Source organism: Psychrobacter sp. PP-21 (genome assembly GCF_033790785.1).
Lineage (GTDB): Bacteria > Pseudomonadota > Gammaproteobacteria > Pseudomonadales > Moraxellaceae > Psychrobacter.
The window spans coordinates 1-115,343 of sequence record NZ_JAMYEB010000006.1; the positions used below are offsets into that span (position 1 = coordinate 1).

A 115,343-nucleotide genomic window follows, 5' to 3' on the forward strand; every position below is an offset into this window, starting at 1 on the left:
AGGTCATGCCCTCATCTAAGCTTTTTAAGACTTGTTTGCGATAATCTAGGGAGTAAGTCATGGTTATTTATTGTGGTAATCGTTTAGTTGATTTATTTTATAACATTTTTGTGGTCAGGTGACTATAACCATAGACTCATACCTATATTTAGTAGCAACAAACAAGATTAGCTCCAAAACTAAAATCCAAACATAAAAAAAGCCACCAGATTTCTCTAGTGACTCTTTCTTTAAACTTTAACTAAGTCGGAGTTATTACACCAAACTATTTACCGCTTCAACCACAGCGTCAGTCGTAATACCAAACTCTTTGTACAAATCACTGGCAGGTGCAGATTCGCCATAAGTCGTCATACCGATGACTTTGCCATCTAAACCAACGAACTTATACCAGTAATCCACATGCGCGGCTTCTACTGCGACGCGAGCACGGATATTGGCAGGCAATACGGCTTCACGATAGCTCGCCTCTTGCTCTACGAAAATCTCGGCACACGGCATAGACACCACACGTACGCCAACGCCATTTGCGCTGAGTGTCTCGTACGCTTCCATCGCTAGACCAACTTCTGAGCCTGTCGCGATGATGATGGCTTTTAGCTCGCCTTGTTCTTTTGCCAGTACATAGCCACCTTTGGTGATGTTCGCTACTTGCTCACTATCGCGCGCTTGATGTGGCAAGCTCTGACGGCTAAAGATCAATGCGGATGGATTGTTTTCTGATTTGATCGCTTCTACCCAAGCGCTGGCAGACTCAGTTGCATCACACGGACGCCATGTACGTAGGTTTGGCGTGGTACGTAGGCTAGTCAATTGCTCAACTGGCTGATGCGTTGGGCCGTCTTCACCCAGACCGATAGAATCATGCGTATAGACATGGATGACGCGCTGCTTCATGAGTGCACCCATGCGTACCGCGTTACGTGCATATTCCATAAACATGAGGAAAGTCGCTACGTAAGGGATAAAGCCGCCATGCAGTGCAATACCATTGGCAATCGCGGTCATACCGAATTCGCGTACGCCGTAATAGATATAGTTGCCGTCGCTGTCTTTCTCGATGCCTTTCGCACCTTTAAATAGCGTGAGGTTCGATCCTGCGAGATCCGCTGAACCGCCTAATAGTTCTGGCAATAATGGCTGCAAGCTATTAATAGCGTTTTGGCTGGCTTTACGGCTAGCAACATCACCACCCGCTTCTTGAGTTTGCTGAATATAAGCTTGTGCTTGGCTAGCAAAATCAGCAGGCAATTCGCCATTTAGACGACGTGACAATTCTGCAGCAAGCTCTGGATAGGCTTTTTTATACGTTTCAAAATCTGCGTCCCAGTTCTTTTGCTGTACATCACCTTTGGCTTTAGCATCCCACGCTTCATAGATTTCATCAGCTAATTCAAATGGCGCATGTTTCCAAGATAGCGCATCACGTGTCAAGGCGATTTCATCATCACCTAACGGTGCACCATGACTGGCCGCTAAACCTTGTTTGTTTGGGCTACCAGCACCGATAGTCGTTTTACAAATGATGAGGCTTGGCTTAGCAGTCTCTGCAATTGCTTGCTCAGTTGCTTGCGTGATGGCATCAGTATCATGGCCATCAACTTTGATAACTTGCCAGCCGTAAGACTCAAAACGCGCTTCGGTATCATCAGTGAACCACCCTTCGACGTTACCATCGATTGAGATACCGTTGTCATCATAGAAGAAGACCAGCTTGCCAAGACCTAACGTGCCAGCGAGCGAGCACACTTCATGACTGATACCTTCCATCAAGCAACCATCGCCTAAGAATGCGTAGGTGTTATGGTCAACGACATTATGGCCTTCACGGTTAAACTGAGCCGCGAGCGTCTTCTCTGCAATCGCAAAACCAACGGCATTGGCAATACCTTGACCTAGCGGACCAGTCGTCGTCTCAACGCCAGGCGTGTAGCCAAGTTCAGGATGACCTGGGGTTTTTGAATGCAACTGGCGGAAACCTTTTAGGTCATCAACGCTCACGTCATAACCTGATAAATGTAGCAATGAATAAATGAGCATCGAGCCATGACCGTTTGACAGTACAAAGCGATCACGGTTGTGCCAATTAGGATCTGCTGGATTGTGCTTCAAAAATTTGCGCCATAAAACTTCGGCAATATCAGCCATACCCATTGGCGCACCCGGATGTCCAGAGTTGGCTTTTTGAACCGCGTCAAACGACAGTACACGGATGGCATTGGCTAGTTTACGTTCGCTAATTGGAGCTGGCATAGAGTGTCCTAATATTCGAATGAGTCGTATAAAGATAAGAGGAAGGTTTACTCAAAGGATAATCCACCAAAAACGCGGCGGGCGTCATCAGTGGATAGGCTATAAAATAAAAATGCAATTTTAACATATTTGCTATGAGCCTAGCCAAAAATGCGGTGACAAGACCGTTTATATTTAGCAATGACTCACATCAGTTTTGTTAACCGATAAGTCGTTATAGGTTTTAATTTACGTTATAAGTAACAAGCAGCTCATTACTGATAGTCAATTGGTTAAACTAAAATAGTCTCAGCACCGCCCATAAACGGACGCAGTACCTCTGGAATCGTAATGCTGCCGTCAGCATTTTGATGGTTTTCCATGACTGCTAGTAGCGTACGGCCAACCGCTAAACCTGAACCGTTTAGGGTATGCGCAAGGCTGGTTTGCTTGCCATCTTTGACACGCGTACCCATACGGCGCGCTTGGAAATCACCACAGTTAGAGCAGCTAGAGATTTCGCGATAAGTGTCTTGGCTTGGTAACCATACTTCAATGTCATAAGTCTTTTGTGCAGCAAAACCCATATCGCCGGTACAGAGTTGTACCGTGCGGTACGGCAACTCAAGCTGCTGCAAGATGTATTCGGCTTGTCCAGTCATCGCCTCTAGCAAGTCATCAGACTGCTCTGCGGTGCCAACATTGACCATTTCCACTTTTTCAAACTGATGCTGACGGATCAGACCGCGAGTATCACGACCGTGCGAACCTGCTTCGCTACGGAAACATGGTGTATGCGCCGTGAACTTTAATGGCAGCTCTTTGATATCCAAGCGTTCGCCGCGTACCAAGTTGGTCATTGGCACTTCAGCGGTTGGAATGAGATAAAAATCCATTTCATCGTTATTGGTGTGATTGCTGAGCTTAAATAAATCATCTTCAAACTTAGGCAACTGACCCGTCCCTTTTAGACTATCTCTATTGACGATATAAGGCACATAGGTCTCAAGATAGCCGTATTTCATGGTATGGGTGTTGAGCATAAATTGAATCAGTGCACGATGCAGCTGCGCCAATTGACCTTTTAGCACGTTAAAACGGCTGCCAGTCAACTTGGTCGCGGCCTCAAAGTCAAGCATACCAAGCGTCTCACCGATATGAGTATGATCTTGAATCTCAAAATCAAACGTACGCGGCGTGCCCCACTGACGCACTTCTACGTTATCGTCTTCTGACGTACCCACTGGCACATCTGCCGCCGGAATATTTGGAATTTGCAAAGCTGCTTGAGTGATACGCTCTTGTAGGGTACGTAGCTCGTCTTCCGCAGCTTTAATCTCACCGCTAACGCTTTGCATCTCAGTCAATAGCTCACTGGCATCTTCGCCTGATTTTTTTAGAGCACCTACTTGCTTAGCACCAGCGTTACGGCGCGATTGCAACTCTTCAGTTTTAACTTGTAGCGACTTACGCTCGTTTTCAATCGTCTGCCAGAACGCCATATCAAGCTCATAACCACGGGTGGCTAGCTGCTGCTGTAGGTCGCTCAAATCGCCGCGTAAGAGTTTCGGATCAATCATAGTAGTTGCCTGTAACACTAAAGGTGAATAAAAGGTTTATTAATATAATAGTTGCCCAACGTCTCGCTATCACTGTCTTTGTGACAACGGGCTATGGCGTTATGTCTTGTACCAACATATCTTGTAGCCGCTATAATACCAAGACCCAGCAGATTTGACCATGTTTTGGTCATTTTTGGCGGCTGTAGGTTTATTTTTGAGCGACCATTTCCGTTATGGTTAGCAGGTTGCATTTATCTCAGGATCATATTCAAAGATTTGACCGACCTAAACGCCCCTCGCTCACCCTTATAAAATCATTAATATCACCCCTATCAGCGAACAGCCTTGCTTATATGTTTCATTTAAGAGTACTTTTCGGTAAGATAAGCGCATACCTTTATTCGCCTCCAGCCAAGTGGCGCATCATAGCTCGGCTTTGGCGATACAAACCCAACACTTTTAACACAAGTATTTGAGAAACCTTTATGGCCCTGTACCCTTACACGCTCCAACCTGTCGCCTTAAATCTGACTGAGGCGGAATTTCACCAAGCACAGTATGAACTGTTTGCCAGTGCCAGCCCCTCTTTTGGTCTATCAAGCTTTAAGACCAAAGAATGGATCATTATGGCAGTGGTTGTGATACTTGCCATTGCAGGACTCATCTTTGTGACCGGCTACTCAACCATTATATTTTGGTTAATGCTCGTTGGTGTAGTGATTTATTTATTGGCTCGTACGTTGGGTTTTAAATGGTATGTAAAAAGAGAGTTTGAAAAACAAGTCGCCGATCAGGAAATGCCAGATGAGATGCGTCAGATGAAGCTGGGTGTACAAAAGCATGGTTTAGTTATGGCAATGCCAAGCAACCAACCTGATATGATGAAAAACTCACAAATGCGCGGTATGCAGATGCGTGCAGGCGCAACTCAACAAGCCGTTATTCCTTGGACTGCTATCAAAAGCTGGGATGAGACTGACGACTATATCTTTATGATGTTTGAGTTGAAAGGTCAACAAGGCAGCCAAATCGTACCGAAACGCTTGCAAGCGCAGAAATTTCCAATCGACACTGTTCGTCAACATCTACAAGAAGTGGTTCCTGTGAAAGGATTGAACCCTGAAAACTTGCAGCCACCAGCATAGCTGTAATTAGGGCTCTCTATCATTTAGGAAAACGATAGAGAAATTTGATTCTACTTTTATAAAACCAATCGTAAAATTGCATTTATTAAATTTAACTTATTAATGATAGTTTGCTATTATTATAAGCATCAAAAGAAGACAGACATAGAGAAATAGCTGGTATGAACAGTGATTAGTAGAATTGAATCACTTTTTTTACCAACCTGATCTCTATTGATTTAAGCTACCAAAACTCTTCTTTATTACGTATCACAACACTCACATTATAAGGATAATACTATGAGTAATTCTAACAATGCTACTAACCAGATCGGCTTAGAAAAAGCAGACATGAGCGAAGTTATTGCACAATTAAATAACCTACTATCAACATACCACGTATTTTACTTGAACGTACGTGGCTACCACTGGAATGTAAAAGGTGAGCACTTCTTTACGTTGCATCCTCAATTTGAAGAGCTATATACTGCTTTACAATTACAGATTGATGAGATTGCTGAGCGCATCCTAACATTAGGCGGCACACCACTTCACGCTTATAGCGATTTTTCTCAGCATACCAGCATCAGTGAAGACAAAAACGTTAAAGATGGCACAACTTGTGTAAAAGGCGTAGTAAATGGTCTGCAAGCCCTAATCACTGAACAGCGCCAAGTGTCTTCTCTAGCAGCAGAAAGCGATGACCAAGGTACAGCTGACCTTGTAGATGCCTACGTACAAGAGCAAGAAAAACTGGTATGGATGTATAATGCATTTTTAGGTTAGTAATGATTAACCCTGACTAAATGACTACCAAAATTCAAACAACAAAAAAGCACCTCGTAGGGTGCTTTTTTATTGTCAAGATTATAAAAGAAGAGAGCTATTTTTGCATCCATTGACGCATTTTTTCACGCTCAGCAGGCGTTGCTTGTAGCCAAATTTGCATGAATGAATCTAACGTATTGGTAGACGTACTTACATTTGCACTTTGCTGGACAGCAGTCGTCGTATTGACGTTGCCTTTAGGCATCGCTGCTGGACTTGCATTCGTAACTGCTGGCTGATCCAATGATGCAATCGCGCGCTGGTTCTGTAACTCAGCATCGCCTGCACCGCCGAACACACCACCTATTGCCTTACCAAGTCCTGAGAACAAGCCACCTTTGTTACCAACCATACCTTGTTGGCTGGCAATAACCGTATTATTTTGCTGTATAGCAAGCGTTGGCTGATCGGCATAATCTTTGGCTGCCTCATAGTCTTCTGGCTGATTAGGCATGGTCAAACGATACGTTTGGTTATCAGCCAGTTGTGCGGTCACACTAACATTACCTGAACGCAAGTAGTCATGCTCATCACGAGGTAAGTTATACAAGCGGTCGTATTTGGCCGTGATTGCGTGTTGACCTGGCTGGAGTGTAAATGTCTTCGTTAGTGGCTGAAACGCACTCTGTTTGATTTCCTGTCCATTAATGGCAGTGACTTTAATATTGTCATCAACCAATACTGTCACTGCTGCCTGTGACATCATAGAGACCGAAGTGGCACCTACCAATAACGACCCGATAGTTAATTTTTTTAGCAAAGAAATATTCGATTTCATAAGGCGTTCCATTAATAGTAAAAGCATGTTGGATAAACAATTCGTATTCTTACGGTTATTCGTGTTCTGACTGCTAAAATTCTGACTACCAAAATTATAAATACTAAAAATCAAGCGGCATCGTATGTTGATCTTGATCCGTTGTCTCGTTATCTACTTGTGTCTCTTGAGCGATATCAGCAAGCTCTGCTGCAAGCGTCTGCTCATCGATCGTTTTGAGCGCATCACTTATCACTGCTTTTGATATATTGCTACGCCCAAGATTAGAGAACATTGGCTGAATGTAGTTGAGCACGTCCATCATCGCACCAATCCGGTGTGGACCTTCTGTCAACAAATAATCAATAATTCGATCATCAAACTGCCAACCGCGTCGACGCAAGATAGACTGTAGCAACGCTTGCCTGTCTGCCAAATCATGCCCAGTAGGGACTTTGAAGGTAGGCGCTTGTGCCAGACGCGTCAACAAATCCCTCAATTGAAAGGGTAAATCATCAGCAGGTTTATTGGCAGCAAACAACAGCTGACGCTGCCCCTCGCGGCTACGATTGATCAGATGGAATAAGGCTTCTTGCCATTGACTGCTTTGCTCAAGCACTTCTAAATCATCGATAGCAATAAGATCAAAGTTTTCTAAAGAAGATAGTACATGGACATCGGTATGAATCAACTCATTAAGCGACAAGCAGATTGCTGACTTGTCCATCTCAATAAACGATTCACAAATAGCAGAAAGCAGATGAGACTTACCTGTGGCAGGGCTACCAAACAGATATAGCTGACCAATCAGGCCGACATGTAACTGTCGTACTGCATCAATAATAGACATCCAACCAGGACCGGCAAAGTCGCTGAGACTTGCATCATGCTTAATGTCCAGATTGAGACTTAGCTGTGCTTCTGCCATGAATCATCAACTCGTGTTGCGTAGCGCAATATAAAAGTACAATAGAAAAAGGATAAACGGCTTTAACACTACATTAAGTGCTATCAGCGCCATCCGGTATAAATGTATGTGATAAATATAGTTTTTTGATAGGTCAATTCAATGACTAAAAACCTAGTGATGAAAAGCCACTGATGAAATTCAATCTTTATGAAACGATTATCGTAGCGACTGATACTATCAACACTGCGCCTATATATAACATATTTGTAAAATGACTGACAAGTCTTTTACCTACTCAGCCTTTTCGTTTACTGCTCCATTATAACGTTGTGAGCATTTACACCCTATTTATCCAGAACATCCAACGTTATAGTATTTACTTCTTTTCAAACAACGCCAGCTGCTTGCGACCTCTATAAAAGTCAGTCGTACGATAATGGGCATACAAATGGCGGAACAATACATTCAAGACAGCAGATACAGGTAGCGCAATTAACATACCAACAAAACCCAATAAACTTGCCCCTGCTAATACCGCAAATATGACCCATAGTGGTGATAGTCCAATCTTATCACCTAATAGCAATGGTTGCAGAATATAGCCTTCTGCGGCTTGTCCAACCAAGAACGCCCCAACAACCAATGACAAATATGTCCAGTTGAGCCCAAACTGAAATAAGCAGGCAATGATAGCGGCGATAAACCCGATACCAAAACCTAAGTAAGGCACAAAACTAGCGATACCGGCTACCATACCGATAATAAGACCAAGCTCCAACCCAATGAGCTGTAACTGTATCGCATAAATAGCACCCAGTAGTACCATCACCAACAACTGACCTTTGATAAAAGCCATCAATGCTTGATCACATTCTTTTGCGATACCAATGACTTGTTTGCAATAAGGTCCTGGTATTGCCATCTTCCATGTATGCAAACGTTGATCCCAATTAAACAGGAAGTAAAAGGTTAAAATCGGCACCAATACAATAAGGCCTGCATTGTTAATGAAATTCATACTTGACGTTAAAATTTGGCTCATCATGGTACTAGCATCAGCAAACTTATAGTTCGTCTGCATATAATCGACCAATGTATCAGAGAACTCTTTAGACTGTAATTGAGGCAATTGGACACGAGTATTGCTATTAAACCACTCTCGCACAACTTGGTTGTACCAATTAAATATCTTAGGCAGATAATCCCAAGCCGCTTGCAGCTGACTCCATAATGTCGGTATCAACCACCATAATAATAGCGCCATGCCCAATGTGATCGTCGAGTAGACAATAATAATCGCAACCCACCGCTTAAGATATCTCGATAGCCGCTTTACTAAAGGATTAAATAAGTAAGCGAGCATAAAGGCAAAGATGAATGGCACAATCACAGGCAGCATTAGATATAAGAGGAATACAGCCACCACCAGAACCACGACAATGAATAAACGTCGAAAAAAAGGATCTATTGACTGATTCATCATGCTGGATGCTCCTATTATTAAGCGGGTTTGAGATAGTGACAAAGCGTGAGACAACAGCGATTTATTAAATGATTGAGTACTTTTTGGTCAAAGAACTCGGTATGTAATCGACGAGCATCTTTAACAAGATTTTTTTGATATGGCTGTGTATTCTTTGGTACTCATCGACTGACATACTAATGATACTTAAATCATCATTTAGACAATCATTAGCAATAAATTTAGCGTTCTATTATCGCAGAATCCAACGAAGAATCAGTCATTTTTTGTTTCTTAGCAACTTATTTGCCACTTAATGCAAAACTTAGCCAAATATCGGTAAGTTGCTTTGCGAGTGCGGTCTATTTTTGGGTATAATGCGCCCACTGTTTGTAAACTTTGCCATTAAACTTTATAGCGCTGATTGTAGCGTGATTGACTCCCTTACTTTTTAATCCCAATTATCTACCCCCAACTGTGAGATGACTATGAGTGACAAGCCTTCTTTAAGCTACAAAGACGCTGGCGTTGATATCGATGCAGGTGATGCTTTGGTTCAGCGTATCAAGTCCGTTGCAAAAGCCACTACTCGTCCTGAAGTCGTGGGTGGACTTGGCGGTTTTGGTGCGTTATGCCGTATCCCAACAGGTTATACCTCGCCACTATTAGTTTCTGGTACTGATGGCGTCGGCACCAAACTAAAACTAGCATTACAACTCAACCGTCATGACACTATTGGTATTGATTTGGTCGCGATGTGCGTCAATGATCTATTGGTTTGCGGTGCAGAGCCATTGTTCTTTCTAGATTATTATGCAACTGGCAAGCTGGATGTCGATGTTGCGGCGACGGTTGTGACTGGTATTGGTGATGGTTGCAAACTAGCTAACTGTGCGCTCATCGGTGGTGAAACTGCTGAAATGCCAGGCATGTATCAAGATGATGACTATGATCTCGCTGGATTTTGTGTGGGCGTGGTAGAAGAAGCAGAGGTCGTCACTGGTGAAAATGTCGCAGAAGGTGATGTACTGATTGCACTTGCCTCAAGTGGCGCACACTCAAACGGCTACTCACTAGTACGAAAAGTTATCGAAGTTAGCGGTGTTGACGTGACCAATAGCGATGAGCAATTAGATGGTCAGCCTATTCAAGACGCTCTCATGGCGCCTACTCGTATCTATGTAAAAGCCATCAAGGCGCTACAAGATACTCTTGGTAGCTCAGCGCTTCATGCGATGTCACATATCACAGGTGGCGGCTTAACAGATAACTTACCACGCGTATTGCCTGATGACCTAGCGGCCAGCATTAATACAAACAGCTGGCAGTTCTCAGAACTGTTCACTTGGCTACAGACCCAAGGTAATATCGCGCAAAGTGAAATGTACCGCACATTCAACTGCGGCGTTGGTTTTGTCATCGTGGTTCCTAAAAACAAAGCAGAAGCAGCTATCAAGACATTGACTGACGCTGGCGAAAACGCTTGGCAATTGGGTGAAATGATCAAACGTAGCACTGATGACCAAGCGGATGCGGTGGTATACCGTTAATGTCTATTGATCAGACAAGCCAGCCTATCAAGCCATTACGTATTGCTGTTTTGGTATCAGGGAGTGGTAGTAACCTACAAGTGCTGATAGATGCTATGCAAGCAGGTGCGCTACCGATAGAAATTGTCGGCGTCATTAGTAATCGCGAAGATGCTTATGCATTGACACGTGCTAAAGATGCCAATATTCCAGTTGCTGTTTTGTCGCACGTTGCGAGTGGCAAACGCATGGGCATCAAGACCTTTGAAGCCCATGCCAATGAGCAGCTTGTCGCATGGCAACCAGATCTGATTGTTTTGGCTGGATTTATGCGGGTATTGAGCGGTTCATTTATCGATAATGTACCAGCACCCATGATTAATTTACATCCATCTCTACTTCCCGTTTATAAAGGTTTAGAGACTCATAGACGAGTCATACAAGCGGGTGATCGTTATCATGGCTGTAGTATTCACAAAGTGACAGCCGAGCTGGATGCAGGTCAAGTGCTGACGCAAGCAGTACTAAGTGTCGGTAACAGTGATACAGCGGAGTGTTTACAGTCACGGGTACAGAAGCTTGAGCATCAGCTACTACCGTGGACGATATTACTACTGGCAAAGAATGTATTATCCCTTGAAGTAAATAATACTTCATCACAAGCTAAGCAATATTTACCAACCCTACCATTGCAATTACTCATTGACGAATAAGAATGTTGGTGCATTGATATATAATAATATCAATTACTTGAGCTATTACTTTTGAATTACATAAAGAAAAGCCCAGTCACTCATTATGAGTCACTGGGCTTTTTTTGATGACCATTTACAAACTAAATCATAAATGATCGCTTATCACGCTTACACGGCATTTTAAAATACGTGAACTGCTTTAATGTTTACAAACTCTTTGATACCAAATCCACCATGCTCACGACCATAGCCTGAGTCTTTCACACCACCAAATGGTAGTGCAGGATTTGCTAAGCCATAGCCATTGACGTAGACCATACCTGTATCGAATTGCTCACGGGCCAAGCGCACTGCTTTTTCTTCGTCTTTTGAGAATATTGCACCGCCTAGACCGTAGCGACTGTCGTTAGCAATTCGCATTGCATCATCTTCGTCTTTTGCACGGATAAGCGAGGCTACAGGACCAAACAATTCATCGTCATAGGCAGGTTGACCTTTCTCGACATTTTCTAAGATAGTTGCTGGATAAAAGCTACCTTTACCTTCTGGTACTTTACCACCAACAGCAATCGTGGCACCTTTGGCTACACTTTGTTCTACTTGCTCATGCAGCTGATCTCGCAAGTCTGCACGTGCTAATGGACCGATGTCTGAACTGTCATCCATTGGGTCACCAGATTTGGTACCTTCAAACTTCTCTACGATACGCTTGCGAAATTCATCATATACGCTGTCAACTACAATGAAACGCTTCGCTGCTACGCAAGTTTCACCATTATTGATCAAGCGAGCTTGAGTACAAGTTTCCACAGCGGTATCTATGTCTGCATCTTCTAAAACGATGAAAGCATCGTTAGAACCAAGCTCTAATACGGCTTTTTTGATTGCTTTGGCTGCTTGTTGTCCAACGATACGGCCGGCATCATCACTACCAGTCAGCGTCACACCGCGTACTTTATCGTTTCCGATTAGCTCTTCTGATTGATCATGATCAATCAAGATAGTGCGGAATAAATCATTTGGTAATTCTGATTCATGAAGAATCTTTTCAATCAATAGACCTGAGCCAGTGACGTTAGAAGCATGTTTTAGCAATACACTGTTACCAGCCATCAGGTTAGCAATCGTATAACGGAATACCTGATACGCTGGGAAGTTCCAAGGCTGCATACCATAGATGATACCAATCGGTTGATAGGTCACAAGACCTTTTTTCATACCTTCGATATCACGTACATCATCAGCTAAAGAAGCAACACCGTTTTCAGCTGTGTAGTCGCAAATCGCTTTGCATAGACCTAGCTCTTGTACGCTTTGGCTATATAGCTTACCACGCTCTTCAGTCATGAGCTTAGACAGCTCTTCTTTATACTCCATCAGTTTGTCACCGATAGTTTTGATAATACGTCCACGCTCTTCATGGCTCACAGTGCGCCACTCTAAAAATGCATTATGAGAAGCATCAACGATTTTGTTGACTTCTTCGTTGCTCATGTAATCGTAGTTTTTGATGTCTTCACCCGTAGCTGGGTTCACAGTAGTAATATCTGACATATTATTGTCCTTGTTATTTGATTTTATGTGTTTGTCTGGTTTTATGTGCTTGATTGTTCTGTATTTGGTAGCAGCGCTACTTTTGTTTTCTAACTATTTGTTGTTGCATCGATAGCAGCGTTCGTTAATCATTCGTTCTCTATCTGCAGATATATTACCAAGTGTGGGCGGCGAAGAGTTTTACAATATATTGTAAAGTGTGTTGAATATGTTAAGAGTGTGACCGTCTTATTAAGAACGGCTAAATATTAGAAAAGACTTTATAGCAGCTCTAAACAAAAAGACCAGCCTAGTGGCAGGTCTATATAGAACAATCGAGTCTTTAAAACAGATGGTTGATAACCGGTATTTCCTGTGGCGGGTTTTCTTCTTCAGCTACCACTTGGCGTGCTACATGCATGATGAGCTGACGTAACCATCGATGCGCTGGGTGATGCTGCAGCAGTGGTGACCAAGCCATCGTCAGCTCAAATTCAGGAATAAAAAACGGCGGCTCTTCCATCATAATGCTGTCGTTGTTAGCTTGCATTCTCGCCACACGGGTGGGCAATGTTGCTATCAAATCTTTATTTGCTGCAAGCATGGCTGGCATCTGATAATGACGAGTAAATACACTAATTTGGCGTTTTTGCCCAAGGCGCTGCAAGGCCTGATCGATTGAGCCAAGTCCACCTGATTTTTCTGGATTAACACCGAAGCCCACACCCATACCTGTCTTAGATACCCAGACATGCTGCGCTTTTAGATAGTTTTTTAGATTAAAACGGTTGGCATAAGGACTCTCAGAAGATAACAGACAACTAAACGTATCACGCCATACCAGCACCTGATGGAAGCTTTGCGGTATCTCATTAAAACGGTTGATTGCCAAATCAACACGCCCCTGCTCCATGTCACGATAAGAGACATCTGATGGGGTCAAAAAGTCCAAAATAACATTGGGGGCCTCAGAGCGTAGCGCTTTTACGAGCTTGGGTACCAAGGTCGCTTCGGCATAGTCTGAGGTCATGATACGAAACACACGTGACGTACTATAAGGACGGAACTCAGTACGCGGTTCTAGTACTTGAGTCAAGTCAGCGAGTATCTCCCGAATACGCGGCTGTAGTTCAAGGGCGCGCTCAGTCGGTGTCATACCTTCAGATGAGCGCACCAGTAGCGGATCATTAAATAACTTGCGTAAACGCCGCAAAATATTACTCATGGCAGGCTGGGTAATACCAAGCTGCTCTGCTGCGCGAGTGACGTTTTTTTCTCGTAGCAACACATCTAAATGGACTAATAAATTTAAATCAACCCGCTGCAAATTCATATCTATTTCTCTTGGCTTTTGAATAAGTACCACTGCAAGTTTGGTATTCTCAATGCTGTAATGGCTAGTACTGTAATAGTTAATGCTGTGATGACAGTTTGCGGTTTACAACAGCATCAGTCTTATAATTTTTTATTGATCTTGCTATACCAATCGCTAGTTATAACCCAATTTACCTATCGCAACATACTGTTATACATGCATTATAACCTATAAAAATACTAAAGATAACTATCATAAATTAGATAAATCTTGGTAAGACGGTTATAGTAAGTTCCATAAAGGATTTGCGAAAAAATAATCAAGTTGAGTCTTATGAGCTGATTGCAAACCAAAAAAACTCAATAGCAACTCAATAACTAAGTAGCATATTAATAGTTTTTATTGGCAGTGAAACATTACCAAGCGACTGTATTATTGTAACATCTCTTGTTACCCATTATGACATCGCTGCCCATTAAATACTGACATGCCTTAGCGATAAACGAATTATCATCTATAAGATAGTCATTATTTTCAACTGCTGAGTTTAGCAATTCCCTTGTATTAGTGCATCGGTTTGTTTAGGGTAAATAGAACTTAGACAGATTAGTAATGACCCAAATTCTACATATAGCTTTGTTAGTTTAATAAGAATCTTAGTAATACACGTTTTTATTACTTTAATAATTAACTTATTTTTTACACCCCACCAAGGAGACTATAGATGTCAACTGCATATAAATCAGCGATCGACTTAGTACGTGAATTGAAGCAAAAGCACGGCAACTGGCAGAACATTAGCGAAGTTGATGCTGCACGTATGATGTCACAAAACCGTTTTAAGACGGGCTTGGATATCGCAAAATATACTGCAAAAATCATGCGTCAAGACATGGAAGATTATGACAATGATACGTCTCAGTACACGCAGTCTTTAGGTGCATGGCATGGTTTTGTAGCACAGCAAACTATGTATGCTAAGAAAAAATATTTCGGTACGACTTCTAAAACTTACATCTACCTTTCAGGTTGGATGGTAGCTGCCCTACGTTCTGAGTTTGGTCCTCTACCTGACCAATCTATGCACGAAAAAACATCAGTACCTAAGCTAATCGAAGAGATCTACACTTTCTTACGTCAAGCTGATGCTAAAGTATTGAACGACTACTTCCGTGAGCTAAACGCTGCTGAAGAAGCGGGTCAAGATACTTCAGCTATCCTAGAAAAAATCGAAAACTTTGATTCGCATGTTGTGCCAATCATCGCTGATATCGATGCAGGTTTCGGTAACGAAGAAGCGACTTACCTATTGACCAAGCAAATGATCGAAGCTGGTGCTTGTGCCATTCAGGTTGAAAACCAAGTATCTGATGCTAAGCAATGTGGTCACCAGGCTGGTAAAGTCACCGTACCACATGAAGACTTTATCTCTAAGCTAAACGCTATTCGTTATGCATTCTTAGAGCTTGGTGTTGAAGATGGTGTTATCGTTGCTCGTACTGACTCCGAAGGTGCATCACTAACGCAAAAAATCCCAGTATCAAATGAGCCAGGTGATCTTGCTTCTAAGTACATCGACTTCATCGAAATGGAAGAAGTATCTCTTGAAGATGCAAAAGAAAACGACAGCTTGCTTAAGCACAACGGTAAACTAGTACGTCCAGTTCGTTTGCCTAACGGTCTATATCAGTTCCGTGAAGAAACTAACATCGACCGCGTTGTACTTGACTGTGTAACTGCTCTAGAAAACGGTGCTGATCTACTATGGATCGAAACACCTACGCCAGACGTTGCACACATCAAATCAATGGTTGACCGTATTAAAGAGCAACAGCCTAAAGCGAAGCTTGTATACAACAACAGCCCATCATTCAACTGGACGCTTAACTTCCGTAAGCAAGTTATCGCACAGTGGGAAGAAGAAGGTAAAGACATCTCTAGCTACAATAAAGATGACTTGATGAGTGCTGATTATGATGGTACAGAGCTTGATGCAGCAGCTGATGTTGCCGCTAAGAACTTCCAACGTGATGCATCACGTGAAGCTGGTGTATTCCATCACTTAATCACGCTACCGACTTACCACACAACTGCTCTTAGCGTTCATGAACTTGCTAAAGGTTACTTCGGTGAAGAAGGTATGCTTGCTTATGCAGCTGGCGTACAGCGTAAAGAAATCCGCGAAGGCATCTCTTGTGTTAAGCACCAAGCAATGGCTGGTTCTGACCTTGGCGATGATCACAAAGAAATCTTCTCTGGTGATAACGCACTAAAAGCTGGTGGTGGCAAAAACACGATGAACCAGTTCTAATAACTGACAGATTAGCAGTATTTATCAAAAAACCGCCCTACGTCATGTAGGGCGGTTTTTTATTGCGATTTAAATAATCAGAGAATGGTAGACTAATAGTAATAAAGCTATCAATCAGAGCCGTCAGTCAGAATTATTAGGAGCCAATATGCAAGAGATAGAGCTGAAGTTTTTGGTACCAGAGTCACGCCTAAAAGGTTTAATGCGTCAAGCAAAAGTTAAATCTTCCCAAGTGACGCAACTGGCTGCACACTACTACGATACGCCTGACCAGCAGCTTGCACAGGCAGGCATTGGTTTGCGCATTCGAAAAGAAAACGATACTTGGGTCCAAACCATCAAAGCAGCTGGTGACGGTATTGCCGCTCGCTTAGAGCACAATGCTGTACTCGATAATGAGCAAGTACAAACGATGCTTGACGATAATGAATTGATGCCTGATTTAACGATATATGAAGACACCTCGGTCGCCCCTACACTGGCGGACTTTAAGCTCAAAAAACTACAAAAAGCACTGACGCGGTTGTATGTTACTGATGTACAGCGCACTACGCGATTACTGACAGAAACTAATGATGACGACATAAATAGCTGTATCGAAGTGGCCTATGATCAGGGAGAGATCATTCATGGCACTGATAAGACTCAGCAAAAAACCATTCAAGAAATAGAGTTCGAATTGGTGTCAGGAGATATAGACTTTTTGTTTATGACAGCAAAAACATGGTGTAAGCGCTACAAGCTGTGCCTATCTACCATAACCAAAGCTGAGAATGGTGGCTTATTGATTAATGAACAAGACCATAGTCCAGCCGTTGATGCCGATCTTAGCCAGTTGCAAGTAGATAAAGACAGTAGCGCGCCCGCCTTCATAAGGTCTGTAGTACATAATTGTCTACTACAGATACTGCCCAATAGCAGTGCTATTATCGCTGGAAGCACTGATCACGAGCATATTTTACAGCTAAGAGTTGGAATAGATCGCCTGCATGCTGCCCTAAAAGCATTTGCTGATTTCTCTGATGAGATTAACCCTGAATGGCTGTCGATACTCGAACAGACGGCAAATTTGCTTGGCACTTATTATCAACTTGCTTATATTGGTTCACATATCGAGCCTGAGCTACAGGCACTCGGCGCACCTGCTGTTGACTGGACGACAGATATCGAAGATATAAAAATCACACCTATCAATACGCTGCAAGCCAATGATTTTCAGATCACTTTGTTAGAGTTGATTGCTTTTACTATGAGTGATCCAAGCATTGAGCCTCACACTGATCAGCTTGCCTGCGATAAGTTGGCAAAGATTCTAACTAAACAGTATAAAAAGTGCATTAAAACCAGTAAAAAAATTGAGGCATTCAGCAGGCTTGATGACAATGACGATATAGATGAAGACGTGATTGATGACAGTCAATCAGAAGACAAGTTGTGCAATCATCTAAAAGAGCTGCGCTACTTTAGTGAATTTTCTATTCCCTTGCTAAGTAAGAAAAAATCTAAGAAAAAGACCAGACGTTGGCTAAAGCGGCTGGCAAAAGCGCAATCAGCATTAGCACAGCGCAATAATGATAGCAAATATCATGCGTTTTATGCTTTAAAATCAGCCACAGATACAAACGCATTATATGGAGCAGGTTGGTTTGCCGCCATGCTTACTGATGACCCCACTTATATTGAAGCACGTTTGGCTAAATTCAGAGACAGCGCTACGTTTTGGTAAAGTTGTCATCTAGCACTGATGCTAATGACGATACTAACAACGATAAAAAAGACAGCTTACTTAATACGAGCTGTCTTTTTTATCGTCCATTTTTCCTGTTTAGCAGCCTCTCTCATCGTCGAATGCTCAGTATTAGTGGTTATAACTAGAATCATATGACTATAAGACTCTCTTATCTAAAGATAAGTTATCCACTGACAGTCAATTGGGCACGATGGTTACTGGCATGCCCTCTTCGACTTGTTCAAACAATTCAACAATATCTTCATTGCGCATACGCACACAACCATGTGACAACGGTATGCCCATCGGCTCGGTATCAGGTGTACCATGAATATAGATGTACCGATCATAAGTATCACAGCCGCCTTGGCTGTTGCTACCTTTGTTTGACCCTTCTTCCAATCCGCTTAGCCATAGGATACGGCTCAGTATCCAATCGCGGTTGGGGTGACGCGTACCCAGCTCCTCATCATATATTTCACCAGTTGGTACACGTCCTACAAACACGGCACTCATGGGCTCACTACCCCCTATTTTCATTTCGATAATATGCTTACCCAGTGGCGTACATCCACTATCCTGCTGACTTCCGATACCGTTTCTTGCAGTCGATATCGTGTATCGTGCAGTCTCAGCGTGCTGCTGATAAACCGTTAACGTTTGCTCAGCAATATTGATCACCAACTGCTGATCAGGTGTTTTGTTATGAGTCATAAATGTATCCAACGATCAGTCATTAATAAGATTACCATTAGCATAATCCGTAAGATGATTAAAAATTTCTATTATTAAGGGATTGTATCAAGGCATTGGGCACCGTAAGATAGGGGCACACTTTTTGATGCTAGCAGATTATGACGACTATTTCACCGACACGTGTGTCGATGTATGATTTTTTATATCATGATACCAAGCCAATGCTGTCGCTGTTGGCTGATGCCTCACAGCTCTCATTGCCACAAGCGCGCTTGGCAATGGATGCCAGCCTACAAGCAATTCTAAGTGCGCTACTTGCCTATCAGCAGCAGCATCAAGGACAGGTACTTAGCAAAAGACTCTTCGGACGTGCTGCTGTCAAAGAATTGCGACAGTATAACTCTATGAATTTTGCAACCATGAAGGCAACACTATATCACCGTCACGATGCTGCAGATGCTGTATTTAGTGACAATGCACGTGTCATAAAAGCGAGCGATCATATTGCTGAAAAAATTGGTGCCACGACGCAACAAGTTCAGATTTTACTTACCTCTTTGTGCGTGATTGTGCTGCGCGAATTGGCTATTCTGGCAGAATATAGCCAACTTGATAATGACGAGCGAAATAAATGGTTTGCTATGCAGCCACAGTTTTTGTCAGCAGCAAGATTTAGTACAGATGAGGTGCAAGCAGTACCCGCTGAGACAGAAAATATCGATAATGAGCCTGATACGCTGACAGAGCGCTCAGATAATAGTGTAGATAGCGCCGCAGAGCTCACACTATTAAACACTGAACAGCTATCAGGTACGCCGCCGCCATTTGATACTTACTGGTACGAGTTGACTGGATTTAAGCCTGAAAACTATGAGCCTGTACAGGACATGCAGTTAGCGACTGGCAATTACTTAAAAGCCATTGGTCGCTCACCTGATAATTTACAGCAAGGTCGCCATAACGACATGCTGGTATTTACAGAGATGCATGCAGTTGTATTACCGCATCAACGCTGGCTATTACAATTGGCGAAGATCTCTGACATCTATCTTAGTCGGAATCGACTGCGTGTTAACTCTGAACCTGCCAACCCGCCCAAGCCGCCTTTGGTAAGTTTAGGTTTGATCGGTGGTAATCAAGATAACACTCCGACGACGACAAGTGAGAAGCCCATAGAGTATGAGAAATCTAAACCGCTTTGGAAAAATCCTGTCATTCTCATCATCATACTGGTCATCGGTGTGCTTGGTGCGCTCGCTGCTCTCAAATATCAATCGCAAAAGTCTGATGGACTCATATTGGCTACCGAAGAAGTACTAGAGCAAGATGCCATTGAAGAGCGTCAGCAGCAGGATGTCGCTATTGTCATGGTAGATGATGACGATTCTGACACTGCAGTAGTGGCTGAGTAGGTATTTACTCTCGTCAAATTTGTGTTCGAAAAACTCAAGGCAGAATCATGAGTAATACAATAAAAAGTGACTAGCAATAAAAAAGAGACTCTATATTAATAGAGCCTCTTTTTTGTGTGTCATTCAAATTAGCCAATAGATAGGACAGGCAAATCTATTTTGATAAATCGCGACCACGGCTAGCTTCGATAGCTAAGCGTAGACCATTTAGACGAATAAAGCCTTCTGCATCTTTTTGATCATAAGCGCCAGCATCATCTTCGAAAGTAGCGATTTTTTCGTCAAATAATGAATCGTTTGACTTACGGCCAACGACACTCACGCTACCTTTATATAGTTTTACACGTACAGTACCGTTGACGTATTCTTGTGATTTGTCAATCAATGACTGTAGCATCATACGCTCAGGGCTAAACCAGTAGCCATTATAGATAATTTTTGCATAGCGTGGCATGAGCTCATCTTTTAGGTGTGCCGCCTCACGGTCAAGCGTTAACGACTCAATGCCGCGATGCGCTTTTAGCATAATCGTACCTGCTGGCGTCTCATAGCAGCCACGTGATTTCATACCAACATAACGGTTTTCAACGATATCTAAACGACCGATACCATGTTTTCCGCCCAGTTCATTCAGCTTGATCATTACTTCATACGGCTTGAGCGTCTCACCATCGATAGCAACGATATCACCTTTTTCGTATTCTATTTCTAAATACTGTGCTTCATCAGGTGCTGCTTCTGGGCTAACAGACCAACGCCACATGTCTTCTTCTGCTTCGGTATATGGCTCTTCCAAAATACCACCTTCAAAAGAGATGTGAAGTAGGTTGGCATCCATTGAATAAGGCGATTTTTTCTTGTTGCCAGCATAATCAATGGCAATATTATGCTCTTCAGCATATTTCATTAAGCTTTCACGGCTTGACAAGTCCCACTCACGCCAAGGGGCAATGGTGACCACGTCTGGAGACAGAGCAACTGCCCCTAGCTCAAAACGAACCTGGTCATTACCTTTACCAGTTGCACCATGACTGATAGCGTCGGCGTCGTGTTCTTTGGCAATCTCAACCAAACGCTTAGCAATCAATGGACGGGCGATAGACGTACCGAGTAAGTATTCACCTTCATAGATGGCATTGGCACGGAACATAGGGAATACATAGTCACGAGCGAACTCTTCGCGCAAGTCTTCAATATGAATATGCTTGATACCCATCGCTTGAGCTTTGGCTCGTGCTGGCTCAACTTCTTCGCCTTGTCCGATATCAGCGGTAAAAGTGATCACTTCCGCATCATAGGTTTCTTGCAGCCATTTAGCGATGATTGAGGTATCAAGACCACCTGAATATGCCAATACGATTTTATTAATATTTTTTGGATCAAGTTGAGCCATGAAAAACTCCTGTTATGAGAATGTAGTTTTGGGAAACGCGCTAAGATCAAATCGAAAGCAAATTGAAATACAATTACCCGCTCAGTGTACATCATATTTACTATAGGCAAAAGTCTAACTGCCACACAGCGTACGGTTTTAGCTCAATTTTCAAACCATACCATTTCCTAATCTCAGCACTTATATTTTATGTGATGAAAAAAACCAAATAACGTTCCCTAAATTATGTACAGATATTTAGCCTTATATTTAGTCAAGTGAGCAAATCTGTTATGATAGGCACACAGCATCACTCCCTTTTGTTTCCTTTATTTGACGATATAGAGCGCTTTGACACTATGACTGATTCGATTAGAGAATTGACCATCCTTCAACCAGATGACTGGCATATTCACTTGCGCGACGATCTAGCATTGAGCACGACCGTACCTCATGCAGCAAGTAGTTTCAACCGCGTGATCTGTATGCCAAATCTAGTACCACCTGTCAAAAATGCTCATGATGCGCGAGCCTACCGTACGCGTATTATGGATCAGTTAGCCGCCAGTGACTTGAGTCTGGAGCGAAAATCGGCTTTTGACCCCCGTATGACTTTATATTTGACTGATAATACCACTGCTCAAGATATTGAGTTGGCAGCGCAGTCAGGCATCGTACAAGCTGTCAAACTGTATCCAGCTGGGGCGACTACCAACTCTGCCGATGGCGTCACTAATATTAACGCTTGTGTCGATATATTTGAAGCATTAGAAAAGCACAACTTACCACTGCTGATACATGGCGAAGTCACCCAAGACCACGTAGATATCTTTGATCGCGAAAAACGTTTCTTAGATGAAGTGTTGGCTCAGATCATCGTCAAATTCCCCACACTAAAAATCGTGGTAGAGCATATCACTACCAGCGATGCTGCGGATTTTGTATTGTCTCAAGGCAACCATGTTGCAGCGACTATCACGCCGCAACATTTGATGTTCAATCGCAATCATCTGTTGGTTGGCGGTATCAAGCCACATTTTTATTGCTTGCCTATTTTGAAACGTGAAAGCCATCAAAAGGTGCTGCTGGATGTTGCAACCAGTGGTAATCCTAAATTCTTCCTAGGCACCGACTCTGCACCACATGCAACGGATAAAAAAGAAGCCGCTTGTGGCTGTGCTGGCTGCTATAGTGCAGCGACTGCTCTACCGTTATACGCAACTGCTTTTGATAGTGTGGGAAAAATAGACAAGCTAGAGGGGTTCGCCAGTCGTTTTGGTCCGCAATTCTATGGTCTACCTCTAAACGAGAGTACCATTACACTCGTTAACACCCCTATGCAAGTGCCAACTGACTATCCTTATTTTGATGGTGCTTCTCTGACGCCGCTTATGGCAGGTGAAACATTGCCTTGGTCTCTAAAGGCATAGTGCTCGCAGATTTTAGCACTTATAAAGAGATCTATTAACATCATGATATTAACGATGCCTTTGTACTATATTATTTAGTATTAAAGGCATTATTAATATCATAGGATGCTTATTTTTTATTCAATATACCAGTACGACTGATAAAAGTGATTTAACTTGATATGACCAACCAAAATACAGCAACTTTGCCAAGCGAAGAGTTATCAAACCCTACTGACACAAGCCTCAATGTGACTGTAAATACTACGGCGGATGACAAGGTAGATGACGAACACGCACCTATGCGTTTAAAAGATCGTTTTCGCAAATTTTTACCTGTTGTCGTCGATGTTGAAACAGCGGGTTTTAATGCCCAGACTGATGCGCTACTAGAAATCGCCTGTATTCCTGTGCTACTTGATGAGCAAGGTGTATTTTATCCGGGCGAGGCATTTAATGCTCACGTTGAGCCGTTTGAAGGAGCAAATTTAGAACCAAGCGCTCTTGCCTTTACTGGTATTGATCCTAATAATCCCCTGCGTAAAGCCATTGCTGAAGACGAAAAGTCTGCCTTGCGCCGTATTTTCAAGGGATTAAAAGATGTGCGCCGTGAGGAAGACTGTCGTCAGTGTGTCTTAATTGGTCACAATGCGCATTTTGACTTGGCATTTTTGAACGCTGCCGTATTACGTACCAATAGTAAAAACCACAATCCTTTTCACAACTTTTCGGTATTTGATACCGTGACCTTATCCGCACTGGCATTTGGTCAAACTGTGCTAGCACGTGCTTGCAAAGCAGCAGGGCTTGAATTCGATGGTAAAAACGCACACTCAGCACTATATGATACTCAAAAAACTGCTGAGCTGTTCTGCCACATACTCAACCATTACCCTATGTTGGCCAATGCCATGCATAATGAAGACGCCAAAGAAGAATCAGTCGACAATAATAGTGAATAAGTCACATATCATGTATTGCCAACCACACGTAATAGTGCTATTTGTAATACTTGATGACTTTGACATCTTGATTTGATAATCAATAGGGATATGATTGATATCACGATAAGCAGGCGGGATTACTTTTATGACAGTAAGTATCATATTCTAGGATGAACAATATGATTAACTTATAGTGAAATATCGCTTTTGAGCGATACAGTTATATCCTATAGATGATTTGAGTTGCTCACACTGTCTTGGTAGCCAATACTACTAAGACCTAATTGGAGGGACTTTATTATGGATCCACAACTGAAACTATGGGGGACCATCATTGGTTATATGCTACTTGCTTTGACCATCAGCGCTTGTACTTCTTTATGGATTCGACATCATTTAAAGCGTAAAGACCTACACCCTCGCCGTGCAATTAAAAAAAGATATTTAATTTTAAAAAGACGTAGAAAAAGGCTTGACAGGAAGCGCCGACGCTATTAAAATACGCACCACTTCAGCATAAACGGTGAAAGCAGTTGGAGTGTTGTTACTAGTCCCCATCGTCTAGAGGCCTAGGACACCGCCCTTTCACGGCGGTAACGGGGGTTCGAATCCCCCTGGGGACGCCACTATTTGGCGTCACTTATTAGCACTTTTGCCAAGGCTTAAGATTAGACTAATAAGTACACCACCAAAAAGCCCCTTCATAATTTGTTATGAAGGGGCTTTTTTTATGCCTATTGTTTAGTCCTCAAATTATTTATTCAAAAAAGCCAGCATCTAGTGCTGGCTTTTTTCAAATGTATCCTAGATTAAATTGTGCTTACTACGATATGTCTTTAGCGATTACAGCATTAACCATAATAAAGTAGCCGCTATCATCAAGCCCAATACAGTTTGAATCAAAAAGAAAGCTTGATGTTGACCCACAACCTTACTTAGCGCCACTCCTAGCGTACTATATTTGATAGGAGAGGTATCGACCTCGCCTGTTCTATTTTGTTTCTCGTAATAGTCTTGTAGGATATCCAAGAATTTTCTCCACTGATCAGACTTCCATGTATAAGGCTTGAATGGCATTAATGGTTTGAGCTCAGGGTCTTTAGTCATCCAGCGCTCAAGGGTAATGGAGCGTAATGACCAGCTACCAAATCGGCGCTCTGTAATCTCTGAAAAATCTAAGATTTCCAATTCTTTATGTCGGTCATCGATCAACAAGCGATTTTTTAGATTGGTGAGTGCTTGCTCTGAACCTTCCACGCACTGAAAAAAATAACCATTGCCATAGCAAAGAATGCCGGTGATGTCATCGGCATGGTTACGTTCTACGGCAGTCTCTGAAATGTCATTAAGCGTGCTAGGGCTTGAAAGACCAGTAGAGGTAATCCGGCTTATATATACAAGACGGCAGAGATCTGTCGTTACTGGATTTGTCGAATCGTTGATTGTTGACAATCAGCCTCTCCCTATGATTGGGTAAATATCGCTAAAACAATCATACTAACTTCAGAAAAATATAGAGACAACGCTTCTATGCGTGATGAATGAGTCTGATATATTATTGATTTTATAAGTTTTTATATTAATTGTATTAAGTTAGTTACATCATAGGTTAGTTTAGTCATCAAAGCAACCTCTTTCGATTGATAGTCTCATCTCTGTACAAAAAACATGTAACAACAATATATTATATTTCAAGTTAATATATGCGAGCTGATATATACCGTGATATAGGCTTTTTACTACTTACTATGATTTGATATTTGAGAAGGCATTAAGACACCAACTAATGATTAATGTTTATAGAATATGTGACTCGAGAATGGTAGCTGCCTTATATAAAAAGCAACTTGATCGTGTTGAGGAGAATGGAGTTAGGATTGAATAGTCAGAATTGCTGAGAGCAACACCGCATCATCGGGATACGTAAGCTTTATGTTTTGTCGACTACCAGACACTAGACGTATCGGTAACTCTAAATGCTCAAAAGCACTGGCTTCGTCAGTAATACTGAGCTGGTGTTCCGATACATAATTTAGGACCCGTCTGAGCTGCCCTAAACGAAATACTTGCGGCGTTTGTGCTTGCCATATATTGCTACGGTCAATAGTACGCTTGGCATAAGGGCTTTTACTGCTGCCCTCTTCTATCGATACCGGCTTTGTATGAGAGGTTTTTAACGTATCTGCTACTGGTGTTGCCAAGATAGCGCCATAAGGCTCCCTCATTGCCGCTTCAATAACTTGATCTATATCAGCAACAGGCACTGCAGGACGTGCCGCGTCATGAATTAGTACCAGATCTGAATCATTCGCGCCTGTCTGTCTGATTGACTCAACCCCTGCTTTTACCGACTGCCAGCGCTCTTCTCCGCCGACTGCGTAGTATATAGGGATAGCAAACTCTAGCTGCTGCGCTGTATTATCATCTGCCGCTATAACCAACAGACACTTATCGATATAGGTACTACGACCGAGCCGTGCCAAACTATGCTGCAATAATGTCTGATCTTGCAGTGTCGTATACTGTTTGGCGATAGACGCACCAAAGCGGCTGCCGCGACCAGCTGCGACAATCATAGCGTGAATGCTTGGGGGTTTATTCATAGTGGTGTACTCATGGTTGGGGCCATGACAGTATATTTAAAGGAGAATGCTGAAAGGTAATTACTGATTTTGTGATAGGTCATAACGTACGGTAGTACTTCATACAAACTAGTAAGCGCTATGGGTCGTAGGTGCAGTAGACACTTGAACGAAGGTCTCATTGGGCTTAATCAGTCCCAGGTCTAGACGCGCATGTTCCTCTACCGCTTCAAGTCCGGTTTTTAAGTCTTGGACATCGGTACGTAATAGATTGTTTGCTGCCACTTGATTGTCATTCATGCGCTGTTGATCTTCAATTTGAGTGGTCAACTTATTATGTTCAAACCGACCATTTTCACCCAGCCAATACTGATATTGCAATCCCAAAAGCACTGCAACGGCTAAAGCAAGTAGTATAAATTGGCTAAAGTATTTCATAAGATGATAACGCCAAACGACATAGAAAGAATGATAGTAGGGTTTTGAGCTGATCAGGCGATACATAAGTAATTATATACCGCCTGATTTTGACTGTCATCTCAGTTTACGATATCGGGATCTTTGACGTACAATACACATCAAAAATCCCAGTCAATCTCTTAACCACGTAAACCGATAAACTCTTCACGGCCACGATAGCTTGCACGTACTTGCTGCTCGATACGTAGCAACTGGTTGTACTTTGCAACGCGGTCTGAGCGGCATAGCGAGCCTGTTTTGATCTGACCTGCTGCCGTACCAACTGCTAAATCTGCGATAGTGCTGTCTTCAGTCTCACCTGAACGATGCGAGATAATAGTAGCGTAGCCATTTTTCTTCGCCATATAGATCGCATCTAGCGTCTCTGACAAGGTGCCAATTTGATTAAACTTAATCAAAATAGCATTGGCAATATGCTTATCAATACCTTCTTGCAAGATCGCAGGATTGGTCACAAACAGATCATCACCAACCAACTGGACTTTGTCACCGATCTGCTCGGTCAGATACTTCCAGCCATCCCAATCCGACTCATCAAGACCATCTTCGATAGAGATAATAGGATACTGGCGTGCCAGCCCAACTAGGTAGTCTGAAAATCCTTGGCTATCAAACGCTTTGTTGCCTTCGCCTGCCAAAACGTATTGACCATCTTTATAAAACTCACTGGCTGCACAATCTAGCGCCAAATGGATATCTTCACCGGCTTTGTAACCGACTTGCTCGATCGCCTGCATAATGACGGTAATGGCTTCTTCGTTACTACGTAAGTTTGGTGCAAACCCACCTTCATCGCCGACTGCTGTATTTAGACCTTGTGATTTCAACACAGATTTCAAGCTGTGGAAAATCTCTGTACCAGCACGCAGCGCTTCTGAAAAGCTAGTGAAGCCTACAGGCTCAATCATAAATTCTTGTATATCAACCGTATTGTCTGCGTGCTCACCACCGTTCAAGATGTTCATCATCGGTACAGGCATAGTCAATGACGTCTGATTGCTCAGGTTGGCAATGTACTGATGTAATGGTAGATTTTGTGACTTAGCTGCCGCTTTGGCAGTAGCAAGTGACACCGCTAGCATGGCATTGGCGCCTAGGCTTTCTTTGTTTTCTGTACCATCTAATGCAATCATGGCATCATCGATACCTTGCTGCTCAGTCACATCTTTGTCCATCAAAGCACTACGAATTTGACTATTGACATTAGAGACGGCTTTTTTGACACCTTTACCCATATAGCGAGCATTATCGCCATCACGTAGCTCAAGCGCTTCACGTGAGCCTGTTGATGCGCCACTCGGAGCAGCAGCACGTCCGACAGTGCCATCAGCTAAGATCACATCAGCTTCGATAGTTGGGTTACCGCGTGAATCTAAAATTTCACGAGCGCGGATGTCTTTAATTGCGGTGACGTTGTTGGTTTCTTCAGCGTACATAATGTCTGTTAATTCCTTTGGTCATGCCAAGTTTGTGAGATAAATAACGGCAACTAGAATACAAAAAAGATAAAGCAAAATATCATATAGCACATACACCAAGAACACTCTAACCCTATATGTCATATAACTATACTGACATAGTAATGACAGGTTTTTTGAGCGCGTTAATGGTTGGCTATAGTGCTTGGCATCATAGCATATATTTTACCAAACTTCCCTTATCTTACACTGACTTGCGGTCATAAATATAATCAGAGATAAGCATATCTACTATAATGTTTCGGTCTGTATTCATACAACCCTACAGCCAAGCCAACACTTTTACTTATGCTTTTATTAAAGGGTCTTTGTCCGTAGGGGAAACGGGTACTACCTGCTCAAGCTCAACGGCTGTCTGAAAACGTGTCAACCGTAGTGCATTCATTAAGACAGAGATGGAGCTCATCGCCATAGCAGCGGCGGCAATCATTGGATTCAAAAACCCAAGTGCAGCAAGCGGAATACCAAGACAGTTATAAACAAAAGCAAAAAATAGATTCTGTTTGATATTGCGTAGTGTTGCTTGAGCGATTTTTTGCGCCGCATCGATATGCATGAGCGACTCACCCATCAATCGTGCAGAGGCGCTGTGCTGCGCCACGTCCGTCCCCTCGAACATAGCAAAGCTGGCATCAGCGGTCGCCATCGCTGGCGCATCGTTAACCCCATCTCCTGCCATGGCTACTTTATGACCAGCAGTTTGCAACCGTGCAATTTGGCTAGCCTTGTCACGTGGACTCATCTTGCCATAAGCGTTGTCGATGCCAAGCTGTGCTGCCACATGATCGACGACAGATTGCTTATCACCACTCATCAAAATCACATTGATACCCGCATCTTGTAGCGCAGTGATTGCCTGCGGCGTATCTGCTTTTAAGTCGTCAGCGAGAGCGAATGCCCCTAACGGCTCATCGTTAATACTGATTGCAACCGTACTGGCAATTTGCCAGACCTTTGGCATCAGTTTAGGTAACGTTAAGTTAGCAAACTCTGGCGTACCAATTTTTATCAGCCCAAGCCCTTCGATATTTGCCTGTATGCCAGCACCTTTTACAACACTGATGTCGGTCACATCGAATAGTGACAGCTGACGGGCTTTGGCTGTATTGACTAACGCTGTCGCTAATGGATGACTGGCATGCGCCTCGACACTGGCAGCGATCTGCAACACATCATCAACAGCAAGCGATCGATCTACCATGACATGATCAACGATAGCCGGTTTTCCAAGGGTTAACGTCCCTGTCTTATCAAGTACGACCGTATCAATATGACCTGCCGCCTCAAGACTTTGCGCATCTTTGAACCAGACGCCATGCCTTGCTGCAACTCCCATGCCCGCCATAATCGCGGCAGGCGTTGCCAGCCCTAGCGCACAAGGGCAAGCAATTACTAATACCGACACCGCATGCATAAGCGCCGTATCGACCATCCCTGTCAGCCACCAAGTGATGGCAAAGGTAATAATAGCTATAGCTATCACCACCGGCACAAAGATAGCGGTCACTCTATCAGCAAGGCGAGCCAAATCTGCTTTGGAGCCCTGCGCATCGCTCAGCGCTTGTACCATGTCGCCAAGCTTGGTATCACGGCCTTTAGCACCAACTCGGTATAATAAACTGCCGTTCTCGACCAAGGCCCCTGCTAACAGCTCATCACCCACTTCTTTTTTTATTGGTACCGACTCGCCTGTTAGATGACTCTCCTCACACCAGCCGCTGCCCTCAATCACTGTGCCATCGGTAGCAACGCGGCTGCCTTGCTTAGCACGTAGGACGTCATCCATTTGCACATCAGATAACCCAATATTATGAAATTCACCATTTGGCTGCTGCTGCTCTACTTCATCAGGTGTCAATGACAATAATAAATCAATACTGTTTAGGCTGTGCTTCTTGGTACGTTCCTCAAGATATTTACCTGTACGCACAAAGGCAATGACCATCACCCCTGCTTCAAAATATACGGCTGGGCTATTACTCGCACCGTGTCCGCCCAGATGCCCACTTTGCAAAAGACTGTTTAAAGTACCATCGCCATGCGTGAGCCAAAGGTAAGTCGAATACGCCCATATTGTGACAGTACCAATAACTACCAGTACATCCATATTGGCAAGACCACCTTTGATCGATGCCCAAGCACTTTTGTAGAACGGTAGCGCAAAGCCAAACTGCACAATCGTTGCTAAGATAAACTGAACCCAGATAGGTGGCATCCACGCCATGCCAGAACCTGTCAGCATGCCTGCCATACCAACCAAAAATGGTATCAGACAAATCCACAATCCAATTAAACGCCATGGATACTCAATTGCCGTATCCTTATCTGTCTGTGCAAATAAGCTATCGCTGGCTTGTAGGTTGGCGACAAAGCCAGTCTTATTGACCCATTCTGCGATTTGCTCAGGCGTAGTTTGTTCAGGATTATAATCAACGTTCGCCGTCTCGCCGGCAAAGTTGACATTGACCTTATAAACCTCATCCTTTTTATTCAGCACCTTCTCGATCCTAGAAGCACAGGCCTGACATGACATGCCGTCAATCGCTAGCTGTAGATGAGCGCGCTCTGGCTGCAAGGCCGTATTGGCCTGAATATCAGTATCTACTTCGTAAGATTCGTCAGTAGCGGTGCGGGAATAATCAGTCATGGGAGCACTCATTTAGCGATAATTAAAGAATAAGTATATTATAGTAGTTATAAGATTAGGCTTTACAGACGGTTTTCAAGTGACATTGACCGGTTGAGTACTGTCAGTCGTTTAAACCAAGCGCTTACAGCGATTTGATTCGAGCTATAAAACAGTGAGCTACAAAAAAAACCAGTCATTTAAAATAACTGGTTCTGCTAGCAATTAAAGGGATACTTATGAATTAGCGACGCTGGCATCAAACCCTGCATCGTCGATGGCAGTGGCGATTTTTTCTGCACTAGTTTTTGCGTCATCAAAAGTAACCGTAGCCTGATTATCTGCTAAATCAACCGCGATACTGATAACGCCATCCATACCAACGGTAGCGCCATGCACACTATCTACACACTTCTCACAAGTCATACCGTCGACTTTTATAATTCTCGTTTGATTTGCCATATTCGGCTCCTTATTATTATCTATGAGTTATTGTTCATGAGTTAACTGCTCACTATTAGTGATTATAAATAATGAGTAGCTGCTATATACGGTAAGATATATTGGTGCTAACAACAAGGGTGTTTGGTTAACACTTTATTAGTGTCTGTTAAGTTGTCACTTACGATAAATAAAGTCCGCTCTATGTATTTATAAACCATTATTCCATGTTACGCGGGTTCTGCGGCGCATCAATAGGAAAAGGCTGGGTGACATAATCCACCATGCTGATAGCAGCAGTAAAGGCATGAATACTCGTATCGGTATCATCATAGCGAATTAGCGCGATGTTCGTAGCAGCGTCAAGCTCAACCGCAGTAACCCCATCGATATTTTTGAGCGCTGTCATCACCCCATCAATGCCCTCTTGGTCATCAATGTTTTCAATACTAACCTTTGCCGTTTGAATAGCCATCGCTTTATCCTTCTACAACCGTTAAAAATTGACAGATACCTTACTGAGTATCTAACACCGCAAATCCTTTGACTAGCTCATCAATCTGCTTTAGCTGACGCAAGAAGGGCTCAAGCTGACTGGTACGTAGCGCACAGGGGCCATCACATTTAGCTGCTTCAGGGTTGGGATGCGCTTCTAAAAACAGCCCTGCAAGCCCTGTCGCCATACCAGCCCGCGCCAGCGTGGTTATTTGCTCACGGCGACCACCAGCACTATCACTACGCGCGCCCGGCTGCTGCAAACTATGGGTCACATCAAAAAACACCGGCACATCCATTTGCTTCATGGTATCAAAGCCGAGCATATCAACGACTAAGTTGTTATAACCAAAGGCGCTGCCACGCTCGCATAGGATGAGCTTGTCATTGCCAGCTTCTAAGCATTTATTCATAATATGACGCATCTCATGCGGCGCTAGGAACTGGGCTTTTTTGATATTAATAATAGCGTCGGTCTTAGCCATCGCTTCGACCAGATCGGTCTGACGCGACAAAAAAGCCGGCAGCTGAATGATATCGGCCACCTCAGCGACAGGCTGCGCTTGATACGGCTCGTGCACGTCAGTGATGATGGGTACTTGGAGCTTCTCTTTGATTTGTCCGAGCCAATCTACGCCTTGCTCGAGACCTGGGCCACGAAACGAGTGCAGACTTGAGCGATTGGCCTTATCAAAGCTGGCTTTAAACACATAACCAATCCCTAGGCGCTCGCAAATCTCGATATACTGCTCAGCGATCTCAAACGCTAGCTCCTTAGACTCCAAGACATTCATGCCGCCAAATAATACAAACGGCTGATCGTTACCGATATTAATGATGTCGTTGTTGCCGCTTTTAAGCTCAATATGCGACCGCGCAGTTAATAGATTATCCATAAAGTCGTTACCTTCGTTATTATTATCTCTAGCTCATATTGTAACCGATAGCAAACTAAAGAAAAGTGCTTGATTGCAACAGATAAAATTTAACCACAAAATAAAAGCGATGTAGCAAAATAATCCCTAATACATAAGTTCTAATATAGGTCATAAAAAAAGACCAATCCGAAGATTGATCTTTTGGTCAAGCCTATAGTTATAGCTACACCATTATTTGCTAGCGCTGTATTTCTTCGAGGCATTGACAAAGCTATTAAATAGCGGATGACCGCCACGTGGTGAGCTGGTGAACTCTGGGTGGAACTGTACCGCGATAAACCAAGGATGCTCACTAATCTCGACTGACTCAACCAAATGCTGCTTGGCAGAGTAGCCTGAGATTTTCATACCATTTTGCTCAAGCGGCTCAATATAGCGGTTGTTCATTTCATAACGATGACGATGACGCTCGCTGATACGTGTTGCGCCATAAATTTGGCTCAGCTTGCTGCCCGCAACCAACTCTGCTTGCTGTGCGCCAAGGCGCATGGTGCCGCCAAGATCTGAATCATCGCTACGAATCTGTAGCTCGCCGCGCTCATCCAACCATTCGGTAATCAGACCAATAATCGGCTCAGCAGTTTTGCGGTCAAATTCAGATGAATTGGCATCGATTTTTAGCACGTTACGGGCATATTCAATGACTGCCAGCTGCATACCTAAGCAAATACCCAAGTACGGTACGTTGTTCTCACGTGCATAGGTGACGGCTTTTAGCTTACCGACTGTGCCACGCTCACCAAAACCACCTGGAACCAAGATAGCATCGGCTTGCTTTAAGCGCGCAAACAGGCTGTCATCTGTTTCTAGACGTTCAGCATCAATATAGTCGATGTCTACAGACACCTGATGGGTAAAGCCAGCGTGCAATAACGCTTCGTTGATAGACTTATAAGCATCAGGTAGCTCGACATATTTGCCAACCATAGCGACAGTGACTGTCGACTCTGGGTTGAGCTGTGCTTCGACCACTTTGTCCCAATCGCTAAGATCTGCTTCTGGCACATCAAGACCAAAACGCTCACAGATAAGATCATCAAGGTCTTGCTCATGTAGCGTACGCGGTATTTGATAGATACTTTGCGCGTCTTCGCACATGATGACCGCGCGCTCTTCGACATTAGTAAATAGCGCAATCTTACGGCGATTGTCAGGCGAGATATGATGATCCGAGCGGCAGATTAAGATATCAGGCTGTAGACCGATAGAACGCAGCTCTTTTACTGAATGCTGCGTTGGCTTGGTTTTAGTCTCACCAGCACTAGCAATATACGGTACCAAAGTAAGATGCATTAGCATGGCTCTATTACGACCAAGCTCTACTTGCATCTGACGTACGGCTTCCATAAATGGAAGTGATTCGATGTCACCAACGGTACCGCCAATCTCGATAATCGCGATGTCATAGCCTTCGCCACTGGCAAGAATTTTACTTTTGATTTCATCAGTGATATGCGGAATCACCTGTACCGTACCACCCAAATATTCACCGCGGCGCTCTTTATTCAAAACGTTTTGATAGATACGACCACTGGTGAAGTTGTTGCTCTTACTCATCTTAGAGTGGCGTAAGAAGCGCTCATAATAGCCCAAGTCCAAATCGGTCTCAGCGCCATCTTCGGTGACGAACACTTCGCCATGCTGGAACGGACTCATCGTACCTGGATCGACGTTGATATACGGATCCATTTTGGTCATCGTCACGCTCACGCCACGTGCTTCAAGGACTGCGGCAAGAGAGGCTGCGGTAATACCTTTTCCTAGTGAGGACACTACCCCACCGGTCACAAATATAAACTTGGTCATAGTACTCTGTCGGTAATTGGTAAAGAAGGATTTTACTAAAAATACGCCACAAAATATAGGGCAAAAGCGCAAACTCTTTAAAACACTCAGTTTTTAACGCTTAATTGTCATAAGTGCGTAATCATCGTAAATACGTAGCTATTATAACCCACTGCGGCTTTAAAAAGGTCACAACAAAAAAACTCACCCCGAAGGATGAGTTTTTTATAATACGTTTTCTAATGTTTAGATTAGAATTTGTATTCTAGACCAGCACCGACCACGAAGACGCTAGCATCACCACGCGCTCTGACAAGAATATCTTTATCACCGTCATCTTGACCAGCAATGAAAAGATCATTTTTTAAGTCTGCAGTGTTATTACCGACATAAGCATGTGCAATTATATTCTTTCTAAAGCTATATTTACCGCCTACGACGATTTGATCTGAATTATTTTCATTAATGCCTCTTAAGTTATCCGTTTTATTGTACTGTGCATATATTGAGGCTGGACGAGCGAGGTTACTTAGACCCATCTCAGCACTTAATATCAATCCTTTTTCAGTTTCATTAGTATCATCAAAATCAGCTTGTTGGTATAGAGCGCCCACTTTTACTGGATAAGCAACATAATTACTTAGATCGACAGTAGCCGTCCCACGGATCATATCGCCGCCCGTATTAGTACTACTGGGATTTTTAGTAGCCAGATCACTCTGATAAGCAACACCAGCCGTAAAGCCATTGCCTGGATTAAATAGTAATGAGGCACCATAGCCGCTGTCACGACTATTATCGTCAGATATAAAGTCTTCATCAGCACCATACTGCAACGCAAGCTCTAATGGTAACTCATTGTATTTAGGCGCTTTCCAGACGATAGAGTTATTAACTCGGTAACCATCAGCTAAGGTTAAAGCATTGGCTAGTGTATTTTTGCTTAAACTACTAGCACCCACATTGTCCCAGTAACCTTCATTGACCGTGACATTATCGATATAATCAACGACTGAGTAGTTACGACCAAAGCGGAATTCGCCAAGGTCTTTATTCTTTAGACCCAGATAAGTATCACGGCTTTTAAAACCGATGTTACTGCTGCCACTATCATCAACCTTGATTCCATACTCTAATTGGTAGATCACATCAGTATTGGCAGTCATGGCTTCAGAACCTTTGAAACCAATACGTGAAGATTTTGATGCGATTTCTACTGAACTGTTGTCTTCATTAATGCTTATACTACTATCGTCCATAGCTTCTCGTTCGAATGAAGCATTGACATAGTTGGCGGTAACAAATGCTTTGCCATAAACAGTCGGTGCCGCTTGAGCTGTAGATACTAATAGCATTGCGACTGATGAGGCTAAAAATAGTTTTTTCAAAAGACATCTCCACTTTACAATTTTTTTGATAAATTGGCTAAGATTGGCCGATATATATAATAGCAGGGTGACTACCCTATAGAACATTTATATATATGAGCTAGAAGCATTACTTAGACACAACTTTACCAACCAAATATTACAGTAAGGTGAAAAAACCAAAATTTACACAAATGTTATTATTAATTTTACGGATTCTGTTATTTAAGACACGCTGTTGTTCAAGACACAGTATTGATTACAAAACAAAAAAAACTCACCCCGAAGGATGAGTTTTTATATGCTATTTACTTGCGTGTGATATTAGAATAAGTATTCTAGACCAGCACCGATAGCGAATACATCAGCGTCGCCACGTGCATCAATCACTTCACCGGCTTGATCAGTTTCAGCATCTCTTACGATGAATAGACCGTTGTCTAGGTCAGCTGAGTTTTGACCGATATAAGCGTGAGCAATCATGTTGTCTTTGAAAGAGTACGTGCCACCCAATACAACTTGGTCTGAGTCATTGCCGTTAAGACCACTTAAGTTTTCAGTTTTGTTGTACTGAAGGTATACAGTTGCTGGACGAGCAAAGTTAGCCAGACCCATTTTAGCACTGATGATTAAACCATCTTCTTCATCTGCACCATCATAATCAGCTTGCTGATATAGTGCACCCAATTTTACTGGATAAGCACTGTACTTGCTCAAATCGATAGTCGCACTACCACGTAAGATCTCACCATCGATACTCATATCGTCATCTAATGCGATACCAGCAGTGAAGCCGTTACCTGGGTTGTACATCAATGATGCACCATAACCATTGTCACGATCATTGCTATCAGATACAAAAGCTTCATCAGCACTGTACTGTAATGCAAGCTCTAATGGTAGATCGTTGTATTTAGGAGCAAACCAGATGATAGAGTTGTTGATACGGCTACCATCAGTAAGGGTCAATGCTTCGCTCAATGTCCCTTCATCAAGAGAGCTTGAGCCGATGTTGTACCAATAGCCTTCAGTAACAGTTACGTTGTTGATGTAATCAGATACTGAGTAGTTACGACCAAAACGGAACTGACCGAAATCTTTGTTGACTAGACCAAGATAAGTGTCACGGCTTTTGAAAGCGATGTTGTCTTCGCCAGAATCATCGATATTGATGCCATACTCTAACTGATAGATAACATCAGTGTTAGCAGTCATAGCTTCAGAACCTTTGAAACCTAAACGCGAGAGGTTTGAGTTGATTTGTACTGAATCGCTGTCTGTACTGATGCTAGTATCGCCGTCCATAGTTTCGCGATCAAGTTCAGCATTTACGTAGTCAGTAGTAACGAATGCTTTACCATATAAGGTAGGTGCTGCTTGTGCGGCAGATACAGATAGGGCTGCGATTGCTGTAGCTAAAAGTAACTTTTTCATGGGGTATCTCCACTTTACAATTGTAGTAATGAGCAAGCTATTATTAGCTGGCGCCCATAATGGTATCGTCACAAATCCTCAAAGATATAATGTGTAACTGGCTACCGAGATTAGTCAGAAACAAGTGTGGCGAAGTTCTATTACAGTAAGATAAAAAACCATGACTCACATGACTGGGATTAAACAACGTAACTGCCATGTAAACTTAAGTCTTATGCGTCCTACTGCGTAACATCCGTTACCAAACTCATACTTCGAGTATAAGCATAACAACTTTGACATAATTTGCAACATATTTTTAAGTCTTTGATGACGAAAAATCCTTAAACCCATATTTAATCTAAGGTTTAACGATTATTTAGATAAAAACAAAAAAATACCCCTACTCGCCATTGGCAAATAGGGGTAACTTTTATAAATAAATAAAAGAAATACATTGCTTTAAATATGCTTGAGTAATACTAAGTATTGAAGGACTACTTAACCATGGATAAGTAGCCCTAAAATGGCTTTTATAAATAAGGAATTAGCAATGCGTATTGGCTTTTAAGTCTAAACGCGCTTGATGCAGTAGTGGCTCAGTGTAACCACTAGGCTGCTCGCGACCTTTAAATACTAGATCACAAGCCGCTTGGAACGCATAAGAGTTATCGAAATCAGGTGCCATATTTTGGTAACTAGGATCGCCCGCGTTTTGCTCATCGACGACTTTTGCCATGCGCTTCATGGTATCCATGACTTGCTCTTCGCTTACCACGCCGTGATGCAACCAGTTAGCGATATGCTGACTTGAGATACGCAAGGTTGCACGGTCTTCCATTAGACCTACATCATTGATATCTGGTACTTTAGAACAGCCAACGCCTTGGTTTACCCAGCGTACGACATAACCTAGGATACCTTGAGCGTTATTATCAAGCTCTTGCTGCTTTTCTTCTTCTGTCCAGTTGCTATCTTTGGCCAATGGAATGGTCAAGATATCATCTAAGCTGGCACGCTCACGGGATTTTAGCTTGTCTTGTACGTCGGCTACGCTGACTTGATGATAGTGGATGCTATGCAAGGTGGCACCTGTTGGTGATGGTACCCAAGCAGTGCTGGCGCCTGACTGCGGATGCGCCGCCTTAGTCTCCATCATCTCTTTCATCTCATCAGGCTTCGCCCACATACCTTTACCAATCTGAGCATGTCCCTGTAGACCTGTCTCTAGACCGATATCCACATTCCATTGCTCGTAAGCTGGTTGCCATGCTTGCGATTTCATTTCACCTTTTGGTACAAATGGACCTGCATTCATACTGGTGTGCATCTCATCACCAGTACGATCTAGGAATCCTGTATTGATGAAGATAACGCGCTCTTTTGCTTGGCGAATGGCTTCTTTTAGGTTGACCGTCATACGGCGCTCTTCGTCCATGATACCGATCTTTAAGGTATTACGCTCTAGACCTAATAAGTCCTCTGACGCATTAAACAAGTCGTTGGCCATTTTAACTTCTTCAGGACCATGCATTTTTGGTTTAACAATATACATAGAGCCTTGACGTGAGTTTGATAGCTCGTTTTTGCCTTTGATGTCGTTAAGCGTTAATAATGGCGTGATTAACCCATCCATCAAGCCCTCGAACACTTGCTCCTGACCGTCGCCCAAATCAACTAAAATTGCAGGGTTCTGCATTAGATGACCGACGTTACGAATTAGCAATAGCGAACGACCTGGCAGGATTAGCTTGCCGCCATCTGGTGTATTGTATTCACGGTCTGGGTTTTGTTTGCGAGTACGGGTTTTACCGCCTTTTTCGAAGGTTTCTTGTAGATCGCTATTCATTAAGCCAAGCCAGTTACGATAGACTTCAACTTTTTCTTCTGCATCTACAGCAGCCACTGAATCTTCACAATCTTGAATCGCGGTCATGGCTGACTCAAGTAGTACATCTTTGATATTTGCTGGATCATCTTTGCCGACTGGGTGGTTAGCATCAATCTGAATCTCAGCATGCAAGCCATTGTTCTTTAACAGAACTCCCGTAGGCGCTTCAGCGTCACCAACGAAACCAACAAACTTACTGGTGTCTTGTAGCGCGGTAGTGCTATCGCCTTGTACAACCTCAAGCTGACCATCGACCACCTTAAAGCCAGTCACATCATTGTATGACCCCGATGCTAGTGTAAAGTGCTCGTCCAAGAATGCCTTAGCATAGGCAACAACGGCTGCACCGCGAGTAGGGTTGTAGCTGCCTGTCGCTTCTTGACCATTTTCGTCACTGATCACATCAGTACCGTATAACGCATCATACAGACTGCCCCAACGTGCATTGGTCGCGTTAAGCGCGTAACGAGCGTTACGTACTGGTACAACTAGCTGTGGACCTGCAATATGAGCAATTTCATCATCGACGTTTTTTGTATCGACCGTAAAGTCATCACCTTCTGGCAATAGATAACCGATCTCTTTTAAGAATTCTTTGTAAGCTGGGTAATCGATCTCGCCCTCTTTGGCAGGGTTTTGCAAGTGCCACTCGTCAATCTGCGCTTGAATCTTGTCTCGGGTCGCAAGCAGCGCTTTGTTACGTGGTGTGAATTCTTTAATAACCTTTTCAAAGCCCGACCAGTAACTGTCTGAGTCGACACCGACTTTTGGTAGCACTTCATTCTCAACAAAGTCATACAACTGCTGGTCGATGGCAAGAATACCTTTTTGAATACGATTGGCGTTAGAAGACTGGCCCATGTTGTTATCCTTATTTGTTTGTGAGGTGTGGTAATACTAAGTTGTAATGATCACTATTGAAAAATACGTGTTGCCAATGGCTATGTATATAAGTTAGCAATCAGCATACATACCAACATATAATGTATGTTCAATATCGTAGCAGGGATTTTCGACCATTTATAAAGAAAGACTGTATAAATCTTATATTTTGATACAGGATTAGCAGTTGCTATAATGCTCGCTACCCGCTACTAAATGACAATCAGTAGTAAGACACTATGCCTAAAAAGCAGAATATCATCCTACTATCAAATAATAAAATAAACAAGCAATCCTCATTTAGTAGATAAATACTGAGGTTGTATAATAATGATACCGTACAGAGCGTAAGCTATAGAGGCTATGACTGCCCAACACAAACTTGTGAATGCTCAGTTTCATCTGAATAGTAAGTAGCCATTACTATGTAAAGTAGTGTTCAAATACCCTCTATCATTCAATACATAGACTGGTAGATAGAAGCTAATATCAATCGTGTTGCAAGCGCTTGCTAACCAGTTGTCCTAAACCCACACTTATAAAAAAGTTCTTTTATACTATGACCACAAACCAGCCAGAACTCTCAACATTAATGCCGTCAGATACGATTAAAAAATGCAAAGCTCATGATGATAGCTCTCAAGAAGCAGCTGAACACAGTATCTCTAAAGCAGATGTTTCCAAGACAGACGTTATCGCACAGGGCAATATCGAGATGGAGGAAGACAGTGTCGATATCGCGCATCTGCGCTCCCCTATCAAAGTAGATCTATCTCCTGTTTATAGTTTTTTGGGCGCGCGCACCACACAAGCTTGGGTAGATGCTGCCCTTAATAACTTGCCACTGATCATTCAAGATCATGCCAACTGCGAAAAGAAGGCTGCGGGTACCGCGATGAACTTAATATTCCGTTATGAGTTCTCCTATGACTTGCAGCGTAAATTGGCACAGCTGATACGTGAAGAGATGCTGCACTACGAGCAAGTGCTAGGTATCATGAATGAGCGTGGTCAGGACTGGAAATATTTGAGTGCTGGTCGCTATGCTAAGGGTATGCTAAAGCACAAGCGCACTTATGAGCCAGCAGCGATGGTAGATGTTTTGATTATTGGTGCATTTATCGAGGCGCGATCTTGCGAACGCTTTGCAGCATTGTCCGAGGTTATCGATGATGAACGCCTAGCAAAGTACTATCGCTACTTACTAAAGTCAGAGAGTCGTCACTTCGAGGACTATCTTGTGCTTGCTCAATCGTTATCAGAGGATAATATCGATGAGCGGGTTGCATTTTTTAAAGAGGTAGAGGCTGAACTGATAGACAGTCCTGATGCTGAACTGCGCTTTCATAGTGGCACGCCTGCCTAGAAATGCCTATATAACCGATATCTTGTCGCTGATATTTCGTTACTACCATATGCAACAGACATAGAAAAAGGCACTGCAATTGCTTGAGTGATAGACTCTTTTAATTGCAGTGCCTTTTTTATTTATGCTAATACTGAAGCTGATATCGAGACTAGTATTGGCTATTAGTACTATTTATTATTTTCCATAAGCGAGCTGTCATATTGCTTATTGCTTTTGGCAACATTGTGCGGGTCATGATCTCCAGTTGCTTCGTCTGCTGCTGCTGGATTTACTTTCTGTAGCGCGTCGTCTGGCACGATACCGTTGTTGTCATCTGCATCTTTTAAACTATATTCGTCAGTAGCATGCTCATCATGTGATTTGGTCATCGGTATCCCCTATTATTTTTATTTGTTGCCGAGTACATCTTCGGCTCAGTGCAGTTTTGCTTGATACGTTAAATACAACCGATGGCGTTATGGACGCCATTTGTCTTCACTTGGTTCTGCTCAGTGCATCTAGTTCTCAATGCAACTAGTCTTTGTCATCAGGGTTCAAAGTGCGCGTTTGGGCATTATCAATGTTTGCATAGCGATTCATATTATTGATTTTATCGCTATCAGGCCCTTCACTACGGACAGTTTCTTCATTGATATTATCATCAAAACCATTACCTGGCTGATCACGGCGATCAGGCTGACGTGCTGGATTGTCATTTTTGTTGACATGTTCAGACGCTACCACACCTTCTTCAAACGTATCAGTGCCTTTATTTTCGCTAACGTTTTCTTCTAATTCATCGTGATTTTCGACTGTTTGCGAATCATCTAGTGTTTCATGAGTATCAGTTTTTGCTATTTTAGTTTTACTTAAAGCGGGATCTCTGGTTTCCATTATCTTGTCCTTATTATAATTATCGTTTGTATTACTAAAATCTTAATGTACCATTTATGGCGATTTTAATATGCCATTTATAGCAATTATCAGTCGGCTTTTCTGCTTAAATCATGAGCATTCAACTCTCCAACGTTTTTGCCACCCGCCGGTAAGTTCTCTTCTTTACGTGGGTCAGCGTATATTTCGTCAGTCTCTTGAGAGTCTTGTTCAGGACCATCTATTTCTGGCTCGTGCTTGCGTCCTTCGTAACTGTCTTTAGGGTTATCTGATACTGTTGCTGCTGGATCGTCCACAACCACTTTTTCTTCATTATTTTTCTGTCCTTGAATCGTCATGGTCTCTCCCTCGCACGATTATTATTTATTAGTTGCTAATTTGGTATTTTAATTTGAGTGCCAATATGGACTGTTATTTATCGGTACGTAATGCATCATCAATAAAAGGTGTTTGCTCTTCTTCACTTAGCTGCTCAGGAGCGTCAGTTTTACTACTGTCTTTTAGGTTCTTTTCTATTTCTTGACTGTTCACTTGATCAACCGCTTTTTTGATATCTGAGGTGTCATTGTCTGTAGTGCTCATAATATATTCCCTGTTCTTTATCGTTGGATTTTCTTTGTCATTAGATGACTTTAGAAGCTTTACGACACTATATGATTGAATAATAAATAAGTACGCAGTAGCATACAAATCAACGGCACGCCAATCAGTGATATGCCAAATAGCGTCATAATCGAAATTAATTATAAGTAGGACAACGTATATTGCACCAGTGTACTGCCGTATCAATATGTGAATAAATGTGAGGTTACAAGACAGTTTGTAACTTTTCCAGTTGGTCAGCACAAAAAAAACCAAGCACCGGTATTCACCAGTGCTTGTTTGGATAGCTAATTAAATAGATAATTAAAGCGCTAGAAATCTGCTAAATGCATTTTGACAAATTAGTTAGACTCTTCAACACGGTTGATCAGTTTCAATAACTGCTCTTGTGCGACGTGTGGCACCTCCCCTGCCACTGGTTGTCGCTGCTGCCATACACCTGTGCCATTCAGTGTCCATGCTTGCAGATTGTCTTGTAAGTAATTGATCAACCCATCCTGATAAATCTGCTTAAACAGCTTTCTATTCTCAATCGGGAATGCGACTTCTACGCGATGGAACAAGTTACGATCCATCCAGTCGGCACTACCACAATACAGACGCTCATCACCGTTATTGTAGAAATAATAGATACGGGTATGCTCCAAAAACCGACCAATAACAGAGCGTACGGTGATGTTCTCAGACAGCCCTTTTACTTGCGGACGTAGACAGCACATAGACCGTAGTATCAGCTCGATTTTGACGCCTGCCTGCGACGCGTCATATAGTTTATCGATAAGACGACGCTCAGTCAGGGCGTTTGCCTTGATAATGATATGAGCGCGCTTGCCTGCTTTGGCATGAGCGATCTCATCATCGATAAAGCTCATCAGTTTGTCGTGCAAGGTAAACGGCGCATGTAGCAGTTTTTTGAGATTGGCAGGTTTACCCATCCCTGTCAGCTCTTGAAAAATCTTATGTACGTCTTCTGAGATATCAGGGTCGGCGCTAAACAAACCATAATCCGTATAGACTTTAGCGTTAGCCGCATGATAGTTACCGGTTCCTAAATGTATATAGCGGCGGATTCGATCTTCTTCACGGCGTACGATGAGCATGAGTTTGGCATGAGTCTTGTAGCCGACGATACCATAAACCACAACGGCCCCTGCCTCTTGCAAATAATTGGCAACAGCAATATTAGAAGCCTCATCGAAACGGGCACGCAACTCGATAACAGCCGTCACTTCTTTGCCGTTGCGGGCGGCCGCGGCTAGCGCTTTGACAATTTCTGAATTGGTACCTGAACGGTATAGTGTCTGCTTAATAGCCAACACTTTGGGGTCGCTCGCTGCTTGCCAAAGCAAGTTGATAATGGGCGAGAAGGCATGAAAAGGATGATGCACAAGCACATCACTCTTACGCAGCGCAGCAAACATACTGGTCGACTTGTCTGACTTGTCCATCTCTCGGCGGAATGCTTTTGGCACGACATGAGTGAACGGCTGATAGCGCAGTGCAGGAAGATTAAAATCAAAAAGCAAACGCGTCAGATTGACAGGACCATTGACACGGTACAGCTGATTGTCATGCAACTCAAACTCATTGAGTAAATAATCGCTAATATGGGCAGGACAGTTTGTGGTCACCTCAAGACGAACCTTGTCACCAAAGCGGCGGTTTTCAAGCTCACCCTCCAATGCTTTGGCAATATCTTCAACGTCATCTGCCAAATCTAAATCGGCGTTGCGCGTGAGTCTGAACTGATGGCAACCGGTCACGCTCATACCAGGGAATAACTCATCGATATGCTCATGAATGATGGCGGAGAGCATCACATGATGTTCTTTACCGCCAGTCAGCTCATCAGGCAGACGAATGACACGCGGCAGACTGCGAGGCGCAGGTACAATCGCCAAATTAATATCACGACCAAAGGCATCTTTGCCCTCTAGTGTCGCGATAAAGTTCAAGCTTTTATTAACCAAGCGCGGGAATGGGTGGGCAGGATCAATACTGATGGGGGTCAATACAGGCAATACTTGCTCAGTAAAATAACGCTTCATCCAAGCAGACTGCTCAGCATTCAGCTCATCACGCTTTAGATATCGAATATCTTCGAGCGCAAGGGCGGGCAAAATATCTTCATTAAGAATACGATACTGCTCACTGATCGCAGCATGAGTAATAATGGATATCTCGTTTAGCACCTCGCTTGGACGCATACCGTGGGCGCTGGTTGATACATCACCGATATTGAGCTTTTGCATGATACCAGCGACACGAATCTCAAAGAACTCATCGAGGTTGGATGAAAAAATAATCAAAAAGAACAAACGCTCAAGCAACGGGTGGCGACTACTGGATGCCTGTGCCAACACACGTAGATGGAACTGTAATAGAGACAAATCTCGATTGATATAACTGCTGGGTGAATAGCTGCCATCTTCTGCGCGCTGCCACTCTATTTCGGCTAGTTCCTCACGATGACTGCTTACACTCATGTCTTGATTGGTATTTTCGCTCGTATCTTCGCTGTGATGATTGACATCAATCATCTCGCTCGCATCACCACTACCCTGATTGTTGTTTGTCTCTACCACGTTGTTACTCCTTTTGCGTTATCGATACGCCATCATCTTATGTCTATCTAAAATCGTATCGCCCGTAATACGACTGAACCGATGGCTTTTTTGCAGATTATCGGCTGTTGTTATATTTTTAACCGATATCTCTTTTACTTTTTAATGACTCTTGTTACTTTAATATGTCTGGAGTGGATGCACACTGCTATATAAACGGCGGTAATGACTGTTCGGCTAATATGGTTGTTTATCCCTCATTTAATCCTAAGACGCTTGCGGCAATGCAGCGTTTTTCATTCGCTTCTTGATAATTGCCTGTTTATTGCGCAGGCGTCTGTCCCCTTGGTTGTCCTCGTAATACTTTGGGTTAGTGAGCATGGCAATCAGTAGCGCTGATTCATCTCGATTCAGATTGGCAGCTGACTTATCAAAATAATGATGCGCCGCCGCGTCGATACCATAAATGCCGTTGCCGAACTCTGCCACATTGAGATAAGCGGTCATAATACGCTGCTTATCCCATAGCGTTTCAATCATGATGGTGATGACAGCCTCTTCCGCTTTACGGACATAGGAGCGATGCGAGGTCAAAAATAGGTTTTTTGCCAGTTGCTGCGTAATGGTTGAGCCACCAGCAGACGTCGTGCCAGTCTTTTCGTTTTTCTTTTGTGCCGCCTTGATACCTTTTATATCAAAGCCATTGTGCTGACTGAAGGTCGAGTCTTCACTCACGATTGCCGCTTGCTTGGCAGACTTGGCAATAGCATCATACTCAGCCCATGTCTGCGTCACTGTGCCACCCGTGAGACGATGAGTCAGCATAAACATGCTGTTATTGATCGGCTGAGTTTTCCAGATTAATAACAGCCCAGCGACCAAGACATGGAAGGCGACGAGTAATAACATGATTGCCAATAACAGTCGTTTGATAAATGTGCCAAAACTTGTCATGTGCGATATCCGAGTGATTAAAAAAGTAATAAGATGAACGCTCTATTGATGACCAAGAAACAGCGACGAGCCCATCGTCATAAGTCTGTTTTTGCTCTTAGTCATGAACAGTCAGCTATTGGTCTTCAATAATGACCAATAGCAGGTCATCTTACCTAATCTCACAATCGCTGTCATTATTTACCCCACTTCTTTATGATGTAATGATCATTGGGGTATTTTAAATTTTAGCTCAGCGCGTACTACTAGCAGGTACTGTCAGCGCTTGCTATCAGCACGTACTAAGAGTAGGCGCCTTTTAACCAGTATTAAGATAAGAGAATAACCATGTCCGACAACAACAATTCTCATAATAGCTCACACAACAGCTCGCATAACGACTCACATAATAATATAGAAATATTACGAGCGCGTGTTATTGCACAACATCCTAGCCTTGGGACTGCTGAAAACAGTCATAAATGGTGGCTACTGGGTACCTCTGGGTGTCATTTATGTGATATCGCTGAGCAAACACTCGCACAGTTTCAGGCGGTACAGCCGATCACTTACCATAATGTCGATATTGCAGACTTTGATGAGGCACTTATGATGGATTTTGCCACAACTATTCCCGTCATTTTGACGCCATCTAGACGATTAAACTATCCGTTTTCGGTGATGGATTTACAGCAATTACTTGTTTGATAGCAGTAGTCCTATAGTAAAGACACCGTATTACGATGATAGAGTGGTGAGAGACGATGCAAGATTTAAAGAAGATAACCGAAATCGAAGATTTACGCCGTGTCGCCGAGCGTAAAGTACCTCGTATGTTCTATGATTATGTGGATTCCGGCTCATGGACTGAGACGACTTATCGTAGTAACGAGACTGACTTTGATCGTATCAAGCTGCGCCAACGGGTGCTGGTCGATATGGACAACCGCAGTCTGGCCACAACTATGATTGGCGAGCCTGCCAAGATGCCAGTAGCCATCGCCCCAACAGGATTTACGGGTATGATGTGGGCAGATGGTGAGATCCATGCAGCACGCGCAGCAGAAAAGTTCGGCGTGCCCTTCTCACTCTCTACCATGAGTATTTGCTCTATCGAAGATGTTGCCACGCATACCAGTGCGCCGTTTTGGTTTCAGCTCTATGTCATGCGCGATCAAGACTACGTCGCCAATCTGATCCAGCGGGCAAAAGAAGCCAATTGTTCGGCACTGATATTAACTGCCGACTTGCAGGTCATGGGACAACGTCATAAAGACATCAAAAATGGGCTATCTGCACCGCCCAAGCCGACCCTTACCAATATCATGAACCTAATGACCAAGCCGCAGTGGTGTATGAATATGCTGGGTACTAAGCGTCGCACGTTTGGTAACATCGTGGGTCATGCTAAGGGTGTCGCAGACTTGTCTTCTCTGAGTGCTTGGACGGAAGAGCAGTTTGATCCACGCTTGAGCTGGGACGATGTCGCACGTATCAAAGACATGTGGGGCGGCAAGCTCATCATCAAAGGCATTATGGAGCCTGAAGACGCCATTCTGGCAGCTCGCAGCGGCGCAGATGCGCTGGTCGTCTCAAACCACGGCGGTCGTCAACTAGATGGCGCACTCTCCTCTATATCGGCCCTGTCAGACATCGTGCAAGCCGTACAAGCCGAAAATAGTAATATCGAGGTCTGGCTAGACAGTGGTATCCGCTCTGGGCAAGATGTGCTAAAAGCCATTGCATTGGGCGCAACAGGCACGATGATTGGGCGCTCTTTTCTCTATGGATTGGGGGCGTATGGTGAAGATGGTGTACGCCGAGCGCTCGAAATCATTTATAAAGAATGTGATATCTCAATGGCATTCTGTGGTCATACGGATATCAATAAAATGACGGACGATATCTTGGTAAAAGGTACTTATGAGAATCTTAAGGTTGGTCACTTTTAGAGCTATTCATTTTTAAAAGCTATATAGTTTTAAGAGCTATCCGCCATCAAGACTATAAAGGCTATGTAAACTTGTGCCATGATGACCTGCGGATACATAACATTATCTGACGATACCCTTTATACTATATATACAACATTTTGATGATATCTCGCGTTTATGACCATTTTGCAATTATTAAAAACAGCCCCTATCACTACCTTGCTATTAGCCAGCTTTATTGGGCTGTTTGTCTTGCAGATAGTGACAGGGGTTGATGCCAACAACCCATCGACTGAAGCATTGCTCACATGGGGTGCTAATGCTTTGCCTTTTACGATGAGTGACGAGCCATGGCGATTGGTCAGCAGTGCGTTTTTGCATATCGGTCTCATGCATTTGCTATTTAATAGCTTTGCCATGTATTTCTTTGGGCAGATTGCCGAGCCTATGTTTGGCTCAGCCAAGTTTTTGGCGTTGTTTTTATTGGCGGCTATCGGTGGTAATTTGCTCAATAACTATGTCACATGGCAAGGTATTATAGACGGCACAGGACAGCCCGGCATATCAGCTGGTGCCTCTGGTGGTATCATGGGTATTGGTGCGGCATTATTAATCGCGGCACTGTTTAAGATATCGGTCAATGGCATGGTTCTCAATCTCAAGAGCCTAGTATTTATCATGGGTATCAACCTTGTTTACGGGTTTGCCGTACCAGGTATTGATAATGCCGGTCATATCGGTGGCGCGATCACAGGACTCGTCATTGCCTTAGCTTTTGCGATTGGCTACCGTCAGCGTCTCACGGTCACTATGCAAAACGTAGCGATTCAGCAGCAACGCAATGCTAACCCTTATCAAACCACCTATCATTATGGGAAGCAAGGTAGCGGTCAGTACAACCGTAAGTACAGTTCTCAGTACAATTCTCAAAACAGTGCTCAACTCGATAATCAGGATAGTTATGACAGCAGTGATGATGCCCACTTGCCTTCCCTAGATACTGATTTTAACAATCAAAATGCTGGGTTGGATAGCCGTCATTCCAAACCAGACCGCTATGATACCGAGATAGACAGCGATGATAGTAGTACGCGAGATGTACACAGCAATGACATGAATCACAGCATAGCCATGCATACTGCGTCACACGATCCAGATCATAATAATACTATTCAGCCCACAGCCCCACCCAAAGAACCTATAAAGCCTGCAATCATTTGGCAACTATTACCCTGGCTTATGATGCTACTGATCAGCATCGGATTTGTCTGGTGGTGGCAAGATATTCATGAGCAGTTACTACAAGTGCTAAAAGCCATTGAGTAAATGCTCATACTTAACTATCATTGCTATATAGCTCTCACGCACAGCCTACTTATTTAGATTATTGCTTTTTTACTGACACTTTCGAACACGTTTTATCTGATGCTATTACCCAGTTATCTATACTCACTCACGAGACTCAATTATGTCAAAACTTGCAGCGCTACCTCATATCTCGACACGCACTATGCTTAGCGCGTTGACTGCTACTGCGCTATTTAGCGTAGCAAGCCTCTCTAATGCCGCACTGTTCAAAAACCTACCTGCTGATCAAGACGCTGAGCTGAGCGTTGGGGTCAATGTGATGGCCGTCAACTCGTCCTATGATCTAGAAGACAGCACCGAAGTACGTGTGCTGCCCGGTATTTTTTATGACAATAATAAGTTCTATGCGCGCGGCGCCCAAGCCGGCGCGTATTTAGTCAATGATGGTACCAATGAGCTGTCTATCTATGCGCAGCCATCAGGCAATAGCTTCGACCCTGACGACGCCAACGGTGACTTACAAGGTCTCGATGAGCGCAAACTCTCAGCAGCTGCTGGTCTGAGCTATCTGCGCCGCACGCCTATCGGCGGTATACGTGCTCAGTTTGACACCGATGTGTTGGACCGTAGTGGCGGTAACTCTGGTCGTTTGACCTACCTTGCTAGAATCAGCAAAGGCAAGCTGACAGTCTATCCAAGCATTGGTTTTGAGTATCATGATGCTGACTATAACGAATACTATTATGGCGTCAGTGATGAAGAATCAGCAGAGACGGGCGTTGCCGCTTATAAATCTAACTCAAGCTTGAATCCGTATGTCAGCGTAAGTGCCAACTACGACTTCAGTGATAAATGGGCTGGATTTGCCAATCAAAGCGTGAGCTATGTGCCCAATGAGCAATATGATAGTCCAATGGTCGACTCACGTACTGAATCGGCGACGACGCTTGGTTTGCTTTATAAGTTTTAAGTGAGTTTAGATCTTTGATGTAAAAAAGACCTTGCCGCGTGATGTGGTAAGGTCTTTTCATCGATTATTAAAAAGGTCAATATGGCCGTCATATCTTTAGCGTTCTTACAATATTATGACTTCTACTATCTTGTATAATCAGCTGACTGTATAAAATGTTAATATAAATACTAAAGTCTATCTAAATTTTTTAATGTATCATATGTAGGTAATATTTAGCTAAGAGCTTCCATCAAGGGAGGAATATCTCATGAGCAACAAACATTATACTGAAAGTAACAGGAAGGAGGATCATAAGCCCTCAGATGTTATAACAGATGCTACTAGCAGCTATTTCGACATGCTTAATAATTCATTATCCAGATTTAACAAACATAAAAATTCGAATAAAAAGGAATTAGACCGTGGAGTCAGAACCACTACTCATAGAATCACTCTTTGACTTTTTTTACTTAGATAATAAGAAGATTAGCTCTTTTTACGCTCAGCTAAACGGCAATGGTTCAATTGAATCTTACAAAGAAACTCATGGTATTACAGACGGTAAAACTATGGAGGCAACCGTAGGTGTACCTACAGTGACGGGTGGAAGGTTAGGCTCTAGTGAACAAGCTCAAAGCGGTGGAGAACGTTTTTATAACGCTATTGACACCATGCCAAGAGAAATGATCAATAAGCTAGATGAGTTAGGTTTTGTCAGTAAAGTACTCTGTGAATCTAATCTTGGACGATTGGTTTTATTAAAGGGAAAACTTGGCATTGTAGATGTGAATATGTTGAGTGCTATTGTAGAACCCGCTTTAAATTTTCATTCAAGAGAACTTCGAACTTCGAATAAAAAAGAAGATAGAGAGCAAGCTAAAAATCTTGAAAAAATAAAAAAAGATCTAATTGATTTTATAAGGAACGTCCCTTTCGCTATTCAAAGCCGCTTTATAGTAGAGTCAGACGAAAGTGTTGAAGAAGTTTGGATGACTTTGAATAGAGATGAATTATCTACACCAACACATGATATAAACTTCAAACATGGCGAGTTTATGGCAGGCGAATGGTATCTGCTTGGAATATTAGATGCTTTGCCTAATGATGATATTGATTATGAAGGTAATCATGACTCTGAACTTCAAGGTATGATTAAAATTTTTGTTAACGAACTCAAGAATCTAGCTGGTCGACCTAAAAGTTCGTTTGGAATTACACCAATTGCCATTTTTAGAAATATTCAACCTACTCTATAAATTTTAAATCATTCGTGAAAGAACATTTAAACTAACATCTTTTTTATCTAAGAGGACTTTGTAGCCTCATGATTGTTGCAAACAAAAAAAAGACCTTGCCACATGACAAGGTCTTTTTACTATTCTAGGAAGTCTTTAATAACTTACTTAGGATGTACCATATCAGCAGGAATGACCCACTCATCGAACTGCGCTTCAGTTAATAGCTCTAGCTCAACCGCCACTTGCTTCAAAGTTTTGTTTTCTTTATACGCCGTCTTAGCAATTTTTGCTGCATTTTCATAACCGACATGACGGTTCAATGACGTTACTAGCATCAATGAGTTGTGCAAGAAGTCATCGATTTTGTCTTTTACTGGCTCGATACCAACGGCACAGTTTTCGTTGAAGCTGTTGCAAGCATCGCCAAGCAGTTTGATAGATTGTAACAAGTTAAACGCGATAACTGGCTTATAAACGTTTAGCTCGAAGTTACCTGATGCGCCAGCCATGCTAATAGTCGTGTCGTTACCCATAACCTGAGCGACAACCATGGTCATTGCTTCTGACTGAGTTGGGTTTACTTTGCCCGGCATAATAGATGAGCCTGGCTCATTTTCAGGAATCGTCAACTCACCAAGACCACAACGAGGGCCAGATGCTAACCAACGTACGTCATTCGCGATTTTGTTTAAGCTGCCCGCTAGTGTTTTTAGTGCGCCTGACGCAAATACTTCTGCATCACGAGCGGCTAGCGCTTCAAATTTATTTGGGGATGTGACAAATGGCAAGCCAGTCAAAGTCGCTAGTTGCTCAGCTGATTTTACCGCATAATCAGGATGGGCGTTTAGACCAGTACCAACCGCAGTACCGCCTAATGGCAATTCATATAGACCTTGTAGCGCGTTATCAATACGAGTTAACGCGTGGTCAAGTTGGCTCACATAGCCGCTAAACTCTTGGCCTAGCGTCAAAGGCGTCGCGTCTTGTAAATGCGTACGACCGATTTTTACGATGCTATCGAACTCTTTGGACTTTTTATCTAAGGTATCACGTAGCGCTTTGACCGCTGGGATAAGTAGGCTATTAATCTGACGCGCAGCAGCGACACGAATCGCCGTTGGGAAGCTGTCATTAGTAGACTGAGCGTGATTGACGTGATCGTTAGGATGAATCGGTGCGTAAGTGCCACGCTCAGAGCCTGCGATTTCATTGGCACGGTTAGCAAGCACTTCGTTCATGTTCATGTTCGACTGCGTACCCGAACCCGTCTGCCAAACGACTAATGGAAACTGGTCGACCAGACCGCCGTTGATGACTTCGTCAGCGGCTTGCACGATGAGGTCGCGCTTATCATCTTCGATACGCTCTAGGCTTGCGTTGGTAATCGCAGCGGCTTTTTTGACCAATGCCATCGCTTCAATCATCGGACGCGGCAATGTCTCGCCACCGATTTTGAAGTTTTCACGGCTACGCTGTGTTTGCGCGCCCCAATAAGCATCAGCTGGGACTTCTACGTTACCCATGGTGTCTTTTTCGGTACGAGTGGCCTGATTTTGTGACATAACGATCCTCTTTTATTAGTAGTTAATAAATGGTTTATCATAAAAAGTGCAACTAAAGCTGCACATAAGGAAAATAGGCTGTAAAGTGAGGTTATGATAGCATGGCTTATCATAAATTTCTCCAAGCCGATGCGAGTATTTATACTTACTAGACACTGAACAACTAGACACTGAACAAATAGATACTAAGTAAAAGTGATTGATCGCCACATATCTTTTTAACTAATACTGCAAATACTATTATGACAACCAATCCACCTAGACGTCAGTTTACTCGCCAGCGCCGCCAACTAACAGATGGTGAGCGCAGACAATACGCACGCATGGCAAGTTTGCACTTGGTTAAATTGCAACAACGCTTGCCTCCGCGTGCGCGTATTGGCTTATATTATGATGGCTTTGGTGAGCTTCCTACTCAGCCGCTACTGGACTGGTGTCAGCGCTCAGGCTACCGGGCATATCTGCCAGTGGTCGGCTCGCTCGGTCGTGACAATAAAGGAGACGACGATAAACGCTTGCGCTTTGTGCCTATTTATCACTCAAAACTAATCAATGTCCCCACTCGCATTCATCAGCTTGGTATGAAACAAAATCACAGCCGCGTTCTGCTATGGGCGACAGAACTAGATGTGATTATCTGTCCACTCGTAGCGGTAGATAAGCAGGGTAACCGTATGGGCATGGGTGGCGGCTTTTATGATACGACGCTTGGTAACAGCTATCGATCAGGGGCTTCAAGGCCGTTAAAGATAGGCTGGTGTTATGATTTTCAGGTCGTTGAGAAATTAGCGCGTCAACCGTGGGATGTGCCGTTAGATGGCTTGATTACCCCAAGCGGCATAAGGTGGTTTTGATGACAGATAATAAAAAGTCTGAAAAAGACTCGAACGCTGCTGATTCCAGTGCAGACAGTGTGAATGAATATTTGCAAACGTTAGGCGATGAGGACGCTAGAGAGCAACGTTACTACAGTCAAGAGCAACCATTTAGCGCTGATGAAATGACACGGCTAGTCAATGAAGATCGCTTAAATGAGCTACTCGCACAAAGTGATGCGTTTTTGAGTAGTTTAAGCGGTGAGTTGAAAGATTTTGATGAGGATGATAGTAATTAATGAACTGTAGTAGCTGTCAAAAAAACTTACCAAATCGCTTTAAGCTAATGATGAGTATTGACGATCGAAGCAGCGACGGTTATAGATGCCCTTACTGTTCCTATAACTTGGTAACGAGGATACAGCTTTACCGATTTAGATTGTTATCTATAGTGACTATTATTGTCGTCATGCTATCTACGAAATTTTTAATAGAAAAACACCTTCATCACTCCCCCTTATCATCTGATATACAGTTGTTTCAGATAGGTGTTTTTATCTGTTTGATTGCAATTGTAATGTTTCTAGTCATTCTATTCAGATTACCGATAAATAAGAGAACACCTTCCTTAACAAAAAATAGTTTATTTTTCCTCGGGATATTTCTGTTCTTATTAAGCTTTATCATTTTAATAATAAGTTCTCTCACTGACTCATCATTAATGTCTACTGCTGGCGGCGTTTTATTTATCGGTAGTTTACTTTGGGTGCATATTTTCTATTAAGTTTAACGAACTAAAGCACCATCGCCGCTATCCAACCAAAGACCAGTAGCGGAATGTTGTAGTGCAAGAATGTCGGTATCACACTGTCTTTGATATGGTCGTGCTGTCCATCGATATTTAGACCAGAGGTTGGCCCCAATGTCGAGTCTGACGCAGGAGAACCTGCATCACCCAGCGCGCCAGCCGTACCGATAATCGCAACGGTTGCGAGTGGTGAGAACCCTAAAGAGATACATAGTGGCACATAGATCGCAGCCAAAATAGGAATGGTCGAGAAGGACGAACCGATACCCATGGTCACAATCAGACCAATCAACAGCATGATAAACGCCGCCATCGCTTTATTACCACCGAACAATGACGCCGCCCCATCAACGAGTGGCTGAATCTGCTCAGTGGCTTTCATGACTTCCGCAAAACCCTGCGCGGTAATCATGATAAAGCCAATCATCGCCATCAGCTTGATACCGTCATTAAAGACGCCATCAGCCTCATGCCACTTGACCACGCCTGTCGCCATGAATACACCAAAGCCAAACATCGAGCCGAGCAGTAGCGAGTCGGTATAAAGCTGCACCACAAAAGCAGTAATAATAGCAGCCAGTGCGACTAGCGTTTTGACCTTACTTTGCGACTGTGCACCAGCGGCAGTTTTGCTTAGGGTATCCCCTTCGACAGCCGCATCATGTGCTTGTTTGTCTATCGCTATGTGCTGATACTCGCGCGGCTTACGGTAGCTAAAGAATACAGCGACGAGCAGACCAAGTAGCATGCCAAGCGCAGGAATCGCCATGGCCTTCACCACAGAGATATTACCAACATCAATACCCGCTTCACCCACGTTTTTTAGCATAATCTGATTGAGATAAATATCACCAAACCCATAAGGGATAAACATGTAGGTGGTGACCAGTCCAAACGTAATCAAACAGGCAATCAGGCGTCTATCAATGTGCATGCGGTTGAACGCCAGTAGCAATGGCGGTACGAGCAGCGGAATAAAGGCAATATGAATAGGGATTAAGTTTTGGCTAAAGCAGCTCATGGTGATAAGACCTGCAAACAGCATATACTTAATCATGCCACTCGTACCAGCAGCATCAATGCGTCTAATCACCGCCCCTGCCAACGACTGCGGCAAGCCTGAATGCGCAATCGCTACTGCAAAAGCTCCCAATAACGCATACGATAGCGCAATCTGTGCGCCATTGCGGATACCTTCTTGAAAGGCATCGAGCGTATCGGTGATACCCAGACCCGCTAATAGCCCACCTGCCAATGCCCCGATTAATAAACTGAGCACCACGTGCACTCGCGACAGTGACAGTCCTAGCATAATGATAACTGCCAGCAGTACCGCATTGATGGCCATGTATTGCCCCTTGTTCTTTATACTTTAGTCTTATTTAGACCTATGAATATTGCAACTGATGAATAGCGCTACGCCGTCCAAAATGCTTCCGTATTAGTGCTTTTTTAGACGTGTTTTTAGACGCGCGCCAGTTTACCTTATTTTGGGTACAAAGCCCACGTATAGAACCAAGTAGACATCAACACATGATCATTATTTAACAAAGATAAGCAGACGACTTTGCCACCAAGCCTTGCAATTTTATATGCGGACACCATTTATCTAAACATGAACCACGAACTTGACTTTACAAGTCTGGGGAACGAGGAAGAATATATGAGTGAACATAAAATAACCCAAGACAATATCGACATTGATGTTGACGTTTCAACAACTGACGTAGAAAACAACGAGGCAGATACCTCGTCAACTGATACGCGAGAAGCTGTAACGACTGATGCCAAAGATACTGATCTTGATGGCAGTACGCTTACTGATACTGACAACAAAAAAGCAAACGATGATCAAGACGAAAGCTACTTGCCACTACTGGCATTACGCGATGTCGTCGTCTATCCGCACATGCAGATTGCCTTGTTTGTAGGACGTGCGCCGTCTGTAAAAGCTGTTGAGCTGGCACAAGCTGAGTATGGCAATAAGGTACTGGTCGTCGCACAAAAAGACTCACTGACCGAAGACATTGATCAAGACAACTTGTATCAATACGGTACGGTGTGCCGCATCGTCAGCACTATGCCGCACGATAGCGATGAGAACTGCATTAAAGTACTGATCGAAGGTCAATATCGCGCCCGTGTCGACAACATAGAGGGCCATGACGAGTTATTGATGGCAAGATTTGAGCGTGCCGACCTTGATATCAGCATGGATGAGAGCCAGCAGAAAAATACCATCCAAGCACTCACCACCCTGTTTGAAAGCTATGCCGATGCGCGTTTGCGCAATGCTCGTGAGCTGACTCGTGTCGCCAAGCGTATTGATGACTTGCTTGAGCTGGTGTATTTCATCTCAACTCGCGTGTCGATGGACCTTGATATCAAACAGTCTTTCTTAGAAGACAACGATATCAAAACCCATATCAATACTTTGACTGAATATCTGGTCAAGCAAAGTGCTGAGCAAAACATCGAGCAGGATATTCAAGATGCTGTGCGCCAGCAGATGGAAGATAATCAGCGCGAATACTTCTTGAACGAGAAGATGAAAGCCATCAAAAATGAGCTGTCAGATATGAATGACGGTGCGTTCGATGGTGAAGATGACGTGGCTGAGCTAGAGCAACGTCTTGAAGATGCTGATTTACCAGACGATGTACGCAAAAAAGCCGAGCAAGAATTCAAAAAGCTCAAAATGATGCCACCTGCATCAAGCGAATCGTCAGTGGTACGCAACTACGTCGAGTGGATTTTAGACACGCCGTGGAATGCGACAACCAAAGTCTCTATCAATTTGGACAAAGCCAAAACCACACTTGACGAAGATCATTATGGTCTAAAAGATGTAAAAGACCGCATCTTGGAATACCTCGCCGTACAATCACGTGTGAAAAAACTGCGTGGCCCGATTCTTTGTCTTGTTGGCCCTCCAGGTGTGGGTAAAACCTCATTGGGTGAGTCAATCGCTCGTGCAACGGGTCGTAAGTTTGTGCGTATGGCGCTTGGTGGCGTACGTGATGAAGCAGAGATTCGTGGTCATCGCCGTACTTATATCGGTGCGATGCCGGGCAAAATCGTTCAATCGCTTGCCAAAGTCGAAGTCAAAAACCCGCTATTCTTATTGGATGAAATCGATAAGATGGCGCAAGACTTCCGCGGTGATCCAGCATCAGCATTGCTTGAAGTATTGGACCCATCACAGAACGACACCTTTAACGACCATTATTTAGACATGGACTTAGATTTGTCACAAGTGATGTTTATCTGTACTGCCAACAGCATGGATATTCCGCCTGCGCTGCTTGACCGTATGGAAGTGATTCGTCTGCCCGGCTATACCGAAGACGAAAAAGTCAATATTGCACAGAAATACCTTGTGCCAAAAGCAATTAAGAATAACGGTCTCAAAGAAGGCGAGATTGAGATTGTTGAAGCGGCATTGCACAGTATCGTTCAGCGCTATACGCGTGAAGCAGGTGTACGTAATCTTGAGCGTGAAGTGAATAAAATCTGCCGTAAAGTCGTTCGCGGTTCGGTTGAAACTCATGGCGCCCGCGCTCCGAAAAAAGCGGAACGTCAGCTAGTGACCGTCGATGACAAAAACATCGATGACTATCTCGGTGTACATCAGTATGACTACGGTCTGGCTGAAGAAGAGCCTGAGATTGGTCGTATCACTGGTCTTGCGTGGACACAAGTCGGTGGTGAGCTGTTGACCATCGAAGCGGTCGGCATGAAAGGTAAAGGTGAGCTGAGCTTTACTGGTTCACTCGGCGACGTGATGAAAGAGTCGATTCGTGCGGCCATGAGTGTGGTTCGTGCTCGCGGTGATAGTTTAGGTATTGACTACGAGACAATCAAAACCACGGACATCCATGTCCATATGCCAGAAGGCGCGACGCCAAAAGACGGCCCCTCTGCTGGTGGCGCACTGACGACAGCACTTGTCTCTGCCTTGACGGGTATTGCCATTCGTCCAGATATCGCGATGACAGGTGAAATTACTCTACGTGGTAAAATACTGCGTATCGGTGGTCTCAAAGAGAAGCTGCTTGCAGCGCATCGCGGCGGTATCAAGCATGTCTTGATCCCAGCGACCAATGAGCGTGATTTGGCTGATATTCCTGACAATGTCAAAGAAGGCCTGACCATCCAACCAGTCGCTACGATTGAAGAGATATTAAAGGTTGCCTTGGTCAGTATGCCAAAGCCACTGAAGCCTGCAAAAGTAACGGTTGATAAAACCTCAGGTAAAGCGCTACATAACTAATTGCGTATTGGTTAGTTAACTCGAAAAAGTAAAAAGCCGCTCATCACAATGATGGGCGGCTTTTTTATGCTTATTAGCCGTTCGTTTACTAATAGCTTATTCATTACCAACTCGTGTTTTTTGAGTAGTCCAATGCATTTTGTTGTTCAATTGATTTCATAAGTTTTTTGTGCCATCTGATTTTGTAAACCCATACGAAACTTACATTTATTAACCGATTGTTGCGCATTTAATGAATAACTATAGGGTTTGCTTGGCTATACTGACGATGATGTTAACGAATATCGATACGCGCTCTAACAGAACAATAAATACAGATATTTGTGACTTTAACTACGTTCTAAATAATGAATAAAATAACTGGAGATAATGATGAATAAGACAATGCTTGCAAGTGCCCTACTATGCGGATCAGCGTTAGCCATGACTGGTTGCCAAACGGTAGAAAGCCAAATGCAAACAGGCAATCCTTTATCACAGCCTGCTTTAAAATCAACCATCAACACAGTAAGCGGTGATAAGAACGAAGTCGGACAGATGTTCCTGCGTCCTGTCGATGGCGGTGTACAAGTCTACGGTAAGCTCATGAATCTACAGCCGGGCCAAACGGTTGCACTACATATTCATGAGACAGGTAGCTGTGCTAATATGGGTAAAGCGGCAGGCGGTCACTTCAATCCTGATAACAACCCACACTCTAATCCAGATGATATGAATGGTCATGCAGGCGACTTGCCTAACTTGACAGCCAATGAAGACGGCGTCGCTACTATTAACTATGTAAACAAAAAAATCACTGCTGATGAAGCAGGTAAATATAGTGTCAATCGCTTAGCCTTTATCGTTCATGCTGGTACTGATGACTACACCAGCCAGCCAGCAGGTGATGCAGGCGATCGCGTTGCTTGTGGTATTATCGAAAAGAACTAATAGCGTCTACGCTTAAGCTATTATTGATAGCACAAAAAAACCTCTTAGCATCTAAGAGGTCTTTTTTATGCTCGATAGAAAAACTTATTCTTCTACCCATTCACCTTTACGCCAGTACACACCCCAGCGTGTGGCTTTGCCATTCTTTTCAGAGCCGATATACTGCTCTTTTTTCTTACGTGACCAGCGCAAGATGGTTGGGTTACCCTCAGGATCTTCATCTGGTCCCTCAAACAGATATTGGAACTTGTCTTCCATTTTATCTTTTATTTCACGTAGCTCAGCGAGCTTTGGTGCGCGGGTCTCACGCACTTTGGGGAACTTAGAAGCCGCAAGGAACATGCCAGCCGCTCCTTCACGCAAGATGAAATAATCATCATGCTTGGTTGATTTTAGCTCTGGGAGATGGATTGGATCCATACGCGGCGGCGCAGCTTCGCCTGTCTTTAGTACCTTGCGTGTGTTATCGCAATTCTGACAAGCAAAGTAAGGACCAAAGCGACCTGTCTTTAGCTCCATTTGCCCATCACACTTGTTACAGTCGATGGTTGGCGCATCTGAGCCGGGTACTTCAAATTTACCTTCTTCTAAGATATAGCCATCGCAATCAGGATTATTACCACAAATGTGTAATTTGAGACCACCATCAACGATATAACCATTCATCGCTGTGCCGCATTTTGGACAGCGTTTTTTCTCCATCAAATCTTTAACTTCTGCCGCTTCATCATCACCTTCTGGATCATCCAAGTTGGCAAACGCTTCAACAGGCATCAAGTTTTTGGTGCCTTTACAGCGCTCTTTTGGCGGCAAGTTGTAGCCCGTACAGCCTAAGAATACACCAGTTGAACCTGTACGCAGCTGCATCGGACGATCACAAATATCACAATGAACATCTGGCACATCAGTCGGATCATTTGGACGCATACCGTCTTTTTCTTTGGCACGCTCAAGCGTTGTTTTGAACTCGCCATAGAAATTGTCGAGCACATCTTTCCAATCTTGATCACCTTCTGCCACATGATCGAGCTTGTCTTCTAACGCCGCAGTAAAGGTATAGTCCATTAAGTCTGGGAAGCTAGCCGTCAATCTATCCGTGACGATATCACCCATTTTTTCGGCAAACAGGCGCTTATTCTCAAGCTTCACATAACCGCGATCTTGAATGGTTGAGATGATTGAAGCATAAGTCGATGGACGACCGATACCTTTTTTCTCAAGCTCCTTGACCAGACTCGCTTCGGTATAGCGAGGCGCAGGCTTGGTAAAATGCTGACTTGGATCTAGTTTATCTAGGTTTAACTTATCGCCTTTTTTGACATCGGGCAGTAAGGTATCGTCAGTCTTGGCTGGTGGCATCACTCTTGTATAGCCATCAAACACCATGGTACGACCACGGGCTTTTAGCTCGACGTCATCGGCACCAACAAACAGGTTCACTGATAGATATTTGGCAGGTAGCATCTGACACGCCACAAACTGACGCCAGATCAGCTCATATAGACGAATAGCATCACGCTCCACGCCTTTAAGCTGCGTTGATTTCATGTTGACGTTAGAGGGACGAATCGCTTCATGCGCCTCTTGTGCGCCTTGCTTGTTGCCATAGAAGTTTGGCTTTTCTGGCACATACTTTGCGCCATAGCTGTCTTCGATATGACCGCGGACCGCAGCAAGTGCATCACCAGACAAGAATGTCGAGTCGGTACGCATATAAGTAATATGCCCCGCTTCATACAGACGCTGCGCCAAAATCATGGTCTTTTTGACAGAGAATCCCAAACGCGTACTGGCGGCTTGCTGCAAAGTTGAGGTGATAAAAGGCGCGCTTGGACGCGATTGCGTTGGCTTCTCTTCACGCTCTTTGACAATAAAGTCACTGGCTTTGAGTATCTCTAAGATTTTATCGGTCTGCTCTTTATTGCCAAGTTTTAGAGTTTTGCCGCCTTGTTTGGTTGCCTCTAAACGTATACCGATTTGCTCAGCGTCTGAGGTTTTCTTGGCTTTGTCATTAGCAATATGCGTATCCGCATGAATCTGCCAGTACTCTTCTGGAATGAACGCACGAATCTCATGCTCACGCTCAACGACCAAACGCATGGCGACTGACTGTACACGACCTGCTGATAGTCCGCGAGCAATCTTTTGCCATAACAGTGGCGATACCATAAAGCCAACCACACGGTCTAAGAACCTGCGCGCTTGCTGCGCATTGACACGATCGATATCGAGCTTTGATGGTTGTTTAAAGGCATTTTGGATGGCAGATTTGGTAATCTCGTTAAACACCACACGCTGGTATTTGCTATCAGCACCGCCGATGACTTCTTTTAGATGCCAAGCAATCGCTTCCCCTTCTCTATCCATATCCGTTGCCAGATAGATTTTGTCAGCGTCTTTGGCGAGTGCTTTGAGCTCTTTGATGACTTTGGTTTTATTGGGCAGCACTTCATAGACTGCCGCCCAATCATGCTCTGGATCTACGCCCATACGGCGTACCAGTGCTTGCTGTGCTTTTTCTTCTTTGGTCAGACTGTCATCTTTTTTAGCAGTCGTCGCTTTCTTTGCGCTCTTACTTGCACTGACCGGCAAATCACGGACGTGACCGATACTTGAACGTACAACAAAGTCATTACCAAGGTATTTATTGATCGTTTTTGCCTTGGCTGGTGATTCTACAATCACCAAAGACTTGCCCTTTGGGCTATCAGCAGTCGATGCTGTGGCTTTTTTGGTTGTGGTTTTTGCCATATTTGACGACACCATAATATAAGTAGATTAAAAGTAAATTTAGCAGCACGGTGATTTATGGAAGCAGATACTCATAGTTTTGCTATGGTTCAGCGATTTATAGTAATAAGTGCTGCTAATAAAAAAGGTTATAAAACAAATTATAACCATAAAATAAAGATATAGTTATAAAGACGTTACACTGCTAAGCGTCAAAATGTCAACTTTAAATAAATTGAATATGACGAATCGCATATATATTGCTCTTAATGGAGACAAACAAATACTTTCCTAGGTTTATGACTGCTGCTGCATTTGTAATGCCCATTTTTCAAGGTTTGCTTTGAGCACTAACAGATCTGCCTCAATCATTTTTTGCTGGTACGCAGGATTAGATGATGGACGCACATACGCAACGTCTTCCCAATAGATGACAATACTATTTGCTTTGGTCAATAGCCCTTTGACAAACGGCTCAATACTTACTGGCAAATCTAATGACGCTTTGTCCAGACTAAAATTGGTCTTACTGACCGTTACGTTCTTGTTTTGAGTAGAGCGAATGGCACTTGGAATCGTTAGTATCTTGTCATCAGTACTGGTATCGACAAAGCTGCTGTCTGGGCGCCACTGTCCGTCAATCACCTGATAACGGGTGTGCGGCAGCTTGGTCTCTTCTAATATCAGGCAATACTGCCCCAGCATACCGCGACCATACTCATTATCCTTCCCCTTGATCCAATCAGGACAAGTAACGAGCTTTGGGTTTAACTCTAACCGGCGCGCGGTCATACGCAGCTTATCCAAACGCTGATCGATACCGTTCGGTTTGAGCGCCATCATACTCCCTAATACGAATAGTACAATGACAATACCAATCAATGTTCCCATGATGCTCTGACCTTTTGACTAAATAAAAGTGAAGCTAAACACTATAAGTGTAACCACTGCGCGCTACTGTCTGTGCAAAGCGTAAAAACTATTGTCTTATAAATAGCTAGCGCATAAGCAATGTCGTACTGTTCTATCTGCTCAATACCGAATAACAGATAACGTTATAGCAAGGCTTATAATGAGCCCAAACCCTGAAAAATCAAGCATAGTAGCTCATCCATGGCGCAACAGACAGCGTCACACCTCACTACCTATTCATTAATTACACTGTTAAATCAACTATTTAGCATACGTAGATATACGTATCATAGTCCTATACAAAAACCAGATACGAAACGTGGTCGGCGCAAAAAAGTGCTATGATAAACCATAATTTTAAACGCGCGCAGGTTTATTATGAATTATCTTATCAAGTCGAACGCATCGAGCGCTTCTAATGCTAGTAACGCTCGCAAGCTGACCAGTAAACTTATGAGCAAAACGGGTATGAGCCTGTCATTGCTCGGTGCCGTTGTACTAACACTATCGGGCTGTGCCACCACCCAAAACCTGACGCTCCAACAATGTCAAAGCAGTAACTGGCAGGACGTTGGTTATGCTGATGGTCTACAAGGGCGCTCAGGTGCTCACTTCGGTCACTATACCAACAGCTGCACTAGCATAGGCGGCGCTAGTCCCAATCGCATACAGTGGGAGCAAGGGCGACAGCAAGGACTCAAAAACTACTGTACCGAGCTGAACGCCTATAAAATCGGCCGCGAAGGCTATGATTGGCAGCCTGTCTGTCCACTAGAGGGTATCGAGAAATTAGAAGAGGCTTACTCTCAAGGGCGCTACTACTATATTCGTCAGCGCGATCTAGACTACTTGCGCTCGCCTTACCCATTTGGCTATGGACATGGGGTCTTCGGCTACGGCTATCGCCCATTTGGTTATGGCTGGTAAATGGCTAGTAAAAAGAAAACCTCACTGATGACTTAATTTGAGGTTTAAGTCGTCAATGAGGTTGGAGAAAAACTTATTATTTTAATTGTTCTTTTTATTGCGGTTATGGTCGTTCTACTGATTGGCTTTTTGTTCTATCTAGCCCGCTTTTTGCTATAGCTATGTGATTTGTCACTAAACACTACGGCATCGATACGGCACTTTATTATCGACATTGTTTTATAGATATTGCGCCTTATAGACATCATGAGCCACAACTATGATGCACAAATAGCTATAGCTTTTGTGAGCATGATAGCCCTTATAAGTATAGTGTCTACTTCCTACCTGCCACTATTGAGCACCAAGACTATTCATTGACGAAAGCAATTTTGGTCAGTCCAGCGTTACTTGCCGCTGCCAAGACTTGAGCGACCGTATCGTATTTGCCTTCTTTATCTGCACGCAACTGTACTGGGGTATCTTCGTCGGTTGCGCCTTGCTGTTGTAGACGCGTCTCTAGCGCTTCCATACTGATTGGGTCGCTGTCCCAAAATAGTCCTGCATCCTTATCAATACTGATCTGAATGGCTTCTGGCGGGGTCTGACTGACCTCAGCGCTGGTTTTTGGCAGATCTAAAGGCACCGTCGGGTTCAGTACGGTTGCGGTCAATAAAAAGATAATCATCAATACCAGCATGATATCAATGAGCGGGATAAGGTTCATCTCATCCATGCTGCGTACATCATCATCACCCAATTGAAATGCCATAATTATTCTCAATACTTGTGTTTATTTTCATACTGCTAAAAGGCTGCGCCGTACTTATTCGCTGTTTAGCATTTGTGCTTTACACCCAAATACCACGCTGCTTTCACATTTATATCCCGTATCTCAATACTTCTTATAGCTGTTCTGGCACTGAGCTATTGTAGTGATTGGTTTGCTGAGCGTTGGTTGCTGTTTCGATCGTATTTGAGCGACTGGTTTTTGCGGCTTGCACTGATGTTACGCTAGCATTCGTATCGGCAGATACTGCCAGTAGGTCATGTGCTCTATCGTTGGCTTGATACATGATGCGGCGATTGATCCGTACCGCTACGTTATAAAATATGACAGCTGGAATGGCGACAGCAATACCTAGACCGGTCATGATCAGTGCCTCACCAACAGGTCCTGCAACTTGTCCTAGTCCTGCCTGCCCACTCATGCCAATATTGTGTAGCGCATGAAAGATACCCCATACGGTCCCGAACAGTCCAATAAATGGGGCGATGGCGGCCGTGGTACCGAGAATAGGTAAACCACGCTCGCTAGCAAAACGATAGCGACCTATGTGCTTGAGCAGTGTCTGCTCAGTAATCAAACGTCGAGCCGCCGAATCAGAGCCGACCAAGTCAGCTTGCCTAGCTTGCAACTGTTGGCTCAAGTCGTCTGCCACACTGCTTGCCAATTTGCGGCTTTGCAGCACACGTACGATACCCGTCACCCAAGAGAGAATAGATAACGCAAGCAACAAAAAGAACAATGTTTTTGTCACCATGTCGCTGATTTGCCAGTATTGCATAAAGTCCATGTCAGACTCCTTAATGTGTAATGCAAGCACATGCTACTGAGATAAGTATCATGTTTAGTCTTATTATGAAAGATTATCAATAAATACGTTGTTATAAAATATAAACCATCAAGGAACCGCGTAGCTGATCGGCAAAGTTACATTACCCACGACCGGTACACCATTCTTGGTAAAGGGTTTGAACTTGCCAGAACGTACCTGACGCTGGGCTTCTCGATCTAGCAGTGAGTTACCTGAAGACTGAGCAACGCTAACACTGTCTATCCCGCCTTGCTTATTGACTCGCAATACTAAAACCACGTTTAGTGTATCCCCTGATCGGGCGCGACGTGCCGCACGCTCAGGGAAACTGAAGTTTGGTGCAGACGCCCAATTGGCCGCGCTAGCAGTAAAGCTCACTGGCTCGTTACTCTGAGCTGCAGCGGCAGCCTCTGCCTCGGCTTTCGCTCTTGCAGCCGCCTCGGCTGCGTCTCTAGCAGCTTTTGCTTGTGCAGCGGCTTTGGCATTTGCAATGCTTCTGGCTTCTTGGGCGGCTTTTACGGCTTTGAGCTCAGCTTCTTTGAGTTTAGCCTTTTCGATTTCAGCCGCTTTTGCTTCAGCGTCTTGAGCGGCTTTTTTTGCTTGCGCGGCAGCTTCTTTGCGACGTTCATCAGCAGCTGACGTATCAACTATCGGTTCTGGGCTTATCTTTTTTGGCACTGCTTGTTCTGGCAGAGGTTTTTGACTGCTGTCAGGAGCATTCTGCTCTGTTGCGATAACAGGAACCGCTTCAGGTACTTTCTTTTTCACAACAGGTTCTATAGGTGTCTTTACACGCTGTTTAGGCAGCGTCTCAGCTTTAGGCGGTGTTGTAGGCTGCGGTTCTACTGTTGGTTGCGCTGGTTTTTGGACGCTGACTTCTTGTGGCAATACTTCAGCTTTGGGCGCTGCGCTTTTGGTAGGTAACGTCACAAACTGAATTTCAACAGGTGGTGTCTCTGTTTCTGGCTCAGGTTTTATTGTAGGCGTTTTTATGGTTACCAATGCAAATGCTGTCAGCAGATGTAACCCTACCACTGTGATGATGGCTAACAGTATCGATCTGATTGGCGGCGCGTCTAACTCTGTTGAACTCATAACAGCCTAATATTTATTGTCCAAGACGGAATGGCGTAGATAATAATGCAAACGATAATTATTATCAATAATAATTTACAATATTTTCTCCTCAGAGCCATATTCATTCAGCTCTCTACACACCGCCCTATAATTGACTAAAGCATTTACTTTGGCTATGTACTCCAGTTATATCCAACCTTGAGTAAGCAAATACCCCTATCGGAACGTGACATTAGCAGCTCACTTTTTGGGCAGCTGCCTGTTTTTTAGGCAATCATTTATTGGTAATAAAAACCATTATCATTTTTATTGATAATGAGTCTCAATTAATTTATCATAACGGCTGTTTTATTATCCATATATTTTCGTAAGACGATAACTGTAACCGTGCTCAATTTATAACAACAATATTAAGTAAAGAAATTGAGTAGAGATAGGAACAGGTACGCTATTGGGAAATTTTGAGTCTACGCCCAGTAGTGACTTGTTATTGTTCTATATTTTTATTAGCCAATAATCATTATTATCTTACTGAAAAATCACCCAAACATCTGATATCCCGAGTCCATTATGTCTATTCGTTCACTATCAACACGCCCTACCAGCCCTTTTTTTAAACGTCCATTATTAACAGCTACGATCACCGCTTTAATCGCTACTATCAGCGTGACAGGTTGTAGCTCAAACGAAGCCAATGATTCTGAGCCAGCCGATGCCAACACTGCCAACCAGACGGCTGATGAATCATCAAATGTCGCTAGTAACGATGCGGTCTCTGCCGAAAAGATTACGGTAAATACCGTAAAAGGCGATGTCGAGATGCCCATCAACCCATCACCACTTGTCGTGTACGACATGACGTTGATGCAGGATTTGGCGGCGCTGGACGTGGCTGTTGACGGGATGCCTGGCGGGATGCTTTTGGATAACTTACAGTCCGATACGCAGCCTGAGCCAAAGTCAGTTGGTACGGTGTTTGAACCAGATCTTGAAGCATTGAATGCGATGCGCCCGCAAGCTATTTTGGTCGGCTCACGTATGGCAGAAAAATACGATGAGTTATCCAGCATCGCGCCGACGTTGGATATGAGTATTGATACAGCCAATATCTATGAGTCCAGTAAGCAGCGCCTGCATGACTTGGGTGCTTTGTTTGGTAAAAGCGATCAGGCGGCCACACTACAACAAAACATAGATGACCTCATCGACGAAACCAATAGCCTCACCGAAGAAAACAAAGGTACTGGTCTGGTCGTTATGGTCAATGGCAACAAGATGTCTGCTTATGGCGACAAGTCTCGCTATGGCTTTATCCATACTGTGCTAGGCGTACCAATGGCAGACAACCAAATTGCTGATGCGCCTCATGGTCAGCCAATATCTTTTGAATACTTGCAAAAAGCCAATCCAGATTGGTTGTTTGTCATCGACCGTAGTGCAGCAATTGGCGAAGACGGTATTGGTGCCAAAGCCGTATTGGATAATCCATTGGTCGCCCAAACCAATGCGTGGAGTAAGCAGCAGGTAGTCTATCTCAGCCCAGACTCTTACCTTGCGTTTGGTGGCTACTATCAATGGATGCAAGATCTGACCACTATTAAAGGTGCTTTTGCTAGCGCCAAATAACGGTTAATTAGACGTTCATTTTCAATCAGTCGTCCATGTTTAGTCAGTCACTAATCATAATTACTAATCATAGTCACTGCAATGATCTTTTATTCTTTAGCCAGTAGAGATTATGTCGTTATTTTCACACCGTACTCACGCTAGGCTCAAACCTAACACTTCTTTGCCAACATCATCTTGGCAAAGAAGTGCCAGCCACAACCTAGGCACAGAAGCTCGACGTGCTGCCATACCACCATGGTTAATAAATACCGCAAGCCTCATTGTTATGGGGCTTTTGGTGCTGATGAGCTTATCCATTGGGGTAGCGGACTTTTCGTGGTCAGGTATTTTGCAAAGTATCATTAGCCATAGTGCCAACTCCGACAGCTCACTACTGATAGTCAGCCGTATACCACGCACCATTGCAATTATCTTGACTGGTGTTGCGATGGCCGTGGCTGGGATGATCATACAGGTGGTGCTAAAGAACCGTTTTGTAGAGCCATCTATGGTTGGTGCCACCCAAAGTGCGGCGCTTGGACTGCTAGTGGTCAGTCTGCTATTTCCTGCCAGTGCACTCATTATAAAAATGGGCGTGGCGACCATGACCGCAGTAGTCGGTATGATGCTTTTTATGCTACTGATTCATCGTATACCGCCGACTGATTTTTTGATGATTCCGCTGATTGGGATTGTCTTTGGCGGCATCATCGAGGCGGTGACGACATTCATTGCTTATCAAACTGAATCGCTACAGATGCTCAGCGTGTGGCAGTTTGGTGATTTCTCAGGCGTATTAGCAGGTCGCTATGAGCTGCTATGGCTCACAGGCGGTCTGTGTGTGCTCGCTTATATTATCGCAGACAAACTAACCATCATCGGACTGGGTGACAATATCGCGCTGAACCTAGGTATCAGCAAGCGGCAGGTTACATGGATCGGTGTGGGAATGGTCGCGATGATGAGCGCTGTTGTCGTCGTGACGGTGGGTATGATTCCTTTTATTGGCTTAATCGTACCTAATATCGTCAGTCGTCTGATGGGTGATAAATTACGTCGCAGCTTGCCAGCCGTTGCCCTACTCGGTGCTTCAGCGGTATTGCTCTGCGATATTATCGGTCGCTCTATTCGCTATCCGTTTGAAGTCCCTGTCGCCACGGTCTTTGGCGTGGTGGGTACGGTGCTGTTTTTGTGGCTGTTATTACGTGCGCCATCTGGGCGATAGCGGATTTAATACTAAGTGCTCAATGCCTTAAAAGCTGAATGACCATCGCTTATTTTTTATTACTAGATAGGCTTGGCACCATAGGATTTTGTATGTTCTCATCGACTAAGCTTACTTCCATCAAGACTGATGCTACCAAAACCAGCACCGCGATAGATAACTCATCTTTAGCAAATGGTCAGTATTCAGCCGCTGCACAAGGTCAGTTGGCAAAATTTTGGGCATTCATAGCGGCGCATCCAAAGTCTATAGCAGCTGTCACCCTACTGATCTCCATAACTTTATTTTTGACGTTAAATGTTAATGGCTACTGGGATTTTGCGCTACCACTACGGGGCAAGAAACTGTTGGCATTGATGGTGGTTGGCTATGCCATTGGCGTATCAACCCTGCTGTTTCAAACGTTGACCCACAATCCTATTTTAACGCCTTCCTTACTTGGGTTTGACTCACTTTACGTGCTGCTGCAAAGCTTGCTAGTGTTCTTTTTGGGTGCGATTAGTTTTACCAGTCTTGACCCTATCGCCAAATTTACGCTAGAGATTGTCCTAATGTTTGGGGCGTCTTTGTTATTATTTAAGCTGCTATTTTCTAAGAGCAGTCAGGATTTGACGCGCTTGATACTGGTGGGCGTTATCTTTGGCGTGTTGTTTCGCAGTTTATCAGCGCTCATTGCACGGCTAATAAACCCAGATGACTTTATAGTCGTACAATCCGCAAGCTATGCTCAGTTCAACACGGTCAATCCGCAACTGCTTGGCATTAGCCTGGTTATCTGTGCCATCACGGCAGTATTTGTCTGGCGCTGGCGCTATCAATGCGATGTCCTGATGCTCGGTCAGTCACAAGCCATCAATCTTGGGATTAATTATCAGCGTCTGGCATTTGGTTTATTGACGGTCATTGCCGTACTGGTCGCTACTGCCACCGCATTGGTCGGTCCAGTGACGTTCTTTGGGCTATTGGTCTGTGCGCTGACCAATCGTATGGCTCGTCATATGTATCATAGTGAGCGGCTGATATTGGTGAGCTTGGTTGCTATGATTTGCTTAGTACTGGGGCAGACTATTTTTGAGCAAGTGCTAGACATGGCAGGCGTATTGTCCGTCGTCATAGAACTGGCAGGTGGCCTCGTGTTCTTGGCATTGATATTTATGTCTCAGCGCCGTACGTCCTGATCGATTAGCCAATACTGTTAACAAAGAAGCTCCTAAGATCTTTTTGAGATAAGACGCATTATGATTCGACTAAATAACATCTCTCACCATATTGGTAAGCAGCAAATTCTACATGACATCACGCTGTCCTTGCCTACTGCGCAGGTCATTGCGTTGATTGGCCCTAACGGAGCGGGCAAATCGACATTGTTTTCGGTCATGGCGCGCCTGCAGCCACTACAGTCTGGACAAGTAAGCTTTGGCGAGCATGATATTGCCAGCTGTCAGGCACGTACGCTTGCCAAGACCGTTGCCATGCTCGGACAAGACAATCAAGTACAAGGACGCCTACGCGTACACGAGCTATTGATGTTTGGTCGTTACCCTTATCATCAAGGACAACCAACCGCAGACGATGTGCAAAAAGTCCAAGAGATCCTCGAGCGCTTTGAGCTTGAACCCCTTGCCGAGCGTTTTTTGTCAACGCTATCAGGTGGACAGCGTCAGCGCGTGCTGATTGCCATGATTGTCTGTCAAGACACACCCTATTTGCTGCTTGATGAACCACTCAACAACCTAGATATGTACCATGCTGGTCGCCTCATGCGTGAGCTGCGTCAGCTTAGCCATTCCCAGCAAAAAACCGTAGTAATCGTCCTGCATGATATCAACCAAGCAGCGCAGTTTGCCGATACGGTGGTTACGATGAAATCAGGTCAAGTGACCGCTATCGGTCGTCCTGCTGAGGTTATTACCCAAGAGACAATGAAAGATCTGTACAACGTCGATGTTACGGTCCTAAGCCATCAAGGTCGTCCCGTAATTGTCGATACAGTTTAGAGACTGGTAGTTGATTGTTTAGAAACTGGCACTTGAGTACTCAGTAATCAGACGGCTCGATATCCTGTCAGTACGCATACCGCTACATCTGTATCGGTATTATATGTGGCCTATCAAACGTACTGACCTTACATCTCAGTGATAACCACTATTTACTTTTTTGCAATGCCTTTAAACGCTGTTGTCGACCTTTCCACCACAGATAGACCCCTGTCCCTGACAGTACTGCTACGGCCAGCCCAATCATCGCCAAGAATACTTGGTACAGTCTATGTCCCCAGCCTTGACCGATATGCCCCATATGCAAGGTAGATAACCATTGGTCTGCCTTAGTGCCAAAAGTAGTTTGATACCCAAAATTGACACGCTCAACCTTGCCTGTCGCCGCATCAACCGTGATAGATGAAGCCCCACCTTTTTCACCAATATCCTTATTTGTTTTAAAGCGCATCTGCCATTGTTTGTCTTCTTCAACCCAGCGGATACCTAATAGCTGCTGTACCAATACACCATTCTGCTGAGCAGCAATTTCGGCTTGTGTGCTTAGATAGGCAATGCTATTGGACTTGCTGACAACTTGCGTGCTTATATTCGCGTTATTTGTACTATTGCTGACAGAAGTATTCGAATGTGTCGTCCTCTCTGTTCTACCCTGCTGCTCCGCTGATTTGTTCTGCTCAGGCTTAAAGGTTGGTCGGCCCTCTCTTGGTGTTAGCCCGACCACGGCTTGCATCACTGGTTGATAGACGGATTTTAGATTAAAGCCGACGCTCGACCATGCGATGACGAACAACATGACCCAAAGCCATAACCCAAACGCATGGTGCAAATCGTAATTGAGCTTAAAGGTATTGGTCTTGCGACGAATCTTCCAAGCAGGTAGCCAACGCTTAAGGAATGACGCCCGTTTTTTATTAGATGGCGGCCTGTTTTTGGATGGTTTGATGGCTCGTGGAAAAGTCAGATAAAAACCAATAAAGCAGTTAATCGTCCAGACCAATGAGACAATACCCAGCACCCATTTGCCAATATCACCAAGCAGTAAGTCGCGGTGTAACCAAAACACCTTCCACATGGTGTTGTTCCATGCCCACGCGTCTTTGTCACGCGTGCCAATGATATCGCTAGTATAGGGATTGATATACACTTCTTGGAATGCTGATTTTGGTTTATTGCCGCCCTTGCCTCGGCTCCTATCGACCGAAAACACAACCGCCTTATCGGGTTCTATAGATGTGGGCATACTGGAGAACTTTTGCGCAGGGTAGCTCGCTACAACATTGTCATGCAGCGCTGCGATAGACATAAGCGGTGACTTTTGGGTGTCAATATTGACCAGCTTGCGATTGAATACATCATCAAGCTCATGATGAAACGCCAGTAATGTTCCAGTGATGCTGGCAATGATCAAAAAGGCTGCCATAGCAAGCCCAGTATAACGGTGAATCCATAAACAGACTTGGCGCGGATTGAGTGAATTCATGGGTTTTTATTCTTTATTCATATATTATTTTAGTAGGTACTTATCAATAAGCACTTATCAGCGAGTGCTCATTAGCGAATACGTCATCGCTGTTGTGATAATTTAAAACCTATCCACAATAAAAAGTCAGCTCCCATATATAGACAGCTGACTCTATTGATACGATTAGATTTGTATTAAATTAAACCAGATAAGCGAGATTAGAACTGATACGTTAATGAGGTTTTGATGTTGCGTCCCATTTCAAAGTCAGTATAGTCATCATCTATAGAGTTACGTGATGCGTGGCTGGCATAGGTCTCATCAAAGATATTGTATACCCCAAGCGTGGCTTTTAAGCCTTCAACTTGAGTTGGTGTATAGCTCATAAAGATATCATGCACGTCATAGTTTGGTTTTTCGTTGTCATCGCCCGCGGTGTCCGGCGTCACTGAAGCGACGTAAGTGCTGCGCCAGCCAAGCTCAGTAGTATCAGTTGGTGCATAGCCCAAGTTGACCATATACTTGTCACCAGACTCAGAGCCACTACCACTCACTGAAGCGATGTTGTAACCAGTATCCTCGCCCTTGCTGCGTGCACGCGCATAGCTTAGACCCATATTGAAGTTATCTACTCTATAATCCGCTGATAGCTCCACGCCTTTGATTTTGAAATCTTCGTCGTTATTAATAACGCCTTGACACAGCTCAGGAGCAGCGCTCGTACCCAACTGTCCCGTCGTACAGTTCAGACCAGTTCTGCTACCGCCAGCACGTACAAACTCGATGTAGTTTTCGATATTGGTTTCAAAGTACTTACCGCTTAACTTCAACGAATCATTTGCTGTCGTTAGACCACGCAAAGTCGTTGCGATACCAATTTCGGCATTGTCGCCTTCTTCTGCTTTTAGATCATCATTGACATAGGTGCCAGCACCATCAGTATTGAAGATCGTTTGGCTCAGGTCTGGACCATTAAACAACTGGGTATAGCTTGCAAATAGCTGAGTGTGTGGTGCAATCTCATAGCTAGCAGCCAATGCGCCAACGACATTGTCATAAGTCTTGCCTGCCGATACAAACTCAGGAGACTCGTAGCGGTCGTAACGAACGCCTGGCGTTAAGCTAAGTTTGCCGATTTGCCATTGGTCTTCTAAGTATACTGATGTGTTGGTTGCTTCGTCGGTGCTAGCATCTGCAAAGTCTCGTGACATCTCAGATTCTTTTTTGTAATGCTCAACACCTGCGATTAGCTTATGAGTGCCTTTGATACCATCAATGATGCTGCTATCAACAATACTGGTGTTTTGTACTTTTCCGCCAGTGGTTTTGACCTCTGCATCAAACTCGAACCCAGGCTCGCCATCAGAGTTACGTAAGATCTGCGTGCTGGTCTGATAGACATTGGTGTCTATATCAACCAATTGATTGGCAGGATTATAAGTATGATCGAGCGCGTAAGTGTCGCGTTTGACTTCTTGCGGCAGGATTGGGTTCCAACCGCCAGCAGGGAAATCTGGACGTAATGGGAATAGCCCTTTGTTTTCGGTACGGCTAAAGCTAGCACCCACATGATGATCCTGACCAACATATGCGCCTGCTTTTAGAAGAATGTTTTCGCCTTCGCTGTCTTCGGTTTGAATTTTGCGGCCGCTACCATCTTCGCCAGCATTGGCATCACGCTTGCCATAATAAGCAAGTAAGTCGATGTTTTCTGTTGGGGCGCCATAGACGGTCGCCGAGGTCAACAGCTCATCGTTATTACTGCCATAGCCTGCGTGGATTTTGGCGCCTACTGTTTGACCAGGCTTGAGCAGGTCCGCTGCATCGACGGTTTCAAAAGCAACCGCGCCGCCGATGGCATCGTTGCCAAGCGTTACTGAGTTATTACCCACTGACACTTCTGCTTGCTTGAGCAAGTCTGGATCAATAGTGACATCGCCCATATGATAGAACAGCGCACCCTCTTGACGGGCACCATCGATAGTGACTTTTAGATTGGTATCATCAAGACCACGCACACGTATGCGCTGATTGACTGATGAAGTACCGCCTACATCTACTCCTGGTACCACATCTAAAAAATCACTCAAATGGCTTGCTTGAGCAGCTGGGGTATAGTCATCTATATAGACAGAGTCCTCTTGCACACTATCGCGTACCGAGCTATTGGCCGTAACAGTAATAGTCTGTAGTGTGGTATTTGGCATATCATCTGCCGTAGCAGCGCTGGCCGCTTGTGTCCACAATACCGCTGCCACGCCTACAGATAGCACAGTCAATGGGCTAGATAACTTCACTTCACGCATAACACACTCACTTTATTTACTATTAGAATTTTTAAGCCGTCGATAAACGGTCTCTTATGACACTACCCTTTAAACTACATCTTCTTTTATATATTCAAGCTGATATGCGAATAACATCATTAATGTTAATGATAATGATAATGATTTAATTATGTGGGGCATAATAACGAAGTATTAACAATTTGGCAATAATTAATATGCTGAATTTATATGAATATTTTTGGGTAATTATAAATTTACGGTGAGAGGTGTCTATAACAGATGGCATAGCGGTTCAATAGCTCGAGTTACTATTCAACGCTATGATCATTTATGCTTACTTAGCTTTAATTGATTGGTGCTGACACACATGACAACGAAGAATGGCTCGAAATTGTATCGATGGACGACAGTCAGTTGCCTAACCCTTGTTTTTCTTGTACTACTGTACTAGAATACTGAAACAAGGCAGTCCTTTACTGAGTAGCTGTTTGACGAGTGCGCTGTCTCCTTTTTTTGTTTAAGACTATCTATTATGACTACCGACCCTTATCAGAGCTTACTAACCCATTTGACAAACTGTACTGATAGCAAAGACATCGATAAGCTATTAAGTGCGCTACTGACAAATAAAGAGCAACACGATATTGCCAATCGTATTCGTATTTTTGACTTGCTTGAGCAAGGCGTTACACAACGTGATATCTCTGAGCAACTGGGCGTTGGTATTGCCACGGTCTCTCGCGGTGCTAGAGCCATGCAAAGCCATGATGTAAGCGCGTTACTTGCTACTCATAGAGCGCGCTCTTAAACCACTATATAGCGCATTTGCTACTCTTTTACTAATTACCTTCTTAATAACTACTTTACTAATTGCCTAATCGACACCTATTTGATGAATTTCGGACTTTGTTATGACTTCTAGTACACTTGCACAGACCCAACCTGCACCTATCGATATCCCTAGTAAACCAAAGCGTATTAAGCTCACACAGGATATTGATTTTTTTGCGTTATTCAAACGTATCGAGAGCGCGTTTGATACCTGTTATTTGCTCGAATCGTTGGGCGAAGACAGTCATATCTCACGTCATCATGCGATCGGATTCGACCCTGTGACCACCATCGCTGCGTTAGACCGCCATACACTTGCTATCACTGATAATAAAACGGCGACCACCACCAAGTATCAAACTGACAATCCTTATGAGATGCTTCGCGCCATCACACCGCAGCATGTCATTGCCCGTGATCAGAGCGGCGGACTTGTCGGTTATTTGGGTTATGACTGTGTGAACTTTTTTGAGCCAAGCCTGACGGCAAAAGCCAGTGACGACTTTGAGCCGTTTAAATTCGGTGTTTATTTGGATGGCTTGACGCTCGATAAAATGACAGGTGAGATTTTCTACTTTTATTATCAAACGGCTCAGCAAAACAACCGTATCGAGCAAATCAAAGCGCTACTCGATGACCCGATTCCAAATTATGAAGCGCCCACCGTTGAGTTCTTGGGCGATGGCATGAGCCAAGAAGAACATGCTAATGTGGTGATGCAGGTCAAAGAGGACATCATCTCTGGTCGCATCTTTCAGTGTGAGGTTGGGTTCAAATCCAAGTACCGTATCGCTGGTGACAAGATGCCCATCTACGAAAAACTGCGTGCGGTCAACCCATCACCGCACATGTATTTTATGAAATTTGCGCAGCAGTGCATCATTGGCGCGTCCCCTGAGCTGCTGTTCCGCTTGCGTCAAGGCGAGATGGAAACCTATCCGCTCGCAGGCACGGCTAAGCGCGGCGTCGATGTGATCGAAGACCGTAAGCTTGCCCGCGCTCTGCTCAACGATGACAAAGAAATTGCCGAGCACAACATGCTGGTCGATTTGCATCGCAATGATATCGGCCGTGTGGCGCGATTTGGCACGGTAAAAGTGCGTAGTTTGATGGATATCAAACGCTTCTCACACGTACAGCATATTTCCTCTGAGATCGTTGGTATCCTGCACCCTGACGAAGATATGTTCAGTGCCCTTGCCAGTAATTTCCCTGCTGGTACGTTATCAGGTGCTCCTAAGGTAGAGGCCATCAAAGTCATCAATGAGCTAGAGCCAGATGGGCGCGGTGCTTATGGTGGCGCGCTCGGCTCTTTCAATTTTAATGGTGACTGTATCTTTGCCATTCCGATTCGTAGCCTGTTTATCAGCGGCGAGTCTGCCTACGCACAAACCTGCGGTGGCAACGTCTATGACTCAAATCCAGCCGATGAGTACCTAGAGATTCAGCGCAAACTGTCTGCGATGAAAGTCGTATTAGACAGCTTTATGCAACCATAATTATCCCTATTTTTATCAAAGAGTTTATGACCCATGAATGTTTTAATTATTGATAACTACGACTCATTTACCTTTAATCTCTATCAGTATGTTGGCGAGATTTTACAAACTTTAGACGGCAGCAATGAAGCCAAAGTCATTGTCAAACGTAATAATGAGATTACCCTAGCTGACGTACAAGCCATGAATTTAGATAGAATTATTATCTCACCTGGTCCTGGCTCCCCTGATGATCCGGCGTATTTTGGCATCTGTAGTGAGGTTATTGAGACATTAGGCAAGACTATCCCCCTACTAGGTGTCTGCTTGGGTATGCAAGGCATTGCTCATGTATTCGGTGGTGATGTGATACGCGCCAGTGTGCCGATGCACGGCAAAGTATCTTCTATTCGTCATGATGGTACAGGTATCTATCAAGGCTTGCCGCAAGAGCTTGAGATCATGCGCTATCACTCACTGGTGGTAAAAGCAGACACCATTCCAGATTGTCTGACCATTACCTCAGTCGTCGCCAATGATGAACGTGCGGCATTGAGCTTTGATGAGTCTGCGTTGACGGGCGATGAGATTATGGGACTGGCGCACAAAGACTATCCAATACAAGGTGTGCAGTTTCACCCTGAGTCCTTTGCCACTGAAGGCGCTAAGCGGTTGCTAAGTAACTTTTTATTGCAGGTGTAGACCGATATATCTATTGCTAGGTCTGTCTCAAGCCTAAATAAATACTGCTTATTATTCAGACGTATTGTGTTGCTCTTGAGCCTAGCTTTAGTGACTGCTGTCAGCTCGGCAGCAACGCCAGTACAAGCAAACTTCATCTTGGGTATGGATATCCAAGGTCAACGTCTAAATCTATATAAAGGCTGCGAAGAAGGGAATGTGACCTGTAGTGATATGCTACTGGTCGCGCCAGATCTGGGATGATTACTACAGACAAAGCAACTAGGGGAAAAGCTCGATGGCACACCCTACTCGGTCAATCTGTCTCCTGCTAAAACCAAATATAGCTTATGTAACGATGGTATTACACCTTGCCAATTTCAGGATTATCGTTTTGAAGGAGAAGATCTCAACGGGTTTATAGATCCATCAAATCATGAGCTGTATTTATCCAGCAACTGGACGACAGATAACGATACTTTTACCTACACAGAAAATACCACTTATTTACCATTGGTTTCGCAAACGGCGTTAATTGACGATAGCTACAACATATCAGATCAAGCACTAAACAGCAGCTATGGCGTTGCACAGCGGGAGGCTTGACGTTTTTGTGATAAACAAACCTCAGCTGACCTCAAAAAAGAATAGATTCAATGGATAAAGCCGCGAACAAAAAATTGCGGTGCTGATGCTAATCATTTGCCAAGGACTCAAGCCGAAAAAGTGTGCTTTATTCAGCAAAACACCGTGCGAGATCAAGCGTGGTTTTTGTGGATCGATTAAGTGTAGCCTGCTCTAGTAGCGACCGATTGCTATTTAATGATAGACTAAAATAACCAACAAAAGACAGCCTTTAATCAGGTTGTCTTTTCTTATTGCAGTATGACTGGACGCGCTTGCGTCACGGCCACTCTGACAACGCCAAACATCATTTAGATCGTAAGAAGAAACCAGTATGGCAAATCTCGAGAGCACAGCGGCGATACCCTCGCATCAATCGTGGATAGGCACTATTCAAATCATTACCGCAGCAGTCTGCTGGGGCACGCTTGGTATATTTTCGACCTATCTTAATCAAATTGGATTCAGTGGGTGGCAGGTGACGATATTACGTATCGTGACGGCAGCATTTATTATCTTAGCTATGCTACCAAAACTATGGCCAGACCTGATCAAATTACAACCCAAGAAATGGCTTGGACTGGCAATGCAGTCTTTGATCGGTGTGCTTGGTATGTCAGTGTGCTATTTTTTTGCCGTAATCTATGTCGGAGCAGGTCCTGCGGTGGCGCTGCTGTATACCGCGCCTGTGTTTAGCCTGCTGTTTTCGAAATTCTTACTGAGTGAGTCCATCACGCGCAAATCTCTCGCGCTGGCATTCATGGCTGTATTTGGTGTTGGTTTGACGATGCTGGGCGAGCAGGCACAGGTCAATTGGGGTATTTTACTCGGCTTGGCAGCAGGGATGTGCTATTCCTTATACGGGGTATTAGGCAAGCGGGCGATGCATTACGCTCACCCTGCTCCCTTAGTGTTTTTTACCTCTATCGTCATTAGTGCAGGCGGATTACTGCTCTTACCTGAAACTTATCGTACTTATGAGCAGCTGCTAAGCCTACCTTTACTCACTTGGGGTTATGTCCTAGGACTGTCTCTGTTGGGCACTGTGGTCCCGTTTGGGCTATATATGAAAGCGTTAGAAAAACTGCCTGCCACGCGTGCCTCCGTCTTTACTATTTTTGAGCCATTGACGGCTATTGCACTTGCGGTACTGTTATTGCAGCAGTCTTTATCTTGGATTCAGTATCTAGGTGTCGGACTTATTTTGCTGGCAGCGTTATTGAATGCAGTGCTAAACGGTACTGCCACTCGCGTACCTCGCTGGCTAAAACAACGACAAAAGGTATAGCGCTATTATCCGATTTTCAAGATATAAGCTCGTTAAAATACATGCTAACTAAAATGAGTTTTGGTTATATCAATAAAAAAGCCCCAACCATGATCACATGATTGGGGCTTTTTAGTTTATCGTTTCTACTTCTTGCTTCTTGCTGTTTGGTTTATTAACTGACTCAATAACAAAGACTATCAGCGATAACAGTTCGAGAGATAGTTTGAGTGCTCTCGACTCTACTTCTGATCAATACGCTGTAAAAATGCCTGCGTACGCGGATGTTTGGAATCTTCAAATAACTGCTTGGCGCTGCCCTCTTCGACGACAACACCGTCTTCGATTAACACCACATGATCAGCAACGTCACGAGCAAAATTAATCTCGTGCGTGACCACCACCATCGTCCAGCCCTCAGACGCGAGCTGCTTCATGGTTTCAAGGACATCTTGTACCAGCTCTGGATCGAGCGCTGATGTTGGCTCATCAAACAACAGTAACGACGGCTCAATCGCAAGCGCACGGGCGATGCCAATACGCTGCTGCTGACCACCCGATAGCTGAAATGGATAGAGATCAGCTTTATCCGATAGCCCCACCTTATCAAGCAGTACCAATGCTTGCTCACGTGCTTGCGCTTTGCTTTGTCCTTGTACCACCGTAGGACCAAGCATCAGATTCTCAATAGCTGTCTTATGCGGAAACAAATTATAAGACTGAAAGACCATGCCAGATTTGCGCTGTAACGCTAGCAGCTTTTTTTTGTTTGGTTTGGTCGCAAAATCAACGCTTAAGCTGTCATCATCAAACGCAATCACGCCTTTGTCAGGAATCTCTAGCGCATTAAGACAACGCAAAAACGTGGTTTTGCCCGATCCTGAAGGCCCTAATATAACAACCACTTTGCCTTTATTGATAGTCAAATCGATGTCTTTGAGCACCTGATTGCTACCAAAGGTTTTATGGATATTAGTGACTTTGATCATAAAAATTCCTGTTGGGCTGGTCTATATTTGCGAGTATCTATTGAGCCACGATTTGTGTTGCCGCATGACTTATTTTGCCACGTAGCGATCAAGGCGAGTTTCAAGCTTACCTTGAATAAAGGTCAAGAATAGACAGATACCCCAATAAATAACCGCCGCTTCTGTGTACACCAGCATAAACTCGTAGTTACGAGCGGTAATGATTTGCGCTTGTTTAAACAGCTCAGTGACCAACACCAGTGACGCAAGCGAGGTATCTTTTACCAAACTGATAAAGGTATTAGACAATGGTGGCACCGACACGCGTAGTGCCTGCGGTAAGATCACATGACGAAACGTTTGCAAGTACGTCAAGCCAACGGTAGAACCTGCTTCCCACTGCCCCTTTGGAATCGATAAAATCGAAGCTCGTACTGTCTCTGAGGCGTATGCGCCAATATTTAGAGAGAACGCAATAATTGCTGAGGGAAACGGATCGAGCTTGACGCCGACACTAGGCAGACCATAAAAGATAATGAATAGCTGCACCAGCATCGGTGTACCGCGAATCGCAGACACATAGATACGCGCCAAGCGATAGACGATCTCATGAAACCAACCAGCACGCGGTACAATCCGAATCAGAGCAACCGTCAGAGCAATCGCCATACCAATCGCAAACGAGATTAACGCCAGTGGTATCGAATAATAAATACCACCTTTGAGCATTGGCCAAAATGACGAGATGACAATCTGCGCCCGATCAGGACTCATAAATGGCAATAATGCCAGTAGTTCAGCGAGCACAGCGGTGATAGACGCTAACATTATTTTTGTTGACTTACATCAGCACCAAAGAACTCTTCGCTAAGCTTGGTGAGGGTGCCATCAGCGGCAAGCGCTGCCATTGCTTCATCCAATTTTGCCACGACTTCGTCATCGCCTTTGATGAGTACTAGACCTGAGCCTGTTTGCTCACTAGCAGGTGCGGTCAGTTTGATCTCGAGATCAGAGTCTGGGAATTTTTTGAGATAATCGAGTACGGCTAGATTGTCATTCATCGTAAAGTCAGCACGGTCTTGCTTAACCAATTGAATCGCTTGCGCCATACCATCGACAGGGACAATCTCTGCGCCATATTTTTCTGCCAGCTCGCCATAGTTACTGCTCAGTGATTGGGCGGTACGTAGGCCTTTTAGATTGTCCCAAGAGCTGTAACGATTGTCATCCGTTGGTGCTAGTGCAACCGCACCTGACCAGCTATAAGCCATAGACTTATCATATTTAGCCAGACGTTCAGGAGTCGTTAAGCTGACTTGGTTAGCAACCATATCAAAGCGTTTTGAATCCAAACCTGCCAGCATGGCATCCCACTGGGTCTCTTTGAACTCGACTTCTACGCCTAGCTTATCGGCAACGGCACGTGTCACTTCGACGTCATAGCCTGTCAGCTTACCACTCTCATCATGATAGGTGAACGGAGGATACGTACCCTCTGTACCGACGTTGATGGTACCGCCGTTATTGATACGTTGCAGCAAATCAGAACCGCCTGTCGCTGCACTGTCAGTTGCGGTAGTATCGGCTTCATTGGTAGATGACTGACCACAAGCGGCAAGGAATATAGTACTAGCGGCAAGGGCTAAAAGAGTACGACGTTTCATAAGACGTCCTTATAAGAATAAATAGAGTGAATATCAACAAATAGGAAAAAGCCGATACACAAGGACAGTACGATAGCTGCTCTATAATATTCGGCTTTGGCTGCTCGATTTGAGGTTACTCAGTGTATTTTTCAATGCTGTTTGAATATTATTTTTCAAAAGTATGGATGTACAATGGCGGCTACATAAGAAGCCACTACTGCTCAATAAATAACAACTTATGGATATAGTAGCTCATTTTGGATAGCACAAACGTACAATATCAGTGAGTATACGTAAGACAGTCACTATAACTTACCTGAGAACTGGTAACGATCGCCAGCATGCCACATTTTGACAAAGGTCACTACTTGACCTGCTGAGTAAGTTTGCCTGCGTAGTACTAGAGTTGGGGATTGCGGGGTAATCTGCAGAGCATCTGCCACCTCGTTTGGCGCGGCAAGGGCACGGATGGTATAGCTGCCGCTCTCTAGCGGTATTTTTTCAACCAGATAATCACTGGTATTGACGACCGTAAAGTCCTGATCGATAAACTTCGGCACTTTTTTAGCATCGACCCAACGTTCTTCAAACTGTATAGGCTGACCATCAGCAAAGTGAATGATTTTTACTTCATACAGGACAGCTTCATCACTAGCGTCTGTCTGAGCGTTTGTGTTAACAGGCACAGACTCTTCATCAATCACAGGCCCTTCATCAATACCAAACTTACGACGCAACTCATTATCGAGCATAGCAGCAGTAACGGCGCGCTTGCTCACGACTTTGGCTTCATAGTCACGATTGGCGGATTTGAGATCCTCTGCGATATTACGCACTTCTACAAAGGTATGGTTAAACTGCTGCTGCGCGACAAACGTACCTGAACCTTGACGGCGTTCTAGTACCCGCTCCTCGCTCAGCTCTTTGAGCGCGCGATTGACCGTCATCCGTGATACGCCAAACTCTTCAGCCAATGCCATTTCAGTAGAAATCGCCTTACCTGCCTGCCATTTACCAGAATGAATATTGTCTAATATGGCATTTTTTATACGTTGATATGCTGGAGTTGTCTTCGTCATGTTCGTCTTTAACCGTCAATTCTGCTCACAATAATGACAGCATAATATCATGAGACCACTGTGCAAACCTCAGCCAAAATGCCTGAGCAGTAAGCAATTTGCCAAATCAATAACAAAAATAATGAGTGGGCAAATAAAAAATCCTTGCATGAAAAAATAATCTTTGATAATTTGTATATACAAATATATAGCAGCGCTTAAAATATTAATTGAGCTACTCGATATTTCGATGAATTTATAGGCTGCTTGTCAAACACTGACTATGACTACTCTATTGCCCTATTTGTTATTACAAGGATATGACCATGACTACCGATAATGGAACCAACAATAAGCTAACTCGCCGTGATGAGTCTCGTGATATCGCCGCGCCTACTGGTAGCACACTACATTGCAAAAGCTGGCTGACCGAAGCGCCTTATCGCATGCTGCAAAACAACTTACATCCTGATGTCGCTGAAAACCCAAAAAGTCTGGTCGTCTACGGTGGTATCGGACGCGCTGCCCGTAATTGGGAAAGCTATGATCAAATCTTAGAGTCACTAAAAGAATTAGAAGATGATGAGACGTTGTTGGTGCAATCTGGTAAGCCTGTAGGTGTGTTTCAGACGCATGAAAATGCACCACGCGTGTTGATTGCAAACTCTAACCTTGTGCCGCGCTGGGCGACATGGGAGCATTTCAATGAGCTCGATCGCAAAGACTTATTTATGTACGGTCAGATGACGGCAGGTAGCTGGATTTATATCGGTACGCAAGGCATCGTACAAGGCACATATGAGACCTTTGTCGAAGCGGGTCGTCAGCATTATGACGGTAGCTGGGCAGGTCGTTGGATTTTGACCGCCGGTCTGGGCGGTATGGGCGGCGCACAGCCACTAGCCGCGACTTTTGCAGGTGCAACATCACTGAATATCGAGTGTCAGCAGTCTAGTATCGATTTCCGCTTGCGTACGGGTTATGTCGATAAGCAAGCAGATAACCTCGACCATGCTTACGAGTTAATCAAACAACATACCGATGCTGGCGAAGCTGTCTCTATCGCCCTACTTGGTAACGCTGCAGATATCCTGCCTGAGATAGTCAAGCGTGCTAATGCTGGCGGTATAAAGCCAGATTTGGTTACCGATCAAACCTCAGCGCATGATTTAATTAATGGCTATCTGCCAAGTGGCTGGACAGTGGAAGCATGGAAAGCCGCGCAAGAAGATCCAGAGCAACACGCCGCATTGACCAAAGCCGCTGCCCAATCTTGTGCCGTACACGTACAAGCGATTTTAGACTTGCAAGCGATGAATATCCCAGCGACTGATTACGGTAATAACATCCGTCAGGTGGCTTTTGATGAAGGGGTCAAAGATGCTTTTGACTTCCCAGGTTTTGTCCCTGCGTATATCCGTCCGCTGTTTTGCCAAGGCAAAGGCCCATTCCGCTGGGTAGCACTCTCAGGCGATCCAGAAGACATCTATAAGACTGATCAAAAAATCAAAGAGCTGTTCCCTGAAAACACCCACGTCCATCGTTGGTTAGATATGGCAAAAGAGCGTATTCAGTTCCAAGGCTTGCCTGCGCGTATCTGCTGGTTAGGTCTGGGCGAGCGTGACAAAGCAGGTTTGGCATTTAATGAAATGGTCAAAAACGGTGAGCTAAAAGGCCCTATCGTCATTGGTCGCGACCACTTAGACACGGGTTCTGTTGCCAGTCCAAACCGCGAAACCGAAAGCATGAAAGATGGCTCAGATGCGGTATCTGATTGGGCATTATTGAATGGCATGCTCAATGTCGCGGGCGGCGCGACCTGGGTATCACTACATCATGGTGGCGGCGTGGGCATGGGCTACTCGCAGCACTCAGGCATGGTCATCGTCGCGGATGGTACGGACGCGGCAGCCAAACGCTTATCACGAGTACTTGTCAATGACTGCGGTTCAGGCGTTATGCGTCATGCAGATGCAGGTTATGAGCTGGCGATTAAAACAGCGAAAGACTATGGTTTGAACTTGCCAATGATTAGATAATAAGCATCGCCTTAATACCATAAAAATAACCCACTATACGACTATGCAGTTAGGATTACCCTTATGAGCAATATTAAACAATTAACCCTACGCCCTCGCCAGCTTAGCTTTGAGATGCTACGTGAAATCTATGATCAGCCCGTGGTATTGAGCTTGCCTGAGAGCGCTTATGAGGCGATTGATGCCTCGCACGAAGATGTGCGCACGATCATTGGCCGTGATAAAAGCGCTTATGGCATCAATACTGGTTTTGGCTTACTTGCCAAGACACGTATCAGTGATGACCAGCTTGAGCTGCTACAGCGTAACCTGATCATTTCTCATTCGGTAGGTACTGGTGACGCGCTACCAGACGGTGTGGTACGACTGATTATGGTAATGAAGGTTGCTAGCCTAGCACAAGGCGTTTCTGGTGTACGCCGCGAGGTGGTTGATAGCTTACTTGGTTTGATCAACAATCAAATCACGCCAAACATTCCCGCCAAAGGATCGGTTGGTGCATCTGGTGATTTGGCGCCACTATCACACATGACACTTGCAATGATGGGTGAAGGTCACGTCTATGTCGATGGCAAAAAAGTCCTTGCCGTTGATGCGCTAGCCCAGCATGGACTAAAGCCAATCACATTGGCCGCCAAAGAAGGCCTTGCTCTCATCAACGGTACGCAAGTATCAACCGCACTAGCATTACGTGGTTATTTCTTAGCACGGGATTTGCTTGAGACAGCGACTATCGTCGGCTCGCTATCGATTGATGCTGCCAAAGGCTCAGATTCACCATTTGATGCCCGTATTCATGAAGTACGTGGTCATCATGGTCAGATAGAGATCGCCAAAGCGCATCGTCAATTGATCAAAGGCAGTGCTATTCGTGCCTCGCACGATGGCGAACAAGATGATCGCGTACAAGACCCTTACTGCCTACGATGTCAGCCACAAGTCATGGGTGCTTGCCTTGATATCATCAACCAAGCAGGAAAAACGCTACTTATCGAATCCAATGCGGTGACAGACAATCCGCTTATCTTTAATAACGAAGATGGCCCGGTCGCCATATCAGGTGGCAACTTCCATGCTGAGCCAGTCGCTTTTGCAGCGGATATTTTAGCCTTGGCAATCGCTGAGATTGGCTCGATGTCTGAGCGCCGTGTCGCTTTGCTGATCGATGCCACTTTGTCAGGTGGCTTACCGCCATTCTTGGTCGATAACGCTGGGGTCAACTCAGGTTTTATGATTGCGCATGTGACCGCCGCAGCACTGGCATCGGAAAACAAATCTATCGCCCATCCAGGCAGCGTCGATAGTATCCCAACTTCTGCCAACCAAGAAGATCATGTATCCATGGCAACATATTGTGCACGCCGCCTATACGAGATGGCGCAAAACACGGCCACTATCATCGGTATTGAGCTATTGGCTGCTGGTCAAGGTATCGACTTCCATCGCGGACTCGAGACGTCAGAGCCGTTGACAGTGGCACATGAAAAACTGCGCGCGCAAGTGACTTTTTATGACAAAGATCGCTACCTAGCCCCTGATATCGAAGCCGCCAAACAGTTAGTACTAGACGGTACACTTGCTGAGCATTGGCAAGAACTGCGTCGCGACTGGTACGAGTCTAAGTAACCGTTAATTGGTTAAAGGAGAGCAACGATGACAGTAGCAACCACACCCATTAACCATACACCTGCTGATATGACCCAGTGGACAGGCCGTGCTGAGCCGTTTGAGACTGCGCGCGCCCGCTACTGGTATCAGCTTGCCCAGCCTTATGAGGCTCAAAATATCGGGCTGGTTGGTTTTGCCTGTGACCAAGGCGTCAGACGCAATCAAGGGCGTGTGGGTGCAAGGGCCGCCCCGCCATTGATTCGTCAAGCTTTTGCCACGCTACCAGTCATTGCCGAGTTGCAACAACGCTTTGACGATCAACTACCATCCTTACTCGGTGATGCGGGTGATATTCACTGTCATGACAACGACGGCTTTGCCGAGAGCACTCTTGAGCAAGCTCAGATCAAATACGCCGATGCAGTCGGCACTATCATCAAACAAGGTGGCCTACCCATTGGTCTTGGCGGTGGTCATGCCATCGCTTACGGTAGCTTTTTGGGATTATGGCAAGCGTTAAAAGAAACAAATGACACGACTGTCAGCACATCCGCAGCACCGACAATCGGAATCATTAATTTTGACGCCCATCTTGATATTCGTCAGTCTGATGTGGCGACCTCTGGGACACCGTTTCGCCAAATTGCTGAGTATCTTGACGCACACGAGCAGCCCTTTCATTATTGCTGTATAGGCGTCAGTCGCTTTTCTAATACCGCCGCACTTTTTGATCGCGCCGAGCAACTGGGCGTACAGGTCATTAGCGATGAAGACTGTCATTATCAGCCTTGGGATACACTTGCCAAGCAGGTCAAAAGCTTCATAGATCAGGTCGATATCGTGTATCTCACCATCGATATGGATTGTTTGCCATCTAGTGTCGTTCCAGGTGTGAGCGCACCTGCCGCCTTTGGTATTGAGCTTGGTTTTGTTGAGCGTATAGTCAAGCTGATTATGTCATCAGGTAAGGTGAAAATGACCGATATTGCTGAGATCAACCCGACCTTTGATGTGGATAGTCGTAGCTGCAAAGTCGCTGCTCGACTGCTGGCAACGATTGTAGAACAGCACTTACTTGTCAGCTAGCTCTTACAAAAAAAGGTCTTAACAGGTTACTCGCCTCCCAATCATTAGGAGCATACTATGAATGAATCAGAAAATTTTAGCGAGCAGACGCTCGACAAATCTACTATGACATCGTTTGATCAACTCATTATCAATGCCAACATTGCGACGTTCTCGGCACAATATGGTTTTGATATTTACGAAAAAGGAGAGACTGATAGCGTCCCATATGGTCAACTACATGACGCGGCTATCGGTATTAAAGACGGCAAAATTGCTTGGCTTGGGGCACAGGAACTAATCTCTACTCATCTGCATCATTATCAAGAGAACCAAATCACAGACGCCGATGGTAAATGGATAACGCCTGGGCTCATTGATTGTCATACGCACATTGTCTATGGCGGCAACCGCAGCAATGAGTTCGAAGCGCGTTTGCAAGGTGCCAGTTACCAAGACATCGCAGCACAAGGTGGCGGTATCGTCGCGACCGTGAGCGCCACCCGCGAGGCTAGTATTGAATCGCTATTTGCCCAAAGTGAAAAACGCCTAGTCGCCCTCATTAAAGAAGGCGTCACCAGTATCGAAATCAAGTCGGGCTATGGTCTCGACTTAGACACTGAGCGCAAAATGCTTACCGTCGCTCGCCAGCTTGGCGAAAAATATGACATTCATGTGAGTACTACTTACCTTGGGGCACATGCGCTACCGCTAGAATACAAGGACCGTGCGGACGACTATATCGAGCAAGTCTGCGAGTGGTTACCGATTCTGCATGCAGAAGGCTTAGTGGATGCGGTCGATGGCTTCTGTGAAAACATTGCGTTTAGTAGCGATCAAATCAGACGCGTTTTTGAGGTCGCGCGCTCATTAGAGCTGCCCGTCAAACTACACTCTGAGCAGTTATCTGATATCGGCGGTAGTGCATTGGTTGCCGAATATAAAGGGCTATCTAGCGACCATTTAGAACACTTATCAGAAACTGACATAGCGAAGATGGCCGCTAGCAACACGGTTGCGGTGATATTACCCGGAGCGTTTTATACGTTACGTGACACCAAGCTGCCACCAATTGAGGCACTGCGTAAGCACTACGTACCCATGGCGATTTCGACCGATTGCAACCCCGGAACCTCACCCTTAACGTCGCTGTTATTGACGATGAATATGGGCTGTACGCTATTTTACCTCACCCCTGAAGAAGTATTGGCAGGATCAACAATTTATGCAGCGCAGGCTCTAGGATTATCTAATAAAGGAAAAGTAGAGGTTGGTTGTGACGCTGATTTGGCGTTATGGGATATCGCCCGCCCTGCTGATTTGGCATACCAAATGGGTCTGAATCCTACCCAAGGTATTATGGTTAAAGGACAATGGCGCGAGACCATATAGTCAAGCTACCTTTATTTATCTCAATTAAAAAGCCCCAGTCATTCAATGATTAGGGCTTTTTTTTGGCAAAAATATTAAAAATTTTATGAAATTAAAGAAAGAAATGTTCATAACCTTAGTTTAAATAGGGATTTACTATATCAATATATTTAGTAAGGATTTATAATACCCTTTTTTAAACAGGGTTATTTTTGGCTAACTATAGTTCATAAATAAAAATTAACACACAGTATAGAGAAAGCGATATGCGTATAGATTCATTTCAACAGATATTGGAAGACTTAAACAGCTCATCAGCAGATGTTGAAGCATCCGCCCTAATCTCTAACGATGGTCTGATGATTGCTTCAGCTCTACCTACAGGCGTTGACGAAGACCGTGTTGGGGCGATGTCAGCGGCTCTACTATCATTGGGTGACCGTGCAGGCCGCGAATTGGCACGCGGCAGTATCGATCGCATCATGATTCAAGGAGAAAGAGGCTATGTGATCATGACTTCATCAGGTGATGAAGCAGTACTGACCATCATGGCAAAGCCCAACGCCAAGCTTGGCTTGATATTCTTAGACATCAAGCGTGCTTCAGAAGCCCTGTCAAAACTCATTTGATTGGTAGCTTTAGCTTTTGATAAGCACCTTATCTATTCGCTTTTAATTATTATAAACATAGTCGGTTCAATATGATTTGGATACAAGGAAGCTGGGCGAAAGCCCTATAACTAGTAGACTAAGCAAGGCTAACACCATATCCAATTTATAGAGCATTGACGACATAACGACTAACGAAGGAGATGACCATGGGTTCTCCAATCCCTGATGCACACAAGCCTGACCTGCCTGCTGAGCAAATCACCCTAACCTATTATGATGGCACGTCGCGGACTGTCTATGATACGGGAATAGAACGCCCTTATCCCGACGGCAAATTGATTGTCTCGCGTACCGATCTGGACGGTATCCTCACTCACGTCAACGATGCCTTTGTCGAGATTAGTGGGTATAGCGTTGCTGAGCTCATCGGTCAACCGCAATCTATCTTGCGCCACCCTGATATGCCAAAAGCCGCCTATAAAGACCTATGGGATACCGCTGAATCTGGACAGAAATGGCATGGCTATGTCAAAAACTTATGCAAAGACGGTAGTCACTATTGGGTATATGCCACTGTCGTACCCAATGTTCGCCGCGGCGAAACCGTTGGCTATACCTCAGTACGCCGCAAGCCATCACGCAGCAAAATCGAAGCGGCGATGTTGCAGTACGCCCAAATGAAACAACATGAGGAAGGCTAAATCATGACGACACACAATATGTTAATCGCCCCTGATTTCTCGCCTGAGCGCTTTGCAGGCTGGCATATGTTCAATACCTTGATTCAAAAACGTGCCAACCTAAACATGCACCTAAACATCCCAGCATCACATGCTGAGCAAGAAGCATTGATTGAGGCAGGTGATATTCAAATTATCTATGCCAATCCTTTTGATGCAGCCGCCCTGATACGTGAACAAGGCTACCGCGCCATTGCGCGACCTATCGGTAAGTCTGATGAAATGGTCATTGCAGCAGCAGCCAATAGCAATATCAACTGCTTAGAAGATATCCATGCGGGTGCAACTGTCGCCATGGCAGACAACCGCGACGTCAAGCTGATTGGCTTACGTTTGCTAGAAGCTGTCGATATAGAAGAATCTGATCTCAACTGGGATGTGACTGAGACCTATCAAGCCGCCGCTCGCAAAGTGATCAAAGGCGATGCCCAAGCTGCCTTTTTCTTAGCGGAGATCTTCCACAGCTTTTCACGCTTGACCAAGACTCAGCTATCGGTACTGATTGAGAGTGATTTGGCGGATATTAGCCATGTCCTGCTTATCAAAGATGACTTCCCAGATGCACAACTCTTTATAGATGCCGTTCTTGATCTGCATAGCGATGACGATGGTAAAGAAGCCTTGAGCGAGCTTGGTATACCGCAGGGGTTTGAGGCGATGAGTGAAGAAGATGCTGAATTCATGATTGATTTGATGCAGACGTTATTGGACTGATCACCTATTAGCTTTATTGATATCACACTTCGTTTTACGGAATTAGTCGGTGGCTTGTTGCGCTTATTGCCATCACGGCTATGATACAAGGATACTATGATGTCTGATGTAGACCTGATTAAAGAAAATGAGAAAGTGGCGCACCGAGTATTTCGACTTTACTCGCGCAAGGTATTTTTGGCACCCAATAACCGTCACTTTCATGAGCAGCGCATCAACGCCGCCTTACTGATGACTGAAAAAGAACCGCTACAAGGCGCTGTGGCGGACTTTTTCTATGGGTGTTGGTTTGATATTCCGTACGATGTCAACAATCTCTTTACGCGTATCAAGGATCGTTTATATCCTGATGCCCAGCAAGGGTTTCGCGATTGTATTGATAAAAAGAGCTACATTCAGCGCAATAGTATGCTTGCTACTCGCTGGAGCGTACTGGTGTCACCGTCGCTCAATGAGCAAAAACAACGACTGCGTATCAGTAGCGATGATGCCAAAGAAATCGCTAAAGATATCACAAGCGAGCTGATGCAAGCACGTGCTAATCAAGACTGGGGCACCATTGAGCAAATTGAGAATGAGTTTTTTGCCTATTGCACGGCACGCAACGATCGTCTGGCATTTTCCTTAGTATGGTTTAGCTTGGGCAAAAGTGATTGGCAGTTTGATAAGCGCTGGGACAATTGCCAACAGCATCTTGATCAAACCATTAGACCTTCTACTACAAGATAGATTGTCATTCGTTTATCACCTTAAATATTTTTTACCACCCTTTCATCACTACGGTAGCCGCTATGTCCTCTTACTTGAATGCTGATAAAACCTATCTAACCCTCACGCCCGCTGGTATTTTTGAGGCATTTTCACAGAATGAGCCGACTGACGAGCAGTTAGCACTACAAGATTTATTGTCTTACGGACAGACATTACTCGCTGCTGATTGGTTACAGCGTTATTCTGATATCTGGCTACAGAGCTTTATCGAGCAAGGCTGGATTGAAAAACTGTCCTTGCTTTTACCTGCACCCAACTTACCTTTAGATCAGTTTTTGCCTTATGTGGTGGCAAGCTTGTCTGGCAAACGCCGTGCAGCGATCGGCTCTGATGAAGGGTTTTGTCTGGCACGGATTGGCTACAGTCAAGAAGAAGCGGACATGCTCAGTGTCGCAGCTGCTGACTTTTCAGGTTTTATGCTTCGCCAAAAACAGCGCGGCTGGGCAGTAGAGAGTCAAGCGATTTCGTTTTTTCAGCAAGTTGATTTGCTCATTCCTGAGACAAGTTTTGTATTTTTATGGATTGACGGCGCGGGCTATGTGCTTATTATCGAAGGTGAACCTTTAACCAACAGTCGCGCCTTTGTAGAGCTGGTCTGGGCACTTAAGACTTCTGGGCTAAAGTTTCTAAATTGATTCAGCAGCACACGCCAGCTTTAATCCTCTCTTGTATGGGCTTGTCAAAATAAACGACAAGCCTATCATGCCAGCATAAAAGCCATTCAACATCTCTCATACGCTTCTTTTACCGTCCGCTTTCACCAGCCCTTTTATCCAGCAATAACAATACCTTCAGAATTAACAATAACTTGTCACCATTTAGGTCATACTCTTCCTGCACCTTTAAGAGGACTGTTTTGACAACATGTGTTTTTGTCAAATAATAACCTCTACCAAATCACAGTCAATACTATATCCAAGATGCACACCCACCTTTGTATGCCCTACCTCACCGAAAGCGGCAATCTTTGCCAACCTTTGCACTTTTGCTTATTTTTTAGGACAGTTTATGACTTCGCTGACCACCGTGCGCGTGCGCTATCAAACGATCGAAATTGGCAACACTGACATTCATGTTTGTACTTTGCGTGACAATCAACAATTTAGCGACCCTAATGATGAGGCGTTAAATTTGGGTATTTGCTCGGCGTCTTGGCCGATGTTTGGGGTAATCTGGCCGTCAAGCTTGGTATTAGCCAATCACATGCTTGATTACGATATCGCGGGCAAACGAATTTTGGAAGTGGGCTGTGGCATGGCGCTATCGAGTTTGCTGCTCAATCATAGACATGCTGACATCACAGCGACCGACTATCATCCGACCGTTGAGTATTTCCTTGATAGAAATACCACGCTAAATAATAATAAAGAGATTAATTTTGAGCGTTTGGATTGGGCAGAGGATAACAGCCACCTTGGCAAGTTTGATATGATTATCGGCAGCGACTTGCTCTATGAAGATCAGCACATCGATATACTGGCGGAATTTATCGAGCGCCATGCCTTACCGACCTGTGAGGTCATCGTAGTCGACCCTGGCCGTGGCCGCAAAAACAAACTGACCAACAAGATGATTAAGTATGGCTATAGTAGTCAACACATCAAACCTGAAAATACGACTTATCTAGAGTTGCCGTTCAAAGGGCATATTTTGACATTTTCAAGAGCAGCCGTATCAGATAAATAGTCAGATAAATAGTCAGATAAATAGAATGCGTTATGCTCTAAGGACTTGCCATTGCTGCCGCGTAATTTTGTACAGGACATGCTCAGCAAGTGGGTGCTTAGCATTAAGCATAGGATGATAAAAATCTTGCTGTGTATCAGTCATCCCAATACGCTGCATAAGTTTTTGCGAGCGTTTATTGATAACGGCAGTAAAGGCAACGACGTCGCTAAGTTCTAATATCTCAAAAGCATAGCGCAAAGCAGCATGTGCTGCCTCTGTCGCATACCCTTGTCCCCAATACTCACTATGCAAGCGCCAAGCAATCTCGACAGCAGGAGCAAATGGCATATCAGCATGTACCTCATTTAACCCAACCATACCGATAAAGTCATCACTTTTATCTGAGCTGTCTTTGCGACTCACCGCCCAAAACCCCCATCCATTATCCTCAATCAGCGTCTGGCATTTTTTAGCGATAATGTTACTCATAGAAGTGGTTAATAATTTAGGAAAATATGCCATCACTTTGGGATTGGCATTCATCTCAGCGAATGGCGTAAAATCACTCGCTTGCCACTGTCTAAGGTACAGTCGTTCTGTTTCTGTTATGCTTGTCATTTCGGTCGCTTAATACTTATTATCGCTAGGATTTCTTATCCAGCCAGCCTCGTTGTTTGGCATAGATGAGCTGCTCGGGCGTATCAATATCATAGGTAAGATTATCGTTGATCACTGTACCTATTTGATCGGCTGGTAACCTTCTAATCAAATATCGCAACCCTTTATCTCCTGCTAACATTGCCTGCCATTGTTTAAGCAGCTGATAGTTAATTGCTAAAGGTAGACCAATGATATGGTTTGCAGGTTTTCTAGTAGCAGAGTTTTTATTAGATTCCGCTTCGTCCAAATTTTGATGCTTTTCTAAACGCTGCCAACTACAATAGCCACTTGCCACCACGGATTGATCACCAGCCAACAATGCGGTTAAATGCGACTCATCTAATAAAACTTGATCAACGCCCATAATAAGCACGCGCTCGATTGAATCAGCATCAAGACTGGCAATTTCAAAACTAGCAATGGTCTCAATACCCAAATACAAACTGTCCGCCATGCCGGTGTCAGGTTTTGAATTTAGCACCGCTTGAACCGCTGGATATTGTATGGCCAGCTCTGTGACTGCATTGGCAATTGCAGGATGCTTATCAGGAATCACCACGACAATGAATTGCGGATTAGTGCTCACTGCCAATCGGATCATATAATTAATTAACGGCTTGCCATTCTTAATAAGTAGTTGCTTAGGTTGTCCTAGACGCTGACTGAGGCCACTTGCCAATATGATGACCGCATGATTTTGCCCCTGTCTATCATTGTCTTCTAAGACGATATTACTCATACGGTACTCGGCACAATATCAGCATCCATATTACCAACGCTTTTTGCTACATTCGAGCCCTCACTGTGAGAGCCTTCTACTGATGCAGCTTGCCCATGCATGACTGCATTTATCTGCGCCATGATGCCAAGTGCGAGGGCTTCAGGGCCATCTCCGCCAAGCTTATAGCCAATTGGATAGTGCAATTTATGGATACCAGCAGCCAAGACGTCAGGTTGTGTGAGAGTGGCGCTGATTTCATTGATTAAGCGTTCGGTACGATAACGTGGCCCCAACTGACCTAAATATCTATAATTTTGCGAATGTCTTAGCAGTATCGCCAAGCGAGCGCGGTCTTGGGACAGACTGTGAGACATCAGAGCAACCGCTGCATTCTCACTTAGCTTCAGCAGAGCATCGCTATCCTCTAGAGATAATGCCATCACCGCGTCTGCCTGAGGAAAACGCATACGAGTCGCATATTGCGTGCGGCTGTCTATGACCGTGACATGCCAGTCTTGTAGCTTTGCCATCGTCACCAGTGACATCACGTCATTGCCTGCGCCGCAAATTAATAAACGCACTTGTGGTTGCAAGCGTTGTACGAGCCACTCAGTAGTTACCTCATTCGTTTCTATGGTCACGTATTCGGTATTACTCTCAGACAGCTTGTACTCTACTAACTTTTCTACAATATCCGCCATCGTATTCAAAGGATTTATCGCCTCTTGCTCTGGTAAGCTTCCCGAATTGTAATATTCCTCTAGATTGATGCGCGTGCCTATTCTTAGCTCAGCGCTTTTCTCTAGACTATCCGTTTGATACTGGGAATCCTTAGTACGAATCAAAGTAGCGACCGTAATCGGCTGCCGAGTTCGCCGAACCTGACGAACTGACTCTAAAAATGGTACAGCTGTTGCCAAACGCTCAAACAGTACATGTACACGTCCATTACAACCGAGACCAAAGTTCAACTCATCAAAGTCTAGGCCATCCAAGTCATCTAAGTCGTCTGACTCAGCATCTGTATCGCTTGCTTCTTTGTTTATCACAACCTGCGCTTGACCGTTTTCTGTATATTCAACGTCATCGCCTGTCTGATAGACTTGCACAGTAGCGCCGTCACGCGTGAGCCAAAAGGCACGCTTGATAATATGTGGCTCCAAGCAGCCTCCACTAATCATCCCCACTGAGCGGCCATCTTCACAAATGAGCATCATCGCACCAGCACGGCGATATGCTGAGCCCTCAGTATGTACGACCGTTGCCAATACAGCATCAACACCTTGCTGCTGAGCGTTACCTGCCAGTTTAAGAATGTCAGCAACTTGATTCATAACGTCTCTTATTTAATAATTATTTTTTGATAATGTTGAAACATACTACCGATTAATTTACAAAAACCCGCTCAGTAAGCGGGTTTTTGTCATATATAAACTTATAAAGTTACTCTGGCATCTCATAAAGCAGCTTGTCGAGCGTAATTGGGAAATCGTAGACACGAACACCGACAGCGTTGTAGACGGCATTGGCAATCGCGGCAGCCGCACCTGCGATAGCCGTCTCACCGATACCTTTGATATGCATTGGGTTGGTATACGGATCATCCTCTTCTACCAAGATAACTTCCAACTGCGGTACGTCTGCATTGACTGGCACATGGTACTCGGCGAGGTCGTGATTACAGAGACGACCGTCACGTTTATCATGGATAACTTCCTCCATTAGTGCTGAGCCGATACCGAACACCATGCCGCCGTAGCATTGTGAGGTTGCTGTTTTGTGGTTAAGAATACGACCAGCGGCAAATGCACCTGTCATACGCTTGACCCTAATCTCACCAGTCACCTTGTGAACAGCGACTTCAGCGAAGTTAGCACCAAACGACGACTGACGATACTTTTTGCCATTCTTGCCTGGCTTTATCTGACCTTTAGCACTGACTTTTTGCTCATCATAGCCAGCGACTACTTCTGCAAGCGCGTAAGCATCTGTATTATCAAAGTCATACTCTTGTGATGCCGACTCTCCTGATAATGAAAGCCCTGTGGTTTGCGATAGCTTATCAATAGTACTATCAGCAAATGATTGACCACCCTTCTTAGCCGCTTCTACTACCGTTAAATCATGCTCGCCTGCTTTTTTAATTTGACCATTGTCCAACTGAATGTTATCAGGATACAGACCAACTTTTTCTGCTAGCATTTCACGCAGCTGCTCGCAAGCTAGGTAGACACTACTACCAGAACTCGCAGCGCCCCAACTACCGCCTGAGCCTGATGCTGGTGGCAATGCACTGTCACCTAACTTCATTTCGACATGATCGATAGGCAGTCCTAGCAGGTCTGCAGCTACCTGAGAAAACACCGTATAAGACCCTGTACCAATGTCTGTCATATCTGTCTCGATAACAGCTTTGATACCGAGTGCTTTTGACTCATCTACCTGTAGAGTTGCACGTGCTTCAGATGCCTGTAATTGGTTGCCGCGGGCAGCAGCAGCCATGCCTGTACCTATCCACCAGTCACCTTCTAGCTGACTGGCAGGTTTTGCATTTCTTTTATCCCAACCGAACTGCTTAGCACCTTGCTCCATACACTCAATCAGCTTACGTGTCGAAAATGGAATGTCTTTGCTAGGATCTTTTTCAGGTTCATTGCGACGACGCAGCTCGATAGGATCAAGCGCTAACTGGGTAGCCAACTCATCCATTGCACACTCAACGGCAATCATACCAACCGCTTCCCCAGGCGCACGCATTGAGCCGGATAACACTTGGTTCATGTCTACCATTTCATAATTTACACGGCGGTTTTTGCCACTATATAGATAGTGTGTAGACAAGGCAGTTGGCTCAAAGAAAGCCTCATCTGGCAAATTACTAGAGATCGTATCGTGAATCAATGTATCGATCACACCGTCATTGTTCGCACCGATTGCGATACGCTGACGCGTGTTTGAGCGTCTGATTGTCGCCTCCATCACTTGTGGACGCGTCATAGTGATCAGCACAGGACGACCAAGATCTTTTGCAGCAATCGCCGCCGCAATAGATTCAGGAGCAATACCAAGCTTACTACCGAACCCACCACCGACATAGTGTGCGATCAGTTGTACCTGATCTTTGTTCAAATCTAGAGCATCCATGACCTGCTGTTTGCAAGAAGCGAGCATCTGATTGGCGGTATACAGGACTAGCTTATCGTCTTCCCAATGAGCCAACGTCGCATGGGGCTCCATCGCCGAGCTGTTTTGACTTGGTGTATGATAAAAGCGATCGACGGTCACTGCCGCATCAGCTAAGCCTTGTTCTGGATCTCCTTGAACATAGTTTTTGTCAGAACCTTTCTGCTCATCGACCGCGTGTGCATTAGAAAGCTCTTGAGTAAAGTTCAATGCGGCCTCATCAGTCTCGTCTGTATAAGTAACCTTGAGCGCCTTCGCGCCTTCTCTCGCTGCTTCAAAAGTCTCAGCAATGACCACCGCGATGGGCTGACCATGATAAAAAATCTCAGTCGCTCCCTGCGTCGGTGCTTTTTTTAATCCACCTTGTTGAGAGTTACGTAAAAAATGCTCAGGATCGGTCACAACCTTAATAATATTAGGAATGCCTTTGAGCGAATCGTTATCAATGCTCTCAACTCGCCCTTTGGCAATTGTCGCACCTACCAAGACACCATACGCTTTATTGTCTAAATGTATCTCAGCACTATAATGCGCTTGCCCGCTGACTTTTAATGAGCCATCGACACGATTGATCGGCTTGCCGACTAGCTTACTTGCCGTTGAGCTAAATAGCGTTTCAACAGGCTCATCCATGGTCAGTTTTTTGGTCGGTTCTGACTGCGTGATTGATTGTAATAGTGCCATGATTATGCTCCCTCGCCCGCTAGTGCGCGCTGAATGACTTGTTTTAGTAGGCGACGCGTCAATGGTATCTTAAAGTCGTTCTGACCATTACCTTTGGCATCACTCAATAGCAGATCGGCTGCCTGTGTGATGACGTCATTGTTGCCATCGGTATCTGTCAATAATGCCTCTACCGCTTCATTGCGCCATGGCTTAGTACCAATACCACCAAATGCCAAACGTACTGTGTTCAGCTTACCACTGTCATCAACATCTACCACTGCAGCACAAGAGACCAGTGCAAAAGCATAAGAGGCTCGGTCACGTACTTTGTCATAAGTATGTATACCCTTAATAGGAGCTGGCAATACAACATGCGTAATCAGCTCACCTGCTTCCAATACATTTTCGATATGTGGCGTGTCTTTTGGCAAACAATAAAAGTCTTTGACATCGATAGCACGAGTCGAGCCATCTGCTTTAACCGTCTCTATCGTCGCATCTAGTAAGCGCATTGCCACTGCCATATCGGATGGATGCTGAGCAATACATGAATCACTGGTACCTAAGACAGCTAGGGTACGGTTCTCCCCATTGATAGCGGGACACCCTGTGCCCGGTTCACGCTTGTTGCAAGCGCTGTCTGTTTGATAGAAATAGTAGCAACGGGTACGCTGCAAGAAATTGCCGCCCGTTGTCGCTCTGTTACGTAACTGACCAGTCGCTCCTGCCAAGATAGCTCGGGACAATACCGGATAGTTTGCAATCACCTCAGGATGCGCGGCCAAATCGCTATTGGTCACAAGCGTACCAATACGTAAACCACCATCGGCAGTCGTTTCTACTTGCTCTAATTCTAAACGAGTGATATCGACCAGTTTTATTGGGGTTTCGATCTCTAGTTTCATGAGATCTAATAAGTTGGTACCACCAGCGATAAAAGAAGCATCTTTGGTACTTGCAGATATTGCGGCTTGCTCTGGTGCATCAGCACGGCTATATTCAAAACGTTTCATGAGCGGCCTCCTGTCGTACCAGTTACTGTTTCTTTGTTTGTATTCTTATTGGCTGCTGAAGCTTTACCAAGTTGCGTCTCGCTTGGCGGCGGTGACCAAATACCTGTCACGCTTGAATTTTGTGTGGAGGTGTTATTGGTCTGGGCAGCAGACTCTGACACCTCACTTTCAAGTACTTGTGAGATGGCTTTAATAATATTTGGGTAGGCAGAGCAACGACAGATGTTACCGCTCATACGCTCAGCGATTTCTTGTACCAGTAGACCATCAGGATGTTGTAAGTCTGTGCTCACATGGCTTGGCCAGTTTTGTTTTACTTCTTCTATTAATGCAGTGGCCGAACAAATCTGTCCTGGTGTGCAATACCCACACTGAAAAGCATCGTTATCTTTAAAGGCTTGCTGCAACGCCGAGAGCGAGTCTGGCATCCCAATACCTTCGATCGTCGTAATGTCATCGCCATCATGCATGATGGCAAGTGTAAGACAAGAGTTGACACGGCGACCATTGATAAGCATGGTACAAGCGCCGCATTGACCGTGATCACAGCCTTTTTTGGGTCCAGTAATTTGTAGATGCTGACGACAGACGTCGAGCAGTGTCGTACGGGCGTCAAGATTCTCGAGCTGATAATCCTGCTTATTGATTTTTAACGTCAAGGTAGACATGCTGGCTTCTCGCTGGCAGATGAATATGATGGGTGAAAAGATCGCCTTGTAACTATAGCTACAATAAATCCATTATGACGTACCGAAAAACTTGTTTTGTTTTTACTTTGTAGTTATTACAGTGTAGTTTTTAAACCGTAGCAAGTTCTGCAAGCGAGCATTACCAATAGCTGCAGGGTAATTGATAATCATTTGCATCAACTATATTAACCACCCATTGATGCCTAATATAGGTTGGTTGCTGTCTATAAGTACTCAAATTCAGGCTTGATAATCCGACAATGTACTTCTTGATGCGAGCAATACGTTCTTAGAAATAGACAGCAGATCAAATAAATTTTGATAAAAAAAAGCCCTATAAACGAAAACTTATAGGGCTCTTAAAAAACTAATTTAGAATAGTGGTTGCAAGCAAGTTGCGAACAAAATACTATAAACTAAGCCTTTGTGATAATGGTCTCTTCGGCAAAGCGAGATTTGGGCAACTCAGCATTGAAATCATCTTCGCTACGGTAACCAAGTGAGATGACGGCAACGGCTGTATAGCCTTTACTACGTAATTCAAACTCTTCATCAAGTGCTTTTAAATCTGCGCCTTCCATCGGCACAGCATCAATACCCAAAGTAGCAGCGCCCAGTAGCAGTGCACCCATATTGAGATAGAGCTGTTCAATCAACCAATGCGGCTCATCTTTTTGCTCATAACGTCGAATATCCAAGAACATTTTGCGCGTTTGATGCATTTGCTCTCTGAATTTTGGTTCTGCAAAGCGACCATCACTATCTTCTTTGTCTAATATTTCCTGTAAAAACTCATCATCAGCATAGACACGGCTACAGAATACGATGACGTGCGAAGCATCTTTTACTTTGGCATCATTAAACTCATACATACCTTCAGTGCCTTTGGCGACTCGAGCTTTGCCAGCTTCATCATCAGCAATCACAAAATGCCAAGGCTGAATATTAGTGCTTGACGGACTGAGTCGCAAAATGTCCTTTAAACTTTGAAAGTCTTCTGCTGATATTTTTTTATCGGTATCAAATTCTTTGGTGCTGTAACGCCATCTCATTGCTTCAGTGATACTTTTCATATATGACTCCTATAATTAAAATTTTATTTGTGGTTAGAGCTCTATTATTGATTAGGTATCCGATATTAACGTGGTTTATTTGTTAGCCTACGTTATCAGTTGTCAATACCTATATATACAAAATCATTTTAGACAACCACCTTTTTTATGACCGTGATAAATTGGTTCATTTGTCATATGCTTTATTATTAATACTTTAAACCATCTTAGACACCAGTCAGAGTTTGCAAAAGGCTCATTTGTCTCATTGGTGACAGTTACAATTAAGCTACCTAAGTGGTAATGCTGGCTGCAGAGGATACATTGTAATCACTCGATCATTCTCTTAGTATGAACTGACCTATTTTGCAGTGAGCAGGGTTATCTAGACAACTGTTCCTCATACCCCTGTCGTTGCCTCATCACACAACATACCAATAAAAATCCCTGCGAGGACTTATGAAACCATCAGAAAACACGCTCCGTATAGACATCGTCTCTGACGTTGTCTGCCCATGGTGTGTCATTGGCTATCGTCAATTGGCAGCAGCACTTGAGCAAACCAATACAGAACATACTATCCACTGGCATCCGTTTGAGCTGAACCCAAATATGCCAGACGAGGGTCAAAACTTACGCGAGCACATCATCGAAAAGTATGGCTCGACCAAACAAGAATCAGATGCGAGCCGAGTCAGAATGACCGAAGCCGGTCGTGAGGTTGGTTTTGAGTTCAACTTCAATGACGACACGCGCATGCACAATACCTTTAATTTGCATCAGCTTCTGCATTTTGCAGATCAACAAGGCAGCATGCATGACTTAAAACAAGCGTTGTTTACCGCGCACTTCACTAACAATAGAGACATCTCAGACATCCATGTACTTGCTGATATTGCAGCAGAGACTGGTCTTGATAAAAGTGAAGCGTTAGCGGTATTAGAAGGTCAGTTTTTTGCAAAAGAAGTACGGGCTGAAGAACAACACTGGCAACAACAGGGCATCCAAAGTGTACCAGCGATCATCTTTAATGAACGTCATTTGGTCAGTGGTGCTCAAGGTGTCGAGAACTATGTCAGTATTTTAGAGCAACTGGCTAACATGGCTGAGTAAATCACTTGTGGTTATAAATACCTTATTATAAAAAGGGATACTTTATGTCTTCTAAAAACTTTCCTTCGATTATCGTGTTCGATGTCAATGAAACGCTACTGGATATCGATACGCTTACGCCATTTTTTACGCGAGTTTTTGGCAAGCAAATAGTATTGCGCGAATGGTTTGCTCAGCTGGTGTTGTACTCTCAGACAATGACACTCTCTGGTCTGTATGCGCCTTTTGGCGAGATTGGTGTTGGCGCATTGCAGATGGTGGCTGATATCAGACAAGTGACGCTGACAGACAACGATATCAATGAGTTCAAAGAAAGAATGAGCGCGCTGCCTGCTCATCCTGATGCAGCGCCTGCCCTTACACGTTTGCGGGAGGCAGGGTTCCGACTGGTGACGCTCACCAACTCAGCGAGTAGCCCATCTCCTACGCCGTTAGAAAAAGCAGGGCTAAGCCAGTTCTTTGAACAGCATTTCAGCGTTGAAACCGTTAGTAAGTTCAAGCCAGCACCTGAGACCTACCAGATGGTAGCTGATACGCTTGCTGTTGAGACGTCGGACTTGTGCTTAGTTGCTTGTCACCTTTGGGATACTATCGGTGCGCAAGCGGCAGGTTGCCGAGGTGCCTTTTTGACGCGCCCTTACAATGAGATGCTGAGTGCACCAAATGTACCCGTACCAGATCTGACCGCAGCAGACTTATTGACACTAGCGGACCAAATCATTAGCAAGCAAAACACTTGATACACCAAGCTAAGAGCCTGTGTTTAGAAATAACATACGAAAAAGCTGCTTCAATATCGAAGCAGCTTTTTTATTATGCAGTCGTCAAGTTAAAAACTTGATTCTGACATCATCATCAGTAGCGACGCTTAAAAATTGACAACCGTACGGATGCTCTCGCCTTTATGCATCAAGTCAAACGCTTCGTTGACATCTTCTATTGGCATCGTATGCGTGATGAAATCCTGCAATGGGATTTCGCCCGCAAGGTAACGCTCGACATACCCTGGTAGTTCTGTGCGACCTTTGACACCGCCGAATGCTGACCCTTTCCAGACGCGACCTGTCACTAACTGGAATGGACGCGTTGAGATTTCTTGCCCGGCACCAGCAACACCGATGATGACTGACTCGCCCCAGCCTTTGTGACAGCACTCTAGCGCCGAACGCATGACATCGACATTGCCAATACATTCAAATGAATAATCAACCCCGCCATCGGTCAGCTCAACGATGACTTCCTGAATCGGCTTGTCATAGTCTTTCGGGTTAATGCAATCGGTTGCACCTAGCTTTTTGGCCAGTTCAAACTTGCTCTCGTTGATATCAATGGCAATGATGCGTTGGGCTTTTGCCATTGCAGCGCCAATTACCGCTGATAGTCCGATACCGCCCAGACCAAAGATAGCCACTGTTGCGCCCTCTTCGACTTTTGCCGTATTCATGACTGCGCCCATGCCTGTGGTCACACCGCAACCAAGCAAGCAAACTTCTTCTAATGGTGCTTCTTTATTAACTTTAGCCAAAGAAATCTCTGGTAGCACCGTATATTCAGAGAACGTTGAGCAGCCCATGTAGTGATAGATTGGTTCGCCGTCTTTGTAAAAACGTGTGGTACCATCTGGCATCAGGCCCTTACCTTGAGTCTCGCGAACCGCAGAGCAAAGGTTGGTTTTGCCTGAGCGGCACATCTTACAAACGCCGCACTCTGCTGTGTATAACGGAATAACATGGTCGCCAACTTCTACGCTAGTCACACCTTCGCCAACTTGCTCAACGATACCACCACCTTCATGACCCAAAATGGCAGGGAATACGCCTTCTGGATCTTCACCAGATAAGGTGAACGCATCTGTATGACAGACGCCGCTTGCGACGATTTTGACCAGCACTTCACCTTTACGCGGTAGCATCACGTCCACTTCTTCGATAGATAGTGGCTCATTTGGTGCCCAAGCGATGGCGGCTTTTGATTTGATAAATTTATCTGACATAGGAGTCTCTCTTTTAGTTGGTTGTTATTTGTGGGTTGCGGCGTAATGCAGACTTAGCAAACCATCATTACCGTCACCCTTTTTCATTATTTCATCCGATTATCTACTCGGCTTGATAGCTACGACTGTCATCGCTGAGACGACTAAAGATAGATTGAGCTTATCTTGCCTGCTCTTTGTAGGCAAGCCTCTATAAAAGGAAAGCACCATCTCTATACATTGTTGTTAACCATTATATTTATCTCTGAGGCGATAACAATATGCTATATTTGCAAATATCTTTTACATATTGGTAATAATCATGCGCTGGGAAGGCATCAGTGAGTTTGTTTGTGTGGCAGAGTACGAGAGCTTTACACAAGGGGCAAAAACGCTTGGCATCTCAACTGCTCAAGTTAGTCGGCAAATCAGCGCTTTAGAGCAGCGTTTGAATATCAAACTGCTCTATCGAACGACGCGCAGGGTCTCACTTACCGAAGAAGGTCGCGTCTTTTATCAGCATTGCCGCGGTGTACTCGATGGGCTAGATGCCGCTGAGCAAGCAGTAAGTAATTTGCAGTCTAAACCTCAAGGCAAGATCAAACTAACTGCACCTGTGACTTATGGCGAGCAGCAGTTATTACCACTCATCAATGATTTTATGGTGCAGTATCAAGATATTGAAGTGAGTGCTTTTTTGAGTAATCAAAAAATCGATTTGATTGAAGGGGGTTATGATTTGGCCATTCGTATTGGCAAATTAAACGACTCAACCATGATGGCAAAAAAACTCAGCCAGCGTACCAACTTTGTCTGTGCAGCGCCTGCTTATCTTGATAGATATGGGATACCGACAGCGCTCAATGATCTCAGTCAGCATAATTGCTTACTTGGTACTCGAGATTACTGGCACTTTATAGATACTGACCCACGTGTCAGTGAGGATGCAGGTAAAGAAAAAAACCTGCGCGTCTCTGGTACCGTACAATATAATAGCGGCTATAGTCTGGTTGACGCAGCCCTAAAAGGGCTTGGTATCGTACAGTTGCCTGACTACTATGTACAAAAGTATCTCGCATCTGGTGAGCTAGTGAGCTTACTTGATGATTATAGAGAACCCAAAGAAAACATTTGGGCCGTCTATCCACACAACCGTCATCTATCACCAAAGATTAGATTATTGGTTGATTATTTAGCAGAGCAGCTGGTTTAGGGATCTATGAAGGTGTGTTGCAATAACCAAATTGATTACGCACAATGACTATTCGACGTTACCAACTTATGGATAACCTAAAAGGATATACCTATGATCAAAATTATCTCTATCACTGCTCTAGCAATCGCCGTATCATCCTGTGCCAGTATCAATACGCTATTAGATAACACGGATACGACAGGCGCTATGACCAAGACCATGACGTCTATAAATGCCGAAAAAGGCTTGGTCACTTTACAGAGCAATCACTCTGTCCAAACTACGGCAGATAAGCTGGTCTCAGTTATCGAAAGCAAAGGTATGAAAGTATTTGCACGCGTTGATCATCAAAAAAATGCGCAAAGTGTCGATCTGTCATTGCGACCCACACAAGTTGTTATGTTTGGGAACCCCAAAGCAGGTACGCCCTTGATGAATTGTGAGCAGACCGTTGCCATTGATTTACCACAAAAAATCCTCATTAGTGAAGATGCCGATAACCAGGTATGGTTGTCATACAACAATCCTGACTATCTTAAGACACGCCACAATATCAAAGTCTGCGATACTGAGATTGCTAATATCTCAAAAGCACTCAATGCTATTAGCACGGCAGCCACGGCAAAGTAGATGTCTAACAAAAAGTATGAGCCAATAAAAAAGTGGGTAGCGAAAGCATCACCCACTTTATTTGTATTTGAGAATGTGATTTGTTAGTTTTTCATTCGGAATTATCAGATAATGCCATTTGATAATGCAGCTCTACTTTTAATTTTTTGGCACATTCAATAATCTTTTTCCTATCGGCAACAATAGCGCCTTGTGCAATAGCCGTTTCACGCATTTGTACCGTAATATCATAATGAGGATAGCTGGCATTACGGTGAAACAAGCGTGCATCGACCTCGATCAATGCTGCAAAATCATGCAGCTCTTGCAGGCTGTCCGCAAGCATATGGCACCATTTATAGCCTTTGAATGGTATCTGCACAAAATCTACATATATTGCCATATTTCAATCTCTTACTTATTTGCTGACTTAGCATGCTGTATTGTGTACTGCTCTAACGACTGCCCTAACATTGACATGAGCAGTTCTAATCACAAGTAAATCAGTGACACCAAACCCAAAAACCTTAGAGTAATTCACGTACGTTTTTTTTGAGTTGCTGAAGTGTTTTTTGATACTCGCTATGACTGGTATCAAAGGTACTCAAGCGTCCATAGCGTAACTGACGGTAGTCTTGTCTAACTTCAATGAGCTTGGACTGAATCGTTATCGGGTTTTCACTGTCTGTTAACTTACTTGTTGCATGATGAGTGTTACCGTCAAGCCGACTATCAATAGCAGTAGCCAAGCGCTCTAACCACGCCAGTTGCCCCTCACTGTCCTCTCGAGCCAGCGATTGATCACGTTTACCCACACGTTTTGAGAGCTGTGCAAGTGGTAAGTCCGCTGGATGCCAGCGTTTGCGGCGGCGCTGCCATATGATAAATACTAAGACTGCCATAATGATAACAGCACTGGCTGCTAACCAAATGATTTGCTGCGTGATTGAGCTGATATTGAACCATTTTAATAGTGAATCTGCCTGCTTGTCTTGATCATAGCCAACGACATCTTTTTGCCAGTAATAGCTTGCCTGGTCTGATAAGCGCCTTAATGTCTGTAGCATTTGATACTGCTGATAGCTGATTTGAGCACTGGCACCACTGCCAAACATGGCGGCCCCTTGCTGCTGGGTCATCGTATTCATGCCCTGCTCAACACGCTCAGGTGCGACAAATGCCGTCGGATCCACACGCACCCAGCCTTGACCCTCAAGCCATACCTCAGTCCATGCATGTGCGTCCATCTGACGCACTTCCCATACGTTACCATTACGACTCGGCTCACCGCCTTGATAGCCTGCTACTACTCGCGCAGGGATACCAGCTGCCCGCATCATAAAGGTAAAGCTTGAAGAATAGTGCTCGCAAAACCCCGCTTTGGTCTCAAACAAAAACTCATCGATACGATTAGTATTCAGTGGCGGCGGCGATAAAGTATAGCGAAACTCTGTCTGATTGATCCAGCGCTCGATAGCAGCCATATAGCGCACCGGATCTGAGTCTGACTGCGCAAACAACTGCTTAGCAAGCGCGCGTGCCTGCGGATTACCTTCATTAGGCAGCGCAAGGTTCGAGCGCCGGGATGCTTCTGCTAACACTGGATCTATACGCATCGGCGCAAACTGCACTACATCGTAGCGAAGCTGCTGCGTCACCGGCTGGTCTTTGAATAACGTAAAGTTGGACGTAATGTTGATATCTGGTTGCTGAGAGAAAGGATAATCTAGTCCAAACAACCAGTTTTGCTGTGTAGGTTCTAGGATAACTTGATATCGAGTAGGTGCTGCTTGCACTTGTTCAGGAACAGTAGCAAAAGCATTTTGGATCCACATAGGTGGTTGTGATCTTACTGACCACTGGCTTGCCTGAGGGCTTGGACGCCAAGTTACCCCATCAAAATCACTAAATACCAAACCGCGCCAGTAAAGCTGTTGCTGCGGTGGACGCTCATCTGCAAACTCTACGCGAAAAGCCAGCTCGGTCGACTGACCTAAATTAGCAAAATCACCAGGTGACATGCTATCAGAGACCCCTGTAATCGCTTGCTGACCTGACAACTGTACGGACCACAGCGGTGGCAATCTCGGGAAAAATAAAAACAGCACTACCAATAAAGGTAACGCGCCAATACCCAATACCCCCAAGGTACGTATGCGTCCATCACCGCGAGCATTACTATCATCGTTGAGCGCGATAAATGCCAATAAGACGATGAGGGCACCAATGATGACCTCTAGCGTGGTAATCAAGCCTTGATCCATCAAAAATAAAGCAGCCAACACAAATAATGATAAATTCAGCACCACGTAAGCATCACGGCGCTTGTATAACTCCCAAAGTTTACTGACCAAACATAGCACCAAAAATGCCACGCCCATATCCAAACCAAAAGCGGTGTTATAAGTCAGCCACAGACCGACCAACCCCAGCAAAAAACCTAGCATTTGCATGCCTTGATAGACACGCTTTAGATGAGATAGTTTTTTGAATCGTCTTTTGATACGTGGCAATTGCCCAATAATACTGACAACAGCAAACCCTATTAACCACAACGGCAAGTGAGCAGCATGCGGTAGTATGACTGCCACTTGAGCGATTAGGACCCAGTAGTACGCTGGTAATGCCAGCAGCTGCCGATACCATTTTTTGTTATCTGCTGCGCGGTGGAGCGTTTGAGTACTATTTTTCGCTCGGGTGCGAGACCCAAGTGACAACTGCTCAAAACTTGCCATGTCTGTAGCATCAGTCGCTGGAGGTTGCTTAAATTGGGTCATGGTGCTTTCGCTAACCTTAGCAAGCACGCTTGCGCAAAAACCTCACCGTCACCCATCACTGCGGTAGCAGGAGCATCACTGGGTAAACGCATTTGAAAGGGCACACCGAGCTGACCGAGCGTTAACGCACCATGAGCCAGTTGCGCCAGTTTTTGTTCATGATGCGCAGCTGGCATATCTGCATAATCTAATGTCTGCTCATGACCGACAGGATCCGCAAAATGCTTGGTAAACATTCCTTGTCCCCGTGCTACGTGACTCCAAGAGACACGCGCCAATGACTCCCCTTCTATATAATTATCTAGGCGCTCAAAGTCGTCCTGCCCTTGCCTATACTGACCGCCTGTTGGCAAATCTTCCATACTTGCAATTGCATATTGAGCTTGCCAATCAAAGGTTTCAGGTTTGGGATATACCCAAGCTTTACGCGCAAAATAGACATAAGACCATGCCCGCATGATACCCAAAGGATAGACAGTTTTGATGGTCAACCGTGGTAGCTCAAATTGACCACGATTGCTTGTCTGCACGGGTAGCCTTATGATTTTCTCACCTTGTAGCCTGGTAATAAGGATAGCGTTTTGATCATCCGTATCTGCTTTATTTTTACGATCAGCAGATGTCTCAAATTCAAATAGCAGCTGCCGACGTGGTTGACGACTCTTGCTATCTAACTGTAACGTCACCCAAGCAGGACTACCTGCCTGAGTCATCGTAACGTCTAATAGACGAATATGTAGACCGGATATGTGCGCAAAAGTCACATGGAAGCTGATCAGCCAGACACTGACCAGATAAAAACATAAACCAAGCACCAAGTTGTTGCCATAATTGACACCCGCAATAAAGGTGATCACTAATAGCACAGCAAATAGCATGCCTTCACGGCTAAAAAAAATATAAACATTGCGTAGATTGAGGGTGGCACTATCGTTTTTGGGTGCACGAGAAGCAAACCAACGGCTCAGTGCTGACTTGATTGGTACGGTTAAGGCCTTTGGTAAAAAGCTCATGACTACCCTACTCTTGCCATGTGATTGACTGTAATACTCGTCTTCAACCGACGAATGTAGCCATTTGTTGTAGCCACTGCTCGAGCTACAGTATGGACAGTTAAACAGTAACTGATACTTCTGCCAATATACGCTGTGCGATCGTGTTGGTTGCCTGTCCACCGCTCACGTGTGCAGGCACGAAGCGCTGACCCAGACGATGATCCACTACGGCTGCAAACACCGCTTGGATGTCTTCAGGTACCACCTCCATATACCCCGATACATAGGCATGAGCTTGGGCAGCACGCTGTAGCGACAGTACGCCACGCGGTGATAGTCCATGATATTCCTGGCTTGCTCGAGTTTTTGCAACGAGCCTTTGTAAATAATCTAACACGACATCTGCCACATATACTTGTCTAACACCTTGCTGAGCCATCAGTACCGCGTCAGTATCAAGTACTGCATCTAAATCTTTTAGTAGCTCGCGACGATCTTGACCTCTTAACAGCTCACGCTCTGCCATAGTCGAAGGGTAACCTAGTGATAAACATAATAAGAACCTATCTAGCTGTGATTCAGGGAGTGGATAGACACCTGCTTGCTGTAATGGGTTTTGAGTGGCAATGACAAAAAACGGTCGCGGTAAGGGATACGTTTGACCATCTTGAGTCACTTGTCGCTCTTCCATTGCTTCGAGTAGCGCACTTTGCGTTTTAGGACTAGAGCGATTGATCTCATCAGCGAGTAATAGCTGGGTAAAGACAGGCCCAGGACGGAACTCAAAGCGTTGTTTACTTTGGTCGTAGATGCTCATACCTAAGATATCAGCAGGTAGCATGTCATTAGTGAACTGCACGCGGCTGAAGCTAAGCCCTAATAGCTGAGCCAATCCTTGCGCCAACGTTGTTTTACCCATACCCGGCAAATCTTGTAATAACAGATGCCCACCTGCCAAGATACCACTGAGTGCAAGTTTAACGACTTGAGGCTTGTCCAATACGATTTGATTCAACTGGGTCATCAGCTGTGCAATTTTTTGCTGATTATATTGAAAGTCAGCAGTAGTCGGCATGGACTGATTAGGCGTCGCTGCTGTTTTTTGAGAGTTGGATGATGATATATCGTTCGCGGTCTGGGTCATAGTCAGTTATCGGCTCATTTTTATGTCATAACGTTCAACAGTTGGCATCAGTTTGTATCCTCTGCAGCTGCTGGAGGCTCAGCGCGAAGGGTAGATAGATAAGCAATGACGTCTGCACGCTCTTTGGCATCTGGCATGGGGTCAGATAGCATTTTTGAGTTTGGTATGGCTTTTTGTGCATCCGCAATATAAGGGTCAAGCGTTTTGGCATCCCATACCCACCCTGATGACTCTAGTCCTTTGCTATAGTCATAATCTTTTAGTTCGGCAGCTGGCGCACCATATATATTCATGAGCTGTGGGCCTTTTTTATTCAGACCTGCATTGAGCTGATGGCATTGACCGCATGCCTCTTTGTAAACCACCAAGCCATTTTTAATATCCCCTTTTGTATATAAAGGTAGGGTCACTGGGTCTCGATGGTCAGGCGGAATACTGCTCTCACACGCGGTGAGCAACAAAACAGCGGCAAAAAGACTGCTTATTTGATATTTACGAATAAGTGGCATTTGGGCAATCTTTGGTTGGTAAGTGTCAGTGATAAAGAGTCTATGTCATTACAACTTTAGCATCACAACTTTCTAACTTGCTGCATGGCTTTCTAGTTTTATCGTCTGACTAGGCTCTTCTAAGTAGTACCCTTGTAGATAGCGCGCACCAACACTCCATGCAACAGACATGGTCGCTGCCTCTTCGATATAAGGCATCAACACATCCACTTTCACCTCGTTGGTACTTGTGATGAGTGATTTGACAGTATCTAAGTTATCTGCTGAATTGATATCTTGTACGTAACTGCGCGCCAGACGCACCATATCTGGCTGTACCAAACTAGCAATTTCAATAGATTTGGCAGAAGACCCGAAGTTGTTAATGCCCATTTGGCAATCAACTTCACTCAAAGCGGAGAACTGAGATTTGGCTACAGTTAGATGATCAACGATGTCTTTTTCATTGAATTGTAATGTTAATACACCGGCTGCACCGCCTACTGCTTTGATCAACTGGCTTGCAACGTTAGGTAGTTTTTTGTCGACTAAGGTTGCGCTCGTTAGCTGTATCAACAGTCTGGCTTCAGGATGCTGCTTGCGTACATCATTGATCTTTTTGCAGGCATTAATGAGTACCCAGCGATCTATCTTTTCTAGTAGGTTGTGGCTCTTGGCCACAGTCATAAATTGATCTGGTGTCAATACGGTTTTTTCGGTATCGGAGAGCGGCAGGCGTAGATACACTTCAAAAAAGTCACTGCGATCCCGATCAATATCATAGATTGGTTGAAATGACAGCTCAAAGCGATTGTTAGTGATGGCGTCAACTAACGATTCGGCAAGCGCATGGTCATCACTATTGGCGTGTTCGCTTGGATCGTATATATGATAGGTACCGCCATGATTAGAGGTTTCTACCATAATATGGTTGATGGTTTCCATGGCACGCTCGAGTACGATGGTAGGCTCAGCGGTATTTTTCTCGATTTTGACCACTGCGATACTGACGGTCGTACTGGTCGTACGCTTATCGACTTCGATGAGCATCTCACTGATACGAGAGCCAATATGTGCGGCGAGCTTTTCAAGATCAGCGGTACTTTTATTTTTGACCAGTATCATAAATGCAGTATCACTAAAGCGGCTGACGTGCCCATCAGGTATGAGCTCATCTAACATATAAGCCACTTGTTTGACGGTTGCATCAATCCCTTTCAAACCAAGACTGCTTCTAATCTTACCAACGCTATCGAGTTGCACATACAGCAGCCCTGCTGTCAGCTCCCCTTGAGTCGCTTGCTGGTGTATTACCACCATTTGTTCCTCAAAACCGCGTCGATTATCAAGACCTGTCAGATTATCTGTGCGCTCAGCTTCAGCTAAGCGCTTAGCAACCTCTGCACTGTTACTCTGGTTTTGTTGAATAATAATCTGAGTAACCGGCTCACCCTCAAGTGTCGCTGAAGCCATTTGTAGCTTTGCTTCAAAGGTACTGCCATCGGTACGCACGCTCTCAAAGTTAAACTCTACATCTTTGCGACTACCTTTATCAAACTGACGCAAGAATTGCTTAAAACCTTTGACATTACTTCCACCCGAAATCAAATCAATAACCGGCACTCCAACGACATCATTCATTGATTTAAAACCAAATAACTGCAGATACGGGTCGTTGGCATAAATGTGAATGCCTTCATCGATATAAGCAACGGCACTTTTTGAGTTCTTAATCAAAACATTGGCACGCTGTTCTGATT

98 protein-coding genes and 1 tRNA gene (1 of these 99 running past the window's edge) are annotated in these 115,343 nt (G+C 44.4%); 45 read left to right on the top strand and 54 right to left on the bottom strand.

All coding sequences use genetic code 11. The features are described 5' to 3' along the window. Window positions 1-255: 255 nt before the first annotated feature. The gene (tkt, locus tag NJD71_RS07065; RefSeq protein WP_319051245.1) at window positions 256-2,253 is read right to left on the bottom strand and encodes a transketolase; all 1,998 of its coding nucleotides are present in this window, start codon (window positions 2,251-2,253) and stop codon (window positions 256-258) included. Window positions 2,254-2,525: 272 nt separating this feature from the next. Beyond that, window positions 2,526-3,812 (bottom strand): serine--tRNA ligase, encoded by a 1,287-nt coding sequence (gene serS, locus NJD71_RS07070; protein WP_319051246.1) that lies wholly within the window; start codon window positions 3,810-3,812, stop codon window positions 2,526-2,528. Window positions 3,813-4,279: 467 nt separating this feature from the next. Here serS and NJD71_RS07075 point away from each other — a divergent pair, with 467 nt between their 5' ends. Then, window positions 4,280-4,939 carry a YcxB family protein gene (locus tag NJD71_RS07075; RefSeq protein WP_319051247.1) on the top strand — a complete coding sequence of 220 codons (660 nt, stop codon included), beginning with the start codon at window positions 4,280-4,282 and terminating at the stop codon, window positions 4,937-4,939. A gap of 279 nt (window positions 4,940-5,218) precedes the next feature. Beyond that, window positions 5,219-5,704, top strand: coding sequence for a Dps family protein (locus NJD71_RS07080; RefSeq protein ID WP_319051248.1), 486 nt, complete (start codon window positions 5,219-5,221; stop codon window positions 5,702-5,704). Between the two features lie 97 nt (window positions 5,705-5,801). Here NJD71_RS07080 and NJD71_RS07085 read toward each other — a convergent pair whose 3' ends face one another. The 3 genes from NJD71_RS07085 to NJD71_RS07095 all read right to left on the bottom strand — a co-directional run bounded on the left by NJD71_RS07085 (window position 5,802) and on the right by NJD71_RS07095 (window position 8,896). After that, on the bottom strand, window positions 5,802-6,524 hold the full coding sequence (locus NJD71_RS07085) for a DUF2057 family protein (protein ID WP_319051249.1): 723 nt from the start codon (window positions 6,522-6,524) through the stop codon (window positions 5,802-5,804). 103 nt (window positions 6,525-6,627) lie between these two features. Next, complete coding sequence (gene hda, locus NJD71_RS07090; protein WP_319051250.1) at window positions 6,628-7,431, bottom strand: DnaA regulatory inactivator Hda; 804 nt, start codon at window positions 7,429-7,431, stop codon at window positions 6,628-6,630. Between the two features lie 358 nt (window positions 7,432-7,789). Further along, window positions 7,790-8,896, bottom strand: coding sequence for an AI-2E family transporter (locus NJD71_RS07095; RefSeq protein WP_319051251.1), 1,107 nt, complete (start codon window positions 8,894-8,896; stop codon window positions 7,790-7,792). Between the two features lie 467 nt (window positions 8,897-9,363). Here NJD71_RS07095 and purM point away from each other — a divergent pair, with 467 nt between their 5' ends. Both purM and purN read left to right on the top strand, forming a co-directional pair. Beyond that, complete coding sequence (purM, locus tag NJD71_RS07100; RefSeq protein WP_319051252.1) at window positions 9,364-10,425, top strand: phosphoribosylformylglycinamidine cyclo-ligase; 1,062 nt, start codon at window positions 9,364-9,366, stop codon at window positions 10,423-10,425. Further along, window positions 10,425-11,117, top strand: a complete 693-nt coding sequence (gene purN, locus NJD71_RS07105; protein WP_319051253.1) for a phosphoribosylglycinamide formyltransferase — start codon at window positions 10,425-10,427, stop codon at window positions 11,115-11,117. Before purM ends, purN begins: the two co-directional genes overlap by 1 nt. 162 nt (window positions 11,118-11,279) lie before the next feature. Here purN and NJD71_RS07110 read toward each other — a convergent pair whose 3' ends face one another. After that, window positions 11,280-12,653: an NAD-dependent succinate-semialdehyde dehydrogenase gene (locus NJD71_RS07110; protein WP_319051254.1), complete on the bottom strand. Its 1,374-nt coding sequence runs from the start codon at window positions 12,651-12,653 to the stop codon at window positions 11,280-11,282. 322 nt (window positions 12,654-12,975) lie between these two features. Then, window positions 12,976-13,965 carry a LysR family transcriptional regulator gene (locus NJD71_RS07115; protein ID WP_058025743.1) on the bottom strand — a complete coding sequence of 330 codons (990 nt, stop codon included), beginning with the start codon at window positions 13,963-13,965 and terminating at the stop codon, window positions 12,976-12,978. Between the two features lie 706 nt (window positions 13,966-14,671). Here NJD71_RS07115 and NJD71_RS07120 point away from each other — a divergent pair. Both NJD71_RS07120 and NJD71_RS07125 read left to right on the top strand, forming a co-directional pair. Beyond that, window positions 14,672-16,258, top strand: coding sequence for an isocitrate lyase (locus NJD71_RS07120; protein ID WP_319051255.1), 1,587 nt, complete (start codon window positions 14,672-14,674; stop codon window positions 16,256-16,258). Window positions 16,259-16,406: 148 nt separating this feature from the next. Then, entirely contained in the window at window positions 16,407-17,984 is a 1,578-nt protein-coding gene (locus tag NJD71_RS07125) for a CYTH and CHAD domain-containing protein (RefSeq protein WP_319051256.1), read from the top strand. Between the two features lie 201 nt (window positions 17,985-18,185). Here the strand turns inward: NJD71_RS07125 and NJD71_RS07130 are convergent, their stop codons facing one another. Next, a complete protein-coding gene (locus tag NJD71_RS07130; protein WP_319051257.1) occupies window positions 18,186-18,701 on the bottom strand; it encodes a L,D-transpeptidase in 516 nt (171 codons plus the stop codon). A gap of 140 nt (window positions 18,702-18,841) precedes the next feature. Here NJD71_RS07130 and NJD71_RS07135 point away from each other — a divergent pair, with 140 nt between their 5' ends. Then, a complete protein-coding gene (locus NJD71_RS07135) occupies window positions 18,842-20,095 on the top strand; it encodes a hypothetical protein (RefSeq protein ID WP_319051258.1) in 1,254 nt (417 codons plus the stop codon). A 154-nt stretch (window positions 20,096-20,249) separates the two neighbouring features. Here the strand turns inward: NJD71_RS07135 and NJD71_RS07140 are convergent, their stop codons facing one another. Further along, complete coding sequence (locus tag NJD71_RS07140; protein ID WP_319051259.1) at window positions 20,250-21,488, bottom strand: argininosuccinate synthase; 1,239 nt, start codon at window positions 21,486-21,488, stop codon at window positions 20,250-20,252. A gap of 338 nt (window positions 21,489-21,826) precedes the next feature. Between NJD71_RS07140 and pyrC the strand changes: the two genes are divergently transcribed. The 4 genes from pyrC (at window position 21,827) to NJD71_RS07160 (ending at window position 24,446) form a co-directional block, all read left to right on the top strand. Beyond that, window positions 21,827-22,897 carry a dihydroorotase gene (gene pyrC, locus NJD71_RS07145; RefSeq protein ID WP_319051260.1) on the top strand — a complete coding sequence of 357 codons (1,071 nt, stop codon included), beginning with the start codon at window positions 21,827-21,829 and terminating at the stop codon, window positions 22,895-22,897. Window positions 22,898-23,178: 281 nt separating this feature from the next. Next, window positions 23,179-23,838, top strand: coding sequence for a ribonuclease T (gene rnt, locus NJD71_RS07150; RefSeq protein WP_319051358.1), 660 nt, complete (start codon window positions 23,179-23,181; stop codon window positions 23,836-23,838). 282 nt (window positions 23,839-24,120) lie between these two features. After that, a complete protein-coding gene (locus tag NJD71_RS07155; RefSeq protein ID WP_319051261.1) occupies window positions 24,121-24,318 on the top strand; it encodes a hypothetical protein in 198 nt (65 codons plus the stop codon). Window positions 24,319-24,370: 52 nt separating this feature from the next. Then, window positions 24,371-24,446 (top strand) — tRNA-Glu (locus tag NJD71_RS07160). Between the two features lie 217 nt (window positions 24,447-24,663). Here the strand turns inward: NJD71_RS07160 and NJD71_RS07165 are convergent. The 12 genes from NJD71_RS07165 to NJD71_RS07220 form a co-directional block, all read right to left on the bottom strand. Next, a complete protein-coding gene (locus NJD71_RS07165) occupies window positions 24,664-25,272 on the bottom strand; it encodes a BLUF domain-containing protein (protein WP_319051262.1) in 609 nt (202 codons plus the stop codon). 419 nt (window positions 25,273-25,691) lie between these two features. After that, window positions 25,692-26,423: a 2-C-methyl-D-erythritol 4-phosphate cytidylyltransferase gene (gene ispD / locus NJD71_RS07170; RefSeq protein ID WP_319051263.1), complete on the bottom strand. Its 732-nt coding sequence runs from the start codon at window positions 26,421-26,423 to the stop codon at window positions 25,692-25,694. A gap of 108 nt (window positions 26,424-26,531) precedes the next feature. Beyond that, a complete protein-coding gene (locus tag NJD71_RS07175) occupies window positions 26,532-26,840 on the bottom strand; it encodes a septum formation initiator family protein (RefSeq protein ID WP_319051264.1) in 309 nt (102 codons plus the stop codon). A gap of 161 nt (window positions 26,841-27,001) precedes the next feature. After that, entirely contained in the window at window positions 27,002-28,318 is a 1,317-nt protein-coding gene (gene eno / locus NJD71_RS07180; RefSeq protein WP_319051265.1) for a phosphopyruvate hydratase, read from the bottom strand. Window positions 28,319-28,646: 328 nt separating this feature from the next. Continuing rightward, window positions 28,647-31,007 (bottom strand): heavy metal translocating P-type ATPase, encoded by a 2,361-nt coding sequence (locus NJD71_RS07185; RefSeq protein WP_319051266.1) that lies wholly within the window; start codon window positions 31,005-31,007, stop codon window positions 28,647-28,649. Between the two features lie 216 nt (window positions 31,008-31,223). After that, window positions 31,224-31,448, bottom strand: coding sequence for a heavy-metal-associated domain-containing protein (locus tag NJD71_RS07190; protein ID WP_201559353.1), 225 nt, complete (start codon window positions 31,446-31,448; stop codon window positions 31,224-31,226). Between the two features lie 199 nt (window positions 31,449-31,647). Further along, window positions 31,648-31,902: a cation transporter gene (locus NJD71_RS07195; RefSeq protein WP_025643884.1), complete on the bottom strand. Its 255-nt coding sequence runs from the start codon at window positions 31,900-31,902 to the stop codon at window positions 31,648-31,650. Window positions 31,903-31,942: 40 nt separating this feature from the next. Beyond that, the gene (gene kdsA, locus NJD71_RS07200; protein WP_201601289.1) at window positions 31,943-32,818 is read right to left on the bottom strand and encodes a 3-deoxy-8-phosphooctulonate synthase; all 876 of its coding nucleotides are present in this window, start codon (window positions 32,816-32,818) and stop codon (window positions 31,943-31,945) included. A gap of 213 nt (window positions 32,819-33,031) precedes the next feature. Further along, on the bottom strand, window positions 33,032-34,666 hold the full coding sequence (locus tag NJD71_RS07205; protein WP_319051267.1) for a CTP synthase: 1,635 nt from the start codon (window positions 34,664-34,666) through the stop codon (window positions 33,032-33,034). Between the two features lie 230 nt (window positions 34,667-34,896). After that, a complete protein-coding gene (locus tag NJD71_RS07210; RefSeq protein WP_068036869.1) occupies window positions 34,897-36,033 on the bottom strand; it encodes a porin in 1,137 nt (378 codons plus the stop codon). A gap of 303 nt (window positions 36,034-36,336) precedes the next feature. Further along, window positions 36,337-37,446 (bottom strand): porin, encoded by a 1,110-nt coding sequence (locus tag NJD71_RS07215; RefSeq protein WP_319051268.1) that lies wholly within the window; start codon window positions 37,444-37,446, stop codon window positions 36,337-36,339. 526 nt (window positions 37,447-37,972) lie between these two features. Further along, window positions 37,973-40,177 carry a malate synthase G gene (locus tag NJD71_RS07220; protein WP_319051269.1) on the bottom strand — a complete coding sequence of 735 codons (2,205 nt, stop codon included), beginning with the start codon at window positions 40,175-40,177 and terminating at the stop codon, window positions 37,973-37,975. Between the two features lie 736 nt (window positions 40,178-40,913). Here NJD71_RS07220 and NJD71_RS07225 point away from each other — a divergent pair. After that, on the top strand, window positions 40,914-41,564 hold the full coding sequence (locus NJD71_RS07225) for a tRNA-(ms[2]io[6]A)-hydroxylase (RefSeq protein WP_319051359.1): 651 nt from the start codon (window positions 40,914-40,916) through the stop codon (window positions 41,562-41,564). Window positions 41,565-41,734: 170 nt separating this feature from the next. Here the strand turns inward: NJD71_RS07225 and NJD71_RS07230 are convergent, their stop codons facing one another. From NJD71_RS07230 to mtgA, 6 genes are all read right to left on the bottom strand, one after another. Continuing rightward, window positions 41,735-41,935: a hypothetical protein gene (locus tag NJD71_RS07230; RefSeq protein WP_319051270.1), complete on the bottom strand. Its 201-nt coding sequence runs from the start codon at window positions 41,933-41,935 to the stop codon at window positions 41,735-41,737. A gap of 145 nt (window positions 41,936-42,080) precedes the next feature. Beyond that, window positions 42,081-42,440 (bottom strand): hypothetical protein, encoded by a 360-nt coding sequence (locus tag NJD71_RS07235; protein ID WP_319051271.1) that lies wholly within the window; start codon window positions 42,438-42,440, stop codon window positions 42,081-42,083. 89 nt (window positions 42,441-42,529) lie between these two features. Next, on the bottom strand, window positions 42,530-42,778 hold the full coding sequence (locus NJD71_RS07240; protein WP_319051272.1) for a hypothetical protein: 249 nt from the start codon (window positions 42,776-42,778) through the stop codon (window positions 42,530-42,532). 73 nt (window positions 42,779-42,851) lie between these two features. Continuing rightward, complete coding sequence (locus tag NJD71_RS07245; protein WP_319051273.1) at window positions 42,852-43,022, bottom strand: hypothetical protein; 171 nt, start codon at window positions 43,020-43,022, stop codon at window positions 42,852-42,854. Between the two features lie 362 nt (window positions 43,023-43,384). Continuing rightward, window positions 43,385-45,529, bottom strand: a complete 2,145-nt coding sequence (gene ppk1, locus NJD71_RS07250; RefSeq protein WP_319051360.1) for a polyphosphate kinase 1 — start codon at window positions 45,527-45,529, stop codon at window positions 43,385-43,387. 345 nt (window positions 45,530-45,874) lie between these two features. After that, on the bottom strand, window positions 45,875-46,561 hold the full coding sequence (gene mtgA / locus NJD71_RS07255) for a monofunctional biosynthetic peptidoglycan transglycosylase (RefSeq protein ID WP_319051274.1): 687 nt from the start codon (window positions 46,559-46,561) through the stop codon (window positions 45,875-45,877). A 327-nt stretch (window positions 46,562-46,888) separates the two neighbouring features. Here mtgA and NJD71_RS07260 point away from each other — a divergent pair, with 327 nt between their 5' ends. From NJD71_RS07260 to NJD71_RS07280, 5 genes are all read left to right on the top strand, one after another. After that, complete coding sequence (locus NJD71_RS07260) at window positions 46,889-47,248, top strand: glutaredoxin family protein (protein ID WP_319051275.1); 360 nt, start codon at window positions 46,889-46,891, stop codon at window positions 47,246-47,248. A gap of 56 nt (window positions 47,249-47,304) precedes the next feature. Next, a complete protein-coding gene (locus NJD71_RS07265) occupies window positions 47,305-48,492 on the top strand; it encodes an alpha-hydroxy acid oxidase (protein ID WP_319051276.1) in 1,188 nt (395 codons plus the stop codon). Between the two features lie 159 nt (window positions 48,493-48,651). Then, window positions 48,652-49,800, top strand: a complete 1,149-nt coding sequence (locus NJD71_RS07270) for a rhomboid family intramembrane serine protease (RefSeq protein WP_319051277.1) — start codon at window positions 48,652-48,654, stop codon at window positions 49,798-49,800. A gap of 142 nt (window positions 49,801-49,942) precedes the next feature. Next, window positions 49,943-50,752, top strand: a complete 810-nt coding sequence (locus NJD71_RS07275; protein ID WP_319051278.1) for a MipA/OmpV family protein — start codon at window positions 49,943-49,945, stop codon at window positions 50,750-50,752. Window positions 50,753-51,156: 404 nt separating this feature from the next. Beyond that, entirely contained in the window at window positions 51,157-51,990 is an 834-nt protein-coding gene (locus tag NJD71_RS07280; RefSeq protein WP_319051279.1) for a DUF6414 family protein, read from the top strand. Between the two features lie 143 nt (window positions 51,991-52,133). Here NJD71_RS07280 and fumC read toward each other — a convergent pair whose 3' ends face one another. Further along, complete coding sequence (gene fumC, locus NJD71_RS07285) at window positions 52,134-53,534, bottom strand: class II fumarate hydratase (protein WP_319051280.1); 1,401 nt, start codon at window positions 53,532-53,534, stop codon at window positions 52,134-52,136. Window positions 53,535-53,776: 242 nt separating this feature from the next. On the opposite strand from fumC, the gene NJD71_RS07290 reads away from it, so the two are divergent. Both NJD71_RS07290 and NJD71_RS07295 read left to right on the top strand, forming a co-directional pair. After that, window positions 53,777-54,388: a 5-formyltetrahydrofolate cyclo-ligase gene (locus NJD71_RS07290; RefSeq protein WP_319051281.1), complete on the top strand. Its 612-nt coding sequence runs from the start codon at window positions 53,777-53,779 to the stop codon at window positions 54,386-54,388. Continuing rightward, the gene (locus NJD71_RS07295) at window positions 54,388-54,648 is read left to right on the top strand and encodes a hypothetical protein (RefSeq protein WP_319051283.1); all 261 of its coding nucleotides are present in this window, start codon (window positions 54,388-54,390) and stop codon (window positions 54,646-54,648) included. Before NJD71_RS07290 ends, NJD71_RS07295 begins: the two co-directional genes overlap by 1 nt. A gap of 495 nt (window positions 54,649-55,143) precedes the next feature. Here NJD71_RS07295 and NJD71_RS07300 read toward each other — a convergent pair whose 3' ends face one another. After that, on the bottom strand, window positions 55,144-56,505 hold the full coding sequence (locus NJD71_RS07300; protein ID WP_319051284.1) for a Na+/H+ antiporter family protein: 1,362 nt from the start codon (window positions 56,503-56,505) through the stop codon (window positions 55,144-55,146). Window positions 56,506-56,820: 315 nt separating this feature from the next. Here NJD71_RS07300 and lon point away from each other — a divergent pair, with 315 nt between their 5' ends. Together lon and NJD71_RS07310 are read left to right on the top strand one after the other, a co-directional pair. After that, on the top strand, window positions 56,821-59,430 hold the full coding sequence (lon, locus tag NJD71_RS07305) for an endopeptidase La (RefSeq protein ID WP_319051285.1): 2,610 nt from the start codon (window positions 56,821-56,823) through the stop codon (window positions 59,428-59,430). Window positions 59,431-59,802: 372 nt separating this feature from the next. Next, on the top strand, window positions 59,803-60,360 hold the full coding sequence (locus NJD71_RS07310; protein ID WP_319051286.1) for a superoxide dismutase family protein: 558 nt from the start codon (window positions 59,803-59,805) through the stop codon (window positions 60,358-60,360). Between the two features lie 84 nt (window positions 60,361-60,444). Here NJD71_RS07310 and topA read toward each other — a convergent pair whose 3' ends face one another. Both topA and NJD71_RS07320 read right to left on the bottom strand, forming a co-directional pair. Beyond that, window positions 60,445-63,111, bottom strand: coding sequence for a type I DNA topoisomerase (topA, locus tag NJD71_RS07315; protein WP_319051287.1), 2,667 nt, complete (start codon window positions 63,109-63,111; stop codon window positions 60,445-60,447). A 276-nt stretch (window positions 63,112-63,387) separates the two neighbouring features. Further along, entirely contained in the window at window positions 63,388-63,981 is a 594-nt protein-coding gene (locus NJD71_RS07320) for a hypothetical protein (protein WP_319051288.1), read from the bottom strand. Between the two features lie 399 nt (window positions 63,982-64,380). Between NJD71_RS07320 and NJD71_RS07325 the strand changes: the two genes are divergently transcribed. After that, window positions 64,381-64,929, top strand: coding sequence for a DUF2799 domain-containing protein (locus NJD71_RS07325; RefSeq protein ID WP_319051289.1), 549 nt, complete (start codon window positions 64,381-64,383; stop codon window positions 64,927-64,929). Window positions 64,930-65,278: 349 nt separating this feature from the next. Here NJD71_RS07325 and NJD71_RS07330 read toward each other — a convergent pair whose 3' ends face one another. From NJD71_RS07330 to NJD71_RS07340, 3 genes are all read right to left on the bottom strand, one after another. Next, window positions 65,279-65,680, bottom strand: coding sequence for an ExbD/TolR family protein (locus tag NJD71_RS07330; protein ID WP_319051290.1), 402 nt, complete (start codon window positions 65,678-65,680; stop codon window positions 65,279-65,281). 133 nt (window positions 65,681-65,813) lie between these two features. Then, window positions 65,814-66,485, bottom strand: a complete 672-nt coding sequence (locus NJD71_RS07335) for a MotA/TolQ/ExbB proton channel family protein (protein ID WP_319051291.1) — start codon at window positions 66,483-66,485, stop codon at window positions 65,814-65,816. A 108-nt stretch (window positions 66,486-66,593) separates the two neighbouring features. Next, window positions 66,594-67,601 carry an energy transducer TonB gene (locus tag NJD71_RS07340; protein WP_319051292.1) on the bottom strand — a complete coding sequence of 336 codons (1,008 nt, stop codon included), beginning with the start codon at window positions 67,599-67,601 and terminating at the stop codon, window positions 66,594-66,596. Between the two features lie 552 nt (window positions 67,602-68,153). Here NJD71_RS07340 and NJD71_RS07345 point away from each other — a divergent pair. The 4 genes from NJD71_RS07345 (at window position 68,154) to NJD71_RS07360 (ending at window position 72,413) form a co-directional block, all read left to right on the top strand. Next, window positions 68,154-69,209, top strand: coding sequence for a siderophore ABC transporter substrate-binding protein (locus NJD71_RS07345; RefSeq protein WP_319051293.1), 1,056 nt, complete (start codon window positions 68,154-68,156; stop codon window positions 69,207-69,209). A 112-nt stretch (window positions 69,210-69,321) separates the two neighbouring features. After that, on the top strand, window positions 69,322-70,416 hold the full coding sequence (locus NJD71_RS07350) for an ABC transporter permease (RefSeq protein WP_319051294.1): 1,095 nt from the start codon (window positions 69,322-69,324) through the stop codon (window positions 70,414-70,416). A gap of 92 nt (window positions 70,417-70,508) precedes the next feature. After that, window positions 70,509-71,594 (top strand): iron chelate uptake ABC transporter family permease subunit, encoded by a 1,086-nt coding sequence (locus NJD71_RS07355; RefSeq protein ID WP_319051295.1) that lies wholly within the window; start codon window positions 70,509-70,511, stop codon window positions 71,592-71,594. 60 nt (window positions 71,595-71,654) lie between these two features. Next, window positions 71,655-72,413 (top strand): iron ABC transporter ATP-binding protein, encoded by a 759-nt coding sequence (locus NJD71_RS07360; protein ID WP_319051296.1) that lies wholly within the window; start codon window positions 71,655-71,657, stop codon window positions 72,411-72,413. Between the two features lie 148 nt (window positions 72,414-72,561). Here NJD71_RS07360 and NJD71_RS07365 read toward each other — a convergent pair whose 3' ends face one another. Further along, the gene (locus NJD71_RS07365; protein ID WP_319051297.1) at window positions 72,562-73,896 is read right to left on the bottom strand and encodes a PepSY-associated TM helix domain-containing protein; all 1,335 of its coding nucleotides are present in this window, start codon (window positions 73,894-73,896) and stop codon (window positions 72,562-72,564) included. A gap of 200 nt (window positions 73,897-74,096) precedes the next feature. Then, complete coding sequence (locus NJD71_RS07370; protein WP_319051298.1) at window positions 74,097-76,184, bottom strand: TonB-dependent receptor domain-containing protein; 2,088 nt, start codon at window positions 76,182-76,184, stop codon at window positions 74,097-74,099. A 514-nt stretch (window positions 76,185-76,698) separates the two neighbouring features. Between NJD71_RS07370 and NJD71_RS07375 the strand changes: the two genes are divergently transcribed. The 5 genes from NJD71_RS07375 (at window position 76,699) to NJD71_RS07395 (ending at window position 81,068) form a co-directional block, all read left to right on the top strand. Beyond that, window positions 76,699-76,974 (top strand): Trp family transcriptional regulator, encoded by a 276-nt coding sequence (locus tag NJD71_RS07375; protein ID WP_319051300.1) that lies wholly within the window; start codon window positions 76,699-76,701, stop codon window positions 76,972-76,974. A 103-nt stretch (window positions 76,975-77,077) separates the two neighbouring features. Further along, window positions 77,078-78,496 carry an anthranilate synthase component I family protein gene (locus NJD71_RS07380; protein ID WP_319051301.1) on the top strand — a complete coding sequence of 473 codons (1,419 nt, stop codon included), beginning with the start codon at window positions 77,078-77,080 and terminating at the stop codon, window positions 78,494-78,496. 33 nt (window positions 78,497-78,529) lie between these two features. Beyond that, window positions 78,530-79,177: an anthranilate synthase component II gene (locus NJD71_RS07385; RefSeq protein WP_319051302.1), complete on the top strand. Its 648-nt coding sequence runs from the start codon at window positions 78,530-78,532 to the stop codon at window positions 79,175-79,177. 75 nt (window positions 79,178-79,252) lie between these two features. Beyond that, window positions 79,253-79,420: a hypothetical protein gene (locus NJD71_RS07390; RefSeq protein WP_319051303.1), complete on the top strand. Its 168-nt coding sequence runs from the start codon at window positions 79,253-79,255 to the stop codon at window positions 79,418-79,420. Window positions 79,421-80,114: 694 nt separating this feature from the next. Continuing rightward, window positions 80,115-81,068, top strand: a complete 954-nt coding sequence (locus tag NJD71_RS07395; protein WP_319051304.1) for a DMT family transporter — start codon at window positions 80,115-80,117, stop codon at window positions 81,066-81,068. A 221-nt stretch (window positions 81,069-81,289) separates the two neighbouring features. On the opposite strand, the gene NJD71_RS07400 is transcribed toward NJD71_RS07395, so the two are convergent. The 4 genes from NJD71_RS07400 to NJD71_RS07415 form a co-directional block, all read right to left on the bottom strand. Beyond that, window positions 81,290-82,036, bottom strand: a complete 747-nt coding sequence (locus NJD71_RS07400; protein WP_319051305.1) for an amino acid ABC transporter ATP-binding protein — start codon at window positions 82,034-82,036, stop codon at window positions 81,290-81,292. A 69-nt stretch (window positions 82,037-82,105) separates the two neighbouring features. Then, window positions 82,106-82,843 carry an amino acid ABC transporter permease gene (locus NJD71_RS07405; protein WP_319051306.1) on the bottom strand — a complete coding sequence of 246 codons (738 nt, stop codon included), beginning with the start codon at window positions 82,841-82,843 and terminating at the stop codon, window positions 82,106-82,108. Continuing rightward, complete coding sequence (locus NJD71_RS07410; RefSeq protein ID WP_319051307.1) at window positions 82,843-83,679, bottom strand: amino acid ABC transporter substrate-binding protein; 837 nt, start codon at window positions 83,677-83,679, stop codon at window positions 82,843-82,845. The genes NJD71_RS07405 and NJD71_RS07410 overlap by 1 nt, the downstream gene beginning before the upstream one ends. Before the next feature lie 287 nt (window positions 83,680-83,966). Then, window positions 83,967-84,740, bottom strand: a complete 774-nt coding sequence (locus tag NJD71_RS07415; protein WP_319051308.1) for a UTRA domain-containing protein — start codon at window positions 84,738-84,740, stop codon at window positions 83,967-83,969. Between the two features lie 305 nt (window positions 84,741-85,045). Here NJD71_RS07415 and hutU point away from each other — a divergent pair, with 305 nt between their 5' ends. The 10 genes from hutU (at window position 85,046) to NJD71_RS07465 (ending at window position 95,324) form a co-directional block, all read left to right on the top strand. Next, complete coding sequence (gene hutU, locus NJD71_RS07420) at window positions 85,046-86,758, top strand: urocanate hydratase (RefSeq protein WP_319051309.1); 1,713 nt, start codon at window positions 85,046-85,048, stop codon at window positions 86,756-86,758. A gap of 63 nt (window positions 86,759-86,821) precedes the next feature. Beyond that, window positions 86,822-88,384 carry a histidine ammonia-lyase gene (hutH, locus tag NJD71_RS07425; RefSeq protein WP_319051310.1) on the top strand — a complete coding sequence of 521 codons (1,563 nt, stop codon included), beginning with the start codon at window positions 86,822-86,824 and terminating at the stop codon, window positions 88,382-88,384. 27 nt (window positions 88,385-88,411) lie between these two features. Next, complete coding sequence (hutG, locus tag NJD71_RS07430; RefSeq protein WP_319051311.1) at window positions 88,412-89,452, top strand: formimidoylglutamase; 1,041 nt, start codon at window positions 88,412-88,414, stop codon at window positions 89,450-89,452. Between the two features lie 57 nt (window positions 89,453-89,509). Further along, on the top strand, window positions 89,510-90,823 hold the full coding sequence (gene hutI, locus NJD71_RS07435) for an imidazolonepropionase (protein WP_319051312.1): 1,314 nt from the start codon (window positions 89,510-89,512) through the stop codon (window positions 90,821-90,823). 245 nt (window positions 90,824-91,068) lie between these two features. Next, window positions 91,069-91,431, top strand: coding sequence for a roadblock/LC7 domain-containing protein (locus tag NJD71_RS07440; protein ID WP_319051313.1), 363 nt, complete (start codon window positions 91,069-91,071; stop codon window positions 91,429-91,431). A gap of 188 nt (window positions 91,432-91,619) precedes the next feature. After that, on the top strand, window positions 91,620-92,114 hold the full coding sequence (locus tag NJD71_RS07445) for a PAS domain-containing protein (RefSeq protein ID WP_319051314.1): 495 nt from the start codon (window positions 91,620-91,622) through the stop codon (window positions 92,112-92,114). Window positions 92,115-92,117: 3 nt separating this feature from the next. After that, window positions 92,118-92,867: a PhnD/SsuA/transferrin family substrate-binding protein gene (locus NJD71_RS07450; protein ID WP_319051316.1), complete on the top strand. Its 750-nt coding sequence runs from the start codon at window positions 92,118-92,120 to the stop codon at window positions 92,865-92,867. Between the two features lie 99 nt (window positions 92,868-92,966). Continuing rightward, the gene (locus tag NJD71_RS07455) at window positions 92,967-93,596 is read left to right on the top strand and encodes a hypothetical protein (RefSeq protein ID WP_319051317.1); all 630 of its coding nucleotides are present in this window, start codon (window positions 92,967-92,969) and stop codon (window positions 93,594-93,596) included. Between the two features lie 62 nt (window positions 93,597-93,658). Then, window positions 93,659-94,273 carry a hypothetical protein gene (locus tag NJD71_RS07460; protein ID WP_319051318.1) on the top strand — a complete coding sequence of 205 codons (615 nt, stop codon included), beginning with the start codon at window positions 93,659-93,661 and terminating at the stop codon, window positions 94,271-94,273. A gap of 373 nt (window positions 94,274-94,646) precedes the next feature. After that, a complete protein-coding gene (locus NJD71_RS07465; protein WP_319051320.1) occupies window positions 94,647-95,324 on the top strand; it encodes a class I SAM-dependent methyltransferase in 678 nt (225 codons plus the stop codon). 30 nt (window positions 95,325-95,354) lie between these two features. On the opposite strand, the gene NJD71_RS07470 is transcribed toward NJD71_RS07465, so the two are convergent. The 7 genes from NJD71_RS07470 to nfsB form a co-directional block, all read right to left on the bottom strand. After that, the gene (locus NJD71_RS07470; protein ID WP_319051322.1) at window positions 95,355-95,924 is read right to left on the bottom strand and encodes a GNAT family N-acetyltransferase; all 570 of its coding nucleotides are present in this window, start codon (window positions 95,922-95,924) and stop codon (window positions 95,355-95,357) included. Between the two features lie 25 nt (window positions 95,925-95,949). Beyond that, window positions 95,950-96,705, bottom strand: coding sequence for a nucleotidyltransferase family protein (locus NJD71_RS07475; protein ID WP_319051323.1), 756 nt, complete (start codon window positions 96,703-96,705; stop codon window positions 95,950-95,952). After that, window positions 96,702-98,021, bottom strand: a complete 1,320-nt coding sequence (locus NJD71_RS07480) for an XdhC family protein (protein WP_319051324.1) — start codon at window positions 98,019-98,021, stop codon at window positions 96,702-96,704. The genes NJD71_RS07475 and NJD71_RS07480 overlap by 4 nt, the downstream gene beginning before the upstream one ends. 109 nt (window positions 98,022-98,130) lie before the next feature. Further along, on the bottom strand, window positions 98,131-100,554 hold the full coding sequence (locus NJD71_RS07485) for a xanthine dehydrogenase family protein molybdopterin-binding subunit (RefSeq protein ID WP_319051325.1): 2,424 nt from the start codon (window positions 100,552-100,554) through the stop codon (window positions 98,131-98,133). 2 nt (window positions 100,555-100,556) lie between these two features. Continuing rightward, window positions 100,557-101,549: an FAD binding domain-containing protein gene (locus tag NJD71_RS07490; protein ID WP_319051326.1), complete on the bottom strand. Its 993-nt coding sequence runs from the start codon at window positions 101,547-101,549 to the stop codon at window positions 100,557-100,559. Beyond that, entirely contained in the window at window positions 101,546-102,217 is a 672-nt protein-coding gene (locus NJD71_RS07495) for a 2Fe-2S iron-sulfur cluster-binding protein (RefSeq protein WP_319051327.1), read from the bottom strand. Before NJD71_RS07495 ends, NJD71_RS07490 begins: the two co-directional genes overlap by 4 nt. A gap of 437 nt (window positions 102,218-102,654) precedes the next feature. After that, window positions 102,655-103,311, bottom strand: coding sequence for an oxygen-insensitive NAD(P)H nitroreductase (nfsB, locus tag NJD71_RS07500; protein ID WP_319051328.1), 657 nt, complete (start codon window positions 103,309-103,311; stop codon window positions 102,655-102,657). Window positions 103,312-103,749: 438 nt separating this feature from the next. Here nfsB and NJD71_RS07505 point away from each other — a divergent pair, with 438 nt between their 5' ends. Then, entirely contained in the window at window positions 103,750-104,403 is a 654-nt protein-coding gene (locus NJD71_RS07505) for a DsbA family oxidoreductase (RefSeq protein ID WP_319051329.1), read from the top strand. Window positions 104,404-104,447: 44 nt separating this feature from the next. After that, on the top strand, window positions 104,448-105,143 hold the full coding sequence (locus NJD71_RS07510; protein WP_319051330.1) for a haloacid dehalogenase type II: 696 nt from the start codon (window positions 104,448-104,450) through the stop codon (window positions 105,141-105,143). A 128-nt stretch (window positions 105,144-105,271) separates the two neighbouring features. Here the strand turns inward: NJD71_RS07510 and NJD71_RS07515 are convergent, their stop codons facing one another. Beyond that, window positions 105,272-106,381 carry an S-(hydroxymethyl)glutathione dehydrogenase/class III alcohol dehydrogenase gene (locus tag NJD71_RS07515; RefSeq protein ID WP_442967661.1) on the bottom strand — a complete coding sequence of 370 codons (1,110 nt, stop codon included), beginning with the start codon at window positions 106,379-106,381 and terminating at the stop codon, window positions 105,272-105,274. 316 nt (window positions 106,382-106,697) lie between these two features. Between NJD71_RS07515 and NJD71_RS07520 the strand changes: the two genes are divergently transcribed. After that, complete coding sequence (locus NJD71_RS07520; protein WP_319051333.1) at window positions 106,698-107,588, top strand: LysR family transcriptional regulator; 891 nt, start codon at window positions 106,698-106,700, stop codon at window positions 107,586-107,588. Window positions 107,589-107,681: 93 nt separating this feature from the next. Continuing rightward, window positions 107,682-108,200, top strand: coding sequence for a DUF302 domain-containing protein (locus tag NJD71_RS07525; RefSeq protein ID WP_319051334.1), 519 nt, complete (start codon window positions 107,682-107,684; stop codon window positions 108,198-108,200). 91 nt (window positions 108,201-108,291) lie between these two features. Here the strand turns inward: NJD71_RS07525 and NJD71_RS07530 are convergent, their stop codons facing one another. From NJD71_RS07530 to NJD71_RS07555, 6 genes are all read right to left on the bottom strand, one after another. Further along, window positions 108,292-108,582: a DUF4031 domain-containing protein gene (locus NJD71_RS07530; RefSeq protein WP_319051335.1), complete on the bottom strand. Its 291-nt coding sequence runs from the start codon at window positions 108,580-108,582 to the stop codon at window positions 108,292-108,294. 124 nt (window positions 108,583-108,706) lie between these two features. After that, window positions 108,707-110,956: a transglutaminase family protein gene (locus NJD71_RS07535; protein WP_319051336.1), complete on the bottom strand. Its 2,250-nt coding sequence runs from the start codon at window positions 110,954-110,956 to the stop codon at window positions 108,707-108,709. After that, complete coding sequence (locus tag NJD71_RS07540; protein ID WP_319051337.1) at window positions 110,953-111,969, bottom strand: DUF58 domain-containing protein; 1,017 nt, start codon at window positions 111,967-111,969, stop codon at window positions 110,953-110,955. The genes NJD71_RS07535 and NJD71_RS07540 overlap by 4 nt, the downstream gene beginning before the upstream one ends. A gap of 100 nt (window positions 111,970-112,069) precedes the next feature. After that, window positions 112,070-113,026 (bottom strand): MoxR family ATPase, encoded by a 957-nt coding sequence (locus NJD71_RS07545; protein WP_319051361.1) that lies wholly within the window; start codon window positions 113,024-113,026, stop codon window positions 112,070-112,072. 116 nt (window positions 113,027-113,142) lie between these two features. Then, the gene (locus NJD71_RS07550) at window positions 113,143-113,604 is read right to left on the bottom strand and encodes a c-type cytochrome (RefSeq protein WP_319051338.1); all 462 of its coding nucleotides are present in this window, start codon (window positions 113,602-113,604) and stop codon (window positions 113,143-113,145) included. 72 nt (window positions 113,605-113,676) lie between these two features. Then, window positions 113,677-115,343: the 3' portion of an EAL domain-containing protein gene (locus NJD71_RS07555; RefSeq protein WP_319051339.1), read on the bottom strand. Its footprint extends 433 nt past the window's final position; 1,667 of the gene's 2,100 nt are visible here — the last part of the coding sequence; its start codon lies off the right edge, out of view; its stop codon occupies window positions 113,677-113,679.

Bases quoted from the DNA above. Each gene is read 5' to 3' on its own strand.
- tkt (WP_319051245.1), bottom strand. From the start codon at position 2,253: ATGCCAGCTCCAATTAGCGAACGTAAACTAGCCAATGCCATCCGTGTA.
- serS (WP_319051246.1), bottom strand. From the start codon at position 3,812: ATGATTGATCCGAAACTCTTACGCGGCGATTTGAGCGACCTACAGCAG.
- NJD71_RS07075 (WP_319051247.1), top strand. From the start codon at position 4,280: ATGGCCCTGTACCCTTACACGCTCCAACCTGTCGCCTTAAATCTGACT.
- NJD71_RS07080 (WP_319051248.1), top strand. From the start codon at position 5,219: ATGAGTAATTCTAACAATGCTACTAACCAGATCGGCTTAGAAAAAGCA.
- NJD71_RS07085 (WP_319051249.1), bottom strand. From the start codon at position 6,524: ATGAAATCGAATATTTCTTTGCTAAAAAAATTAACTATCGGGTCGTTA.
- hda (WP_319051250.1), bottom strand. From the start codon at position 7,431: ATGGCAGAAGCACAGCTAAGTCTCAATCTGGACATTAAGCATGATGCA.
- NJD71_RS07095 (WP_319051251.1), bottom strand. From the start codon at position 8,896: ATGATGAATCAGTCAATAGATCCTTTTTTTCGACGTTTATTCATTGTC.
- purM (WP_319051252.1), top strand. From the start codon at position 9,364: ATGAGTGACAAGCCTTCTTTAAGCTACAAAGACGCTGGCGTTGATATC.
- purN (WP_319051253.1), top strand. From the start codon at position 10,425: ATGTCTATTGATCAGACAAGCCAGCCTATCAAGCCATTACGTATTGCT.
- NJD71_RS07110 (WP_319051254.1), bottom strand. From the start codon at position 12,653: ATGTCAGATATTACTACTGTGAACCCAGCTACGGGTGAAGACATCAAA.
- NJD71_RS07115 (WP_058025743.1), bottom strand. From the start codon at position 13,965: ATGAATTTGCAGCGGGTTGATTTAAATTTATTAGTCCATTTAGATGTG.
- NJD71_RS07120 (WP_319051255.1), top strand. From the start codon at position 14,672: ATGTCAACTGCATATAAATCAGCGATCGACTTAGTACGTGAATTGAAG.
- NJD71_RS07125 (WP_319051256.1), top strand. From the start codon at position 16,407: ATGCAAGAGATAGAGCTGAAGTTTTTGGTACCAGAGTCACGCCTAAAA.
- NJD71_RS07130 (WP_319051257.1), bottom strand. From the start codon at position 18,701: ATGACTCATAACAAAACACCTGATCAGCAGTTGGTGATCAATATTGCT.
- NJD71_RS07135 (WP_319051258.1), top strand. From the start codon at position 18,842: ATGACGACTATTTCACCGACACGTGTGTCGATGTATGATTTTTTATAT.
- NJD71_RS07140 (WP_319051259.1), bottom strand. From the start codon at position 21,488: ATGGCTCAACTTGATCCAAAAAATATTAATAAAATCGTATTGGCATAT.
- pyrC (WP_319051260.1), top strand. From the start codon at position 21,827: ATGACTGATTCGATTAGAGAATTGACCATCCTTCAACCAGATGACTGG.
- rnt (WP_319051358.1), top strand. From the start codon at position 23,179: ATGCGTTTAAAAGATCGTTTTCGCAAATTTTTACCTGTTGTCGTCGAT.
- NJD71_RS07155 (WP_319051261.1), top strand. From the start codon at position 24,121: ATGGATCCACAACTGAAACTATGGGGGACCATCATTGGTTATATGCTA.
- ispD (WP_319051263.1), bottom strand. From the start codon at position 26,423: ATGAATAAACCCCCAAGCATTCACGCTATGATTGTCGCAGCTGGTCGC.
- NJD71_RS07175 (WP_319051264.1), bottom strand. From the start codon at position 26,840: ATGAAATACTTTAGCCAATTTATACTACTTGCTTTAGCCGTTGCAGTG.
- eno (WP_319051265.1), bottom strand. From the start codon at position 28,318: ATGTACGCTGAAGAAACCAACAACGTCACCGCAATTAAAGACATCCGC.
- NJD71_RS07185 (WP_319051266.1), bottom strand. From the start codon at position 31,007: ATGACTGATTATTCCCGCACCGCTACTGACGAATCTTACGAAGTAGAT.
- NJD71_RS07190 (WP_201559353.1), bottom strand. From the start codon at position 31,448: ATGGCAAATCAAACGAGAATTATAAAAGTCGACGGTATGACTTGTGAG.
- NJD71_RS07195 (WP_025643884.1), bottom strand. From the start codon at position 31,902: ATGGCTATTCAAACGGCAAAGGTTAGTATTGAAAACATTGATGACCAA.
- kdsA (WP_201601289.1), bottom strand. From the start codon at position 32,818: ATGGATAATCTATTAACTGCGCGGTCGCATATTGAGCTTAAAAGCGGC.
- NJD71_RS07205 (WP_319051267.1), bottom strand. From the start codon at position 34,666: ATGACCAAGTTTATATTTGTGACCGGTGGGGTAGTGTCCTCACTAGGA.
- NJD71_RS07215 (WP_319051268.1), bottom strand. From the start codon at position 37,446: ATGAAAAAGTTACTTTTAGCTACAGCAATCGCAGCCCTATCTGTATCT.
- NJD71_RS07220 (WP_319051269.1), bottom strand. From the start codon at position 40,177: ATGGGCCAGTCTTCTAACGCCAATCGTATTCAAAAAGGTATTCTTGCC.
- NJD71_RS07225 (WP_319051359.1), top strand. From the start codon at position 40,914: ATGGAGGAAGACAGTGTCGATATCGCGCATCTGCGCTCCCCTATCAAA.
- NJD71_RS07230 (WP_319051270.1), bottom strand. From the start codon at position 41,935: ATGACCAAATCACATGATGAGCATGCTACTGACGAATATAGTTTAAAA.
- NJD71_RS07235 (WP_319051271.1), bottom strand. From the start codon at position 42,440: ATGGAAACCAGAGATCCCGCTTTAAGTAAAACTAAAATAGCAAAAACT.
- NJD71_RS07240 (WP_319051272.1), bottom strand. From the start codon at position 42,778: ATGACGATTCAAGGACAGAAAAATAATGAAGAAAAAGTGGTTGTGGAC.
- NJD71_RS07245 (WP_319051273.1), bottom strand. From the start codon at position 43,022: ATGAGCACTACAGACAATGACACCTCAGATATCAAAAAAGCGGTTGAT.
- ppk1 (WP_319051360.1), bottom strand. From the start codon at position 45,529: ATGAGTGTAAGCAGTCATCGTGAGGAACTAGCCGAAATAGAGTGGCAG.
- mtgA (WP_319051274.1), bottom strand. From the start codon at position 46,561: ATGACAAGTTTTGGCACATTTATCAAACGACTGTTATTGGCAATCATG.
- NJD71_RS07260 (WP_319051275.1), top strand. From the start codon at position 46,889: ATGTCCGACAACAACAATTCTCATAATAGCTCACACAACAGCTCGCAT.
- NJD71_RS07265 (WP_319051276.1), top strand. From the start codon at position 47,305: ATGCAAGATTTAAAGAAGATAACCGAAATCGAAGATTTACGCCGTGTC.
- NJD71_RS07270 (WP_319051277.1), top strand. From the start codon at position 48,652: ATGACCATTTTGCAATTATTAAAAACAGCCCCTATCACTACCTTGCTA.
- NJD71_RS07275 (WP_319051278.1), top strand. From the start codon at position 49,943: ATGTCAAAACTTGCAGCGCTACCTCATATCTCGACACGCACTATGCTT.
- fumC (WP_319051280.1), bottom strand. From the start codon at position 53,534: ATGTCACAAAATCAGGCCACTCGTACCGAAAAAGACACCATGGGTAAC.
- NJD71_RS07290 (WP_319051281.1), top strand. From the start codon at position 53,777: ATGACAACCAATCCACCTAGACGTCAGTTTACTCGCCAGCGCCGCCAA.
- NJD71_RS07295 (WP_319051283.1), top strand. From the start codon at position 54,388: ATGACAGATAATAAAAAGTCTGAAAAAGACTCGAACGCTGCTGATTCC.
- NJD71_RS07300 (WP_319051284.1), bottom strand. From the start codon at position 56,505: ATGGCCATCAATGCGGTACTGCTGGCAGTTATCATTATGCTAGGACTG.
- lon (WP_319051285.1), top strand. From the start codon at position 56,821: ATGAGTGAACATAAAATAACCCAAGACAATATCGACATTGATGTTGAC.
- NJD71_RS07310 (WP_319051286.1), top strand. From the start codon at position 59,803: ATGAATAAGACAATGCTTGCAAGTGCCCTACTATGCGGATCAGCGTTA.
- topA (WP_319051287.1), bottom strand. From the start codon at position 63,111: ATGGCAAAAACCACAACCAAAAAAGCCACAGCATCGACTGCTGATAGC.
- NJD71_RS07320 (WP_319051288.1), bottom strand. From the start codon at position 63,981: ATGGGAACATTGATTGGTATTGTCATTGTACTATTCGTATTAGGGAGT.
- NJD71_RS07325 (WP_319051289.1), top strand. From the start codon at position 64,381: ATGAATTATCTTATCAAGTCGAACGCATCGAGCGCTTCTAATGCTAGT.
- NJD71_RS07330 (WP_319051290.1), bottom strand. From the start codon at position 65,680: ATGGCATTTCAATTGGGTGATGATGATGTACGCAGCATGGATGAGATG.
- NJD71_RS07335 (WP_319051291.1), bottom strand. From the start codon at position 66,485: ATGGACTTTATGCAATACTGGCAAATCAGCGACATGGTGACAAAAACA.
- NJD71_RS07340 (WP_319051292.1), bottom strand. From the start codon at position 67,601: ATGAGTTCAACAGAGTTAGACGCGCCGCCAATCAGATCGATACTGTTA.
- NJD71_RS07345 (WP_319051293.1), top strand. From the start codon at position 68,154: ATGTCTATTCGTTCACTATCAACACGCCCTACCAGCCCTTTTTTTAAA.
- NJD71_RS07350 (WP_319051294.1), top strand. From the start codon at position 69,322: ATGTCGTTATTTTCACACCGTACTCACGCTAGGCTCAAACCTAACACT.
- NJD71_RS07355 (WP_319051295.1), top strand. From the start codon at position 70,509: ATGTTCTCATCGACTAAGCTTACTTCCATCAAGACTGATGCTACCAAA.
- NJD71_RS07360 (WP_319051296.1), top strand. From the start codon at position 71,655: ATGATTCGACTAAATAACATCTCTCACCATATTGGTAAGCAGCAAATT.
- NJD71_RS07365 (WP_319051297.1), bottom strand. From the start codon at position 73,896: ATGAATTCACTCAATCCGCGCCAAGTCTGTTTATGGATTCACCGTTAT.
- NJD71_RS07370 (WP_319051298.1), bottom strand. From the start codon at position 76,184: ATGCGTGAAGTGAAGTTATCTAGCCCATTGACTGTGCTATCTGTAGGC.
- NJD71_RS07375 (WP_319051300.1), top strand. From the start codon at position 76,699: ATGACTACCGACCCTTATCAGAGCTTACTAACCCATTTGACAAACTGT.
- NJD71_RS07380 (WP_319051301.1), top strand. From the start codon at position 77,078: ATGACTTCTAGTACACTTGCACAGACCCAACCTGCACCTATCGATATC.
- NJD71_RS07385 (WP_319051302.1), top strand. From the start codon at position 78,530: ATGAATGTTTTAATTATTGATAACTACGACTCATTTACCTTTAATCTC.
- NJD71_RS07395 (WP_319051304.1), top strand. From the start codon at position 80,115: ATGGCAAATCTCGAGAGCACAGCGGCGATACCCTCGCATCAATCGTGG.
- NJD71_RS07400 (WP_319051305.1), bottom strand. From the start codon at position 82,036: ATGATCAAAGTCACTAATATCCATAAAACCTTTGGTAGCAATCAGGTG.
- NJD71_RS07405 (WP_319051306.1), bottom strand. From the start codon at position 82,843: ATGTTAGCGTCTATCACCGCTGTGCTCGCTGAACTACTGGCATTATTG.
- NJD71_RS07410 (WP_319051307.1), bottom strand. From the start codon at position 83,679: ATGAAACGTCGTACTCTTTTAGCCCTTGCCGCTAGTACTATATTCCTT.
- NJD71_RS07415 (WP_319051308.1), bottom strand. From the start codon at position 84,740: ATGACGAAGACAACTCCAGCATATCAACGTATAAAAAATGCCATATTA.
- hutU (WP_319051309.1), top strand. From the start codon at position 85,046: ATGACTACCGATAATGGAACCAACAATAAGCTAACTCGCCGTGATGAG.
- hutH (WP_319051310.1), top strand. From the start codon at position 86,822: ATGAGCAATATTAAACAATTAACCCTACGCCCTCGCCAGCTTAGCTTT.
- hutG (WP_319051311.1), top strand. From the start codon at position 88,412: ATGACAGTAGCAACCACACCCATTAACCATACACCTGCTGATATGACC.
- hutI (WP_319051312.1), top strand. From the start codon at position 89,510: ATGAATGAATCAGAAAATTTTAGCGAGCAGACGCTCGACAAATCTACT.
- NJD71_RS07440 (WP_319051313.1), top strand. From the start codon at position 91,069: ATGCGTATAGATTCATTTCAACAGATATTGGAAGACTTAAACAGCTCA.
- NJD71_RS07445 (WP_319051314.1), top strand. From the start codon at position 91,620: ATGGGTTCTCCAATCCCTGATGCACACAAGCCTGACCTGCCTGCTGAG.
- NJD71_RS07450 (WP_319051316.1), top strand. From the start codon at position 92,118: ATGACGACACACAATATGTTAATCGCCCCTGATTTCTCGCCTGAGCGC.
- NJD71_RS07455 (WP_319051317.1), top strand. From the start codon at position 92,967: ATGTCTGATGTAGACCTGATTAAAGAAAATGAGAAAGTGGCGCACCGA.
- NJD71_RS07460 (WP_319051318.1), top strand. From the start codon at position 93,659: ATGTCCTCTTACTTGAATGCTGATAAAACCTATCTAACCCTCACGCCC.
- NJD71_RS07465 (WP_319051320.1), top strand. From the start codon at position 94,647: ATGACTTCGCTGACCACCGTGCGCGTGCGCTATCAAACGATCGAAATT.
- NJD71_RS07470 (WP_319051322.1), bottom strand. From the start codon at position 95,924: ATGACAAGCATAACAGAAACAGAACGACTGTACCTTAGACAGTGGCAA.
- NJD71_RS07475 (WP_319051323.1), bottom strand. From the start codon at position 96,705: ATGAGTAATATCGTCTTAGAAGACAATGATAGACAGGGGCAAAATCAT.
- NJD71_RS07480 (WP_319051324.1), bottom strand. From the start codon at position 98,021: ATGAATCAAGTTGCTGACATTCTTAAACTGGCAGGTAACGCTCAGCAG.
- NJD71_RS07485 (WP_319051325.1), bottom strand. From the start codon at position 100,554: ATGGCACTATTACAATCAATCACGCAGTCAGAACCGACCAAAAAACTG.
- NJD71_RS07490 (WP_319051326.1), bottom strand. From the start codon at position 101,549: ATGAAACGTTTTGAATATAGCCGTGCTGATGCACCAGAGCAAGCCGCA.
- NJD71_RS07495 (WP_319051327.1), bottom strand. From the start codon at position 102,217: ATGTCTACCTTGACGTTAAAAATCAATAAGCAGGATTATCAGCTCGAG.
- nfsB (WP_319051328.1), bottom strand. From the start codon at position 103,311: ATGAAAAGTATCACTGAAGCAATGAGATGGCGTTACAGCACCAAAGAA.
- NJD71_RS07505 (WP_319051329.1), top strand. From the start codon at position 103,750: ATGAAACCATCAGAAAACACGCTCCGTATAGACATCGTCTCTGACGTT.
- NJD71_RS07510 (WP_319051330.1), top strand. From the start codon at position 104,448: ATGTCTTCTAAAAACTTTCCTTCGATTATCGTGTTCGATGTCAATGAA.
- NJD71_RS07520 (WP_319051333.1), top strand. From the start codon at position 106,698: ATGCGCTGGGAAGGCATCAGTGAGTTTGTTTGTGTGGCAGAGTACGAG.
- NJD71_RS07525 (WP_319051334.1), top strand. From the start codon at position 107,682: ATGATCAAAATTATCTCTATCACTGCTCTAGCAATCGCCGTATCATCC.
- NJD71_RS07530 (WP_319051335.1), bottom strand. From the start codon at position 108,582: ATGGCAATATATGTAGATTTTGTGCAGATACCATTCAAAGGCTATAAA.
- NJD71_RS07535 (WP_319051336.1), bottom strand. From the start codon at position 110,956: ATGACCCAATTTAAGCAACCTCCAGCGACTGATGCTACAGACATGGCA.
- NJD71_RS07540 (WP_319051337.1), bottom strand. From the start codon at position 111,969: ATGAGCTTTTTACCAAAGGCCTTAACCGTACCAATCAAGTCAGCACTG.
- NJD71_RS07545 (WP_319051361.1), bottom strand. From the start codon at position 113,026: ATGCCGACTACTGCTGACTTTCAATATAATCAGCAAAAAATTGCACAG.
- NJD71_RS07550 (WP_319051338.1), bottom strand. From the start codon at position 113,604: ATGCCACTTATTCGTAAATATCAAATAAGCAGTCTTTTTGCCGCTGTT.